103 protein-coding genes and 1 pseudogene are annotated in these 86,317 nt (G+C 46.0%); 35 read left to right on the forward strand and 69 right to left on the reverse strand.

Annotation, left to right across the window (positions count from 1 at the left end; all coding sequences use genetic code 11):
* Both KTG14_RS13505 and KTG14_RS13510 read left to right on the forward strand, forming a co-directional pair.
* A partial coding sequence (locus KTG14_RS13505; protein ID WP_216971421.1) for a hypothetical protein occupies nucleotides 1-324 on the forward strand: 324 nt, incomplete at its 5' end.
* A pseudogene (locus tag KTG14_RS13510) lies at nucleotides 302-529 on the forward strand (ATP-binding protein); the annotation flags it as partial. The gene KTG14_RS13505 and the pseudogene KTG14_RS13510, both read left to right, overlap by 23 nt.
* A gap of 20 nt (nucleotides 530-549) precedes the next feature.
* On the opposite strand, the gene KTG14_RS13515 reads toward KTG14_RS13510, so the two are convergent.
* Nucleotides 550-1,419, reverse strand: coding sequence for a hypothetical protein (locus tag KTG14_RS13515; RefSeq protein ID WP_216971422.1), 870 nt, complete (start codon nucleotides 1,417-1,419; stop codon nucleotides 550-552).
* Nucleotides 1,420-1,678: 259 nt separating this feature from the next.
* Between KTG14_RS13515 and KTG14_RS13520 the strand changes: the two genes are divergently transcribed.
* Entirely contained in the window at nucleotides 1,679-2,023 is a 345-nt protein-coding gene (locus KTG14_RS13520; RefSeq protein ID WP_216971423.1) for a cyclic-phosphate processing receiver domain-containing protein, read from the forward strand.
* Nucleotides 2,024-2,331: 308 nt separating this feature from the next.
* Entirely contained in the window at nucleotides 2,332-3,114 is a 783-nt protein-coding gene (locus KTG14_RS13525; protein WP_216971424.1) for an alpha/beta hydrolase, read from the forward strand.
* Between the two features lie 292 nt (nucleotides 3,115-3,406).
* Here the strand turns inward: KTG14_RS13525 and KTG14_RS13530 are convergent, their stop codons facing one another.
* Nucleotides 3,407-3,862: a hypothetical protein gene (locus KTG14_RS13530; RefSeq protein WP_216971425.1), complete on the reverse strand. Its 456-nt coding sequence runs from the start codon at nucleotides 3,860-3,862 to the stop codon at nucleotides 3,407-3,409.
* A 174-nt stretch (nucleotides 3,863-4,036) separates the two neighbouring features.
* On the opposite strand from KTG14_RS13530, the gene KTG14_RS13535 reads away from it, so the two are divergent.
* The 8 genes from KTG14_RS13535 to KTG14_RS13570 all read left to right on the forward strand — a co-directional run bounded on the left by KTG14_RS13535 (nucleotide 4,037) and on the right by KTG14_RS13570 (nucleotide 10,410).
* Nucleotides 4,037-4,468 carry a hypothetical protein gene (locus KTG14_RS13535; protein WP_216971426.1) on the forward strand — a complete coding sequence of 144 codons (432 nt, stop codon included), beginning with the start codon at nucleotides 4,037-4,039 and terminating at the stop codon, nucleotides 4,466-4,468.
* Nucleotides 4,469-4,573: 105 nt separating this feature from the next.
* Nucleotides 4,574-4,951 (forward strand): hypothetical protein, encoded by a 378-nt coding sequence (locus KTG14_RS13540; protein WP_216971427.1) that lies wholly within the window; start codon nucleotides 4,574-4,576, stop codon nucleotides 4,949-4,951.
* A gap of 63 nt (nucleotides 4,952-5,014) precedes the next feature.
* Entirely contained in the window at nucleotides 5,015-5,248 is a 234-nt protein-coding gene (locus KTG14_RS13545) for a hypothetical protein (protein ID WP_216971428.1), read from the forward strand.
* Nucleotides 5,249-5,401: 153 nt separating this feature from the next.
* A complete protein-coding gene (locus KTG14_RS13550) occupies nucleotides 5,402-5,875 on the forward strand; it encodes a hypothetical protein (protein WP_216971429.1) in 474 nt (157 codons plus the stop codon).
* A 247-nt stretch (nucleotides 5,876-6,122) separates the two neighbouring features.
* The gene (locus KTG14_RS13555; RefSeq protein ID WP_308462029.1) at nucleotides 6,123-6,872 is read left to right on the forward strand and encodes a DUF817 domain-containing protein; all 750 of its coding nucleotides are present in this window, start codon (nucleotides 6,123-6,125) and stop codon (nucleotides 6,870-6,872) included.
* A gap of 123 nt (nucleotides 6,873-6,995) precedes the next feature.
* Entirely contained in the window at nucleotides 6,996-7,979 is a 984-nt protein-coding gene (gene guaC, locus KTG14_RS13560) for a GMP reductase (protein WP_216971430.1), read from the forward strand.
* Between the two features lie 668 nt (nucleotides 7,980-8,647).
* Nucleotides 8,648-9,379: an EAL domain-containing protein gene (locus tag KTG14_RS13565; RefSeq protein WP_367948941.1), complete on the forward strand. Its 732-nt coding sequence runs from the start codon at nucleotides 8,648-8,650 to the stop codon at nucleotides 9,377-9,379.
* A 77-nt stretch (nucleotides 9,380-9,456) separates the two neighbouring features.
* Nucleotides 9,457-10,410, forward strand: coding sequence for a GGDEF domain-containing protein (locus KTG14_RS13570; RefSeq protein ID WP_216971431.1), 954 nt, complete (start codon nucleotides 9,457-9,459; stop codon nucleotides 10,408-10,410).
* Between the two features lie 155 nt (nucleotides 10,411-10,565).
* Here the strand turns inward: KTG14_RS13570 and KTG14_RS13575 are convergent, their stop codons facing one another.
* The 12 genes from KTG14_RS13575 to KTG14_RS13630 form a co-directional block, all read right to left on the reverse strand.
* Nucleotides 10,566-10,736 carry a hypothetical protein gene (locus KTG14_RS13575; RefSeq protein WP_216971432.1) on the reverse strand — a complete coding sequence of 57 codons (171 nt, stop codon included), beginning with the start codon at nucleotides 10,734-10,736 and terminating at the stop codon, nucleotides 10,566-10,568.
* Between the two features lie 101 nt (nucleotides 10,737-10,837).
* Nucleotides 10,838-11,839, reverse strand: coding sequence for an ABC transporter ATP-binding protein (locus tag KTG14_RS13580; protein ID WP_216971433.1), 1,002 nt, complete (start codon nucleotides 11,837-11,839; stop codon nucleotides 10,838-10,840).
* Nucleotides 11,799-12,821: an ABC transporter ATP-binding protein gene (locus KTG14_RS13585; RefSeq protein ID WP_216971434.1), complete on the reverse strand. Its 1,023-nt coding sequence runs from the start codon at nucleotides 12,819-12,821 to the stop codon at nucleotides 11,799-11,801. Before KTG14_RS13585 ends, KTG14_RS13580 begins: the two co-directional genes overlap by 41 nt.
* Nucleotides 12,822-12,828: 7 nt before the next feature.
* On the reverse strand, nucleotides 12,829-14,388 hold the full coding sequence (locus tag KTG14_RS13590; protein ID WP_216971435.1) for a glutathione ABC transporter substrate-binding protein: 1,560 nt from the start codon (nucleotides 14,386-14,388) through the stop codon (nucleotides 12,829-12,831).
* A gap of 19 nt (nucleotides 14,389-14,407) precedes the next feature.
* Nucleotides 14,408-15,295, reverse strand: coding sequence for an ABC transporter permease (locus KTG14_RS13595; RefSeq protein ID WP_216971436.1), 888 nt, complete (start codon nucleotides 15,293-15,295; stop codon nucleotides 14,408-14,410).
* A gap of 15 nt (nucleotides 15,296-15,310) precedes the next feature.
* Nucleotides 15,311-16,252, reverse strand: a complete 942-nt coding sequence (gene nikB, locus KTG14_RS13600) for a nickel ABC transporter permease (protein WP_211655339.1) — start codon at nucleotides 16,250-16,252, stop codon at nucleotides 15,311-15,313.
* 368 nt (nucleotides 16,253-16,620) lie between these two features.
* On the reverse strand, nucleotides 16,621-17,070 hold the full coding sequence (locus KTG14_RS13605) for an Lrp/AsnC family transcriptional regulator (protein WP_068487539.1): 450 nt from the start codon (nucleotides 17,068-17,070) through the stop codon (nucleotides 16,621-16,623).
* Between the two features lie 229 nt (nucleotides 17,071-17,299).
* On the reverse strand, nucleotides 17,300-17,746 hold the full coding sequence (locus KTG14_RS13610; protein ID WP_216971437.1) for a GNAT family N-acetyltransferase: 447 nt from the start codon (nucleotides 17,744-17,746) through the stop codon (nucleotides 17,300-17,302).
* A gap of 81 nt (nucleotides 17,747-17,827) precedes the next feature.
* Complete coding sequence (locus tag KTG14_RS13615) at nucleotides 17,828-18,025, reverse strand: hypothetical protein (protein WP_216971438.1); 198 nt, start codon at nucleotides 18,023-18,025, stop codon at nucleotides 17,828-17,830.
* 121 nt (nucleotides 18,026-18,146) lie between these two features.
* The gene (locus KTG14_RS13620; protein ID WP_216971439.1) at nucleotides 18,147-18,344 is read right to left on the reverse strand and encodes a hypothetical protein; all 198 of its coding nucleotides are present in this window, start codon (nucleotides 18,342-18,344) and stop codon (nucleotides 18,147-18,149) included.
* Between the two features lie 25 nt (nucleotides 18,345-18,369).
* Nucleotides 18,370-18,639 (reverse strand): hypothetical protein, encoded by a 270-nt coding sequence (locus tag KTG14_RS13625; protein ID WP_216971440.1) that lies wholly within the window; start codon nucleotides 18,637-18,639, stop codon nucleotides 18,370-18,372.
* Between the two features lie 27 nt (nucleotides 18,640-18,666).
* Nucleotides 18,667-19,080 (reverse strand): DUF4181 domain-containing protein, encoded by a 414-nt coding sequence (locus tag KTG14_RS13630; RefSeq protein ID WP_216971441.1) that lies wholly within the window; start codon nucleotides 19,078-19,080, stop codon nucleotides 18,667-18,669.
* Between the two features lie 151 nt (nucleotides 19,081-19,231).
* Here KTG14_RS13630 and KTG14_RS13635 point away from each other — a divergent pair, with 151 nt between their 5' ends.
* Nucleotides 19,232-19,570: a hypothetical protein gene (locus KTG14_RS13635; RefSeq protein WP_216971442.1), complete on the forward strand. Its 339-nt coding sequence runs from the start codon at nucleotides 19,232-19,234 to the stop codon at nucleotides 19,568-19,570.
* 81 nt (nucleotides 19,571-19,651) lie between these two features.
* Nucleotides 19,652-20,428, forward strand: a complete 777-nt coding sequence (locus tag KTG14_RS13640) for a class I SAM-dependent DNA methyltransferase (protein WP_308462025.1) — start codon at nucleotides 19,652-19,654, stop codon at nucleotides 20,426-20,428.
* Nucleotides 20,429-20,490: 62 nt separating this feature from the next.
* Here the strand turns inward: KTG14_RS13640 and KTG14_RS13645 are convergent, their stop codons facing one another.
* Together KTG14_RS13645 and KTG14_RS13650 are read right to left on the reverse strand one after the other, a co-directional pair.
* Nucleotides 20,491-20,802, reverse strand: coding sequence for a hypothetical protein (locus KTG14_RS13645; protein WP_216971443.1), 312 nt, complete (start codon nucleotides 20,800-20,802; stop codon nucleotides 20,491-20,493).
* A 137-nt stretch (nucleotides 20,803-20,939) separates the two neighbouring features.
* Nucleotides 20,940-21,761 carry an SDR family oxidoreductase gene (locus KTG14_RS13650; protein WP_216971444.1) on the reverse strand — a complete coding sequence of 274 codons (822 nt, stop codon included), beginning with the start codon at nucleotides 21,759-21,761 and terminating at the stop codon, nucleotides 20,940-20,942.
* A 98-nt stretch (nucleotides 21,762-21,859) separates the two neighbouring features.
* Between KTG14_RS13650 and KTG14_RS13655 the strand changes: the two genes are divergently transcribed.
* Together KTG14_RS13655 and KTG14_RS13660 are read left to right on the forward strand one after the other, a co-directional pair.
* Nucleotides 21,860-22,375: a TetR/AcrR family transcriptional regulator gene (locus tag KTG14_RS13655; RefSeq protein ID WP_216971445.1), complete on the forward strand. Its 516-nt coding sequence runs from the start codon at nucleotides 21,860-21,862 to the stop codon at nucleotides 22,373-22,375.
* Between the two features lie 61 nt (nucleotides 22,376-22,436).
* Nucleotides 22,437-22,832: a hypothetical protein gene (locus tag KTG14_RS13660; protein WP_216971446.1), complete on the forward strand. Its 396-nt coding sequence runs from the start codon at nucleotides 22,437-22,439 to the stop codon at nucleotides 22,830-22,832.
* 332 nt (nucleotides 22,833-23,164) lie between these two features.
* On the opposite strand, the gene KTG14_RS13665 is transcribed toward KTG14_RS13660, so the two are convergent.
* From KTG14_RS13665 to KTG14_RS13675, 3 genes are all read right to left on the reverse strand, one after another.
* Nucleotides 23,165-25,159: an IS1182 family transposase gene (locus tag KTG14_RS13665; RefSeq protein WP_254178175.1), complete on the reverse strand. Its 1,995-nt coding sequence runs from the start codon at nucleotides 25,157-25,159 to the stop codon at nucleotides 23,165-23,167.
* Nucleotides 25,160-25,480: 321 nt separating this feature from the next.
* Nucleotides 25,481-26,410 carry an NAD(P)/FAD-dependent oxidoreductase gene (locus KTG14_RS13670; RefSeq protein WP_216971447.1) on the reverse strand — a complete coding sequence of 310 codons (930 nt, stop codon included), beginning with the start codon at nucleotides 26,408-26,410 and terminating at the stop codon, nucleotides 25,481-25,483.
* The gene (locus KTG14_RS13675) at nucleotides 26,407-26,823 is read right to left on the reverse strand and encodes an Rrf2 family transcriptional regulator (RefSeq protein ID WP_216971448.1); all 417 of its coding nucleotides are present in this window, start codon (nucleotides 26,821-26,823) and stop codon (nucleotides 26,407-26,409) included. The genes KTG14_RS13670 and KTG14_RS13675 overlap by 4 nt, the downstream gene beginning before the upstream one ends.
* 368 nt (nucleotides 26,824-27,191) lie before the next feature.
* Here KTG14_RS13675 and KTG14_RS13680 point away from each other — a divergent pair, with 368 nt between their 5' ends.
* From KTG14_RS13680 to KTG14_RS13690, 3 genes are all read left to right on the forward strand, one after another.
* Entirely contained in the window at nucleotides 27,192-27,644 is a 453-nt protein-coding gene (locus KTG14_RS13680) for a hypothetical protein (protein WP_216971449.1), read from the forward strand.
* A 25-nt stretch (nucleotides 27,645-27,669) separates the two neighbouring features.
* Nucleotides 27,670-27,957: a hypothetical protein gene (locus KTG14_RS13685; RefSeq protein ID WP_216971450.1), complete on the forward strand. Its 288-nt coding sequence runs from the start codon at nucleotides 27,670-27,672 to the stop codon at nucleotides 27,955-27,957.
* 92 nt (nucleotides 27,958-28,049) lie between these two features.
* Nucleotides 28,050-28,658: a type 1 glutamine amidotransferase family protein gene (locus tag KTG14_RS13690; protein WP_216971451.1), complete on the forward strand. Its 609-nt coding sequence runs from the start codon at nucleotides 28,050-28,052 to the stop codon at nucleotides 28,656-28,658.
* Between the two features lie 54 nt (nucleotides 28,659-28,712).
* On the opposite strand, the gene ytvA is transcribed toward KTG14_RS13690, so the two are convergent.
* The 8 genes from ytvA to ccsB form a co-directional block, all read right to left on the reverse strand.
* Nucleotides 28,713-29,489, reverse strand: a complete 777-nt coding sequence (gene ytvA / locus KTG14_RS13695; RefSeq protein ID WP_216971452.1) for a YtvA family blue-light photoreceptor — start codon at nucleotides 29,487-29,489, stop codon at nucleotides 28,713-28,715.
* Between the two features lie 78 nt (nucleotides 29,490-29,567).
* Nucleotides 29,568-29,960 carry a hypothetical protein gene (locus tag KTG14_RS13700; protein WP_216971453.1) on the reverse strand — a complete coding sequence of 131 codons (393 nt, stop codon included), beginning with the start codon at nucleotides 29,958-29,960 and terminating at the stop codon, nucleotides 29,568-29,570.
* Nucleotides 29,961-30,148: 188 nt separating this feature from the next.
* Entirely contained in the window at nucleotides 30,149-30,619 is a 471-nt protein-coding gene (locus tag KTG14_RS13705; RefSeq protein ID WP_216971454.1) for a FixH family protein, read from the reverse strand.
* 14 nt (nucleotides 30,620-30,633) lie between these two features.
* Complete coding sequence (locus tag KTG14_RS13710) at nucleotides 30,634-32,013, reverse strand: PepSY-associated TM helix domain-containing protein (protein WP_216971455.1); 1,380 nt, start codon at nucleotides 32,011-32,013, stop codon at nucleotides 30,634-30,636.
* A gap of 262 nt (nucleotides 32,014-32,275) precedes the next feature.
* Nucleotides 32,276-32,467 (reverse strand): hypothetical protein, encoded by a 192-nt coding sequence (locus tag KTG14_RS13715; RefSeq protein ID WP_216971456.1) that lies wholly within the window; start codon nucleotides 32,465-32,467, stop codon nucleotides 32,276-32,278.
* 39 nt (nucleotides 32,468-32,506) lie between these two features.
* Nucleotides 32,507-33,352, reverse strand: coding sequence for an alpha/beta fold hydrolase (locus KTG14_RS13720; protein WP_254178176.1), 846 nt, complete (start codon nucleotides 33,350-33,352; stop codon nucleotides 32,507-32,509).
* Nucleotides 33,353-33,379: 27 nt separating this feature from the next.
* On the reverse strand, nucleotides 33,380-33,568 hold the full coding sequence (locus tag KTG14_RS13725) for a hypothetical protein (protein ID WP_216971458.1): 189 nt from the start codon (nucleotides 33,566-33,568) through the stop codon (nucleotides 33,380-33,382).
* Nucleotides 33,569-33,598: 30 nt separating this feature from the next.
* Nucleotides 33,599-34,795 carry a c-type cytochrome biogenesis protein CcsB gene (ccsB, locus tag KTG14_RS13730; protein WP_302054952.1) on the reverse strand — a complete coding sequence of 399 codons (1,197 nt, stop codon included), beginning with the start codon at nucleotides 34,793-34,795 and terminating at the stop codon, nucleotides 33,599-33,601.
* Nucleotides 34,796-35,156: 361 nt separating this feature from the next.
* Here ccsB and KTG14_RS13735 point away from each other — a divergent pair, with 361 nt between their 5' ends.
* Nucleotides 35,157-35,612, forward strand: a complete 456-nt coding sequence (locus KTG14_RS13735) for a GNAT family N-acetyltransferase (RefSeq protein ID WP_216971459.1) — start codon at nucleotides 35,157-35,159, stop codon at nucleotides 35,610-35,612.
* Nucleotides 35,613-35,660: 48 nt separating this feature from the next.
* On the opposite strand, the gene KTG14_RS13740 is transcribed toward KTG14_RS13735, so the two are convergent.
* The 9 genes from KTG14_RS13740 to KTG14_RS13780 all read right to left on the reverse strand — a co-directional run bounded on the left by KTG14_RS13740 (nucleotide 35,661) and on the right by KTG14_RS13780 (nucleotide 45,549).
* Nucleotides 35,661-36,200, reverse strand: coding sequence for a GNAT family N-acetyltransferase (locus KTG14_RS13740; RefSeq protein WP_216971460.1), 540 nt, complete (start codon nucleotides 36,198-36,200; stop codon nucleotides 35,661-35,663).
* Between the two features lie 12 nt (nucleotides 36,201-36,212).
* Nucleotides 36,213-36,506: a hypothetical protein gene (locus tag KTG14_RS13745; protein WP_216971461.1), complete on the reverse strand. Its 294-nt coding sequence runs from the start codon at nucleotides 36,504-36,506 to the stop codon at nucleotides 36,213-36,215.
* 66 nt (nucleotides 36,507-36,572) lie between these two features.
* Nucleotides 36,573-39,626, reverse strand: coding sequence for a cell wall-binding repeat-containing protein (locus tag KTG14_RS13750; protein ID WP_216971462.1), 3,054 nt, complete (start codon nucleotides 39,624-39,626; stop codon nucleotides 36,573-36,575).
* A gap of 200 nt (nucleotides 39,627-39,826) precedes the next feature.
* Complete coding sequence (locus KTG14_RS13755) at nucleotides 39,827-40,738, reverse strand: DUF5996 family protein (protein ID WP_216971463.1); 912 nt, start codon at nucleotides 40,736-40,738, stop codon at nucleotides 39,827-39,829.
* 173 nt (nucleotides 40,739-40,911) lie between these two features.
* Nucleotides 40,912-41,217, reverse strand: coding sequence for a hypothetical protein (locus KTG14_RS13760; RefSeq protein ID WP_216971464.1), 306 nt, complete (start codon nucleotides 41,215-41,217; stop codon nucleotides 40,912-40,914).
* Between the two features lie 98 nt (nucleotides 41,218-41,315).
* Nucleotides 41,316-41,765, reverse strand: a complete 450-nt coding sequence (locus KTG14_RS13765) for a GNAT family N-acetyltransferase (protein WP_216971465.1) — start codon at nucleotides 41,763-41,765, stop codon at nucleotides 41,316-41,318.
* Nucleotides 41,762-43,585 carry a M3 family oligoendopeptidase gene (locus KTG14_RS13770; protein ID WP_216971466.1) on the reverse strand — a complete coding sequence of 608 codons (1,824 nt, stop codon included), beginning with the start codon at nucleotides 43,583-43,585 and terminating at the stop codon, nucleotides 41,762-41,764. The genes KTG14_RS13765 and KTG14_RS13770 overlap by 4 nt, the downstream gene beginning before the upstream one ends.
* A gap of 114 nt (nucleotides 43,586-43,699) precedes the next feature.
* Complete coding sequence (locus KTG14_RS13775) at nucleotides 43,700-44,521, reverse strand: PP2C family serine/threonine-protein phosphatase (RefSeq protein WP_216971467.1); 822 nt, start codon at nucleotides 44,519-44,521, stop codon at nucleotides 43,700-43,702.
* Nucleotides 44,522-44,754: 233 nt separating this feature from the next.
* The gene (locus KTG14_RS13780) at nucleotides 44,755-45,549 is read right to left on the reverse strand and encodes a hypothetical protein (protein WP_216971468.1); all 795 of its coding nucleotides are present in this window, start codon (nucleotides 45,547-45,549) and stop codon (nucleotides 44,755-44,757) included.
* Between the two features lie 229 nt (nucleotides 45,550-45,778).
* On the opposite strand from KTG14_RS13780, the gene KTG14_RS13785 reads away from it, so the two are divergent.
* Complete coding sequence (locus KTG14_RS13785; RefSeq protein WP_216971469.1) at nucleotides 45,779-46,624, forward strand: SDR family oxidoreductase; 846 nt, start codon at nucleotides 45,779-45,781, stop codon at nucleotides 46,622-46,624.
* Nucleotides 46,625-46,780: 156 nt separating this feature from the next.
* Here the strand turns inward: KTG14_RS13785 and KTG14_RS13790 are convergent, their stop codons facing one another.
* The 3 genes from KTG14_RS13790 to KTG14_RS13800 form a co-directional block, all read right to left on the reverse strand.
* On the reverse strand, nucleotides 46,781-47,623 hold the full coding sequence (locus KTG14_RS13790) for an ABC transporter permease (RefSeq protein WP_216971470.1): 843 nt from the start codon (nucleotides 47,621-47,623) through the stop codon (nucleotides 46,781-46,783).
* A complete protein-coding gene (locus KTG14_RS13795) occupies nucleotides 47,620-48,615 on the reverse strand; it encodes an ATP-binding cassette domain-containing protein (protein ID WP_216971471.1) in 996 nt (331 codons plus the stop codon). The genes KTG14_RS13790 and KTG14_RS13795 overlap by 4 nt, the downstream gene beginning before the upstream one ends.
* Before the next feature lie 178 nt (nucleotides 48,616-48,793).
* On the reverse strand, nucleotides 48,794-49,777 hold the full coding sequence (locus KTG14_RS13800; RefSeq protein ID WP_216971472.1) for a ketoacyl-ACP synthase III: 984 nt from the start codon (nucleotides 49,775-49,777) through the stop codon (nucleotides 48,794-48,796).
* A 465-nt stretch (nucleotides 49,778-50,242) separates the two neighbouring features.
* Between KTG14_RS13800 and KTG14_RS13805 the strand changes: the two genes are divergently transcribed.
* The 3 genes from KTG14_RS13805 to KTG14_RS13815 all read left to right on the forward strand — a co-directional run bounded on the left by KTG14_RS13805 (nucleotide 50,243) and on the right by KTG14_RS13815 (nucleotide 52,910).
* Nucleotides 50,243-52,192: an FUSC family protein gene (locus KTG14_RS13805; RefSeq protein WP_216971473.1), complete on the forward strand. Its 1,950-nt coding sequence runs from the start codon at nucleotides 50,243-50,245 to the stop codon at nucleotides 52,190-52,192.
* Nucleotides 52,193-52,303: 111 nt separating this feature from the next.
* Nucleotides 52,304-52,507 (forward strand): helix-turn-helix transcriptional regulator, encoded by a 204-nt coding sequence (locus tag KTG14_RS13810; RefSeq protein WP_216971474.1) that lies wholly within the window; start codon nucleotides 52,304-52,306, stop codon nucleotides 52,505-52,507.
* Between the two features lie 106 nt (nucleotides 52,508-52,613).
* Entirely contained in the window at nucleotides 52,614-52,910 is a 297-nt protein-coding gene (locus tag KTG14_RS13815; protein WP_254178177.1) for a permease, read from the forward strand.
* 286 nt (nucleotides 52,911-53,196) lie between these two features.
* Here the strand turns inward: KTG14_RS13815 and KTG14_RS13820 are convergent, their stop codons facing one another.
* Both KTG14_RS13820 and KTG14_RS13825 read right to left on the reverse strand, forming a co-directional pair.
* Complete coding sequence (locus KTG14_RS13820; protein ID WP_216971476.1) at nucleotides 53,197-53,385, reverse strand: hypothetical protein; 189 nt, start codon at nucleotides 53,383-53,385, stop codon at nucleotides 53,197-53,199.
* Nucleotides 53,386-53,426: 41 nt separating this feature from the next.
* On the reverse strand, nucleotides 53,427-53,954 hold the full coding sequence (locus KTG14_RS13825) for a 2'-5' RNA ligase family protein (protein WP_216971477.1): 528 nt from the start codon (nucleotides 53,952-53,954) through the stop codon (nucleotides 53,427-53,429).
* A gap of 213 nt (nucleotides 53,955-54,167) precedes the next feature.
* On the opposite strand from KTG14_RS13825, the gene KTG14_RS13830 reads away from it, so the two are divergent.
* The 3 genes from KTG14_RS13830 to KTG14_RS13840 are packed head-to-tail and all read left to right on the forward strand — an operon-like array spanning nucleotide 54,168 to nucleotide 55,822.
* The gene (locus KTG14_RS13830; RefSeq protein ID WP_216971478.1) at nucleotides 54,168-54,623 is read left to right on the forward strand and encodes a MarR family winged helix-turn-helix transcriptional regulator; all 456 of its coding nucleotides are present in this window, start codon (nucleotides 54,168-54,170) and stop codon (nucleotides 54,621-54,623) included.
* Entirely contained in the window at nucleotides 54,620-55,414 is a 795-nt protein-coding gene (locus KTG14_RS13835; RefSeq protein WP_216971479.1) for an SDR family NAD(P)-dependent oxidoreductase, read from the forward strand. Before KTG14_RS13830 ends, KTG14_RS13835 begins: the two co-directional genes overlap by 4 nt.
* A 39-nt stretch (nucleotides 55,415-55,453) precedes the next feature.
* On the forward strand, nucleotides 55,454-55,822 hold the full coding sequence (locus tag KTG14_RS13840) for a hypothetical protein (RefSeq protein WP_216971480.1): 369 nt from the start codon (nucleotides 55,454-55,456) through the stop codon (nucleotides 55,820-55,822).
* Nucleotides 55,823-55,865: 43 nt separating this feature from the next.
* Here KTG14_RS13840 and bsh read toward each other — a convergent pair whose 3' ends face one another.
* The gene (gene bsh / locus KTG14_RS13845) at nucleotides 55,866-56,840 is read right to left on the reverse strand and encodes a choloylglycine hydrolase (protein WP_216971481.1); all 975 of its coding nucleotides are present in this window, start codon (nucleotides 56,838-56,840) and stop codon (nucleotides 55,866-55,868) included.
* Nucleotides 56,841-57,049: 209 nt separating this feature from the next.
* Between bsh and KTG14_RS13850 the strand changes: the two genes are divergently transcribed.
* Nucleotides 57,050-57,919 (forward strand): cation diffusion facilitator family transporter, encoded by an 870-nt coding sequence (locus KTG14_RS13850; protein ID WP_308462023.1) that lies wholly within the window; start codon nucleotides 57,050-57,052, stop codon nucleotides 57,917-57,919.
* A 28-nt stretch (nucleotides 57,920-57,947) separates the two neighbouring features.
* Here KTG14_RS13850 and KTG14_RS13855 read toward each other — a convergent pair whose 3' ends face one another.
* From KTG14_RS13855 to KTG14_RS13915, 13 genes are all read right to left on the reverse strand, one after another.
* Nucleotides 57,948-58,508, reverse strand: coding sequence for a GNAT family N-acetyltransferase (locus KTG14_RS13855; RefSeq protein WP_216971483.1), 561 nt, complete (start codon nucleotides 58,506-58,508; stop codon nucleotides 57,948-57,950).
* 48 nt (nucleotides 58,509-58,556) lie between these two features.
* Nucleotides 58,557-59,393: a nickel import ATP-binding protein NikE gene (nikE, locus tag KTG14_RS13860; protein WP_216971484.1), complete on the reverse strand. Its 837-nt coding sequence runs from the start codon at nucleotides 59,391-59,393 to the stop codon at nucleotides 58,557-58,559.
* A gap of 30 nt (nucleotides 59,394-59,423) precedes the next feature.
* Entirely contained in the window at nucleotides 59,424-60,251 is an 828-nt protein-coding gene (locus KTG14_RS13865) for an ABC transporter ATP-binding protein (protein WP_216971485.1), read from the reverse strand.
* Between the two features lie 14 nt (nucleotides 60,252-60,265).
* Nucleotides 60,266-61,099 (reverse strand): nickel ABC transporter permease subunit NikC, encoded by an 834-nt coding sequence (gene nikC, locus KTG14_RS13870; RefSeq protein WP_374939904.1) that lies wholly within the window; start codon nucleotides 61,097-61,099, stop codon nucleotides 60,266-60,268.
* Entirely contained in the window at nucleotides 61,096-62,040 is a 945-nt protein-coding gene (gene nikB / locus KTG14_RS13875) for a nickel ABC transporter permease subunit NikB (protein ID WP_216971487.1), read from the reverse strand. The genes nikC and nikB (KTG14_RS13875) overlap by 4 nt, the downstream gene beginning before the upstream one ends.
* A gap of 18 nt (nucleotides 62,041-62,058) precedes the next feature.
* Nucleotides 62,059-63,678, reverse strand: coding sequence for a nickel ABC transporter substrate-binding protein (gene nikA, locus KTG14_RS13880; RefSeq protein ID WP_216971488.1), 1,620 nt, complete (start codon nucleotides 63,676-63,678; stop codon nucleotides 62,059-62,061).
* A 186-nt stretch (nucleotides 63,679-63,864) separates the two neighbouring features.
* Nucleotides 63,865-64,671: an aminoglycoside adenylyltransferase domain-containing protein gene (locus tag KTG14_RS13885; protein ID WP_254178178.1), complete on the reverse strand. Its 807-nt coding sequence runs from the start codon at nucleotides 64,669-64,671 to the stop codon at nucleotides 63,865-63,867.
* Nucleotides 64,672-64,700: 29 nt separating this feature from the next.
* On the reverse strand, nucleotides 64,701-65,114 hold the full coding sequence (locus KTG14_RS13890) for a GNAT family N-acetyltransferase (RefSeq protein ID WP_308462022.1): 414 nt from the start codon (nucleotides 65,112-65,114) through the stop codon (nucleotides 64,701-64,703).
* Between the two features lie 4 nt (nucleotides 65,115-65,118).
* Complete coding sequence (locus KTG14_RS13895; RefSeq protein WP_216971489.1) at nucleotides 65,119-65,583, reverse strand: GNAT family N-acetyltransferase; 465 nt, start codon at nucleotides 65,581-65,583, stop codon at nucleotides 65,119-65,121.
* Between the two features lie 30 nt (nucleotides 65,584-65,613).
* A complete protein-coding gene (locus KTG14_RS13900; protein WP_216971490.1) occupies nucleotides 65,614-66,108 on the reverse strand; it encodes a GNAT family N-acetyltransferase in 495 nt (164 codons plus the stop codon).
* A gap of 60 nt (nucleotides 66,109-66,168) precedes the next feature.
* Nucleotides 66,169-67,416 (reverse strand): MFS transporter, encoded by a 1,248-nt coding sequence (locus KTG14_RS13905; RefSeq protein ID WP_216971491.1) that lies wholly within the window; start codon nucleotides 67,414-67,416, stop codon nucleotides 66,169-66,171.
* A gap of 38 nt (nucleotides 67,417-67,454) precedes the next feature.
* A complete protein-coding gene (locus tag KTG14_RS13910; protein WP_216971492.1) occupies nucleotides 67,455-68,162 on the reverse strand; it encodes a class I SAM-dependent methyltransferase in 708 nt (235 codons plus the stop codon).
* 139 nt (nucleotides 68,163-68,301) lie between these two features.
* On the reverse strand, nucleotides 68,302-68,736 hold the full coding sequence (locus KTG14_RS13915) for an Rrf2 family transcriptional regulator (protein WP_216971493.1): 435 nt from the start codon (nucleotides 68,734-68,736) through the stop codon (nucleotides 68,302-68,304).
* 188 nt (nucleotides 68,737-68,924) lie between these two features.
* On the opposite strand from KTG14_RS13915, the gene KTG14_RS13920 reads away from it, so the two are divergent.
* Nucleotides 68,925-69,782 carry an SDR family oxidoreductase gene (locus tag KTG14_RS13920; protein ID WP_216971494.1) on the forward strand — a complete coding sequence of 286 codons (858 nt, stop codon included), beginning with the start codon at nucleotides 68,925-68,927 and terminating at the stop codon, nucleotides 69,780-69,782.
* A 54-nt stretch (nucleotides 69,783-69,836) separates the two neighbouring features.
* Here KTG14_RS13920 and KTG14_RS13925 read toward each other — a convergent pair whose 3' ends face one another.
* The 9 genes from KTG14_RS13925 to KTG14_RS13965 form a co-directional block, all read right to left on the reverse strand.
* Nucleotides 69,837-71,468 carry a hypothetical protein gene (locus KTG14_RS13925; RefSeq protein WP_216971495.1) on the reverse strand — a complete coding sequence of 544 codons (1,632 nt, stop codon included), beginning with the start codon at nucleotides 71,466-71,468 and terminating at the stop codon, nucleotides 69,837-69,839.
* Nucleotides 71,469-71,477: 9 nt separating this feature from the next.
* Complete coding sequence (locus KTG14_RS13930) at nucleotides 71,478-71,675, reverse strand: hypothetical protein (protein ID WP_216971496.1); 198 nt, start codon at nucleotides 71,673-71,675, stop codon at nucleotides 71,478-71,480.
* A gap of 34 nt (nucleotides 71,676-71,709) precedes the next feature.
* Entirely contained in the window at nucleotides 71,710-72,063 is a 354-nt protein-coding gene (locus tag KTG14_RS13935) for an ASCH domain-containing protein (RefSeq protein ID WP_216971497.1), read from the reverse strand.
* A gap of 31 nt (nucleotides 72,064-72,094) precedes the next feature.
* Nucleotides 72,095-72,625, reverse strand: a complete 531-nt coding sequence (locus tag KTG14_RS13940; RefSeq protein WP_367948942.1) for a GNAT family N-acetyltransferase — start codon at nucleotides 72,623-72,625, stop codon at nucleotides 72,095-72,097.
* Nucleotides 72,626-72,694: 69 nt separating this feature from the next.
* On the reverse strand, nucleotides 72,695-73,534 hold the full coding sequence (locus KTG14_RS13945) for a DUF2785 domain-containing protein (protein WP_216971499.1): 840 nt from the start codon (nucleotides 73,532-73,534) through the stop codon (nucleotides 72,695-72,697).
* Between the two features lie 30 nt (nucleotides 73,535-73,564).
* Nucleotides 73,565-75,172 (reverse strand): GNAT family N-acetyltransferase, encoded by a 1,608-nt coding sequence (locus KTG14_RS13950; RefSeq protein WP_254178180.1) that lies wholly within the window; start codon nucleotides 75,170-75,172, stop codon nucleotides 73,565-73,567.
* Entirely contained in the window at nucleotides 75,165-75,716 is a 552-nt protein-coding gene (locus KTG14_RS13955; RefSeq protein ID WP_216971500.1) for a glycerol-3-phosphate acyltransferase, read from the reverse strand. Before KTG14_RS13955 ends, KTG14_RS13950 begins: the two co-directional genes overlap by 8 nt.
* A gap of 68 nt (nucleotides 75,717-75,784) precedes the next feature.
* On the reverse strand, nucleotides 75,785-76,333 hold the full coding sequence (locus tag KTG14_RS13960; protein WP_216971501.1) for a GNAT family N-acetyltransferase: 549 nt from the start codon (nucleotides 76,331-76,333) through the stop codon (nucleotides 75,785-75,787).
* Nucleotides 76,334-76,368: 35 nt separating this feature from the next.
* Nucleotides 76,369-77,001: a histidine phosphatase family protein gene (locus KTG14_RS13965; RefSeq protein WP_216971502.1), complete on the reverse strand. Its 633-nt coding sequence runs from the start codon at nucleotides 76,999-77,001 to the stop codon at nucleotides 76,369-76,371.
* Between the two features lie 158 nt (nucleotides 77,002-77,159).
* Here KTG14_RS13965 and KTG14_RS13970 point away from each other — a divergent pair, with 158 nt between their 5' ends.
* A complete protein-coding gene (locus KTG14_RS13970; protein WP_216971503.1) occupies nucleotides 77,160-77,930 on the forward strand; it encodes an alpha/beta fold hydrolase in 771 nt (256 codons plus the stop codon).
* 113 nt (nucleotides 77,931-78,043) lie between these two features.
* Entirely contained in the window at nucleotides 78,044-78,454 is a 411-nt protein-coding gene (locus KTG14_RS13975) for a GNAT family N-acetyltransferase (RefSeq protein WP_216971504.1), read from the forward strand.
* Nucleotides 78,455-78,542: 88 nt separating this feature from the next.
* Here the strand turns inward: KTG14_RS13975 and KTG14_RS13980 are convergent, their stop codons facing one another.
* The 5 genes from KTG14_RS13980 to KTG14_RS14000 all read right to left on the reverse strand — a co-directional run bounded on the left by KTG14_RS13980 (nucleotide 78,543) and on the right by KTG14_RS14000 (nucleotide 82,601).
* The gene (locus tag KTG14_RS13980; RefSeq protein WP_216971505.1) at nucleotides 78,543-79,082 is read right to left on the reverse strand and encodes a GNAT family N-acetyltransferase; all 540 of its coding nucleotides are present in this window, start codon (nucleotides 79,080-79,082) and stop codon (nucleotides 78,543-78,545) included.
* Nucleotides 79,083-80,309 carry a glycosyltransferase family 2 protein gene (locus KTG14_RS13985; RefSeq protein WP_216971506.1) on the reverse strand — a complete coding sequence of 409 codons (1,227 nt, stop codon included), beginning with the start codon at nucleotides 80,307-80,309 and terminating at the stop codon, nucleotides 79,083-79,085.
* Nucleotides 80,306-81,067, reverse strand: coding sequence for a hypothetical protein (locus tag KTG14_RS13990; RefSeq protein ID WP_216971507.1), 762 nt, complete (start codon nucleotides 81,065-81,067; stop codon nucleotides 80,306-80,308). Before KTG14_RS13990 ends, KTG14_RS13985 begins: the two co-directional genes overlap by 4 nt.
* 249 nt (nucleotides 81,068-81,316) lie before the next feature.
* Nucleotides 81,317-81,919 carry an MEDS domain-containing protein gene (locus KTG14_RS13995; protein WP_216971508.1) on the reverse strand — a complete coding sequence of 201 codons (603 nt, stop codon included), beginning with the start codon at nucleotides 81,917-81,919 and terminating at the stop codon, nucleotides 81,317-81,319.
* Between the two features lie 181 nt (nucleotides 81,920-82,100).
* The gene (locus KTG14_RS14000; protein WP_254178181.1) at nucleotides 82,101-82,601 is read right to left on the reverse strand and encodes a GNAT family N-acetyltransferase; all 501 of its coding nucleotides are present in this window, start codon (nucleotides 82,599-82,601) and stop codon (nucleotides 82,101-82,103) included.
* A gap of 283 nt (nucleotides 82,602-82,884) precedes the next feature.
* Between KTG14_RS14000 and KTG14_RS14005 the strand changes: the two genes are divergently transcribed.
* The 4 genes from KTG14_RS14005 (at nucleotide 82,885) to KTG14_RS14020 (ending at nucleotide 86,208) form a co-directional block, all read left to right on the forward strand.
* Nucleotides 82,885-83,586 (forward strand): response regulator transcription factor, encoded by a 702-nt coding sequence (locus tag KTG14_RS14005; protein ID WP_216971519.1) that lies wholly within the window; start codon nucleotides 82,885-82,887, stop codon nucleotides 83,584-83,586.
* Entirely contained in the window at nucleotides 83,583-84,518 is a 936-nt protein-coding gene (locus KTG14_RS14010) for a sensor histidine kinase (RefSeq protein WP_216971509.1), read from the forward strand. The genes KTG14_RS14005 and KTG14_RS14010 overlap by 4 nt, the downstream gene beginning before the upstream one ends.
* A gap of 81 nt (nucleotides 84,519-84,599) precedes the next feature.
* Nucleotides 84,600-85,532 carry an ABC transporter ATP-binding protein gene (locus tag KTG14_RS14015; protein ID WP_216971510.1) on the forward strand — a complete coding sequence of 311 codons (933 nt, stop codon included), beginning with the start codon at nucleotides 84,600-84,602 and terminating at the stop codon, nucleotides 85,530-85,532.
* Nucleotides 85,516-86,208: an ABC transporter permease gene (locus KTG14_RS14020; protein ID WP_216971511.1), complete on the forward strand. Its 693-nt coding sequence runs from the start codon at nucleotides 85,516-85,518 to the stop codon at nucleotides 86,206-86,208. The genes KTG14_RS14015 and KTG14_RS14020 overlap by 17 nt, the downstream gene beginning before the upstream one ends.
* The last annotated feature ends 109 nt before the right edge of the window (nucleotides 86,209-86,317 follow it).

Raw genomic sequence — 86,317 nt, forward strand, 5'->3', positions numbered from 1 at the left:
TCTTTCTTTTTCTTTCTAGTGTGTATAAGAGACAGTATAAATAGTTTAGATCAAGAAGGTGATTTGAGTGAAAAAAGTGAAATGGAAAAAGGAAGAGAACTTGTATTAAGTTGGTCGTGGAAACCTTTTCAACTACCTATAAGTAAAGTGCCATCAGTCTCCACTGAAAGTGGAGAAATGTCTCTCTCGTTTTTGTATCCCGCAGAATTTGAATCCTTTATATATCCGGGAGTTAATGGTTTTATAGGGGGACCGCTGAGTGAACCATCATTTGATGTTCCGCTATCTGCCAAACCTATTCCTATTCTTCCAGTTTATTTATGAAATGTATGACAAAGCAGCCTTTATCTTGACTTCGAATAAGGGGCCAGCTGAATGGGGAAAATTTTTGGGGGATCCCACCTTAACAACGGCCATTCTAGATCGCCTTCTTCACCGGAGTGAAATTCTTACGTTTGATGAAACGCAAGACAGTATCCGGATGAAATATAGAAAGTCACTATTTGAAAATCCAGGTGTTGAATCTTAATTGGGGAAAAGTGTTGAATTCTACTTGACGGTTACATCTGCTTTTCCTAATAGAGATTTTGAAGCTATATCAGGAATTTTAGAAAGCATCGTGTCGTTAATATTTCCTTCAATATGAGTTTCCATAAAAATACTTGCTTTGCAATCCTGTAATACGTTTCCATTATTAACTTTTTTAATATTTCCCTTATTAGTATTCAAGTTCAAACATAAGGACGGCACTTTTGTGTTTAAAGGGTTTATGATATCTGAAAATGTCATAGATGAAAATGGATTATCAATAAACTTCTGAACCAGATTATCTGGCAGAGGAACAATTCTTCCAGTCACTTCCACATTTTGAAACTGATATTTCACCGCATCTTCTTTAGTGAGAAGAATAGGAATAGGTTTGGCAGATAGCGGAACATCAAATGATGGTTCACTCAGCGGTCCCCCTATAAAACCATTAACTCCCGGATATATAAAGGATTCAAATTCTGCGGGATACAAAAACGAGAGAGACATTTCTCCACTTTCAGTGGAGACTGATGGCACTTTACTTATAGGTAGTTGAAAAGGTTTCCACGACCAACTTAATACAAGTTCTCTTCCTTTTTCCATTTCACTTTTTTCACTCAAATCACCTTCTTGATCTAAACTATTTATATAACTTTTAGGCTTATATAAGTGAGCATAGTCTATCAATTTCCCTTGAATTTTAATATGATCTTTATAATCCAATTTGGAACTTAAAACCCCTTCTAAAAGCTCCTTCCGAGACTCCACACTTACAGTAGTCAGTTTTTGGTATATCTCACTTATTTTCCTTCCTTCCTCATAAAAACCTCTAGCATCTTGATAAAATCCTAATCCAGTTTTAAGTAACTCTACTGCACTCAAAAAACCCAAATCAAACTCCTCCTTAAACTAAATTCCATGTTTCCACTCTAATTTTAAAAAAGTAAGAACATTGAAAAGTGGTGAATAAGAATTAGTGCATTCATCCAAACAATAACTAAAAGTATTATATGTAAAATATACCCTATTACATTATTAAATTACATTCAATCTGTTTAGAAATTTCAGTTTTTACAACTATGAAGAATAACTTCTTGTTTTTTGGGTGTAGATATAAAGTTAATGTAGGAGTTTTAAAAAAGGAACTAAATTGTATGTCGACGATTTGAGGAATTGCCCAGAAGGTTATGTCGTAGCGAGGAATATAGATGAGGCGATTGATTACTTGGAAAACTATAAGGCGAAGATTCTGTCGTTAGACCATGACCTCGGGGAAGATGCAGACGGCCAGTTGCTGCCGACCGGATACGATTTGGTCAAGTTGTTTTGCGAGCGGGGTTATCATGCCGATAGGATTTACATTCACACGGACAATGGAGCCGGCCAGGAGAATATGTACCATACCTTGAAAGACGCTCAGCGGAGAGGCTTTATCGCTCCGGATATTGAGATCCATCACTATTCGATTGCGGTGAACCGGTATTCTGGTGATTGACGCCCCCTGAGTTAAAATTGATTTATATTTACTACTTTGATCTTTTTGACGAACTTGTTCACCCGAGACAAAAAATAAAGACGCCTTCTTGTTGAATGCTTACCGCATTTATGGAGGCGTCTTTTGCTGTTTCTGTTTTCACTTTGTTTGAACCGATCTGCCCCATTATTATGAAATACTTCTAATATCTAAACTCGACTTTTTATTCGCTATGGACTGTGAAGATAATCGACAGCCATTTGAAATGGCGTACAATATCTAATAATAGATAGACAGTCATTCTAAGCAGATATAAAGGAGGCACGGCTTTGTTAGAAACATTCCATACATACATTTCTTCATTCAAACAAGAAAGATTAATCCGGGTATATCTGCCAAAAAGCTATTCGACAGAAAAGAAAAGCTACCCCGTGTTGTATATGCACGATGGGCAGAATGAATTTCAAGATATAGAGGCTATCGGCGGGAAATCTTTGGATCTTGAAAATTATTTAGATGCAAATGGATTGGACCTTATCGTCGTTGCGGTCGATCAAAACCCAGAAGCAAGAATTGATGAGTATTGCCCTTGGGTAAGCGGTGAATATAGCAAAAGCATATTAGGCAAAGAGAGTCCAGAAGGCGGAAAGGGAATGCACTACGTGGATTTTATCGTCAGCGAACTAAAGCCGCTGATAGATAGCAACTACCGGACAGTTCGTGATCAGACCGCGATGGCCGGTATTTCTTTAGGGGGCCTTATCTCTGTCTACGCTATGTGCCGCTACCCTCACATTTTTAAACACATAGCCGTCCTGTCTTCTGCCTTTTACCGCAATCAAGAAGAAATCATGAAGCTGATCGAGCAGACGGATTTGTCGCTAGTTGAAAGTGTTTATATGGATTGCGGAACCAAGGAAGCGGGGACTGATGCAAAAGTGAACGAGAAGTTTCTAGCTTCCAATCAAATGGTCTATGAACTGCTAAAAGAAAAGGTATCTAATATGCAATTTGAAATTATTGAAGATGCTGAACACAATTATTCATATTTTAAAGAGAGAGTTCCAAGTATATTTGGCTTTTTAACATCAAACGATTTCCGTGAGAACTAGAAATCGACTAGTTGAATCCATTTTCAGTGCGCTGCCGCAAGGTTCGCTAAGCTTCAAACGTAGGGGCTCGCGATTGAAGTTCAAACTAAAAATCTCCGAAAGAGTATATACGCTCTTTGGGAGATTTTTTCACGTCTATTCTTTTAAAGCTCTTCTACTACCACTTGCCCATTGTAATCCGACAACGGTATAACCCCGGTCGAGCGTTAGGACGTTCTCAGATGATTCGTTGTGAAAGCACTGGTCTTACTCGCTTTTCTTCCCAAACCTATAGATTCCTTCTAAGTTTTGATTAAGCCTCGTCCATTCTGATAATCCTAGGCTCGTATTCTGAGACCACGATAAAGAACTCGTCTCTTGTGCTATACAGATGGACTTCCACTTGGTCCAGAACGTCTTCGTAGATTGTCGCGTTGCGGTATTTATCGAGACCGCTCCAGTCGATGATTTTGAAGAAGAATGACGTATGTTCAGAGAAGTTGTCAGGCCTATCGATATCATTGACCCACAAATCAGAACGTCCGACATGCGTGTCATAAGCAAAATGCCATACTGCAAATTCAGCGGTACATAATTGATCATAGATAATCTGGAGCTTGTTTTCGTGCTCGTCGCTGATGATGAGTTCCAGTTGTGATGGGCTTTTGGAGACATTTACTAATATGAGTTGAGACGGGTTGTTTGCTCTTAAGGCTTCGATTCCGCGCGGCTGCCAAAACTGCAGCTTTTCTTTATGAGTCTCATCCATGGGTTCCCCACATCCCCTCAGAAATTCAACACTACTTCTCACTCTAGCTTATCAGATATGTGAAAAAATCAGTTCCTATTTCAACTATTTTTAAATGAATATTATAGTCTATATAATTTCCAAATAAAGATATATAATAATTCTAATCACTTATAAAAATAGGGGGAATTTAATATGACTAGTAAACTAAATGCTCGTTTGGTCAATAAAGATATACTTGAAAATAGACTTGGGTTCAAACAACATTCTCGCTCTATCATCTTTTTAAAAAATAGCTCTCTAGTTCTTTCACCTTCAGTTCAAAATCAATACAATTGGTTCGATATTAGAAAACCTAACCTGGATTTTTATTTGGATACCCCCTCCTACAAAGGAACTCTAGTCATTCGCTTTTTCGATAAACTTTTAGTTGCCAATTTAGATGATTTTGTAAAAAAAATGATGCCTGCCAATAAATTTGTTTTCCATAAAATTATCGGACCTCATTGGAAATTCAGAATTAAAAAAACCGGTCGTTCATACTCCATTTATAATCAACAAAACAGTTCCATTCTTTATCCAATTGAAGAATATTCAGTAGAAGCATTAGAAAAATTACTTAATTAATTGATTCCTATGCGATTAATAAATCCATATTTTCCTTAATACTCCAATCTCTCTTCTGTTACACTGGAAAAAAGAGGGTTTTATCCCATGAAAGGAGAGTATTGGATGAAAACTTACTGGTTGATCGGCATTGTGGTGCTTGTCGATATGACGCTGCTATTGGTGGACGATTACTTTCCGGGTACACTCCGCTCCTTGGGCATCCCGGTATGGTCATTGTATGCACTGCTTGGGGTTTTGGTTCTGGTGAGCACACTGACACACAACCCTGAACTGGAGAAGCGTTTTGGGCTCCATACCTTATTGTTATTGTCTGTTTATCCGATGCTGGTGATGGTTTTATTGACCTTGCTTGGCGGCGTGTCAAAGAGCGGCCTGTCTGTAACGAGCCCCCTCCTTTGGATCTTATGGGGAGCGGTTTTGTGGATGGGATGGCGCGATTATCAAAAGGACAAAGAGCAGGACGAACAAACGCTGGATTGAACAGTTCTCTAAGATACATATGGCAAGAGTTTGCTACTCAAATAGAAAGGATGGCCCGTTGCTATGCTATGGATACTTACACAAAATAAACAAGACCTGATGAATGTTAAGAGTGTTGCTGCAAAAGGAAAGCACGTAGAAGGTTTTGTAGAAAACAGCCTATTGGATCAATGGAATAAGGTGATGGGTAAATTCGACTCGAATGAGAGAGCATTAGAAGTTCTTACGGAAATTTTTGCGAAGATTGATGAAAGCGATGGGGCTACCGTTACGTTTACTATGCCTCCTCAACAGTAAGAACAAATGACTTAGGTTCGGATTTGATCACACATAAAAAAACATCCTCATTATTTATGTGAAATAGTACGTACCATTGAAATGCAAACCAGTTTATCCTACTAAAAAGAACGAGTAGATTTTAAGGTTTTCTAAATGGAAAGGAATGATTCAATGGAGGAAGAGCAGTGGGACATAAAAGAAATTAAAAAGTTAAAGAAAAAGCAGTTACTTTGGGGCAATCTCTTTATGCTGGTGATCTTCGTATTGCTTGTTTATTTTTTGGAAAGTGACACACTGTTCTTCGCCACTTGGATTGTTTTAGCCGGCCTTTTAGTTTCTTCAGCTTTTAGCTTGTATACATTGATAACAGGCAATCTTATTGGGACGAAAACCAGCCGGCGCGTTCAAGCATTCGATAGGAGTCGTTGGGGCGAGAAGCGTTGGAAACGCAAGAAAATAATTGAACTCTTCCTATTCATCATTTTAGGTATCGTACTGGTGTTCTTTTTGACCACCACAGATTTCAATTTTCCAAACCAAACAATTTCTGCTCCCCCTTTCGCCTTTATCGGGGCCTGGGTCGGCTACAATATAGGTGAGATTACGCGTCTGACAAACCTGAAAGAGCCATCAGCGAACAGCTAGCCGCTCTTCTCCTATCTACTAGATACTTGTGCCACTCAGTTAAACTACATAACCGAAAAATCTCAGTTCCGAAGACTGAGGTTTTTTTGTGCCCTCATTATTTTTGAACACTTATACCATCCTTTTGCCTCTCCTCCCCTGGCAACCTCCCCTCACCCACAGCGTCCATTTTTAAAACCCTACTCCCAGGAGGCGCTGTGTGATGAAAACGTTTTGGCTGTTCGGATACCGGCAAGCGCTTTGCTGAATTTTTCCCGTCATTATTTTCGCGGCACTAGCTGTGTCGAAATACATCGAGATTCCTTTTGTGCCCCGGTATGATTTTATTTTGCTGGTGTGCATACTCGCGCAAGTGTTCATGCTCACTTCCAAACTGGAGACTTGGGATGAGTTCAAAGTCATCCTCGTGTTCCACGCCATCGGGCTCGGCCTTGAATTGTACAAGGTCCATATGGGCTCGTGGGCGTATCCCGAAGAAGCCTACAGCAAGTTTTTCGGCGTGCCGCTCTATAGCGGGTTCATGTACGCCAGTGTCGCGAGTTATATTTGCCAGGCGTGGCGGCGTTTCGATCTGCAGATGTATGGCTGGCCCAAGCCTTTCTACAGCATCGTCATCAGCGTGTTGATCTACGCGAACTTTTTCACGCATCATTTCACGTATGACATCCGCTGGGGGCTAAAGCTGTTATTGGTGCTGATTTTCTTCCGCACAATCGTGACGTTTCGCATCGATGACAAAATCTTTAAGATGCCGCTGATCCTGTCGTTCCTGTTGATCGGATTCTTCATCTGGATCGCGGAAAACATCACGACCTTCCTTGGCGCCTGGCAATACCCGAACCAGGAAGCGGCCTGGTCGCTCGTCCACATCGGTAAAATTAGCTCGTGGTTTTTGCTCGTCATCATCTCGGTCATCATCGTCGCCCAACTAAAACGGGTGAAAAGCTCCTTGAAACAACCCGCGCGAAGCAGTGTGATGGCAGAAAAAGAAAGCTGATAGAAAGTTTGGCATTCCACGCAAAGAACTTTTGACATTCCCCAATAAATGGAGTAAATTATCATATGGACGAACAATAACATTCGTTCTATCGAATAATATTCGTGTTTAGGGGTGTAATTAATGGAAAATGTATTTGATTACGAAGACATTCAGTTAGTTCCTGCAAAAGCAGTGGTAAATAGCCGTTCAGAATGTGATACATCCATAGAGTTTGGCGGGCGCACGTTTAAATTACCAGTCGTGCCGGCCAATATGCAGACAATCGTCGATGAAAAAATCGCCAAATTCCTGGCTGAAAATAATTATTTCTACATCATGCACCGCTTCGAGCCGGAAAAACGCTTGGCGTTCGCAAAAGATATGCAAGAGCAAGGGCTGTATGCGTCGATCAGCGTCGGGGTCAAACCGGAAGAGTATGATTTTGTGCAAGCACTTGTTGACGCTGGCGTGACGCCTGAATACATCACGATCGATGTGGCGCATGGCCATTCGAATTCTGTGATCGACATGATCCAGCACATCAAAAAATCGCTTCCGGAAAGCTTCGTCATCGCCGGAAACGTCGGGACACCAGAAGCTGTGCGCGAGCTGGAAAATGCAGGCGCAGATGCAACAAAAGTAGGCATCGGGCCAGGCAAAGTGTGCATCACCAAGATCAAGACCGGCTTCGGCACAGGCGGCTGGCAATTGGCTGCACTGCGTTTGTGCGCGAAAGCTGCCAGTAAACCAATCATCGCAGACGGCGGCATCCGTACTCACGGCGATATCGCAAAATCGGTACGTTTCGGCGCTTCGATGGTGATGATCGGCTCGTTGTTCGCAGGTCACGAAGAATCTCCTGGGCAAACCGTCGAGCAAGACGGCAAGCTTTTGAAGGAATATTTCGGTTCGGCGTCCGAGTTCCAAAAAGGCGAAAAGAAAAACGTCGAAGGCAAGAAAATGTACGTGGAATTCAAAGGCTCGATGAAAGATACTTTGACCGAGATGGAGCAGGATCTGCAGTCCGCGATTTCCTATGCGGGCGGCAACCATTTGCTCGCCATCCGCCAAGTGGATTATGTCATCGTTAAGAACTCGATTTTTAACGGGGATAAAGTGTATTGATCAATTGAATCAGAGCATTGGAAAAGCGGCCTTTTGCAATGGCCGCTTTTTTGTATATGAACTGCCTCATTCTAATGTGCAATTGATTCTTTAAGTAGACTGGAAATTTTATCTGCAGACAATGACCTTAGCAAGCAGTCCCCCCCCCTCTCCAGTTTCCGTTAGCAATCCGCTATTGGCTTTGGGCTATAAATGGCTGTGAAAAACAATAGGCACGTGAACTGAATAAGATCGCGCCCATCTCCATCCAGACGAATTTTCGATTTTTTAAACGGCTCCCTTCAGTAAAACCAGCAATGCATATCAGCATCCGGATTCAATTGCAGGAATTGGCTGCATAGTTTGGCTTTCTGTTCGTCTTGACAGGCAAATACATTGGCATTGCTTGCTCTCATAACAGAAGATTTGCTTTGTAGCAATGTATACAAAGACTTTCAGTGCTGTTGCCGGCTTCCATCAAATTCCGTTGTATTGATATTTAACTATAATTTAACATTTCCTTAATAGTCTCTATATATAATAGGAAGATAGTAACAACTTTTAATTTATATAGAAGGAGAAGGGTCCCCATTAGTCTTAGCCGTGCATTAAAGTTCATCACTTATATAAACGAAAATCAAAAAATACTCTATGAGGCTAGCCGTAAAGACAAGGAAGTTAAAGAACTGATCTTCCATGAAAGTTTCGCCACCGCCTTTCAGCCAATTTTATCCTTGGCCGAAGGAGACACAATTGGGTTTGAAGTACTAAACAGGCCAAAAAGCACAATTCATTTTCCGACTACAGAAGATTTCTATTGCTATATAGGAAAAAGCAATAATGTTTTCAAAATTGAAGGCTTTTTGCGCAATCTCTCATTGAAAAGATATGCGGAGCAGGCTGCAAAACCTGGGAGACAGGAAGAGGGATTGATTTTCTTGAACATTCAACCGCAAGTATTAACGGATGCTTCCTATCGCAGTCAGACAACGTTGGATTTATTGGCGAAATACGATTTATCACCGGACCGAATCGTTTTGGAGCTGACTGAAAAAGAGTCAGTGACTGACTATAAAAGTTTCGAAAAAATTATCAATAATTACCGGCAACAGGGGTTCCGCATTGCAATCGATGATGCCGGGACCGGATACAATAGCCTTAAAACCATCCTTTCCCTGAAACCCGAGTTTATCAAGATTGATAAATTCCTCATCAGGGATATTCACGCGCAGCCACCGCAGCAGCAATTGGTCGAATTGCTGTTGGAGTTTTCACAGCAATCCAACACACTCCTGGTGGCCGAAGGAATTGAAAATCAACAAGAACTTCATTTCCTTAAAAAATTAGGCATTCATTTCGGACAGGGGTATGCACTTGGCCGGCCTGATCCGGAGTTAAAAAAGGGGCTGGTGGAAGTTTAAGTGCAAGTCTTGCTGCAGAAGTTCTTCTTCAAAACAGGACCATCCATACCACTAACTTTAAAGGGAGATTAGGAGCCATGACTTATATAGGAGAGATTGCGCAAGAAATAATGTGTGTATCGTTTGACACCACTTGTGAAAAAGTGGATATGCTCTTCCAAGAGGATCCAAAACTGCAGGGGCTTGTCGTGACAGAGGATGAACTCTCAGCTGGGTTGATTACCCGCACAAACTTCTATCAAAAAATGGGTACACGCTATGGGTATAACCTTTTTTTAAAAAGACCTGTAAAGCTGCTGGCCAATAATTCCCCGTTGATCGTCGATTATTTCACCTCTGTCATCGAAGTCAGTAAACAGGCAATGGGACGGCGTGATGAGGAAGTTTATGATGATGTCATCGTCAGGAAGGACAACGCCATATATGGTGTTGTCAGCATTAAGGAACTGCTGCTCAAAGGTGCGGATATCCAGGCAAATGTCGCCCGGTACTTGAATCCGCTTACGTTACTGCCTGGAAATTATATTATTGATGAGAAATTGAAGAATCTTTTTCGGCATTCCAGTAATTTCACCTTTTTATATATTGATCTTGACCGCTTTAAGCCTTACAACGATCTTTACGGTTTTAGAAAAGGCGACGAGTTCCTGCAATTTACAGCCACGACCTTGAAAGAATGCTTTTCAGCGCCCGATTGTTTCATCGGGCATGTGGGTGGAGATGACTTTGTTGTCATATTGAATCATTTTGACTTTGAAAACTATTGCCAAGATGTCATTAAGACTTTTGACAATAAAGTGCAGTACTTCTATTCGAAAGAACATTATGCGCAAAAGACGGCGTACGGTGAAAACCGTTTTGGAAAAATGGAAGCGATCCCGCTTGTCTCCATTTCCATCGCAATTGTAAAAAACGATTACGATCGTTTTCGGAATGCTGAAGAATTAGTAGCCGAGGCAACCCGCTTAAAAAAAATCTGCAAGGTGAAAAGTGGCAGCTGCTATTATATCGAACCCTCTTTTGTTTCGTGAGCATCCCAGAGATCGCCTCGCCGATGAGTTCGGATTCAATCAAACGAATGCAGCTGGCTTATAAAATATGATCGTCGGCTGATAACGGGCATGTCGGGCCGCGAAACGGTGTGGTGGCCCCATTTAAACCCTTAACTGATCCACCACAGATCCTTTCATAGCCCGTTCGGCTGTTCGCCGTCTTTCTTCAAGCAGCTATGCTTGCGAAGTCGGGAACCATCACTTTGAAATGGTGGCGTATCAGTTGGACGCTTGTAGAAGAGGCGACTGCCGGCCATGATTTTTCCAGCCTGCATTTGCCCCACTTGAATATATATTTTACCCACATAAAAACACCTCCGATTTCAGTACTTGTAGCAAATGTACCGTTTCGGAGGTGTTTTATAAGGACTCGTTTTACTAATTTGGTCTACTGCCAGCGACTTTTTTATCCTGGAAAATGACAGGCTGCAAAATGATTTTCCCGGTGTTCGATAAATTCCGGCTTGTCAACTTTGCACACGTCCTGCGCGATCGGGCAGCGCGTATGGAACGGGCAGCCCGATGGCGGATTTGCCGGGTTGGGCATTTCCCCGACCAAGCGCACGCGGTCTTTTTTCGCTTTGACAGTCGGCCTCGGAATAGCTGACAGCAAGGCTTGCGTGTACGGGTGCAAGGGGTTTTTGAAGATATTCGAGACATCGCCCATTTCCACCGTGTTCCCTAAATACATGACCAGGACGCGGTCGCAGAAATAGCGGACCACCCCAAGGTCGTGCGAGATGAACAGATAGGACAAATCGTATTTATCCTGCAAGGTTTTTAACAGCTTAAGCACTTGCGCCTGCACCGATACGTCCAAGGCCGATACCGCTTCGTCGCAAATGATGAATTGCGGATTGAGCGCAATGGCTCTCGCGATGCCGATGCGCTGGCGCTGCCCGCCGCTGAATTCGTGGGGGTAGCGGTCATAGTGCTCCGCTTTCAAGCCGACTTCCGTCAGCAAATCCATGACAGCGGTTTTGCGTTCCTGCGCCTGCAGATCGGTATGCATCTTGAACACTTCATCGAGTGCATGCCCGACGCGCTGGCGCGGATTTAGTGAAGCGTAAGGATCCTGGAAAATCATTTGCATTTCTTTAACGAACTTCTTTTTTTCTTTCTTTTTCAGATCTTGGATTTCCTGCTGGTCGAACTGGATTTTGCCGTCGGTCAGGTCTTCCAGGCCGAGGATCGTGCGTCCGAGGGTGGATTTTCCGCAGCCGGACTCGCCGACGACGCCGAGGCTTTCGCCTTTATACAGCTTCAACGACACCGATTCCACCGCTTTGACGTTCCCGGTGACTCGTTTCAAGACGCCGCTTTTGATCGGGAAGTATTTCTTCACATTATGCAGTTCCAACAAGATTTCAGGGTTTAGCGGCAAGGTCTCTGTCTCTGCTGTATTCATCGGTTTCCACCCCCTTTTTCTCGGCATACCAGCAACTGGCAAAATGGCCTTCTGACACCGTGATTTCCGGCGGCGTTTCCGCTCTGCACTTGTCCGTTGCGAACGGGCAGCGCGGATGGAAGCGGCAGCCGGAGATGTGTTCATCCAATCCCGGCATATTGCCAGGGATCGGTTCGAGCTCGAAATCCGGGTCGTCCACGTTCGGCACCGAATTCAACAGGCCACGCGTATACGGGTGCTGCGGATTCTCGAAAATCTCTTCGACCGGCCCTTCTTCGATTTTCTTGCCTGCATACATGACCATGACGCGGTCGGCGACTTCAGCGACGACGCCCATATCATGGGTAATCATCATAACGCCCATATCAAAATCCTTTTTCAAGTCATTGATCAAATCCAAAATCTGCGCCTGGATCGTGACATCGAGCGCCGTCGTCGGCTCATCCGCAATCAATAGGCTCGGGTTGCAGGCGAGCGACATCGCGATCATCACGCGCTGGCGCATGCCGCCGCTCAATTCATGCGGGTACTGATTCAGCCGTTTTTCAGGATTCGGTATGCCCACCTGTCTCAATAATTCGATGCCTTGCTGCGATGCATCTTTTTTGGAAATGCCTTTATGCAGCATTAGCGGCTCGCGCAATTGATAGCCGATGGTCAATACCGGGTTCAAGGCCGTCATCGGCTCCTGGAAGATCATCGACATCCGGTTGCCGCGGAGCTTGCGCATTTGGTCGGCCGACAGCTGTTGAAGCGGTTCGTTGTCCAGCAGAATTTCGCCGCTTTCGATTTGTCCGTTGGAAGGCAGCAGGCGCATCACAGATAGCGACGTGATGCTTTTTCCGCAGCCCGATTCTCCGACGATGCACAGCGTTTCGCCTTTTTGGACATGAAATGAAACGTCTTTGACGGCTTGCACGGTCCCTCCGGAAGTGCGGAACGATGTCACCAAATTTTTCACTTCAAGCAATGCGTGTGTCATATTTCCCCTACTCTCTCGTTACGTTATACAAGCTCCATTGTCCATTCGGGTCCATTTCCAAGCCTTGGATGGATTCATCCGTAGCCGATGTGACCACGCCGTGATACATGACGATGGCCGCATCTTCAGCGAGCATCAATTGGTTTGCTTCGTTTAAAATTTCACGGCGTTCTTCCTGGTCGACGCTTGTGCGGGATGCTTCGACCAATTCGTCGAATTCTGGATTGTTGTATTGGGCACGGTTGGAAGCGCCGATATTGTCTGAATGGAAGTTCGGATAGAGCATTTCAGAACCATCACCCGTAACATTCGACCAGCTCAGGAATGTCAGGTCGTATTCCCCGCTGCGCGCTGTATCCAGGAAAGTTGCCCATTCCATCGTTTCGATTTCAACGTTGAATCCAGCTTCCGTCAATTGCGATTGGACGATTTCTGCCATCAAGATGAAGTTGTCGCGGTTGGCGGACAGCAATTTGATCGGCTCATCGCCATAGCCGTTTTCTTCTACCAATTGTTTCGCCAGTTCAGGGTCGTAATCTGTTCCTGCGTCATCCGCCGATTCGTCGTAGCCGAATACTTGCGGCCCGAGGATGCTGTCGCTTCTGACACCCAGATCGTTCAAGTTTGCAACGAAGGCATCGCGGTCGATGGCACTCGCTACCGCTTTACGGAAGTCCGGATCTTGATTGCGTTCTTTTGAGTGGTTGAACGTCAAATAATAAACCGGTGTACCGTCTTGTTTCGTCACTTCGACATTATCAATCGATTCGATGCGTGAAATTTGTTCTGTCGGCAAGGCATCCAGGAAGTTGACTTCGCCTGTCTGCAGCATGGAGATCGCCGTTGACGTTTCAGGGACTACTTTGAAGACGACGCGGTCCAATTCCGGCGCACCGTTCCAGTAGTCTTCGTTTTTCTCAAGTACGACTTGGTCGCCGATTGACCAGCTCGCGAATTTGAATGGGCCAGTACCGACTGGTTCTTGCATCAAATCTTGTGCTTGGTCAGCAGTCGGGCTGACGATGGCCGCATTGGAGTGGGACAAAGCTGCCAATAGCGGGCCGTACGGATATTTTGTTTTAATTTCTACAGTGTTTTCGTCCACTACGGTAATTTCATCAATCGGCTCCAATAGGGAAGCACGCGGCGCAGCCGTTGCCGGGTCGCGCAGCTTATCGAAGGTGTATTTTACGGCTTCCGCATTAAACGGCGTGCCATCTTGGAACTCGATCCCTTCTTTCAAGGAAATCACCCATGTTAGCTCGTCCGGTGTTTCGTAAGACTCTGCGAGCATCGGCTCGATTTCCATCGTTTCCGGATTTCTGACGAACAACTTTTCATAAACTTGCTCTGTGACACTTGAGGAGACCGAGTCATTGGTCATAATTGGCGAAAGCCCTACCGCATCAGTCGTCGACGCATAGATGATTTCCTGGTCGACATCACTTGATCCGCTTGATGAATCGCCGCCTGTTCCTTCTGCGCCTTCCGGGATGGTGCTTTCCGAACATGCGCTTAAAATCAATATCCCGAGCAACGCCAGTAAAACGAGCCAGTATTTTTTCATAAATGATTCCCCCTATTTTTTATTCTTGTAGATCCATGTTCGGATCGAGTGCATCGCGCAATCCATCACCGAGTACATTAAAAGCAAAAACTGTCAGCATGATCGCAATGCCGGGCACGATGGTCAAATGAGGCGCTGACCACATAAAATCCTGCCCCTGCGAAATCATGGCGCCCCATTCCGGTGTCGGAGGCTGTGCGCCAAGCCCTAAATAACTAAGTGCTGCCGTGGAAAGAATGGCCGTGGCCATGCGCATCGTCGCAAACACGATGATCGGTGCCGAAGCATTCGGCAAAATGTGGCGGATCATGATGCGCAGATCCGACGCTCCCATCGAGCGCATCGCCATGATGTATTCTTTCTCTTTAATGGAAAGAACCGAGCCGCGGACGATGCGTGCACAAGTTGGAATCGACCAGATGCTGATGGCAATCGCTACATTCACAAGGCTTGTGCCAAGAATCGCGATGATCAGCATCGCCAGCAAGATTCCCGGGAAGGAAAACAGCAAATCGACAAATCGCATGATGATTGCATCCAACTTGCGGTAATAGCCGGCTAAGAGTCCAAGGATTGTCCCGCCGATCAAGCCGAGAGAAACGGCGGTGATGCCGACGACAAGCGAGATCCTGGCACCGAAGACGATCCGGCTCCACACGTCGCGTCCGTAATTATCGGTCCCGAGCCAATGCCCTTCACTGAAAACCGGCAGTTCGCGGTTCGCCAAATTTTGGGCGGCCGGGTCATACGCGGTCATGAATGGCGCAAACAACGCTAAGATGATTTGCAAGATGACGATTACTAAACCGACAATCGCCAATTTATTCTTGAACAAGCGCCTCATGGTGGTGACAATGTATTTTTCGCGTTTTTTGTCTTTTGTTTTTACTGACTCGACAGTTGCCATGAGCCTCCTCCTTTCTTAGTCATATTTAATTCTCGGGTCGATATAGGTGTAGATGATGTCGACCAGCAAATTGACGAGTACGAACAAGGTCGCGACCAACAGAACCGAGCCTTGCACCATCGGGAAGTCGCGGGCTGCAATGGCATCGATCATCAGCCGCCCGACACCGTTGATGGCAAATACTTTTTCGGTGATGATGGTTCCGCCGAGCAAGAAGCCGAAATTCAATCCGATGATCGTGATGATCGGGATCATGGCGTTTTTCAATGTATGGATCCAAATGACGTTCTTTTCTTTGACCCCTTTGGCACGTGCCGTTCGGACGTAATCGGCGCGGATGACTTCAAGCATCGAAGATCTCGCCATGCGCGCGATCATTGCGGCTGACCCTGTCCCTAAAGTAATCGCCGGCAGGATCAATTCCTTGATGCCATCGAGTGTGTACCAAGGGCTCGACATGCCCCCTACCGGCAGCCATTGAAGATTGACCGCAAACACGAGGATCAATAAGGCCCCGAGCCAGAAGTTCGGAATGGAGATGCCCGCCAGTGCGAACGTGGTCGCTGAAACGTCCAGCCAGGAATTTTGCCTCAACGCCGAGATCAGGCCCGTAATGATTCCGATGATCACGGCGACGATCATGCTGGCGACGGCCAATTTCAATGTATTGGGAAAGCGCACCATGATTGCGTCAGCCACGGGCTGCGTCGTCTGATAGGAATAACCGAAATCGCCTTGAACGGCATTCCCGACATAACGAAAGTACTGCGTCAGAAACGGATCGTTCAACCCGAGATTTTCTTCAATCGCCTCGATATCGGAAGCCGTCGCTGTCGGTCCGCCAATGACAGCAGCCGGATTCCCGGGCGCTATATGCATGGACGAAAAGACAAGAAACGATATGCCGAACAATAAGAACACCAATTGCAACGTTCGCTGAATAATTAGTGAAACCAAATCCACACCTCCTAGACATTAGTAAAGCATTTATCCTTTTTTGATTAACAAAAGAATAAATATTGATGTTTTACAGTATAAAGTAATCGAATATTAAATTCTATATGAATTTTCAATTAATACATAAAAAATCGTTATTTTGGTTCTTTAAGCACTAAAAATTAATTTTTTAGTTACTCAATGTCTTATTAATTGTAATTTCTTATCCATTTTGTTTGTTCATTTGGAAATTCGCGACATTTCATTACGTGACCCAAAATAAAAACCAGCACCCTAAAAAAATAAACTGCTCCACGCTCGTCGAATTTCTACTAGACGAGGGCGATGCAGAATAAATGGGGTGCTGGTTTTTAAATTTTTCGAAGCTATTACAGTTTAAGCCCGTTTCTGCTTTTGAATCTTCGCAGCAGGATATGGCTTTCGACTCGCGTGATGCCTTCGAGTGCATACAATTCTTCGTTGATGAACTTTTCCAGATCGATGAAATCGTCCACCAAGACGTGCATGTGCAAGGTGGAAGGTCCCGTCATCTGATAGCAGCTGGCGACTTGCGGGTTGTCAGCCAAAGCTTGTGCCACTTCGACAAGTGAACCCGGCTCGCAATCCACTTCAAAGAATCCGGAAACTTTCTTGCCTACCTTTTCGCTGTTGATGACGACGGTAAACTTCTCGATGACGCCTTCCTCAATCAAGTTTTGAACTCTTTCCCGGACAGCGACACGGGACAGATTCAATTCTTTCCCGATATCCACATATGAAGTGCGGCCATTGATCGTCAACAACTCTAGAATTTTTTTATCGGTATTATCCAACTTCATGTTTTACACCTCTGATTCGTATTGATTGATTTCATTATATCCATTCTCCGCAAGTTTTAAAATGTGCGTTTTGTTGCAGAACTGGTATTTGGACATACCTGCCTTTTAAATCCATGACTAATTCCTGCGAGAAGACTCTCGCTTTTAAGCTTTGGGGATTTTCCTTATGATACCACATGTCAAATATCCCCTATTACTTTGGGCGCGAGGATACGTCAGATCGACCGCTTCAAGAAAGCAGCTTTTTCTCCAACACGATCTTTAACTGTCCGCGCTGATCGGCTTCCGTCTTTAAGACGTCAAACCCTGTCTGAATGTTCAGCAGCAGCATGCCGCGCCACTTGTTCATCGTCTTGGTGCGGACGATTTCGTAGCCCAAATCCTTTAGGTCTGCGTGCTGCCTGCGCATCAGGTCAGACGCGATTCCAAGCTTCCGGAAGTCTGGATGCACGCCCCCGAGCCAACTGTAGAAAGTTTGATCGTCCAGCCCGTAGCCAATCTTATAGCCCGCGACTTGATCGTCTACTAAAGCCGCATAGATCAACACATGTTCTTGGCTATTGAGTTTCTCCAGCCAATGGCCTGGCCCACCGAAAATCTGCTGGTGCAGCGTAGTGATTTCTTCCGTTATATGCTTGGGCGGTTCGGCAATGAATTTTTGATAGCTGATGTTCATAAGCTTGCCTCTTTCTTATGTAAGATGATGATGCAAGGTTTCCTACTGTATGTCTAAAAGCTGAAATACCAAGATTCAAGCTTATTGTAGACTGTTCTTCCTGACGATCTTTAAAATTTCAGCAACTCCTACCGCTATTAAGCCATTTAATACGGCAAACACTGAATATAAAACAGATTGCCCGTTTTCGCCCTCAGATGCTACCGACATGACGATGGTAAAGACTCCCCCAAATATAATCAATATGCCAAACATATAGAGCATCGGTACCAGTTTCATCTCTATCCCCTTCCTTCTGTAGACAACATAATAAATTTGTTAAATAACATAATCGTTTGGTGTAAGTAACGTCAGTTTCATACAATTGGCTTTTATACGGGGAGACCGGAATACTACTGTTTTACCGATTCGTTTCACGAAAAAATTGTATAATCAAAAGCTTACTGATGTAATATATAGACCCTACGACTGCCACTGCAAATGCTAAAAAACTAATTGTCATCAACCAGCCGCCAACAGCTGTGTCTAAAGCATTGTTCAAGATAAGAGTCGCAACCGCAAAGATAAATGCTATAGTCCAAACTGCTTTTTCATTCATCTTATCCCTCCGATTTCATTATGTCTTAACGAGGAAACGCCAACCAATAAGCAAGTGGGAGAAAGATCAACGCAAAGACACCGAGACTGATCCATACATGCTTTTTCGGGATCCCCCACTTCTTTTCAAGCGAACGAACATGAATGGAGACCAACGAGTAGCCAATGAATCCAATCAAAAAGCTGAGCTGATCGTGGTGAATCGAGAGCGTCCGAACGAGATTCAGCCCAAACAACAACATGGCAACTTTACAAAGTGTTAGATGAAAATACTGCATTTTCTTTTCTTCTGTCATCTTTCCTTCCGCTCCTTTCAAACATTATCAGACTAGCGTTAAAAGGTTAAAGACATCGAAATATATTACAAAGGTGACTGCAGATGTCCAAACTACCAGCTCACTGAGCGTCAAAATAGCTAGTTTCGGCTGATTGGAGTGCTTCCACTCAAAATAGGCTCTGACAAAAGCGTCCGATGCCATTAAAACGACAAACAACATCAAGTAAAGCAAAACCGGAAATGCTTGAATAAATACTAAATAAATAGCGATGCTGCTCAAAAGCAGCCATAGCCTTCTGAGCCACTTATCAATCGCTCCATGCCGTTCATTGACGTAATCAGACGAAAAGAAATCTTTCTTTTCTTTTTCGATTTTCAATAGTTTCCTAAGAATGAAGTTCATTAGCAAGTTCAACAAGAAAATACCTAGAATAAGCAATCCGATTTCCAGCCAAAACATGGGCACACGTCCTTTTGCAAGAGTGATAATCGATTAAAAATAAATTTACTTTTTCCCCTCCCAAATCTAATGGTATATTATGTAAGAAGATGGAATATCTGATGTATTTTCGCGTTTACCACAAAAACTAAATTTACCTTGGAGGAAAACCATGTCTAAAAAGTTGATTGGCATTACGCTATCGACATTCGTGCTTATTGGAATGTTTTTTACCTTAACTGTCTTTTATCCCTACCAAGAACAAGCGAGCTCTGGGTTTCCTATACCTAAAAGTGCAGTGTTGATCAAGAACACCGATTCAGTTGCCGTCTATGATTGGCCAAAAGCTTCAGAAGAAAACGGAATTCCTTATTTCTATAAATTAGCCATTCAATCGAAAGGATGGACTTTAGCTGAACAAGAAGGCGCGTCCCAGTATTATGAAAAAGATGGCAGCCGAGTGGATTTGATCACTCAAACCGACCTCTTGACCTTACGCTTAGAAGAATAAAAGGTTGCCACAGTATCTTCACTGTTGTTTTTGCAATGTGCCATTTACATCTATTCGTGTTGAAATTGAGGAGGAACAATAGTGAGTAATTTGAGCAAGAACGTCTTTAACGGCAACTTTGAAAAATATGAAGACCCCGAATATTACGACCTGGAGTATCAAAATTATTTAAGCGATGTGCCGTTTCTTGCCGAATGGGCTGAAAAATCGATTGGCCCCATCCTGGATTTAGGCTGTGGCACAGGGCGAGTCACGATTCCTTTAGCTCAGCATGGACATCAATTAATTGGAGCGGACCTGCATGAAGGCATGCTGGAAAGAGCTAAAGAAAAAACACTCGATGCCAATCTACGAATCGACTGGGTTTTACAGGATTGTACGCAGCTTGCCTTGAACATTGAAGCCGCTCTTATTTATATGACAGGAAATTCTTTTCAGCATTTTCTCACCAACGAATCACAAAATCAGCTACTAAAATCTGTAAAAACTCATTTAAGCGATAATGGTGTCTTTATTTTCAATACACGGTTCCCTGTTTTAAGCGAACTTGCACAAGTCGAAGAATCAATTAGCACTTATACTGATAAACGCCATCGTAAGATCCGTGAGAAAAATACCGAAACCTACCATCCATTAACCCAGATTTTGCACTGTACATCAGTTCGGGAAATACTCGAAGGTTCCAACGAGAATTCCGTAGAACAAGACAGCATTTCCCTGCGCTATGTGTTCCCTCTCGAAATGGAGCGGCTGCTCACAGACAACGGATTTACTGTATTGGAATCATATAGCTCATGGGATAAAACTCCATTACACGCTTCCTGTAGTGAAATGATTTTTGTCTGTAAAAAGTGCTAGCTCTGTACAGTTGAGTTAGAGACCCTGGCAACTAAAAATTAAATCCCCCTGGTCCAAGTATGTTATTCAGCTTCCGGAGCTTTTTCTTTCTCCTTCGACGCTAATTTCCCGAGCAAGTCTTGCTTTTGGATAAACAAGATGACCAGCGCTTGAATGGACATGGCGATAATCACAAGGATAATATGCGACGTTTGATAGAAAATGTGAGCCAGCACGAAGAAAATCGGTGCTGTGGCCAAGTAGGAAATATACTGATTTTTAGTTGCGATATAGACGATGGTCGCTAAGCAGCTCGTGATGAAAAACAATTCGAGTAATAGCCTCATATAATCAAAAAAGCCAATCGAGTAAGCAAATTCGTCCCAAAATGTCATTTCTTTTCCTCCTTTGTTCAAATTTAAAGTCTTTCCATTGATGGTAACATTTATTGGAAAAATTGTTATTAATAATACCAAAAAATCTTCATACAAAAAACCCCCCTGTTTGCCAGCGAGGTTCGGTTACGTATGTATTAAAAGCGTTTCATCTTCTCGTGGGAAATCGCTGCTTTCATTCGCGGGTAATTGGCAATCGTGCCGCCGTCGATGCGCAAGTCGATGCCGGTAATATAGGATGCCGAATCACTCAACAGAAACTCGATCGCAGAGGCGATTTCTTCCGGTTCGGCTGTCCGCCGCAGCGGCGTGTGGTCGAGCATGGTTTGAATTTCTCCCGACGCATCCGGCACACTCATCAGGCCAGGCGATACCGAATTGAGCCGCGCGCCTTTTTCACCCCATGCCCAGGCCTGGTCTTCGACGATCAAGTGGACGGCGAGCTTTGACATGCTGTTGGCCGCGCCCGCATCTCCTTGCGTGAACTGGTCGAGTGTCTCAACCAGGTTAGCTGCGAGCTGTTGTTTCAAGGCGTCCATATACTGGCCGTTTTGCGGCACCATATAGGCGGTCATCGAGGACACCATGACGGCAGACGTCGTTTCATTCGCAAGCGGTAAAAACGCTTCGAGCACAAGGCTCATGCCAATGACATTATCGGCCATCGTGCGTTTGGAATCGTTTGCATTCGATAAGCCTGCTGCATGGACGAGCCCTCTCAAGGTCCCGAGTTCCAACGCTTTTTCCGCTAAGGTTCCGACCGCTCGTTTCGATGTCAGGTCGGACGTCTCGCAGTGGACGTCAGTCATGCCTTTTTGGAAAAGCTGTTGCTTTACTTGTTCGAGGCATTTTTCGCATGAATCCACCAACAGCAGCGTGCCTTTTGGGCCAATGCGCTGTGCCAATGCAATGGCCAGATCTTCTGAACCGCCTGTGATCACATAAACATCCTTCGTCATGAGCAATTCCCCCCGTTATCTACTATAATTAGCGTAAGCGTAATTCCCGTAAATAACACGAGACATTTACTACAATATTGTCTAATGGAGTGACATAAATGATAACAGCAAAACAAACCATCACCGAAACCTTCATCCACTTGCTTGCTGAACAGGATTTCGAGGAAGTATCGGTCAAGGACATCGTTGCCTATGCCGGCATTTCCCGCTCCACATTCTACCTGCACTTCACCGATAAATACGAGCTGATGGACGCGGTACGCGGCCAATTGAACGGACGTCTCTTGCAGATTTATGCCGAACCGTCAGATGCAGAAACCATCAATTTGAAGATCTGCCGACACATCTTCCGCTACCGTTCGTTTTACCGCCAGGAATTTTCCGATGCCGGGCGCATCCATGAACTTACGAGCCGCTTTGCCGACCAGCTCGAACATATTTTCGGCGATGAGGACCTCGCCGTCTTCGCAGGCTGGGGCACAATCGGCTATTTGGCGTCCTGGGTCAAGGGTGGCTTTACGATGGCGCCGCAGGAAGCGTCGGACAAGCTGATGAAAATCATTTTCGCCGATTGGACGGCGAATTTGGCGGATGCCCGGGAACGGAGCAGTTAAACTATTTTTCGCGGCGACGACAAGCTTGTAAGCTGACCCACAAAACGAAAGGACTGGTAGGATGAATTTGTATCGAACCTTAATCTTCGGAGCTTTAGCGCTTGTCACGCTTTGGCTTATCACTGATTTCTTTCCAGCCACATTGGAGGCGCTCGGCGTAAGCTCTTGGCTCATCCTGGCTGCACTCGCTTGCCTCGTCATTGCCATATTCATTACGCCGAATGGTGACAGCCCACCGCCAGAAAGAGGAAAGCATTCCAAATTGACCTTTAGCGCTATCGGATTGGGTTATCCAATTTTGCTGATGGCGCTGCTCAGCTTACTTGGCGGTGAGTCGAGCACAGGTTACTCGCTCGCCAGTACCCCTCTGTGGGTAACGTCGGCCGTATTTTTATGGTCGAGTTATTCCGATGACAAAAAAGCATACAAGAAAAAAATGCAAGAATCCAGAGAATAGAGCGAAACCCTCCAGTGCCGGCGGGTTCTTTTGCGTCACGGAATCTTCACACGGGCTAAGGGATTCAGTTCAATTCCTTTTATCTCGAGCTATCTTTGTTAGACTGAGGGGAAGGCCATTGTATGCCAATCATGAGAGGATTTTTATTATATGAAAACCTATTGGCTTATTATTGCTGTATTATTGCTGAACTTGTCTCTGTTATTGATCAACGATTATTTCCCGGGTACTCTCGCCGACCTCGGCATTCCGACGTGGATCTTGTTTGTGGTCATCGTCTTAATGGCCATATTCAGCTGGGCCACGGTTAAGCCGCGCCGCGAGAAAAAGCGCTATATGATCATCTTTCCCGCATTGATGGTCGGCGTGCCGTTATTGGTAATTGCTGTTTTGACAGCGCTCGGCGGCGAATCCCAGAACAGCATTTCGCTGACAAGCCCGGTCTTATGGATCGGTGCCGCGGCGGCTTTATGGATTTCCTGGATCGAGTATATGCGGGCATCCGAGAAAAAAGCAGAGAAAGCATAAAGTTTTGCATGAAAAAAAGGGGCTGTCCCATAAGCCCCTAAAATAAAACAGACGGAGAAAAAGAAATTCTTTTTCTCCGTCTGTTTTTCATTTATTGGTGAGGACACTGAAAGTAGCCGGCGCATGCTGGCTACTTTCAGGAGGTTGTGGGCCAATGCCACAATCCCGAACTCTGTATGCACTTTCTCTAAGCCCCGGAGGAGAAATCGGCGGAACGACCGATTGCCCTTGATATGACCGAACACACTTTCTACGTCAATTTTGCGTTGCGCGTAGATTTGTGTCTTCGTTTCATCTTCAAGGGCTGCTTTGGCCTTCGCTTTCATTTCTTCATAAATGGGATTCCATTGGACTTGCCGGTTGCCTTTTGCTTTCGTGCAGAGGGCTTTTAACGGACAACCCGAACAGTCTTCGCATTCATAGATTTTTAAGTTTTGTTCGTAACCAGAGGCATTCTTTTTATTCAGGTATTTTTTAAATGCGACACGCCGACCATTCGGACAGATGAAACAATCTTCTTCTTCCAGGTATGTCCAATTTTTCGCGTGTTTGATATTCTTCTTGTAACTCGCTGATTTTTCCTTCAGATACATTCCATATGGAATGAGAAAGTCGAAACGCGGCTCTTTTTCATCGCCCAACGCATACAGGTAATTCTCTTCACTGCCATATCCCGCATCGGCGATGATCGTCTCCGGCATAGGGAGGCTGGAAGCCGCTAGTTTCTCCAGATGCGGAATGAAACAGCGCGTGTCCGTTGGTCGCTGATGCACCGAATAATAAAGAATGAACTGATTTTCTGTGGCCATTTGTACGTTGTAAGCTGCTTTCAATTGACCATTTTTCATGTGATCATCTTTCATTCGCATAAAGGTCGCATCCGGGTCTGTTTTTGAAAAGCTGTTTCGATCACCGAAGATCTCGTGGTGCTGACTATATTTCTCCAGACGAGGAAGGAAATCTTCGCGAATCGCTTTGACCGGCTTTTTCCACTCACTGCGCTTGGACCGGAGTTGCTTTCGTTTTTCGGTATCCTCTTCCAGATCAATGGCTCCCGTGAATGCGTCAATCTGTTCTTCCATGGCTTCCGCCATTTCTTCCAGCTGTTCAGGCGTTGCTTCTTCTATCTGTTCGTTGATTGGAATCGCTTCAGTTGCGGCCAATTCATGGATATGCTGAATCGTTTCGGCAATCTTCACCTTCAATTTGCCTTCGAAATTCTGTGTCGCTTTTTTCCAGACGAATGAATACTTATTGGCATCAGCTTCAATTTTAGTGCCATCCAAAAAATAATGCTCCATAGTGATGTAGTTCTGTTCGATCAGCTGGTGAATCATCTGTTCGAAAAGCGAGTCCATCATCGCTTTTAAATGATCCGAACGGAATCGGTTAATCGTTCGGTGATCTGGTTGTTGGCCAGCTGCGAGCCACATGGACGGAATGTGTTCAGTAAGTGTTTCTTCAATACCTCGAGAAGAATAGATTTTCTTCGAATAAGCGTAGAGGATAACTTTGGTCATCATTTTTGGATGGAAAGAGCTTCTTCCACCGCCTTTGTAGTGCGCGAAAAACAACTCATCATCAATCAATTCCACCATTTCGTCGATGACCCGGGCGACATGGTTGGATGGCACAAGATCTTGTATATCAAAGATGGCAAATCCTTGTTGGTTGTTATAGGGAATGAACGTAGGGCTCGCTTTTTTGGGTAGCGGAACGCCAGTTCCTTCTTCCAGAGCGAGTGGAAATGTGGCTTGTTCAGTGTTATAATTTGAGGAAGTAATCTTCGGATTGCACATAAAAATCGTCCTTTCTCTAATGGTGGTGTGGTAACTCCCATTTTACAGAAATGGACGATTTTTTTGTATCCTTTTTTCTTTTTTAAACCGGATGATGGGAATGGAGACGGCGACTCCAGCGGGAACAGCGCGAGCCGAAGACCCTGGACTGAGCGAAGCGAGGGAAGCGGCTAAGGCCGTGCCCGCGGAAAGCGTCCGTCGAAATGGACATCAGCCTTTTCTTTAGAAGACGAAAAAGGGCTGCCCCTAAAAGTCACTTTTCATGACCTTTTGGGACAGCCCCCTTTTTTCATGCATTTTTCCGTCAGTTTTCGGCATAGTTCATTCGCCGAACCGTTCTTCCGTGAAAGCAGCGACAACACTGGTGGCGGCGAGACTGCCTTGTCCGGCCGCGATAATCAATTGCGCGGGCCCCATGGAAATATCGCCGCAGGCAAAGACACCTTCGACATTGGTGCGCTGCATCGGGTCGGTCTCCACCCCGCCGCGCTCATTAATATAACAGCCTAAATCTTTCGCGATGGATGTGGACTGGTGCCACTCGGCTGTAACAAATCCACCGGAGCGCTCGATCGTCGTGCCGTCTTCGAACGTGATGGCGCGCAGCTTGCCGTTTTCCCCGTCCAGCGAGCGGATCGGTTCTTCGTAAACGAGGACGCCGTGGTGCTCAAGCGTTTTCTGCTCAGTCGGCGTGATGTGTTTTTTGCCGTTGGTCGCAATGATCAAATTGTTCGTCCAATTAGAGACGACTTTTGCGAGATGGTCAGCTGCTTCATGTTCCGAAACAATGACCAGCGACTCGCCGCGCATTTCATAACCGTCGCAGAAGGGGCAGCTGAACAGGCTCGTGCCGTAAAACTCTTGCACGCGCGGAATGTCCGGCAAAGTTTCCGTGAATCCGGTTGCCAGAATCACTTTTCTCGCATGGAAGACTTCCCCGCCTTCCGTTTCGATGAGGAAAGATTTGGGTTCTTTCGTGACTGCAGCGACGCGGCTGTTGTTAATTTGAACATCGGGATAATGCGCGAGTTCTTGTTGCGCCAACTCTTTTAGCTCCTGGGGATTGATGCCGTCGCGTGTCAAAAACCCGTGCGATTCATGCGTCACGCGGTTTCTCGGCTGGTTGTCGTCGAACAGAATGGTCTTTTTCAACGAACGGCCGAGCACGAGCGCTGCATTGAGTCCCGCCGGCCCGCCACCGATAATCGCACAATCGAGTACTGCTTCCTGGTTTACCAATGAATCGTTCATTTCACATCGCCTCCTTGTTGTTGTCCTGCCTGTTCGGCAATATCCACTAAAAGCTGTTCCTGAAGTTCCTGTTTCATATTGGCTTCGGCGTCCCGCATGACTTTCTCGATCAGGCAGCCTTCGTGGCGATGGAGCGTGCAGTCGAATAAATGGCTCTCGCCTTCAATCGCCTGAATCACATCGAAAAACGAGATGTCCCGCTCGCCTCTCGCCAGCCGGTAGCCGCCTTTTGCGCCAGGTGTCGATTCAATCAAGTTGGCTTTTGTCAGTTTCGTCAAGATTTTCGACAAATAAGTCGGCGATAACTGCTGGGCTTTCGCCAGTTCCTGCACGCCGATTGACGCATCCCTAGGCAAGCGGATCAGCTGTACCATCGTATGCAAGGCGTAATTCGTGGCATTTGAATATTTCATCAGGCATCCTCCTTCACTTCTTTCACAGATATCAAAGACTCTTATTGTCTTTAATTAAAACCAATTTACTACTAGCACATGTTCCCGTCAACAAGGAATGCCTGGATTGTGTTATTTCCTGGGAAATGGAAAGTTTCAAAGAAAATGAAACCTGCGTCCATTAGTCTGGGTATAGTAATGACAAGAACCCACAAAAGGAGAGTTGTGCGATGAATGAAACCAGTTTGAATATAATAGACCTTTTAGTAACCGTTTTAGTTTACGGCCTGCCGATTTTCATAATTCTTTTCATTATTTATGTACTGCGCAAAAAGAAACAAGGCTGAGACTGAAATGCTTCCTATTTTACCGCAAACCGAGGTGAATACATGAAATTACCAGCAGGCATTAGCGGGTTTACTGACGCCACGTTCGGCGAACTTCCGAAAACCGATGGCACATTGTTTAAACAACTATGCTTCACTCTTTCTTTTTGTCCATCTACCCAACTCATTTCAATTGCTGAACCTGGACAATCTTCCAATTATCATCGCGCCGAAATGAACAGAGACGGACATGCTGTATTGATTCTTTTGAACGCTCATTTCCCTTATCTTGCTTTCACTTCCGGCGGCCAAGGTAAAAGCTTTGATTTTATCGACTATGCCTACTGGTCGGAGGTTTTTTCTCCCTTTTACCACGTACTCTCCGCAGTTGAATTGAACGTGCCGCTTGATAGCGAGCAGCTAAACGCGCTACAGTTAAACAAAGCCGAATGGAAACAAGCGGCTTATTGGAAACCGAAAACGACAGGCCAATTGATATTCAATCAATGGGACTGACAAAACGATAAGGAGTTTGGATATTATGGCTGCTTCACAAAACAACGATCCTGAAAAAAGCTTAAAAAATGTCATGACACTTTATGGCGCCGCCTTGTTCCTTGGGCTTGCGATCTCGATTTTCGCCCACCACATTGAAGACGTCAGCGGCTTTTTGACCTTCCTCGTGCCGGCAGCGGCGCTGTACTTTTTTGTCTTGTTCGCTTATTTCAAGGGAGGCACGTTCCGTAAAATCGCATACGGCATCATGGCAGTCATCGGCCTCATCAGCCTGTTTATGATCTTCTACTTGGAAATCACCGGCGGCCATTGATCGAGCAGCCACTTCCCGGCATCGAACGCTTATGACTGTGCTATAATTCGCTTAACAAATTTGAGAATATTCAAGCGAAAGGAATGAACAGCATGAACGAAAAAGTCCTTTTTGTGCTATTGGACGAATATGCGGACTGGGAAGCAGCGTCTTTGGCGGCGGCATTAAACGAAGAACCGGAAGGCGACGGCCGCAGATTCGATGTGAAGACGGTGTCGCTGACGAAAGATCCTATGAGATCAATTGGCGGCTTTACAGTCTTGCCGGATTATGGCATTGACGATGCCCCGGAGGAATTCGCCGGATTGATCTTGATCGGCGGCAATTCCTGGCGCAAAGATGGCAGCGAACGCGTCATGGAGCTGGTTGACAAAGCAATCAACCAGCAAGCCGTGCTCGGCGTCATTTGCGATGCCTCGGTATTTCTCGGAAAAAACGGCTTATTGAACGACGTGCCGCACACAAGCAATCATCTGGAAGACTTGCAGGAAACTTCAGGCGACCGCTACACGAACGGATCCCGCTATCTCCAGCAGCAAGCCGTGCGCAGCGGCCAGCTCATCACCGCGAACGGCTCCGCATTCCTCGAATTCGGGAAAGAAGTGCTCGAAGCGCTGAAGGCCGCACCGCAGCCGGAGATCGACGAATGGTACGGTTTTTTCAAGCAAGGCTATCACGATTACAGAAAATCACAACAGTAGAACGCAAAAACCCCCTTGTTCCAATGTGGAACAAGGGGGTTTTCTGTTTATCGGCTATTTCGCCTGCAAACGCTGGATGACTTGCTGCACCGTTGAAAACGTCAATAGGTTTTGATCGTCATCTTTAATATTGACGATTTCCATTGCCGTTTTGGGGCTGATGCCGGAAATATACAATTTACTGCCCATCAACCTCAGCACGTCTTGGATCATTAAGAGATTGGTGTAGAGGAAATTTTTCTCCCACAGCACGCCCGTGACATCGATGATGATATGTCGTGTGCGCGTGTCGCGGACAAAATGGCTCAATTTCGAAGTCAGGACGTCAAACCGCAAATTATTCATTTTCCCGACCAATGCCACCGCCCCGATATTGTCGTCAATCGGCAATATCGGCAGCATTTGCTCATTGATTTCCTGTTCTTTTTCGTTCAACTCCATTTGCTGATCGACTTCCTGGGTGATGTCCGTTTGCGTTCCGATGAAATACAAGTGGCCGTCCATGGTGACAGGTTCGATGTTCAGCCGGTTCCAAAACGTCGTGCCGTCTTTTCGGTAATTCTCCAGCGTGACGGTGATTTTCTCGCGCTTTTCGATTGCTTGCCGGATTTTTCCGATGGTGAAACGGTCGGTGTTGTCGCCTTGCAAAAAGCGGCAGTTTCGTCCGATGATCTCGTGTTCTGTATAACCTGTCAGTTGCGCGAAGGTTTCATTATAGTAGATGATCGGGTTGTCTTGTTGTTCGGGGTCTGTAACGACAGCTGCTACTCGGCTGCCGTTCAGCATAGCTTCCAATAACTCGCTTTTTATTTCAGTCTTTAAATGATTCATGTAAATTCTCTCCGATCTATAAGGGGTGATTTCTGTCACGGGCAAAGTCAACATTGCTTGAGTTGGATCGGAGGTGGATCAGGATTCGATTTCTTTCAGCGCTGCGGCCAGTCGCTGGGCAAAATGCCGAGGCGGCTCCAGCGATTCCATCGTGATTTCAACCAGGTTCTGATTCATGTGGATGCACTGGCGGAATGCAATCGGCAGCGGAATCGGGAATCTGCGCAAGGTGTCTTCAAAAGCCAACATTTCTTCCGGCAGGATGTATACACGGGCTTTGTTGACAGCGGCCCCGTCTTGCTGGAAATACTCAAAACTGATTTCCATATCCAGTTTGAAACTGAAAAAACTAGAGCCGAGGAAAATTTCCAGTTTCTTTGTTTTCGTGAAATGGAATTTTCCTTCACGGTATTCGCAGCGTGCTTTTAAGGTTCTTTTGACTTCATCAGCAATCAATAACTCTTCGTTCACTTATACCGTCCTTTCGTCCTGTTCCGCGGCTCCAAATTTTTTCTTTAATGTTCTATACCCGAAATTATTGCTTTTTTCCCATAGGCCGAAAATTTTTTCCGAGACTTTTGCACATATCTTTTTAGCATTTTTAGTTAAGTAGGGCTTTGGTGTGGTTACCGGAGAGATTTTTACTAAAGGAACCGTAGTTAATGATGATGCCCAGAGCTTCCTGCATCCGGCCCCGGTCCTTCTTTCAAGCTCTCGAGTTCGCTGTCGGACAGCTCCCCGACAATGAATTGGTAATGCGGATTGCTGATGGCATCTCCGCTTCCGGCATGCACTTCAAGGAAATAAAGTCCATCGCTCCTGAAATTTACTTCCATTTGATAAACGCCTTCTCCAACTTCTTGTGCCTCTTTCATTGGATACGGAATCGACCCGTCCTGTTTAAGGATTTCAAAATGAACAAAGTTCGCTTCTTTCACCGATTCTCCATTTTGCATCAATTTCGCTTCAAGCATCGCAGTTTCACCGGGAACAATTTCTTCCGGTACATCCATCAAGATCTGCAACGGTGCTTCCTGCTTATACAAATCCGCCGCATCGCTACGCACCGAACAAGCGCTTAACAACAAAATGGCGGCAGCGGCCACAAGCGGCCCATAAAATTTCTTCATTTCCGTTCCCCCCTTCATGCATTCAGCCATTTCTTCACTGCCGGCAGGCGCTGGATCACCAGTTTATCGAACAGCCAAACAATGACCATCGACAGTCCCGCAAGCGGGAACAACAAGCCGAGCACAATCATCAACAGTAAAAACGATTTTGTCTGGAACAACGGCGGCGCTTTCGGGGCGCCCATGCCTTTTTTCGGTTTGCGCTTCCACCACAGATAGACGCCACTGACGGCTACAAAGACAATGCCGAGGCAAATAAACAAGCTGATTAATTGATTGATCAGGCCGAATTGCGAACCTTTATGGAGCGTGATGCCCCACGCGACGACTTTGCCGATGACACCGTAATTGTCATAGCGGTAATCCGCCAGTACCGCGCCAGAATATTGATCGATGTGCATCGTTGCCTCATCCTGCGCTTTTGGCGGGAACACGGATAGCGTATAGACGCCCTCCGGTTCTTGCGGGATGAACACCGAGTAGGCCGGATGAATGCCTTCCTGATCGGCAATTTCGACTACTTTATCGAGCGACAGCGGGACCAGCCCTTGCACCGAGGACAGCGGCACGTCCAAGGTTTCCGCGGCCCACGGTACTTCTGCAATATCCTGCGTTTCGACGTCCGATTTCGGCGCGTCGCCGACCCACACAGACGGTGGATAACCTTCTCCTGTGTTGGTCACCATCGCTTGGAAGTTGGTGCCCCAAAAGCCCGACCACGGAAGCCCGGTCATGATCAAAAACAATAATCCGGCAGACAGCCAAAACGCCGGCACTGCGTGGAGGTCTCTTCTGCGAATTTTCGGCCCTTGGCGAAGGCGCGGGAACAACACGCCGCCCGCGCCGTTCATCTTTTTCGGGAACCACAAGAACAAACCAGTAACAATGAGCACGACCGCCCAGCTCGCGGCCAGTTCAACGATGCGGTCACCGAGCGTCCCGGCCATCAGCTCGCCGTGGATTTCTTCGATTTTGTCCATGATGCGGTCATCGTTGTTCAATTCACCGAGCGATAAGCCGGTGTACGGATCGATGAATACTGTCATCGACATGCCATCCGCTTCAACTTTCACTTCGCTTGAACGCGATTCATTTTCACCGGGGCGATAAGCCGTGACGATGCCTTCCGGATACAGCCGGTTCACTTCCGACAGCTGCTCCGAAATCGCCACCCGCTCTTCTTGCGCTTGAACTTCATAGTAATCCGCATACAGCACATTCTCAATTTCCGCTTTGAACAAATACACCGAACCGGTGATCGCAAGCAGCACCAATAGCGGCGCAAACACAACTCCCGCGTACAGGTGCCAGCGCCAGACAGATTTATAAAACTGCCCGCCTTTTGCTTGTTTCGTTTTTATAGCTGCCGATTTGTTTCGTTCCTCATTTCCCATCTGTTCCGCCTCTTTCTCATGCATCCTGTTTTATGTATTTTTCGACTCTATTCAGTAAACGCCTAAAATCGGATTTTAGATTAAAGCCCAGCAAAAATCATGGAATGTCGCATCAACAAAAAGGGAGATGCGCCTTCACTCAGCGCATCCCCCTTCTTCAGTGCTTCCTCCATTACCCACGATTCATACAACGGCGTGCCCGTTATTCTGCTTTAACCGTATTATATACCGAAACGCTGCGATGTTTCCTCTGCCAGGCATTTCAGGAGTCCGGTTCATCTTCCTCTCCTTTTTGTACAATCCATTGAATCATTCCAATGAATAAAATAAAGAGAGCTATCGCGACAGCTAGTTTTGCCACTGGATCCGGCAGCACAGCTCTCAGGTCAAAGAAGATATGCCCCCAGGTGGTGAAGACTGACAGTATCATTGCCACCAAAAACGTGCGCTTCATTCTACCCCTCCCGCTAATGATCTCTACTATTCCTTTTACTTAAGTTAATCCGTCTATATAACCCTTATACACTTGCTGGAATTGTGGCTTCTCCTCCAGGAATGGATAGTGATTGCTGTTTTCGAAGATCGCCAGCTGCGCTCCCGGAATCAGCTCAGCCATCTCTTGTGAATACAGGAGCGGGCACTGCACATCGTGACGCCCGCACATGATCAAGCTAGGTGTTGTGATTAAATGTAGTTTGCGGGTCAGATCAAATAGCTGCAGTTCACGGTTAAAGAAATTCATCCGGATAGCCGACAGCTTTTTAGTTATCGGACTTGAGAAATATGCTTCGTAATTATTTGGATGAGATAAAGACAGCTTGGTCCTTTCGATTTTCCATTCCTTCTTCTGTTGTTCGGCGGTATCGGGGCTTTTCAAGTTTTCAATCAGCTCCTGCATTCGTAAAAATAGAGGGTGTTCCGAATTGTAGATGCAGTCTTTTGAAAACGTCATATACTCTCGCGCCGCTGCTCCAGTAATGACCAGGAACCGGAGATGCGCTGAGAAATGGATTCCGTAAACGACAGCGAACATGCCGCCAGTTGAATGTCCCGCAAATCCCCATTGCCCAAAACCTAAAGCTGTGCGTATCGCTTCAAGGTCAAAGACACTTTCGAGCATGCTCAGCTCATACGGATGCTGTGCTTTCTCGGAATTTCCTGCCTCGCGCAGATTAACCAGATAGACACGATTTGTTTCGGTGAATGCTTCAGCAAAATAATCTCCGGTCTCGTTGAATTCTGAATAAAGATGCGTCACGCACAATGGCTCGCCGATGCCTTTGGCGAACACTTCAAACTCGCCTCGTGAAGTTGAGACCATCATTCGCTCCCAGTTCATCTCCATTCTCCTTTCTCATCTAAAACTTCAAGCGGCTCTTTCTATTTTTCTTTTCTTCAGATACGTATAAAGGGCGTGGATGCCGACCGCCAAAAGAACGCTTGCCGCTGCCGCATGATAACCTGATTTAATTGTTTGGCTAAGTGATGAAGCGCTGACTGCGGACGAGCCCAGTACGCTTGCTAGGACGATGACGAGAATGATTCGGTCTTTCATAGATGCCCCTCCCCGATCGAAATTAAATAATCATGCATATGAATGCAAGCCTGAAATGACTAAGTTCACGAAGACTTGATTAAAAATAATGGTACCGAAGCCGATAATTGCAAGCCACGCCGTCTTTTCGCCCGTCCACTCTTTGCCGATCCGCAGGTGAAGAAATGCAGCATAGAAGAGGAAGGTAATGAGCGCCCAGACTTCTTTCGGGTCCCATCCCCAAAACCGGCTCCACGCAATTTGCGCCCAAATCATGGCGAAAAACAAGCCGCCCAGCGCAAATAACGGAAAACCAATAACGACTGAACGATAGGAGATCTCGTCCATCAAAGTTAAATCCACTTTGTTCGTGAAAGGCTGAAGCAATTGCGAAATTTTCTTGCGCGCAATCAAGCGAATCACTACATACAAGACTGTCCCGATAACAAAGGACCACAGTACCGAATTGAGCTTGGCTGTCTCAACGTTATTAGGAATCTCTACAAACCCTGCGTAATGAGAGGCCGGTTCATAATTTTCGGCAGTTCCAGAAACGGCTTGCGCCTCATTCGGTACCACAATGGCTGGCAGGGCATACTCATATACCTGGCTCTGGCCTTCTTGATTTTCAAATTGATAACTGGCGCTGTAGCCGGCAATTCCGAACGCGGATGTCACGAGAATGAAACCAACAACCACTACTAAGAAATACAGTACCATTTCCAAGAAGAATCCACTTTTGCTCTTGTTCGATGTATCTACCTTCTTCAATAAATAGATCAATCCCGTTACAAACGACACGGATAACACGGCACTTGCAGTAGCCACCGTAATGACATGGATGGTGAGCCAGTGGCTTTGAAGCGCTGGAATTAGCGGCGATACTTCATTGGCGAACATGCTGGCATAGGCAATGATCAATATCGCAACCGGCAGCAAAAACAAGCCCACAACCGGTTGACGGTAAATATAGAAAAACCCTAAAAAGCTCCCAATCAGCATAATGCCGAAGAATGTCAGAAATTCATTTAAATTACTGACTGGCGCATGGCCTGCCGCTACCCAGCGCAAAATAAAATAACCAAGCTGCGCGGCAAACCCTATAATCGTTAAGCCCATCGCAATCTTCACGGCCGACTGCTTTTTCGATTTTACAGCCACTCCAAATGGGATGATTGCGATTAAAAATATAATAAATGAGAAGAACAAGAATGAACTGCTTAATGAAACCAACGCTTCCGTAGACATATAGGCATTCCTCCAAATTGAATAATATCATTCGAATATTTATTCCAATAATACCATTTTTTTCAACCTGCATAAGCGACTATTATGTGTCTATTGCTCCTCATCATTTTTAGTGAGCAAACCGAAACTTGCCGAAAGACCTTTAATGCGTATTTCAAGTTTCTTTTCCAAAACTACTGATATCCATACGCGAAGACATGATATAGTCAAAAGGTCCGCTGCAAAAGCCGGACAGCCATTACGAGTTTAGGAGGCGTTCATTATGACAAACACAACTATCTTCATTATCCATGACTGCAAGGGGATAGCGCCGAATAGACCTGGCTCGTTCGCGTTCCCCTAAATTCGAAAGGGGAAAACTATGGAATTGACAAATGTAAGCATTACTAAAGTAAACGCTGATAACTGGTACGCCTGCTGTGAACTGGAAGTGGCAGATGAGCAGCAAAGTTATATGGAACCAAATGCGGTGTCCATTGCCCAATCGAAGTTCGAACCGAGCCTGCGCCTATATGTAATTTGTGCAGACGGGCAAACTGTTGGATTTTTGATGTTCAACTCAGTTGCTGAAGAATTGGACGGCTATTGGATCTACCGCATCATGGTCGATCAAGCTTTCCAAGGACAAGGGATCGGGAAAGCTGCTACGACATTAATGCTCACGGAAATGGCTGATGCCTACGGTGCAAAAAAAGTGATCGTTGGCTATCATCCTGAAAATGCCGGAGCCCATCACCTGTATAAAAGCTTAGGCTTTGAAGATCAGGGGCACCGCTTCGGTAAAGAAATGGCTGTAGTGAAACAACTCACTGATTAACATCACGCAAAAGAGGCCGGACTGGGGAATCCCAGTCCGGCCTCTTCTTTATGGATTCTGTATTTTATACAAAACATGCTTTCTTAACGGACTGCCTTCTGGAACGCGCGGATGCTCGAATTCCCCTGCTTTCTCCATGGCGATCCGCTTCATGACGGTTACAGACGGTGTGTTAATCGTTGAAGTAAACGAGTAGATTTCTTTTTTGCCAAGCTCTTCGAACGCATATGTTAGGCAAGCTTTAGCCCCTTCTGTCGCATAGCCTTTTTTCCAAAACTGCTGGTCCAAGCGCCAGCCGATTTCGGTTGCGCCTTCAATTCCGATATCGAAATTGACATCCAATAATCCGATAAAGCCGATAAAAGCCCTGTCTTCTTTTCGCTCGACTGCCCAAAGCCCGTAGCCTTTCTCCTCAAAATGCGTTTCGATGCGGTCAATCAAAGCATCCGATTCGGCACGGCTCAAGGTTTTCGGAAAGAACTCCATTACGTCAGGGTTTGCATTCAATGCCGCGAACGGTGTGCGGTCAGACGCTTTCCAACGCCTGAATCCGAGACGTTCGGATTCGAATAGATAACCGTTCTGCATCTAATCTTCCTTTCATGCTTCTTTGTCGCTTGGCTTTTTTTCATCTTCCACTAAAAAGTATTTTTCCCGCCATTCCCGATCTGTCGCCCTGAACAAAAACCCCAGTCCTGAAAAAAATAAAGTCGAACTTAAGATGATTGGGAAAATTCCCACTTCCCACAATGCCGTTAAATATAGGCCGTATTCGTAGTATCCCCCCGCACTCATGCCCATATTCAGGGAATACACTGCCGCCGCGACCAAAGTGAAGCCAAACAATACAATGCCTGTAATAACACCAATTCCACCTGCAATCAATTCTCTCATTATTTAACCTCCTATTTAGCTATAAAAAAACAGGCGTCCGGAATCCGAATCGCCTGTTTTCCTGTGTTACTCGAACAATTGTTGGATGCTTTGCGTCGGCAAAGCGCCTTCACCGCCGAGGATGTAAATGCCGCTGACGGTTTTCAGCTGCGTTTGAACAGTTTTCACTGTCGCCGCATTCGGGCCGTTCGGTGCAGTCAATACGAGTGGTGCCTTCGTTTTTGCTGCCAATACGGATCCAGCGAGTGCATCCGGGTAGTTTGCGCCGGTCGACAAGTACATGTTCTGGTTGTCGAAGGATGCTTTGAAATGAGTGATGATCGCACTGTTCGTTTCGTAGCGTGATGCGCCGGACAGGCGGACCGGGTTTTTAAGTTCTTTTGCTGTGCTGTCAGAAACAGCGCCTTTACCGCCAACGATGAAGGTTTTGCTATAGGCTTTCGCCGCGAAATGGGCTTTCACTTCCGCTGGCAAGCCGTTCGGTTTTGTCAGCAAGATCGGCATTTTCTGGCTGCCTGCGACCGGTGCGATCGACAAGGCATCGGCAAACGCTGAACCTGTCGCTACGACCGCTTGCGTCGAAGTCTTCATTTGTTTCGCGATATTGACGGACGTTTCGTAGCGGTTTTTGCCGCTGATGCGTTTGATGCTTGTTGATTTAATACCGAGTTCGTTCAGTTCCATTTCGACCATCGGGCTAATTGCGCCCTGTCCGCCGATCAATGTCACTTCTTTCACTTTCAAGCGTTTCAATTCATCTTTTACCACTGTCGGCAATGAATCAGTTTTTGTGAGCAATAGCGGTGCGTTTTGATATGCCGCAAGCGGCGCAGCGCTCAAGGCATCCGGGAAATCGCCGCCTGTTGCGAGCACGGCTTTACCGGATGTGCTCCAGCCTTTTTTCGAGACTTCCACCGCTGTCTCGTAGCGGCTTGTTCCGCTAATACGGTCAGCGAGATTCCATTTATCGTCCAGTGCAAGAATTGCTTGTGCGCCGTTCAAACGGCCCCAACCTGAGACAAGATCAAAGCCAGGAGCCAATTCTTCCATTTCATACGGGAAGTCTTCTTCAAACGCCCATTCTTCCTCATAACTTGGAGGGGCATCTTCTGCAATAAACGTAACGTCATCTGCTGAAGCTGTCAGTAAGTTCTCCAACTGGCCTGGCGTAAGATCCGGGTTAATCGATTTCAAGACGCCTGCAACTGCCGCGACATGCGGTGCTGCCATAGATGTTCCAGACATCAAGCTTACATTGCCATCCGGCATCAAACTCGGGATATCGGTACCTGGTGCAACCAGGTCAAGCCCTTCGCCGTAGCTCGAATAATCCGACACTAGGTCAATTTTATTCGTTGCGCCGACAGCAATGGCGTATTTCGATGAAGCCGGGTAGGAAACTTCTTCCCATCCTTCATTTCCAGAAGCAGCGACAATCGTCACGCCGCGCTCGCTTGCATATCTCATGGCGTATTCCAAGACACGGCTATAACCACCGCCAAGGCTCATGTTGATAATGTCGGCGCCCTGGTCCGTTGCGTACAGGATGCCGTATGCGATTTGTTCGGTGTCACCGTAACCTGATGCATCGAGCACTTTTACCGGCAGGATTTTCGTCGACTGGTTGATGCCGGTCATTGAATAATCATTGTCCGCTTCCGCGGCGATGATGCCGGAAACGTGTGTGCCGTGGCCATAATCATCGAGTGCTTCATTATCATCATTGATGAAATCGTAGCCTGTGCTGATCATTTGGTTTTTCAAATCAGCCAGTGTGTAGTCAACCCCGGTATCGATGACCGCAGTGATGACTTCAGTTTGGCCTTTTTGTGCTGCCAGTGACGTCATTTCCTCGAAATCGATGTCAGCGTCTTTAATGCCAAAACCGCCACCGTTATTTTCAAGAGACCATTGCTCATCATAATAGATATCTTCTGAGTGAAGCTTGTATTGCTGGACCGGTTCGATAAAGTCGACTTCCGGCAAGCTTTCCAGCGACTGCAAAGTTTTATTCGTTGAAGCGGCTGACATACCTGATTTCAAATCCACCACAAAGAACTGGTCGAATTTCGGCGCTTCAGCGTCAAACTCGGAAACCGATTGGATGCCAGCTGTCCCGGCTTCCGCTTTCGTCAGCGTTTCGCCTTCTTTTACTTTCACGATGACCTTATTGATCGAAGCGTCTTTTACGACATAAGGAGTCGGAAGCATGGCCGACATGACTGATTTTCCAGCCAGCTTGTTGATATTAATCGCTTGCCCTGCTGCTTCCACATCATCTTTCAAATTCGCAGGCGCTGTTTTCAACGCGAGCGCGTATAATTCGTTGATTGCTTTCTGGTCAGCGGCAGTGATGGTCTTCGAGCTTTGGAAGCCATTTTCGGCAATGCTCGTGATCAAGCCGTCGAGCTGTTTGAGGTTTTTCTTCAATGAATCACGAACAGTTGTATCCGTCATGGCTTGATAGCCGATAAACGGAGCCAGTTTATAGTAAAGCTTAGTCAAATCTTTGCCACTTTCTGTTTGCGAAAGCACTTCACCGCGGATAACGCGCAATTGCTCAAGCAACGCCTGGTCTTCAGCAGTTTCACCCATGACAAGTTCTGCTGGGCATTGCTCATCGTTCGTTGGTTTTGATGCTTTCACGGTAACACCATCAAAGCCGATCGTGTAGCTCGCCTCGTCCACTTCTTCGCCTTCAGGTACTTCTACCGGCAATTCTTCAGCGTAAGAAGAGACCTTTATGTAGTAGGGGCCTTCCCAGGCAATCGGGAATTTCACAGTTGATTTCTTTTCTGCAAAGCTGTAGTTGCTGAACGGGTCAAAAGGCTGGTCTTCGGTCGCGCGTTCTGCATCCGGATAGACGGTAAAGGTCAATTCATCATCCGACTGAAGGGAAACTTCAAAATGCGTATGCGCTGCGACTTGTGCAGGGTCGACATCGATCTTGTACCAATGTTCGTTGTCTTCTGCAGAAAACGTATCACTTATGTTATCTCCTTGCACCAATGCATCTGCATCCACTAAATCTTCAGCTTGCGCCGTTTGTGTTGCCGGTAAAACCCCAAAAAGTGATACACCCATCAAAAAACTCGTCGCAATCTTGAACGCGCGGTCCATCCTACCATCCCCATTTCAATTTTTTTACAATTACATTAAATCTATTAAAGCACATCGGAAGACATAAAAATAGATAGTTTTAAAAATATTTTTCTGGGACTATTGATGCTTTTCTCAATCAAAGCAATTGAGCCATCCTGCTACAATAAAAAAGAAGAAGACATGCTTGAGCCAGCACATCTTCTCCCCAATCCATCCCTTCATTTTTTCGCTGTCTGCTCTGGCATATCCAGCGGCGTAAAGTAATACGAACAATCCGGCCAGCCCAGTTCTTCACTAAGGATGTCAAAAGTCGAGCGGAAAAATTTCTGCATCGCTTGCGTCGGATGTGGCGATCCGGCGACTTTATCAAGCATCAGGAAGTATTCGCTCATCGAAGCTTCAAAATATGCACCTTTAGGCTCCAACCGCTCGCTGTCGAGTTCTTTATTGACGAACGGGTACGGCAGCACAAAAAACGCGGGCACATCTACGTTGGCGTCCCCGGTCCAGAACCCGTATTCGATGAAATGTTCATCGAACGCCGCTTTTTCGATGACTTTGTCCTCCGCATACGGCTCTCGGATGCTTGGCAAAACGAGTGACGAGACGTCAAACGTTCCCCAGAACAGCGCAGGCTTCATTTTTCGGGAGCGCAGCGGGCCGATGAACTTCAGCTGTTCAGCAGCCGCAAAGTGAAAGAGTTTGAGCCCCCGTATCGCCTGTTCCCAATTGAAAGTCAGCGGCGTATCGTCTTCGTTAAGATTGTTCTTATATGCCATCTCCTGCGGTTTCGGATTAACCTTCAACTCGATGCCTTTTGATGACAGCGCTTCGAAGATTTCTTTGAAATAAGTTTTGATCGATTTGGCCGTTTCGAGCGGCACGGCTTGCACATTCCCTTCGACATTGATGAGGATGTGGCTTTCGTAAATATCCAAGTCGACTTGAAACGCCCGATCTTGATGGAATAATAAACCCGTCGTAAATCCGTTCGGTGTTATGGCTAGTGTCACATGCGCCCACTGAGGTTCTTGCTGGGCGGTTTCGAGTTTGATCTTGCCAAGAATCTGGGACAGCAAATGCAAAGTGAATTTCGTTTCTGCCCATTCGGAATGCTTGATCACGTCCATTTCCTTCTCCTCCTCTGGATTTCAAATCCATAAGCGCCGGCAGTTTCTATTCCTCCTTATATTCGACATGCTTGCTGACTTTCCTATCTTTTCTTTGAAGAGACACCGATTAACTTGCCCGTCACGGAAAAAACCGCTTCAGCTGAAATTGCTGAAGCGGTTTTCCATAATATTTACCCCCACCACATCGCTGTGACAAAGAAAGCCCATAGTGAAGCAGCTGGTGCCACAGTGAGTAAAACAATTGCATATAATTCTCGGTGAGTGTGGAATTTTTCCTGCCGTTTAATTAACAAAATCAATAAAAGCCCCGACACGATGTACAGAAATATTCCAGCGACGGTCAATCCCGTCAAATAATAGACGGGAGCAACCGGCACCACGTGCTCACTCAAAAAATAGGCCATGCCTTGACCGAATATACAAAAACAACTAGCCAACAAAAAACACAACAGTAAACTCCATTGAAGTTTTTTCACTCGTACACCCCAATTTTCGATATTCCCGACTTCTCATACTCTGTCACTGATTTCTCACGGGAAGAGAAAGACAGAATATCTCATCAAATTATCCAACATTATTGAATCTCCCAGTATATCAGTGAGCCTATTTCTTTCGTCCTTTTCATCTTTACTTTCTCGAGCACTCGAATGGATGCTTGATTGGAGCGCTCGGTTTCGGCAATCACTTTTTCTACCTGTTCGTTTGCCAGCGCCCATTCGATCAAAGCGTTCATCGCTTCGCTCGCATAGCCTTTATTCCAGTACCGCTCGAGCAACCCATATCCTATCTCCACTTGCCGCTGGTTATCAGGTTTGCCTTTAAACCCGCCATCCCCGATTACCTGGCCATCTAACTTTAGGATAATCAGCCAGCTTCCCCATGCAAACAGGCTGGGGTCTTCCAGCAACTCTTGTAAATGACGATCAATTTCCGGCCCGTTGTCGTACTGCTGGTTTTGAAGCAGCTGAGTCACTTCAGCGGTGCAAGGAATGATTTCCAATCGTTCAGTTTCTAGTTTCTTCATTGCTTATTTTTGCCAGCCGCTGCAACGTGCTTCTCAGTCAACTCCAAGTATTCTTCAATGGCGGACGTCAGGGATTTCTGTGCATCTCGCCAAAATGCCACTTGTGTAATATCTGCTGCTAGATACTGTTCACCCAATTGCTCGACGGTCATTTTACCGGAATCGCGCAATAACGCATCGTACCGCTCCGGGAATCCGTCCGGCTGCTGTTTGGCCTGTTCGTATATGCCGTTGCTGAATAAATAGCCGATCGTGTACGGAATATTGTAGAACGCTTTTTCGGCATCGTAGAAATGGCCGATGAACATCCATTTGTAAAGAGCCAAATCCTCAACTAGTCCGCCGTAGATATCGTTTTCCACTTCGGAGATCATCGTTTTGATCTGCTCTGCGGAAATCATGCCCTCTGCCCGCTGCTCATAAAACTTACGTTCGAAGCGGAACATATTCGGCACGCTGATGACGTACTTTAAGCCGTCACGAATCTTCATTTCGAGCATGGCGAGCCGCTCGTTTTCGTCAGTTGTCTGTTCGATCACCGCATCCAGTACCAGATTCTCCATAAACGTAGAAGCCGTTTCCGCGACACTCGTGCCTTTTTGCTGTGCAAGCGCCGGCTCGTCGTGAATGATGAAGTTGTGATAGGCGTGGCCCAGTTCATGCGCCAAGGTTATCAAGTCCTGATAAGTATCACGATACGTCAGGAAGATCCGGCTTTCTTTGGCCAGTGGCATCGACGCACAAAATCCGCCTTCCGCTTTGCCCGGCCGGTTCTCGGCTTCGATCCAGTTTTGTTCGAATGAACGGTCGGCAAAATTCCCGAGCTTGTCGCTGAAATGGTGGAACTGCTTGCTGATGACGGTTTTCGCCGAAGCAAAATCCACTTTGTCTGAAAGCGAAAATGCCGGCGACTCCAGATCGAACCAGCCGGCTGGATCTTGGCCTGCCACTTTCAATTTCCGTTCGATATACGCTCTGTACAAATCTTTATTATCATCGAGGGCTGTGAGCATCGCATCGATTGAGGCTTCCTGGATCCGATTATGCTCGAGCATCTCTTTCAATTTATTGTTCCAACCTCGCTGTTCGTAAATCGCCAAACGAGATCCAGCCACACGGTTCAAAATGGCTGCCACTGTATCCGCGTGTGCTACGCACGTTTCGTCCACGGCTTCAGCTGCCCGCTTTCGGCTGGCGCGGTCTTTGCCGTTTATGGCTTCATTCAATGCCTGGCCGATCGACACTTGCTGCAGTTCCCCGTCCACTTCAATAGGCACTCTCAATTTAGTTAACACCAATTCATGCTGCTGTTCCCAGCCCGACAGGCCATTGACGGACAGCTCGCTGATCATCCGCTCCAGCTCGGCCGGCAAACGGTCCATGACCATCCCTCTTCTTTCATTCAAATAAAAAGACGAGTCCTGAACACGGCCAGAAGCGGTAAACTCCTGCCACTCCGCATCGGGAAATTCAGCAAAGGCTTGATCCAACTCGATCTGCAACGAAGCGAGCTTTGCTTTCAGCACGGCGCTTTCATCCATCAAAGCGAGTGCTGCCTGATCTGCCACATTTTCTGCATATGCACAGATGGCGAAATCATCGAGCTGCTCCCAGGCGAGCAGGGCATATTGAAATTGATCGATGATTTCCAACAAGGCATCGTTGTCCCGCTCGTCCACCTCGCGATAATTTTGCAATTGCCCAGCCGCTTGCTCGAGTGTATTTTGCAAATCTGCCATAAATGCTTTCAGTTCTTCTGATCGGCTTGTTCCGGCATATAAAGAAGTTAAATTCCATGTTTGTGCAGTTGTCTGTTCCACGAATAATCCCCTTTTTATCTGCGGCAGCATCCCACTGCCTTATTTGCGCACCTTTATACTCATTCTTCTTTTTCCTTAAAATCCCTTTTGCAAATAAAAATAGGACAGCGAAACTTATTGCGGCTCATCCCCAGGGCGTGTCGCTTCACTTTCCACTTCTATCATCCAGGACAAGATGGTGGTGCTGTCACGGACCTCTTTTTCTTTGATTTCTTGCAGCAACGCTTGTACGCCCTCTATATTTGAAGCCACTTCAAAGCGTTTGGCCACTTCCAGCGGATTTGAAAAATCGGTGTTGGGGCATTCCACCAGCCCGTCGGTCGTCATCAAAATGTGATTGACGCCTTTTCTTAATTCTTTTGCTCCTGTACTAAAGCAAGGCACCGGCAACTCGAATGTATTTGCTTTGCCGATCCATTCATAGAAGCTCCGATGATTCTGCTGCATCTCGCCGAGCGCTTCGAGTTCAGGATGAAACAGGTATACTAGGCAGTCGCCGACAGATAGCCACCAAAGGAATTTGCCTTTTCTTGCTGTGCATAAGACAGCGGTTTCGCCCTGCACTTCGCTGCATGCTGTTTTAAAACGCTCGCTTTCAAAGCTTGCCAGCAATATCTCCGATAGCTGACTGAATGCTTGTTTTACGGGCGACTTTAAAGCTTCAGTGATTAAAGTTTTCAAACGGCCAATTTCCGCAACGACGAGCTCCGCGCTTTCGGCCGTTTGATGGGCGTCCAGCAAGACGGTGAATTCCCAGTCTTCCCTTGCATTGGCCCACACCAGGCAGCCGTCTTCATTTTTCGTTTGGCCGGCAGTTGAATTGCCGCCAAACCTTCCTACCGCGACAGGTCCGATTTGCCGAATATCCAGCTGGTCGACAAAATGCTTTTCGCTGCCGACCCAATTGAATGATATTTGCTCTTTTCTATTTGCCATATGTATGTGCCTCCAAAGTTCACTAATGCGCCGACAAAGCTGCCAACTGCATTTGCCCACTGTATGCTAAAAAGACCTATCGCCTGTTCAAAAGGCGATAGATCTTCCCCCGTTCAACTCTATTGATAAGCTATGCTCTATTTTTTTACTAATAATATCCAATTCGAAATAGGCTGTCAATTTGGCATCTGCTCAGAATTCGCCTTCATTTCGCAGAATCAGCCATTCCGGTCTTAAACAGCATGATGGACCCCAGACAACTTTAGGCTATTTCTCGAACGGCAAATTTTTAAGCCTTTGATACCGATCAGGCAGGTAGCCGTTACAGCAATGAGCGCTAACGGAATTGCTTTCCAACCAGCTAACACCGCACCAACGCTAATGGCAACAAACGCCCATAGGATGGTGGCATAATAAGCTTTTTGATATTCAACTTCCGCTAATAGCCGTAACGAGATAGCTGTAGCGGCTGTTAACACTCCTGCTTGCCATAAAATGCCCCACAAGCCTGTGACTGGCCATCCATAAAAAGTAAGTGCGGATGACAGGTTGGCAAATACAGCGACCGTCGTCCACCCATAATAAAGCGCAAAAGTGCCCGTGACGATCCATCTCTCTGGAGAAGTCAAGGAAGCATCCAATAGGTCCAAGAATACTGACCGCAGCAATAGCCCCATTGCTGCAAAGATAAAAACAGTTGCCCATAGCCATTCGTTGGAAGCACTCCAAATCCATGCTCCAAACCCTATGAAGATGAAACTGGAACGCGCAGCGATGCGGTCATAAATAGTTTTGGAATAGCTGATAGGGAGGAGCTGATAAATAGCATAAGCAATTGTTCCGAGAACGATAACCGACCAAATCGAAAAAGCGTATCCCGCCGGCGTAATGAGCGGATCTGCTCCTTCGCCTTCAAATAAGCCGCCGTTTACTTTTTCCACCGCCCATACGGAGGCCGGCTGCAATAACGCTAACGCAAGAACCGCGATTCGCTGTAATTTAATCAACAAGCGTTTCAGCCATTTCACGTTACTTCCCCCTCCCTTATACTAAAAAACCGATTTATTCTCTCTTACAATATACACAGAATTTTCAATCAATAAACTATATATACTATTAACTTTTCATTTATAAGCTGGCATTTATGAAAACAGCTTGCTGGCTCATGCTATACTGGACGACATAAACAGCCTTTTATTGGTGATTTTTACTTACTCCTGTACCCACAATATGATTTCATGGAAAGCGGTGGATTAGATGACTGTACTGGTGACTGGCTTTACTGGAAACGTAGGATATGAAGTTGCCCAGAGTTTGAAAACGAAAGGTATTCCTTTTAAATGTGCGGTGCGCAATGTAGAAAAAGCCAGGAAACAATACGGCTATGCCTACGAATTTTCATCATTGGACTTTGCCAACCCGGACAGTTTCAACCCGGCTTTAGAAAAAGTGGATCAGTTGTTTTTAATGTATCCACCTGGAGAAAACCTGAAGTTCGCGGAGTTTTTAGAAGCAGCCAAAAGAAACGGCATTCGCCACATTACTTATCTGTCAGTAAAAGATGTCCAATTTTTGCCGTTTATCCACCATCATAAAAACGAAAAACTGATTCGCAACCTGGGAGTCCCTTATACTTTCATTCGCGCCGGCTATTTTATGCAGAACCTGAATGATTTTTTAAGAGAGGAAATTAAAGAGCGTCAGCGCATTTATGTACCAGCTGGCATGGGAAAAACCAGCTTTGTCGATGTGCGGGATTTAGCGGAGATAGCTTCTTTATCTTTTCAGGATCCGCATTTGCACCAAAATAAAGCCTATGTGATTACAGGCGATGAAGCGCTAAACTTTTCACAAGTTGCAGAAAAAATGACGAAAATTCTCGGCAAGCCAATTATCTATAAGAATCCCTCTCCGAAGGAATTTAAGCAATACATGCTGAGCCAAGGAAAAGATAAAGGATTTATCAATGTCGTCATTGGCATCCATTTCCCGACTAAATTGGGATTAGCCAAAGGCATAACTTCCGATTATCAAAAACTGACCGGTCAACACCCTAGGAAAATGGAAAGCTACCTTCATGATTACCGGCACTATTGGGAGTGACTACTGGATCATAGTTTCCAGATTAGCTCGTCAAATAAAACCCTGGATAAGGACACAGTTGCTGATGTGGCCCTATCCAGGGTTCTTTTATATTCTCCGTGAATGATATAAATGAGCAGATGGCCGGTTTCAGCACTGCAAATTCCATCAAATCCACTATTCTTTTCTTCGATACAAATACATGGTCAGCGGCGCAAAAATCACCACGAAAATCGCGGACACGACGACCACCCAGCCAATTTGCTCCCACGTGCCGTCGCCGTGCATCAAGCCGCGCACCGCTGTCGCCAGAATGGAAATCGGATTGATGTTGACGAATCCTTGAAGCCAGGAAGGCAAAGTCGACGGATCAACGAAGACGTTGCTGACAAAAGTCAGGGGAAACACCACTAAAAAGCTGACCATCATCAGAGATTTTTCGGAACGCATGATGATGCCGGCGGCGGTCCAGATCCACGAAAAGCTGAACGAGAACAATAAGATGACCAATACCGCACCCAATACGCCCATCACTCCGCCCTCTGGCCGAAATCCAAGTACCAGGCCGAGGCCGATCATGATGGCCGACGCCAGTGAATAGCGGATGACGTCGACGAGCAATGCTCCGACTAAAGCGGATGGCAGCCAGATCGGCAAGGTGCGGAAGCGGTCGAATATGCCTTTTCGGATATCGTTGTTCAAGTCGATGCCGGTGTACATCGTAATCTGAGACACTGTCATGACCAAAATGCCGGGCAATAGAAACTGCAGGTACTCGCCCGTAGACCCGGCAATCGCACCGCCGAACAAATAGGTAAACATCAATAGAAAGATAATCGGAAACAAGGTCACATCAAACATCTGCTCCGGTACATGTTTGATCCGCAGCAGCGCGCGGTGGGCAAACGCCATTGTTGAAGCCAGGGCGTTCGGCGGATCCGGGCGCTTGCTGCCGGCAATGGCGTTCAAGGGATGCACTTCTTCATAAGCTGTTTTGTCATGTTCGATCTGTACGCTCATGAGTTTTCCTCCTCAATCGGTTGATCGCTGGCAGATTGTCCGGTCAATGTCAAAAACACTTCATCCAGGCTTGGCCGTCCGAGTGCAAAATCGCTGATACCAATTTTTTCTTTGCCCAGTTCTCCGAGCGCTTCTGCGACGATGGAGGAATCTTTCGCCGGCGCACTCAAGGTCAAGCCATCTGTCGATACGTGAACCGCCACGTTGAGCTTGTGCTCAAGAATGGCCGTTGCTTGCGCTTGGTCGGCCGAATCCAGTAATTGCACATTCAATGTGCCGGTGCCGACCGACGCTTTCAATTCACTGCTCGTGCCTTCTGCGATAATCTTGCCTTGATTGATAACCGCAATGCGGTCTGCGAGCTGGTCTGCTTCCTCCAAGTTCTGCGTCGTCAACAGCACGGTGGTCCCAGTCTGAACAAGCGCACGCACAATCTCCCACACTTGGTTGCGGCTGCGAGGATCGAGGCCGGTCGTTGGCTCATCGAGAAACAATAGATCCGGCGTCACGACTATGCTTGCGGCGATATCAATGCGCCGCCTCATGCCGCCCGAATACTTTTTCACTTGCCGTTTGGCTGCGTTTTCCAAGCCGAATGCCGATAGTAATTCCGCTGCACGCAACTTCGCCTCTTTGACTGTGTAGCCCATCAGCCTGGAAATCAGCACCAAGTTTTCAATTCCAGTCAAGTCTTCATCGATCGATGCATACTGGCCCGTCAAACTGATGCGGCTTTTGATGGCCGCGCTTTCCGTTTTTAAATCATGCCCGAAAATGGTCGCGCTGCCGCTGTCTGGCTGAATCAATGTCGCCAGCATGCGGATCGTCGTCGTTTTCCCCGCGCCGTTCGGCCCTAAAAATCCGTACACAGTCCCTTTTGGAATCACTAAATCCACACCGTCGACCGCCCGTTCTTTCCCGTATACTTTCACCAATCCCGCAGCTTCTACAGCCAACCCGTTTGCCTGCCGCTCCCCATTTCTTGTTTCCATGCTCATCACCTTTTTCTTTGAAGGATACATTCACATGATTATGGCTTTTATTATAAACCTATTGGCGGAATATTCACTCTTTTTATTTCATTATAGAACAAACGTTCCTATTAATCCACTATTATTTTCTTCCATAAGAAAAACTCCTGCATCCTGACAGGAGTTTAAAATACAATTTTTAAATCGACCATTTTACCAGCATCCCGGCATGGGTCAAGCCGCCGCCGAATCCGTACAGGAGCAATTGATCGCCCGCTTTGATGCGGCCATCTTTCACGCCTTCGGCAAGCGACAAGGGAATCGATCCGGCAGATGTATTCCCGTAATATTCAAGTGAATAGATGGTGTTGTCGAGCGATAACCCGCTTCTCGTGCAGATCGATTCGATGATTCGCAAATTGGCGCTATGCGGCACGAACCAATCCACATCGGATGGCGCTATGCCCGCTTTTTTCATTAAGGCGTTGACACCTTTTGGCACTGTATTGACCGCCCATTTGTATACTTCGCGGCCATTTTGCCAGACGACATTGCGGGCAGCCAAGTCTTCGCCGAACATTTCACCGGCCAAATCTGTGCAATACAGGTTGTTCGCCAATGCTCCGTTCGTTCCCATATGCGATTCGATAAAGCTCGGGTTGTCAGCATCATGCTCGACCAGCACTGCCCCGCCGCCGTCTCCAAACAAGATGCAAGTCGAACGGTCGCTGTAATCGAGGATCTTCGAGAAGGTCTCTGCCCCAATCACCAGGATTTTCTTATGCAATTTGGAAGTGATCAAGCCGTTTGCCATCTGCAAGCCGTAAGAGAAGCCTGCGCAAGCAGCATTCAAATCAAACGTGCCGGCGTTCGGGATATTCAGTTTCGCCTGAACCATTGCGGCCACGCTCGGTGTTTTAAAGTCAGGCGTCATCGTACAGGCAATAATCAAATCGACATCGTCAAACGTCTTGTCATAACGCTCCGCCAAATCCTGTGCTGCTTTCGTGCTTATATCACTCGTAAATTCGTGTTCTCCCGCAATGCGGCGTTCTCTGATGCCGGTGCGCTGGAGGATCCACTCGTCATTTGTTTCAACCAATTGTTCCAGGTCCAAATTCGTCAGCCTCTTTTCGGGTACATACGATCCGATGGCTGTAATTCGTGCTGCTGATCTGCTCATTCATACACCCCTTTAGCTTACTCACCCCATTTTAGCACCTAACATTAGTATTAGGTACTAATAATTTAACCAGATAACTAAAAACTTTCTGACGCATAACATTTTTAACACATTTACGAGTCATAAGGCATGCACCGTCTAGGTAATAAGAATATTTCAAGAAGCTCCCGCCTCTTGTTGCAACTGATTTTTTAATGTTTTTTAATCGCGTGGTATGTTCACTGCCAAAAAATAATAGCTTCAAGAGGACAATAAAAATATTGAAAAACGAATAATAAATTTTATAATAAATAGGGTTTTTACCAGTAATTCTCTCAAAGTCCAACATCGATCTGGAAATGAAACATGCAGGCATCCAGAACTTTGACCAGTGAATTTCTGCAAGCGAACGGCTAGGAGTCGCCCTTCAAAAACAATCTGTGGAATAATAGCCATAAGAGAACTTATTCGTTAGGAGGCGCTGGAATGAAACGAAACCGAACCGCAAAGAACGAGGAATTCCTCAGGCTCCTGAAACAGGCTTTCGCCATCAACCAACGCCCGCTGCCTTGGGCTAAAGCTTTGGCCGCCGGCGTCAGCTCCGGGCTTCCCGTGCTGATTGGCGTCTGGTTGGGGCAGTTACAGTACGGACTGATAGCAGGGCTCGGCGGCTTGGCCTTTCTCTATACGTTCAATGAACCGTACGCACTGCGCTCGAAGAAAATCTTTTTCGCCTCACTCGGCTTGGCGTTTTCAGCAGGCCTTGGCGTCTTGCTGTCCCAGCAGCCATTTCTCGCGGCCGCAGCAGTCGGTGTGATCGGGGCTTTAGCGGTCTTCATCTTCGGTGCCTATCAATTTACAGGGCCATCCGCCATTTTCTTCGTGCTGGTGTTTTTGATCAATAATAATATGGCCGACAACCCGGCCTTGTTCTTGCTGAACGCATTCCTGGTTTTCCTGGGTGGCATGCTGTCCTGGCTGATGGCGATGTGGGCCTATCCCTTCAGGCCTCACGCCGCTGAAACCAAGGCAGTGAAACAAGAATATGCCGAACTGGCCGTGCTCGCTGAATCTGCCGGCTCCGCTGAATTCTATGCTATACGCCAGCGCACCTGGTCCGCTTTGAAATCTGCTGAAACGGACCTCGGCTACGCCTCTGCCAAATGGACGCGCTCGAACCGGCTCGTGCAGTTGAACTTATTGCACCTGCAGGCAAAAGCGATCTATGCCGAAATCATCAAACGCGGCGACCGCTTTTCCGCTGTCTCGAAAGAAACAGCTGATAATTTGCGGCTCATCGCTTCCTCGGTTGAAGCATCCGGCAAAAAATCTTTTGTTGCAGCACCGCGGCTGCAGACAGAAACCGGCGATGCCTTAACAGAAAGCACACGCAAAGCCTACGATATTCTCACCGGCCGGCGCGATAAACGAACGCGCGATACCGAACTCACCGCAGAGCCGTTCAAAGCCGTCTTTACCGGCTCCTTCAATAAACATTCGATGGTGTTTTTTGCGGCCATCCGTTTTGGCATTGTGTTGGCGTTTGCTGCATTGATCGCCTACTTTCTTCCGATTGACCCGTCTTATTGGGTTCCGTTATCGGCTGCGGCAGTCATGTCCGGCGCCACCATCCTATCGACATTCAACCGCTCGATCCAGCGTTCAGCCGGCACCATTGTCGGCATTGTAGTGGCGGCGATCATCTTGTCTTTTCAACCGGACGGGCTGTCTATCGCATTGATCATTTTCGCATTGACGGCGCTGACAGAACTCGCGATTGTCTTAAACTATGCCGTTGCGGCATTCTTCATCACGCCAAACGCTTTGATGATTGCGGAGAGCACTTCACAGATCGGGGACCTTTCCTATTTCGCTTCTGCGCGCATTGTCGACGTCTTGATCGGTTCCGCCATCGGGCTCCTCGGGGTCTTATTGATCGGCCGGCGCCGTGCTTCCAATTTGATTCCGCAGCATTCGGCCAAAACTTTGCGAAGTCAGCAGCGCTTTATGAGCCTGTTGTTTTCGCCTTACAGCCCGGACATTGACGCCGAACCGATCGAATTGAAGAAAATGCGCACTAATTTGACCAATTTGAAGCTGGTGCTCGATACGGCACAAGGCGAATTGCCGCAGCGGCCGGAAAACCTCGCTCTCTTGCAGCAAGTCTTCTTCGCGGCCGAACAGCTTGGCTTCCTGCTCGAGAACGCGGCACAAAAAGACAGGCTCGCCTTATCTCCCGTACAACTCGGGCAGCTCTACCTGTTCTTTGAAATGATGGCGAACACAATGGAAGGCAAATGGCTGTTCGCGGAGCATGTAATTCCTGAAATTCCGGGATTCCCCGAAATCGAACAGGAACTCGCTGCCTTGCAGGAATCGATTCGAATGAGCCAACGCGAGACGGAACCACTTGAACAAGACGAAGCCCTGGAATAGGCTTCGTCTTTTTTTGTGCATAGGAATTTCGAGTAATTATCTGTAAAGTTCGCTTGACGTAAAGCAGACTTTACACGTAACATAGAATTATAACTACGAGGACGTGATAGAGTGGATAATAAATTAAAGGAATTGCGGGAGACACACGGTTTTTCACAAGACCAGCTCGCAAAAAAACTGGGCGTCTCGAGACAGACGATCATTTCAATCGAAAAAGGGCGCTATAATCCTTCCTTGCCCCTTGCCCTGCAGATGGGCCGAATTTTCACTACCCCCGTCGAGAACATCTTCTTTTTAGAAGAAGAATCGGATTGAATTGTCAAATCAATAAGGAGGAATTGTTATCAGTTACCGGATCGCATTTTCAGCGTTAGGCTCATTATTTTTTCTGATGGGAGGGTTTTTACTCCTCGCAGCATTCATGGACAATAGCGCTCCGCTATCGGAAACCTATATGATCCTCTCCATGTCTATCATGGCGTTTAGTTTAAGTTACCTGTATCCACAATTTGCCCAAAAAGATGAACGGATGCAGCTGATCCGTCAAAAAGGCATGTTCTTTTCATTTCTTGCTTTTTTATTCTACTCTTTCGCACTCAATTCGTTGCTTGAATTTAACATCATCTACTTAACCGCGAGTGACGCTATTACCCTTTTAACCGCATTGATGATCAGCACTTTGTTCACCTCATGGGTTTTCCTTGCGAGGCGTTATTGATGAAGAAAGCTATCGTGTTGTTAAAAATCATCTTGGCCATAGTGGCGATATGCACTATTTCACTAGGTGCTTACTTATTCTCGAACGCCGGCACTGAAAAAGCGGCGCCGTTGACTTCCTGGGCGTTAGTGATGAACTCTCTCATCGTTGTTCTTCTATTAGGAATATACGCTATGGAAAAACGGGTTAATTGAGGCGTTCCAACTTTTAGATTGTCTGATTGAAAACAGAAAGTCCCGCTGCTTCTTCGCAGCGGGACTTTTCTAAGTTATATACACTTTACATTCTATTTTTGCTGTGCACGAGCTTTCTTCAAATCCGAAATGCCAATCAATGGGCAAATGATGACGCCTGCCACCATGATCCATGTCAGGACCCAATTATTGCCCCATGAAATGATAAGGACGATCAAGCAGTTGAAGGCGATGATGAAGCCCTGATACTTTTCGGTTGCCGCCACATATGATTTGAACATATTTGCCTCATTCTCCTATCATGTTTTGGTCAGCTTTGGTGTTAGCCTACTGGTATGTCAATGTATTTCCTATAGACCCCAGTGCCGTTTTCCTGGTAGACCCGAATAGAATCAACCTCAAACCAGCAACTATCGAGCGCTTCACTAGCAAGCTGCGCCATCTCTTTTAGCTGCTGTGCCGACAATCCGTAACTCGTTTTTGCCAGAGTCAGATGGGGAATGAATTGATCAAGTTCGAAATACTGCGCGATCATTTCATCCGTTGGTTCAATTAGTTCAACAAGCCGTTCATGCAATTTTTTCAGCCCCTGCGATTCAACTTGTAAATACAGAATTTCTTCCCCGAAAAACGCCGTTCCGCCAATAGTTGCTCTAAAACGATTCGTTTTCTCGCACGCTTTCCGCACATTTTCAAGCCAGCTCTCATCAGGTGTTAAGCCGCCTTGTGCTTTCAAGGTAATATGCGGTTCAACTATCTCATCAATCCTGTTATCCGGCCACTGCTTCCTGAATTGACTCACTTGGTTTGTATAGTCTGCAGGTGGTGAAATTCCGATAAAATACTGCATCTCCATTTCTCCTTTTACAAATCGCTTTGAATCAACGTGAATTTCTTTCTTTTTATATTAACATTAATTCCCATTCATCCAGCCTCATTCCTCCCGTTTTATAAAATAAAAGCAACTTAGTCTGTAAGATTAATCATTTAACATTAAATAGTTTAGTGTTAAAGTATATTTATATAGAATCTAATCTTTTGATTAAACAGGAGTGTACGAGTTATGGATACCAACAACCTTTTTAAATTGATTCACACTGTCGAAGCCGTGACAAATGAATCCATCATCGTGTGGAATGATGCCTTTCCGCATAATGTCGGAGTCTCCCCTATTCTCGTGCTCGGCGAACTCGAGCGAAACGGCGCACAAAACCAGATGAAGCTCGCGGAACTGCTCGGGTTTACTGGAGGCGCGATGACCAATATCGCCGGCAAGCTGGTGAAAATGGGCCTCGCTGTCCGCCGTTCGAACGATCAGGATCGCCGGCAAGTACTGCTGGACATCACCGAAGAAGGCAGGAAGGTGCTGAAAGAAGCGCAAACGCTTGGCCAACAACAGCATATGGAGCTGTTCGAGGTGCTGGATGCAGATGAAATCGCCCAATATTTAGCGCTCAATGAAAAAATCTTAAACGGTTTAAAAGCAAAACGAACAAACAGAGAGAAGGAATACAAATGAATCGAGTTCAAGGAAAAGTCGCATTGATCACTGGAGGTGCTTCAGGCATCGGGCTTTCCGCCGCAACCTTATTGGCACAACAAGGCGCAAGCGTGGTCATTGCGGATTACAACGTAGAAGGCGCCAAGCAAGCCGCGGCTTCTATCCAAAAACAAGGATTTGAAGCGATGAGCGTTTTCCTCGACGCCGCACAAGAACAATCGATTCGGGACGCGGTTGACTTCACTGTTGAACATTATGGAAGCCTTCATATCTTATTCAATAATGTCGGCCTCACCAACCTCCAAAAAGACCTGGATGTTGTCCACATCGATTTGGACGAATGGGATCGCCTCATGAACGTCAACGTCAAAAGCGTGTTGCTCGGCAGCCGTTTCGCCATTCCCCATATGATCGAAGCGGGCGGCGGCTCGATCATCAACACCGCATCGATGGCCGGCTTCACAGGAGATGCCATCCGCTCGGCATACGGGGCCTCGAAAGCCGCAGTCATCAACTTGACGCGCTATATCGCTGCCCAATACGGCAAAGACAAAATCCGCTGCAACGGCGTCGCACCCGGCTTAATTTTGACGCCTGCCGCTAAAAATAATCTATCACCGGAAGTGCTGGCGATTTTCGAGAAATACAACGCCCTTCCTTATCACGGCGAAGCGGACGATATCGGGAACACAGTGCTGTTCCTCGCTTCCGATGAATCCAAATTCATCACCGGCCAAACGATTCAAGTGGAAGGCGGCCATTACATCGCCAACCCGACAGCGCCCGACTTCACCAGCATGACTAGCTGAGGCTTTTCTGGAAACGAATTTGAAAGGGGTTTGAAACACATGCATAAACCACTGATTGCGCTCATGGCCACTGCCCTCGCTGCTTGCAGCGGAGAACAAGCAGATGCCGGCAATGAAGCCGCCACAGAAACCGAACAATCATTTACCGCCATACAAGACGCATCCGCCGAAAACTCTAAATTGCAGGATTTGAAATCCTTGCCGGAGTTTACCGTGATCGATAAAGAAATCGGCAGCGACTCATTGGAAGCGGAACTCGTCTCTGACAATTCCGGTGAACGTGTATTGCTATTGAATAAAGACGGAGATGAATTCAAGAGTATTTTCGTCAAAGAAACCAAGCGCTTGAAGATTATCGATATCGACGGCAAAGGCTTGATTTTCAACGATATACTCGACGTCCGCTAACGAAAAACAGCGCCGGAAGAACGCATTCTTCCAGGCGCTGTTTTCAATTGACGAAACGGAACTGCTGGCTCGAAATGAGCGGATAAGAGACGAGTTGTGCGCTGTCCAAATCTTCGGCGTGCATATCCACCGCCGTAATCTGGCTATTGTCGTACGTTGTGTAATAGTAAATCCCCTTGTCCATATTGCAGCAGGAAGAGTACAAAGTGTATTCGAATTTCCCGTCCTCTAGCGCATTGAGCCCTTTCAGCTGCGCCACCGAATTCAGGATATGAAAAAACTGCCCGACACTGTCAGCTTCACTGCTGCCGGATGCCGAGTTGAATTTGGCGAATGTCGCCCTCACAAAACGCGAGGTCGAGGACAAATCCCCCGGCAAGCCGATGCCGCCCATCCCAAGGCTGTATGGCTTGAGGTCTAATTGTTTCGAAAAGCGATTGTCAGGGGCGGAAGCTGTCACCGATAAATACTGGTTCAAATTGAACAAATGGTAGCCGAATTCGGGATTATTCGCTAGCACGCCTGCTGGATTATCGTAAACTTTCAGCCCTTCTTTTACAGACTCCACGACGATCGACTGCTGCTGATCGGAAATCATCCAGTGAAGCGGCGCGAGCGGCAGCTGTTCACTGAAAGGAATATCCGCCAAATTCAGTTTCCACAACAGCATTTTTGCTTCCTCGACCGTTTCACATTGGCCTAAAATCCACGGAATGAATTCAAAAGGCGCGATATTGTCTTTGTCCGGATCCTCTACATGGAAACGGGCATTTCCCGGGAAATTCAACCCCGCCATGCTCAAGCCCTTTTCATTGGTGGCGTCGTAGTATAAAGGATAATGGTCGATGACCGCAGCCATGCCGATCAAGGCGTAATGACTCATCATGTCCTGGGCTTTACGGAAACGAAAATGAAAATTCCGTGGCGTGATGGTGACCATTTCGTTATAGGAAATATCTAAATCGAGATTTCGGCCAAAATAATGGTCTTTCGTTTCGAAACTTATCGCTGTGCACATAACTGTCCGCCCCGCTTTCTGGTTTGTGGCATTGTTCGCTACTCCCTTTATACCCAAAGTTCCATTGGCTAAATATTCATTCGTTTTCCCTTCAGAAACTTTCTTTCCTCACCCCTTTTCAGTTGCTATACTGAAAAAACTTTGCCGTAGACACACTCGATTTACGGATGGTATCCTACTCAAGTACTTGCAGGACGGGGGAATTTTCAGTGGAACAAGAACGATTCGACAATCTGAAATTAGGCGAGCGGGGCGCGATGCTCAGCATTGCTACATATATTATTTTATCCATCATTAAATTATGGGTTGGCTACCTGGCTGGGTCGGAAGCGTTAAAAGCGGACGGCTTGAACAATGTCACGGATATCGTTGCATCAACGGCAGTTTTGATCGGCTTGAAATTATCCCAAAAGCCGGCAGACGCCAACCATCCTTATGGGCATTGGCGGGCAGAGACCGTGGCTTCTTTGGTGGCCTCATTCATCATCGTCGCAGTCGGGCTGCAAGTTACTTACTCAGCCGTCGTGTCGGTTTTCCAAGGGACCAGCGAAACGCCTGGGCTGCTTTCGGCCTGGACCGCAGGATTTTCTACTATCGTGATGTATTTGGTATATCGATATAACAAAAAGCTAGCTGAACGCATCAATAGCAAAGCTGTGGCTGCAGCAGCCAAAGACAATTTATCCGATGCTTGGGTCAGCATCGCAGCCGTCGTCGGAATTGTCGGCGCGCAGTTTTATCTGCCGTGGCTTGACCCGCTTGCGGCTCTTCTTGTCGGTGTATTGATCGTCAAAACCGGCTGGGGCATCTTTTGGGAAGCAACCCACGAACTGACGGACGGCTTTGACGAAGAACTCATCAAATCGTTCAAAGAAACTGCACTCACCACACAAGGCGTCACTGAAGTTCGCGAAATCCGCGCTAGAAATTACGGCAACCGGGCCGTCGTCGATGTCACCGTTTTGGTGCCTGGCGATTTGGACATTGCTGTCGCACACGATATCTCGACCAAAGTAGAAGTCAAACTCATGAAACGCTATGATATTTCGGCTGTCCATGTGCATGTGGAGCCACATTAAAAAACACCGGCGGCCGCTGGTGTTTTTGTCATTCTTCCTTTATGTTTAGGCTCGCGAGATACGCTTCAAAATCTTCTTTCTGAAAAACATGTAAAACGCATGGCTGTTTTTCCTTGTTCTCGAGCGCCTGATGTTCTTCCGGAAATTCGGCTTCTACATGCAGGCTGATAAAAGGCAATTTTTCCTGTGCTTTTTGAGAACGGATGTTCACCGTTCGCGCTCCTGCGAATACGTTTGATAACCCCAGTTCTTCAAAAGCGATTTTCAACATCTCGACCTTGGACGCTTCGTTAAACCCTTGCCCCCAATATTCTTGCCCGATCCATGTCCCGATATGGCAAGATTTTTTGGCGTCGTCGATAAACATCAAATCCGTCAGGCCGACCAATTGGTTGTGCTCGTTTAAAATGACTCGCGGTACTCTTGTGCCTGACTTTTCTTCTTCTCTCACCAGACGGCTGAAGCGAATCGTGTCATCGAGTGTCCCATCCGGCAACCCTAAAGCGTCTTTCACCGCCGGCACCGAGGACAAACGGAAAATTTTTTCGCAAAATTCATCTTCATGTGCAACCAATTTCACTTTCTTCATATCCATCCCCTCCACTCGCTCAGAACTTTTCTAAGATCTTTTACTGGTTCATCTTGAGAAAAGTTTCTTGGCTTCTGTTGGCGCAGCCGCATTGCGGTAGCGAGGATGCTCAGGCAGCATCGAGTCCACCAGGCTCTTCACTGCAGGTTGCTGAGAAGTAAACACCTCATCCTTATTATGGAACACTTCGGCTATTTGACCCTTGTGCATAATCGCCATCGCATCTGAGATGGAATAGGCAGCTCGGATATCGTGTGTGATAAATAGATAAGAAAGGCCGTGCATCTTTTTCAAGTCCTGCAATAAGTCCAAAATAGTCGTTTGGGTTACCATGTCCAAACTACTGACGGATTCGTCCAACACAATCATCTTCGGCTTTAACGCAAGGGCTCTTGCAATATTGATGCGCTGCAATTGCCCACCGCTGAATTCGCGCGGGTATTTTTTCATGTCGCTGCTGCTAAGCCCAACCTGCTCCAACAAACTTGCAATGGCCCGGTTCTGTTCACCGGCAGACAGCTTTTCGTAATTTTCTAAGGGTTCTGCAATAATTTTCTCAGCCGTCAGGCGCGGGTTTACGGAAGAATAGCTATCCTGGAACACCACTTGTAAATTCCTGCGCATTTGCTGGCGGCTTTTGGCGTCCATGGCATATACATCCTGCCCTTGAAAAATCACCTGTCCTTTTTGCGGCTTTTCAAGCCCCAGAATGACTTTTCCGAGCGTACTTTTTCCGGCTCCGCTTGATCCAAGCAGTCCCAGGCACGTCCCTTCTTCTATCGATAATGAGATCCCGGAAAGAACGGGCTTCACGTCCTGCTTGCGCCAGAAAGAGCGGGAGGCACCGTAGGAATGGGTAATATCCTTAACTTCCAATAAAGTCATCTATGGCTTCCTCCTTCTTTCAGTCACGAGTTAGATGACGAGCCGGTTCAAGGCTTCGTTGCCCGATAACATAGGCCTCGCCTGCAGCAAATTCTTCGTGTATTCATGCTGCGGGCGATCGAACAATTCGCAGACTTCTGCTTGCTCGACGATTTCTCCGTGTCGCATGACCGCGACTTCATCCGCCAGCTGTGAAATCACGCCCAAGTCATGGGAAATGAGTAAAATCGCTGTCCCGCATTCTGTCCGCAACCGGTCCAGCTCATTCAATACTTGCAGCTGATTGGTTACATCGAGTGCGGTGGTGGGTTCATCTGCAATGACAACAGCGGGTCGCAAAGACATGGAGATCGCGATCATGACACGTTGCAGCATGCCGCCGCTCAATTGAAACGGATATTTTTTCATCAGTTTAGCCGGTTCTTCTAAATTCATGCTCTCCAGCGAAGCGATTGCTAATTCGACTGCTTGTTTTTTTCCGAGTCCCGTATGCGTACGGATTGTTTCGACAAATTGATTGCCAATTGTGTAGACGGGCGTAAAGGCGTTCATGGGATTTTGCATGATAAAGCCGATGTCTTTGCCGCGAATATTGCGCATTGCTTGTGCGGGCAAGCCATTCAGCTCTTGGCCATGCAGTTGGATGCTTCCTTGCACGTGCATTGACCGCTGACTCAATAATTGCATCAAAGCCATGGAAGTGACCGTTTTGCCGCTTCCGCTTTCCCCGATCAGCCCGAGCACCTTGCCCGGTTTTAATTCCAAATTCACGTTCCGTACTAAAGGAAGAGCCCCTCGACTGGATTTAGCAGCGATATTCAAGTTGTCGACTTGCAGGACATTCGGTTGTGTATGCATACGTCTTCTCCTTTTCAGTAGCGCCGTTTGACGCCAAACTGCTCTGATAACGATTCACCAATTACATTGAACGAAATCACTACGAACAAAATCATCAAGCCCGGATACAGCATCAGTTCCGGATTGCTTCTCATAAAGCTGGTGCCTTCGTGAATCATTGCGCCCCATTCCGGCGTAGGCGGCTGGATGCCGAGCCCAAGAAACGATAGCGCCGAAATGTCCATGATGGCCCAGCCCATCTCAAGTGTGCCCATGACCATGATCGGCGGCAGCACATTCGGCACGAGATGGCGCCTGATGATTTTCCAATTGGACGACCCGCTGATGCGCGCCGCTGTGATGAAGTTCTGTTCTTTCATCGAGACGACCATGCCGCGGATCATGCGGGCGTAATACACCCACTGCACCATCATCAATGCCACGACCACTTGCCATAGCCCGGGCCCAAGAAGGCCGACGATTCCTAATACCAATACTAAATTCGGAAAAGCCATGACGCCGTCGCAAAAGCGCATCAAAAGCGCGTCAATCCAGCCGCCGCGGTAGCCTGATAAAGTTCCAACGACAAGCCCGATGCCGAGCGATGCCACAAAGATCAAAGTCGCAAAACCGAGCGAAACACGGGCACCGTACAACAACCGGGACAAGTTGCAGCGTCCGAGCTGATCCGTGCCGAGCGGATATTCGAGAGACGGCGGCATGAGCTTAAGTGCCAAGTTTACTTGTATCGGATCATTCGGGGCGATCCACGGCGCCAGGATGCTGACGAGGAAGAACACCACCAAAATGCCTGAGCAAATCGCGAATGGCCATTTGCCTTTTAATGCAGTTCGTATACGTGCCATCAAAATTGCGCCCTTCCTTCTCGTGAAATGCGCGGATCCAAATACAGCTGGATGACATCCACGATCAAATTGCAGACGATAAACAAGCATGCCGCAAGCACAACATAGCTTTGGATCACCGGAATATCCCGGTTAAAAATGGCTTCAATGAAAAATCGCCCGAAGCCCGGCCAGGAAAAGACTTGCTCAACAATGATCGTCCCTGTGAGCAATTTCCCCAAATTCATCCCAAGGCCTGTCAGCATCGGCGAAATGGAAATTCTCAATACGTGTTTCACCATGATGCCTTTTTCTTTTAATCCGCGTGTTCTGCCGTATAACACATAGGCTTCTTCCAATTCCTCCAGCACGCTGGCCCGCAACAGTCGCGTATAAATGGCGATCAAAGCAAGTGACAGCGTGATGCTCGGCAACACGAAATGCTGCCACGTCCCCCTGCCCTCAACCGGAAACAAATCCAGTTTGACAGCAAAGAAGAAGATCAATACATAGCCAAGCCAGAACTGCGGAATCGATGCGCCTAAATAGGAAAGCAGCCGGCTGAAATGATCCAGCCAGCTGTTCTTATAGACCGCTGATAAAAATCCGAGCGGCACACTTACAATGATGGCGACTAAAATACTGCTTAAGGCCAGTTGAAGCGTTGCTGGCAGCCGCGTCGTGATTTCTTGCCATACTGGCGTGTTCGTTACGTAAGAGTTGCCGAAATCAAAGCGCACGATATCAGCGACCGTCTGGAAATATTGGACAATCAGCGGCCGGTCCAAGCCGAATTCCTGACGCTTTTCAGCCAGCAATTCTTCTGTCGGGTGAATATTGGAAGCCGCCAGGTATGCTTGTGCCGGATCCACCGGCGACAAGCGCACCAACACAAACATCAAGAAAATCGCAAAAAGAATGATTGGAACAACCGCAAAAAGCCGTTTTATGAGATAGATGACCATTGGATTGCCCTCCTGTTGTTACTCGCTTACTGAAATATCGTTGAATGGATGCTCGTCGCGGTTGGCCGGAAACTCAAACGACTCGATATCGTTTTGATAAGCCACCGTCTTTTTCATATAAGAAATCGGGATGAAGACCGATTGTTCTTGCAAGGTATTTAAAATAGAACCATACAATTCCTGGCGTTTCGTTTCGTCGGTAGAGGCCAGCGCTTCACGCACCTGCTCGTCGAGTTCTGATTTCATCGGCAAATTGGAATGCGCTTCTGCCACTCCCCAGCCGTCTTCGGCAACGACATTGATCATGGAATGCGGGTCATAAGGCGCCCCGTAGTTATACCAGAAATCCAAATCAAAGTTGCCCGCTTTGCGGCGCTCGATTTGCTCGGTCAATTCCAATCCTGCAATTTCTAGTTTGACGCCGATCGCTAACCATTCGGCTTGAAGCGTTTCGGCCATTGCTTTTTGAATCGGGTCGGTCTTGTCGTAGATCAATTCCAGTTCGAGTGGCTGCCCGTCTTTTTCACGGATAGCGCCGCCGGACTCCAGTTTCCAACCAGCTTCGTCCAAATAAGAAGCCGCTTTTTCCACGTCGTATTCGACTGCTTCGATGTCTTCTTGTGCATAAGGGAAGTTGGATGACAGAATCGAATCCGCTTTTTCTTCAAGGCCAAGCGTGATGCCTTCGACCATCGCTTGTTTATTGAATCCATGATGGAGTGCCAAGCGCACATTCAAATCGGACAGCTTTTCGCTCGTCGAATTGACGAGCATCGTTCTCGTTGCCACCGGATCGGATAAATCAGTCGTGTATTCCCCGGTTTCTTTCAAATAATTAAACGAATCCATGCTGACGACGCCTTCCCCGTAAATCAGGTCAAGCTCGCCTTTTTCAAAAGCAAGGACGCGCGTTTCTGCATCCGGAATGATTTTGATGGTCACTTCTTCTAATTCCGGGCTTTCTCCCCAGTAATCGGGATTGCGTTTGAAAACCGCATATTCATCTGTTTTATATTCGTCCAAAACCCAAGGGCCAGTCCCTACTGCTTCCGTGATTCCTTTGGATGTATCGCCATCTTCCGGAAAGCCCGCTTCACCAAGCATCCGTACCGGGCGAACAACCGCTAAATCCTGCAAAGCCGGATAATAGGCTTGTGTCAGCACCATTTTGAATGTCAGTTCATCCACGACCTCAATCTTATCGAGGACATTGATGACGCCAAGCCAGCTGTGGGAATTTTTATTTGCCAGGACTGCATCAAAATTCTTTTTGACCACTTCTGAAGTGAGTGAAGAACCATCTGTAAACTGGACGCCTTCGCGCAGCTTGAACGTATACTCACGGCCGTCTTCCGACACTGTCCAAGACTCGGCGAGGTGGGGTTTCACTTCTCCGCCTTCTTCGTAGCTGACAAGTGGCTCGTAAATCATCGATTGCGTGATCAATTGTGACGGATTGTAGACATGCGGATTCATCGGGCCGATATCACGCGGCCAAGACATTGTAATGGCATTTGGGTTATCGCTTTCTGCATCAGCCGAACCCGAGGCATTGTCATCTGAGCAGGCGCTCAACGTAAGCGCTGCACAAGCGGCCAGCGCTAAAAATAGGTTCTTTTTGTTATTATGTATTTTCATAGCTAGTGTATTCCTCTCTTATTTCAAGCGCTGATAATGATTCTCAATTTCACTCTTGTAAATATAATAATATATCGGTATTTTGTCAATGTGTATTTGAATTATTATGCCCCCTCAAACAGTCGTTCCGTTATCCGGCAATGAAAAATCCCACCTTAATAATAGGAGGGATTTCGAAAAGGCTATTTAATTTGTAGCGTTAAGTAGGAGCTCGATTTCATCTCGCAAATAGTCTCGCACTGCCGATAAATCCTCTTGCACAAAAGCACCTCCCGGACGATCCGTTCGATAAGCTTCCGCTGCTTGCTGAATAAGCTCCGTGAACTGTTCCGGTAAACTTTCTTGCCCCCACTTACCGGCTTCTTGCTTTGAACAAATTTTACCTTCTTTTATATACCAATACACACGAACTAAATTCAATGTGCAATACATCGGCTTTTCGTGTATCTTTTCCACGCATTCTTCATAGTCTTCCATAATAGAGGCCAGGTAGTCCTGCTGAGGGATACTCGGAAAAGTTTCTTGAATCGGACCACCCGCCAAGCAAATGCCACGATGTTTTAAAATCATGAAATGTGCAGCCAAATCGACATCGGTCTTTTCTTCGCCGTTCAAATAGAGAGCTGTCCCATTCCGTAGTTCGGCCTCATAGCGTGCACGCCAAAACTCGCTAAAATGAAAGTCGTAAGGTGTCGGGTAACTCCAGTTCTCGACTTGCGAAAGGGTGAGAGAACTGATTTCGATTGGGAATGGCTTGCTGGATCGTTCCAACAAAAAGCGAACCAATTCCCGCTTTTGCCGACTGGATAAAGGCAGCTTGGTCACCACGATCAGGTCTATATCACTTCTGTTCGGGTTGAACCCGCCCATCGCCAGAGAACCGTGCAGGTAAACGCCTACAGGCTGTTGTTCCAGAATGTTGACCATTCCTTCTACCGAATCGAGTACAAAGCGCTGTAATTCTTGCGGGCAATTTCCCCATTCATAACTCATCAGAAAGCTCTCCTTTTAAAGACGCGGCTCTAGCGTTTCACTTGATATACACAGCGGAATCGTTCAACTCCCGGGTACTTCTCGCCTAAACTGCTTATCGAGAATCCATATTTTCTATAAAACTCCACTGCTTGTTGATCGGTCTCGGCGATTATTTGATGGAACGGATAGAACCGGCAGATGAAATCGATCATTTCACTCCCGATATTCTGCCCTCTTATTTCTGAGGAGACACTTAGATGCCTGATTTCACAAACGTCTTTCTCCAGAAACTCAATTCCGATGCAAGCGAAGAATTTTTCGTCCACGGCCATCCCGTATAATTTAAAGTTTGGAAGAGAGAAGTATTTTTCATACTCAGCTTTCACTTTAGTGGAAGAAGTAGCGTAGGATAACAAGGTCTTTACAGAAGAATCCATTACACCCGAATTGATTTCCAGCACACACTCACCCCTTGTACGCCATCTTCACAAAATCGTATTGCCCGCCGTTTGTCGCCTGAACAAAAGATTCCACTTTTCTAAATCCAAGCTTTTCATATAAGCTTATGGCCCGTTGATTGAACGCCGCTACTGATAAAGTAATGTTTTTCGGGCGGTACCTTGTTTCGGCGAACCGCAAGCCCGCCGCCAAGAATGCCGCACCGTTGCCTTTACCGGTCAACTCCGGTTTCATTCCCAGCCCGATATCCACCGTATCCTTATCGGGTCGTTGAAAGCTGTAAAATCCGATGAGTTCATTGCGGGAAAGAACCACAAAATACACACCCTCGCGCTTTTCAGGATCCAAAAACTCCTCTAAATCCTCCGGGTCTGCCTCCATATCATAAAAGGAATATTCTCCTTGGTAACGCCAGTTTGCCGCAATATTTTCCGCTTGCTCCTGCGTCATCGCTTGAAAAGTATAATCCATCCTTTTTTCACCTCTCGATTCCGGAATCCTTCATGTTGACCAGTACATTTTCCCTTCACGCTCACCCAAGCTAGTGAAGCCCGCTTTTTCCAAAACCCTGGCCGATCCTGCATTATTAGGGTCGCAGCTCGCAATAATGCGCTCAATTCCCTCTATCTTAAGCCCCCATTCAACAATTGCTTTGGCCATTTCCGTCGCATAGCCATGGCCTTCATAAGCGGGAACGATGCTATAGCCCAATTCGATTTCTTTTGGATTGTCGGTGCTTCGCCGGAAGCCCATATCCCCGATGACGCGCTGGTCTTGCTTATGGATAATGAGCCCTTCCCATTCGTTTTCCTCTGGGAAATGCCGGTACCGCTGAATTTTGTAGGGAAGAATTTCTTTATAGGTTTCGCTTGGGTACCCACTAGCTACCGGATAGCCTGTTGCCCGTTCCAGCTCGTCCCTAGTCGAAGTCGCGGCTTGCATCATGTCTGTCGTGAAAGTCATCAACTCTAACCTATCTGTATAGAGATGTGGCATTTTTCATCCTCCTTCAATTTTTCAAGATTTTATTCAAAGACTACCAACGCAACCAACCCTTCACTGAACATACACTTCCTCTTCCAAGTCTTTCTCTTCTTCAAAAAACTCGGCTTTTCCTGGTTTCGTGACAAAGAACGCCAACATGACAGCTCCTGCAAGCATAATTACTGCTAAAGCGCCAATCGTAATCCTTAGTGAAATGAAATCCGCAAGAAGGCCGATTCCCAACAGAAAAACGATTTGCAAGGTACTTTGAAACAGCTGGAAGATGCTTGTGATGCGCCCCATCAACGCCACGGGAATATTGTTTTGATAAAAAGTCGCAATGCCGGCGTTCATGAAGACGATGAAAAAACCTAAAATCAAAAAGCCAATCATGACCGAAATGAAGGACCAAGAAAACGCATAGACCACGTAGCCAATTGTCGTTAAGATCAAGCCATACACCATCATCGATCTGATAGAGATTTTAGCGGAAAATGCCGATAGCAATAGGCCTCCGCTCACCGAACCTATGCCGGTGAGGCTGATCAATAAGCTGTAGTCGAGTTCCGACAAGCCGATCACTTGCTGGGTAAAGACCACTTCCTGCGCATCCATTGCGAAAGAAAAGATAAGGACAGTGGTGAAGCCCAGATAAACGAAAGTGATGTATTTATTTCGCGCGATGAAATCCTTCACGACCTTAAAATCGCTGATCACTTGGGAAACGGTCAACGATGGGATGGATGCACGGTCGATGTCTTCCAGTTTCGGAAGCTGTACGACCAATAACGCGGACAGCACAAAGAGTAGGGCATTGATCCACAAGGTCGTCTCGACCGCACTGCTAAGAATCAGTACGCCGCCGATTGACGGGCCGATAATGAAAGCACCGGAAGACGTAAACGACTGAATCGAGTTGAACCGTTTCCGCTTCTCTTTTGACACCAGCATCGTAATATACGTCACGGAAGAAGGGCCGAAAAAGGATTTCGCAATGCTCAGGAAAACCAAAATAATGTAAATGACGAGAACATCAGGAGCCAGCGGAATCAGCGCAATGAATCCAGCCCTTAACAGGTAAGTAAAGATGATAACCGATTTCTTGCTTCGGTAATCGATGAAACTGCCTGTCCAAAGCTTCGTCAGGATATTGACGATCGGCCCTACAATCCACAACCCAGCGACAGCCGCAGCCGATCCCGTCATTTGATAAACGATGATATTGATCGCTACTAAATAGATGAAGTCCCCGATGCCTGCGATTCCAAGTGACAGCAAGAGAACCGCTGGATCTTTCCACCCTTTTAGTTTTTTGTCCATCCTACTTCCCCTTTCCGCTGAGCTGATTGCTTAGAACCTTATTGGTTAACTGCTTTTACAATCAAAAAGTTTGGCGCTTTCATCAAACGTCCGTACCTCACCGCGTCCAGCTCTTTGAACTTTTGTGTCGGCTTCGGTTCAATGATATCTGCCACCGAAAAATGCTGAAGCGTTTTTGTTAAGATATCGCCAAGCGGCCTTCTGAAAAACGGGACTTCATAGACTTTTCCTTCCTTTTTCCATGTGTCCACGATCAATTCAGTTGAGAAGTATTCCATATCACGTGACAACTTAATATCGGTGAACGGATGATGGACCGAGAACAGCAACTCGCCTCCAGGTTTTAATATGCGGCGGAACTCTTTGAATGTGAACTCCCAGTCTTCGATGTAATGCAGCGTCAACGAACTGACGATGTAATCGAACATTCCTTCTTCGAAAGGCAAAGCATCCGCCAAATCCAAACACATGACTTCCGCTCTCTCTCCTATACGCCTTTTTGCAGCCGCAGCCATTTCTGGACTCATATCCACTGCGCTTACCTGGGCTCCTCTACCCACCAATTGTCCTGTGTACCACCCTGCTGCGCACCCGGCGTCCAATATTCTTTTTCCGCTCAAGTCCTCAGGCAACTGGGCAAGCATGGCCGGTCTTTCGTACTCACTATTGTATAAATTCTGTGTGTCTGTCGAATGTTCATATGCGCCAGCAAGATTATTGAAGGTTTCTTTGATTCGATTTTTCATGATTCACTACTCCTTCATATTCCAAAGATTATTATACCAATAATTCCCACAAATTATTTAAAATAATTGAATGTTGTGTCTTTCCTAAATTTCTTAAGACATTCTCCAATAAAAAAAGACATCCACATGGAATGTCTTTTCACTGAATATGTTCTTTCGCTTCAATATCTTTCACGATGTCTTCAAGCGTTAAGTTCTGGAACACTTTTTCCATCGCCGACTGGGCGGCCATGAAGATTGGCTCGATGGTGCTTTGAATGTTTTTGCCGACTACACAATCAGGGTGCGGCTTGTCATGGATACTAAATAATTCGTTTTCCTCGACTACGTTCACTGCCTTGTAAATATCGAACAGCGTGATTTCCGATAGCTCTCTCGACAATTTAGCGCCCGCCACTCCTGGCTGCACTTCGATTAATCCTGCTTTTTTCAGCATGCCCATGATCTTTCTGATGACTGCTGCGTTAGTGTTGACGCTGCCTGCGAGAAATTCAGAAGAAGAGGCGGTTTCTTTATTCAAATCGATTAACGCCAGTATATGGATTCCGACGGCGAATCGGCTGCTGATTGACATGTTGAGCCCTCCATTGCTTATTTATGTTGTGATGCCACATGATGTAATTGTTCTGGTTACAAGTAATTGTATCAAATTTTAAGCTGAAAATATATTAAATCCAACCTGTTGACAAGATGGTTACAAGTGAATAAACTAAACATGTAATCGATATAGTTACAAGATAAAATGAACAGGAGGAATTATTGATGAAAATTTTGGTAACAGGAGCTACAGGAAAACTGGGCTCAAAAGTGGTGGCGTCTTTATTGAAACAAGTACCCGCTGGCGATCTTGCCGTAAGCGTCCGCAATCCCGAAAAAGCTGAAGACCTGCGTGCTCAAGGCGTCGACGTTCGACACGGTGATTTCGATGCTCCGGAAACATTGGATCAAGCTTTTCAAGAAATTGACCGATTATTGATCATATCAACCGACGGCGATAACGAAACAAGAATCCGCCAGCACGAGAATGCGGTTCATGCCGCTGAGCGCGCAGGCGTTAAGTTTATCGCCTATACAAGCCTCGCCAATGCGACAGAAAGCCAAAACCTGATGGCCCCGCCGCATGTAGCGACAGAAGCCACCATCATCAAAACGGGCATCCCTTACGCCTTCCTTCGCAATAATTGGTATTTGGAAAACGAAATGGGCAGCATCCAAGCTGCAGAAGCAGGTGCGCCTTGGGTCACTTCGGCCGGAGAAGGAAAAGTCGGCTGGGCTTTGCAGCAGGATTATGCAGACGCAGCTGTCGCTGTATTGACTGGCAGAGGCCATGAAAACAAGACCTACGAACTCTCAGGTCCTTTGCTAACACAGGAACAACTAGCTTCAGCACTTAGTGACGTGTTGGATAAACCAGTTTCAGTGAAGCAAGTAAGCGACGAAGAATACGCAGAGGTGATGAAAGGTGCCGGCGTGCCGGACTTCGCCATCCCAATCGTCGTCGGCATCCAGGAAAGCATCCGCAACGGTTCGCTCGAAGTCGCAAACAGCGATTTTGAACAAGTGCTTGGCCGCCCGCTAACACCGATCAACGATGGCCTCGCACAGCTGGTTTCAAAATAAAAAACAATACAAAAAACGGAGCTGATCTTGTCGATCGGCTCCGTTTCTTATTTATTATTGTTGAGCTGCCAGCTCGGCTTCAAACTGTTCTTTCAACTCGATCAATGCTGTTCTGTTTGCTGAGAGATCTTGTGGATATCGTGCTAAAACGACATCGATCAAGTTCGCTTTTTCCCTCGGAGAGAATCCCCCAGTCACAGCATGCTCGCCTTCTAACACGCCGTAGTAGCCTTTGAGTGGCTGGCCAATTTCAACCTGGTTTGCTAACTCCGATACTTCGGCAAAGACCTTTTTGCTCCAAGCGCGCTCCCATTCTCCAGCTGAATCAACACCCATTTTTGCATATTTCACTGCTTCGGAAACGTCTGTAAACAATAAATCCTGAGTAACGTAACTATAAGAATTTGATAAACCTGTCATGCTCTCTGGATTGACGAGCCTCAGCTCATTCTGTCGATAAAGGTTCGTATTGTCGTAGTCTCCTATCTCTCTATACAGGCTCGCAATCCGATGGTTGGCCGTTTCTAAATTAGGAGCGGTTTCTGCAATTTCCAGAAAAATCTTCAACGCTTCTTCCGGCTTTCCATGTTGGTATTCTAACAAATCTGCCCTTTTCCACAAATCACTCAACTGCTCAAAACTAGCAAAAAACTCAGCTTCGTAATTTTCTAGAATTTTTCCGGTTACTTTTTTAAAACTTGATTCAAACGTAGAATGTTCCATTTCCGCAAAAATTCTCAGAAGAATACCTTCTCCCTTCCCATTTACCAAGAATTCTACAAAAGCACGGCTTTGAGTATAAGGATTATAGGGATCGGACAAATGATTTTCCCAGCCACCCGGGTGCTCCAGTTTTTCAAAGGCAGCATATTTAATCGGGTAATCCGGATCAAATGGCAGTGCCTGATCTTTTTCCGACAAATAAGTAGCTACGCCTTCCGCAAACCATACGGGAATTTCAGAACTATATATCCCTCGCTCCTCCGCGATGCTGTAAAACAAATGATGCGTATATTCATGAACGGCCGACACCTCGTCGATCGGTAGTGGCAAGTGGATCGTCTGGTCATGTTCTTTGTAAAACCCGCTGTACTCCGCCTGAATCGTTTCCCGAATCGGCATATCGAGATTTTCTCCATAGAGAACGAAAGAAACTGGGGCGTCGGTTTCACCGCCCAACTCACGCTCCAATTGCGGATGATTGGTTTCCACAAGGTCCACCAGCTGTTCCATTTCTTCTAACGGCTCGCTTCCCGGCGCAAAATAGAAGGTGATTCCATTGAGTTCTTTTGAATCCAGTGTAGCTAAATTAATGGAACCGTCATCACCTGTGATCAGTCGGCGGTAATAAGTTAACTTTTCTCCAGGCGTCAGCTCTGTTGCTTCGGTCATGTCATATTCGACATCATAGAGCAGAAAATTTGTACCGAATAAAAAAAGTGTGAAAATCCAGAACAACATGGAAGAAGCTATCAGAAAGACAGCATTCGTTATTTTTTTCTTGCTATCCCCCGCTTTTGCAATCCAGACAATCGCCAACACAATGCCCGCGATTACGAAGACACTTGCGCCAAGCCAGGCAACCAAGCTTTGCCCTACATCCAAATACAGCAGCAAAACTGCGAATCCAGCCGTCAGCAAAAACAAACCGAGTAAGCTCAAAACAATATTTTTAACTATGTGCATAAGTCACCTCTACTTAGATTGAGTATTCCGGTTTGGTTTCTTCGCAGGTTTTGGCAAGAAAAAGGCGCTGCTTCCCATGAACCACCCACCTGCTACCGCAAGCGCAGTACCAACAGCTATCGCAAAAGTGGATAAGTATGTGGATATATACATACCTGTCATCAACATTAGTGAGCCTGTGGAAAACATAATCATGGTTTTTGTCATTTCTTACAGCTCCTTCAACAGCTTATCCACCGTTTTAGGGAACAAGCAGCTCGATTTCGATTGCCAAGCTGCCCCATTCCTGTTCACGTGCTGGCGAATAGAGGGTGTGGATGGATTCCACCCATTTTTCAATATTGTTATCCACAGTCCCAAATTTCTCAGCGGGAATGTCTTCAAACATTTCCCGAAATGTCGGATATGTGCATAACTTCGTCACTTTCACCGTTAGTTTTTCGTCTTCGCCGGGCAGTTTCGTAAATTCTATCGTGTCTCCCCGCTTTAATCTTCTTCTCTTCTGATCGTATAGCCTGACTTCCACCGTTTTCTTTCCTGATTGGATTTGCCGAAAAGGTTCTTTGTAGAGTTTCATTTTATGTTTTATCTTCATCATTAAACTCCTTATTTTTAAAAAAGCACATTTATTTTCTATTTCTATATTCCATCAACCAATTTCCCCCGCTGTTTATCCTCTTTACTTTCACAAACCCACACTTTTCATAGCAACGAATCGCTCTTAGATTGGAAACCGCGGAATCTAACACCACTCTATCCGTGGATAAGGCATTAAGATGGTTCAAGAATTTTTTCACCATAACCGTCCCAATTCCTTGATTGAAAAGAGCTGGATTTCCGATGAATTGATCGATGCCCTGCACATTTAATGCAAGCGGATAGCCATATTCTAGTTGAATTTCTTCAGCTAATTGATCAGCTAATTGATAATGCTGCATAAAGCCAATAGGTTCGCCATTTCGCTCCACAATATACGGGTGGATAGGCACCTGCCCATCAATTCTCGGCCCGTATTTCTTTATCACTTGTTGGATTGTGAAAGGTGAATTCACATCTCCAAAAAATTCCAGTACTTCTCTCATGCTGAGCCACTTAGCCATTACCGAAAAATCTTCTTCGTTCATCTTTCTAATGGAAAGTTCAAATACAGGATCTATGGCTGACGCCCCACCTTCTCCATTTTACTTAAATTCACAAAACTTACTTTAAAACTGGCATTAAAACACTTAAATCTTTAAAAGGCAAGTTCCTATACTTTTTTGTAGCTGCATTAAATCAGACTCATGATTAATCTTCACATAAAAACTTTTCAGGAATTTTTTACAATTAGCATATAAATACCAATAGTTTTCTTCTGGCAGTTGATCTTTTTGCTTTTCCAAGTCACAAGGCACGCTTTCTATATAGCCTTGCATCACTTTATGCGGCAAGCCTTGCTTTAAACTTCCCAATAGAGGAACCACGATTCTTTCTTCTTCATCATGGATGTATATGTAGTCAGCTATAAACACTTTATTCCATAAGGCATTTGTTATCTCTAAACGATCATCCATTGTAATCTTTTTATTTTTTATAAGTTCATCAAAGGTATCCGCAATATGGGCTATGCTATGCGCCCACCCTTTATCAACGACAAATCCCCTCAAGTCTTTTTCGAGAGTTATATAGGAAGTTAATTGATCCTTCACTTCGAAAATTAACTCTCTTGAAAGAAAATCTTTCTGGTTGTCTGAGTGCAGAATGAGCGCTATTAACAAACTGGTGAACGACCTCGTAAAAACGCTGTCTGTTCCGGATTCCCCTATCCCTTTGAACAGCATTTGTTCGTTTAAACAAGACTTGAGCATCTCGCTCAATATGTCCGCTTCTATTTCATCTCCCAAAACCAGATCACAGAATGCACCGTATATCAGCTTATCGCGCAGCTCACTGTCTGTGGAGCCAATATGTACCATCATTGATTTAATTAATACCAATTCATCTTCTTTATCCCAGCCTTGTTTATCTATTAATGTCTTCTTTAACAAGTTCGCTTCTAATGGAACCACATTATTTAAGCTGGCCATAATTCAACTCCATTTTCATCAGTAATTAAACTAGCTCTTTCTAGCAGAATGTTGTGCACTCATTAGAGTTTTAATGAGTTCAGTGGTAGCTTTTTTGACCTCTGGTGGTTTCACATCTCCCATCAAAGCAATTTGTATCCAGTTCCGCTTCAATAAATAATCGCTCTCGTAGCTGATTTCGATTCCGCTAGCTTTGAGTGCATCGCCCACAGCACGTGCGTCGATTTTACTTGGCAAGGCGATTGTCAGGATGCCGGGTGAGTACCGTTCATCTCCTAAAGCATCCAACCCGGCATCCATTAGCCGGTTACGGATTTCCGTTGCCAGCAGCGGGTCGGGAAAGCGATGATGAGTGATCGCTGCTTGGAGCGCGGCGACGCTATTCGAAGAATGGGTGAACGGCACCGTACCACTCTTTTCATACAAGCCTAAGTCCAGATACGCCGGCAAGCTGGTATCTGGAGGAACACCGTCTTGATGAAACACTATCGCTAGGCCGGGATAAGAGCCCAGGCCTTTTCCGCTCACAGCGCTCGCCATATACACATTCGAAAAATCCGACGGGACGGTCCCGAAACTGCTGCAAGCGTCCAGGCACAGCCGAATCTCCTGTTGTTTACACAATGACTTTAATTCTTCTAATGGATAAAGGTAACCGGTCGACGTTTCGCAATGGACCGTCCACAGCCAGCGAATATCCGGATGCTGTTTCATTAGTTTTTCCACTTCATTTACCACAAGCGGTTCATCCCAGTGCTTTCGCATATGGAGCGCATCCAATTGCCAACGCTTTGCCTGTTCTGCCAAGCGTTCACCGAATTCGCCATTCGATAGGATGAGCCCTTTTCCGCCAAGCCGGCTCAGCTGTCCTGCAATCAGTTCATTCGCCAGGGTACCCGTTCCGACAGCCAATTGGACATGAGCTGCACCTGTTAAATGCTTCAGCTCCGTCTGCAAAGAAGCGAATTCTTTACAAAAGCTGTCCGAACGGTGGGACTTTGCAGGCATTGCCCAGGCTTCTTCGACTTTGGGATGCATCGAAACCGGCCCAGGCAAAAGTCGAATTGAAAATGATTGTTGGTTCTCTTGAGTCAGTTGATCGAAAAGCTTACCGGCAGAAGTGAAATATTCTTTAGTTAAAAGCATCGGCTGGTACTGTGCATTTTCTGTGCCGATCAAAGGACCAAATGGCCTGAACCCTAGATGCTGGTACAAACGTGCCTGCCTCACTGTCCCTGAAATGAGCACGCAATTATAATCTTGCTGTAAACAGGAAGCTACGACTTGCTGGAGAAGTCCGAAAAAAACTCTCTTGCCGCGATACTCTTGCCGCACAGATAACAAACGAACTTCACATGGGTTGGCATCAGCCAGCAAATAATGATCGATAGCCCCGAGCTTCTGATCTAGAGAAAATGGACGGATACCCCGAAGCGCTACCATCCCGATTAAGCGGTTGTCTTGTTTAGCAATCCAATAGGTATTCTCTTCGTGGAAACGGTCTACCAGCCGTTGTTCTTGGCTCTTGTTATGCTGAGGGATTTCCTCCACGAAGGTTTCATAATTTAAACGGTGGATTTGTTCCATCTCTTCTTCTGAATCTGCAATTTTATAGTAGATAGCAATTTTTCTATTCAATTGAAACACCCCTTTTATGGACAAAGATCACAATGATGAGCATCAAACTGAAGAGGCCAGCTGCTTGCCATTCATGTTGAACGAACAGAATAATCGGCGCTGGAACTAAAATCAGCAACCCTACACCCGTCAATTTCACTTTCAATAGTTTCACGATGAGTAACAAGAGGAAGGAGGCAAAAAGGCCGACTGGCACCATCATTAAAACAGCTGCCAAATAAACGACCACTCCTTTACCGCCTTTACCGCCCAATTGAATAGGCCAAATATGTCCAAACAGGACACTCAAGGCAAGCAGGGCTTGCACCCATGGTGACAGACCAAGCATGTAACCAATCCCTAAAGGCAGAAACGTTTTAAACGCATCGACCAGGATGGCACCGATAAATGCGCCTTTGCCAAATACGCGCCCGGCATTTCGTGCCCCTGCAGTAGTGCTGCCTAATTCTCTAATATCTTTTCTAAAATAGATTTTGCCAATATAGTATGCACCGTTTATCGTTCCAAATATGTATGAACCAATTATGAGCAGGACAATTAACAAGCACGTCATCCCTTTCATCACATTTTAAAAACTATTCATTTCTTTCACGGTTTGAAGAAAGCCAGTGTTTACTTTTCCCACTCTTCTCGCAGCATTCCCATCTTGATAGCATCGAAGTATTGCCCTTCTACCATTCGCGCTTTTCGGATGCGCGCCTCTTCTTTCATTCCAATTCTTTCCGCAACTTTCATCATTCTTTCATTGCCTGACCAGGTCGACATTCCAAGCCTGTGCAAGTCCGTCGATTCGAAAAGGAAATCAATCCATAATGTATAGGCTTCTCGGCCGTAACCGCCGTTCCAATAATTTTTATCGTAGATGACGATTCCTGTTTCAAGCCAATTGGTGTTTTGGTCCACCCAATATGCTCCTACGTAACCGATCACTTTTTCGTCTACCCTAATCGTAAGAGATGTCGGAACACCCACAGCAATCTCCTCATCATTGAGCCATTTTTCCCTGTGCTGTTCTTTGCTCATATGTTCTTGAAGAATATACGGCCCATTCCACTTTTTCGCTTCCTGTTCTTTTTCTTCAAACCGCCAAAAGTATAGTTCCTCCAAGCTCTCTGCTGTATTTTCAATCAACTTAATTTTTCTTCCTTGAATATCAATCATTTTTTTATAATCTACCTTTCTAAATGCGCTTGACCTTAAAGCTTCACTCTTTCTTCTATGTTTTCTTTATGTACCGTACAGCCTTCCAACGTGACTCGGTAGTCTGCATCATCCACTTCTACGATCGTGAGGCTGGTGTCCTCGATATACGGCGGTGCCCAGAAGTGTTCGATTTCTGTGTCGTTGAAAATCATAAATAGCGCTTTGATGACGACCGAATGTGTGACGATCAAGACGTTACCAGAAGAATGTTTCGCTTCAATTTCTTTTAAAGCCGTCCGGATTCTCTCGATCAATTCAGGGAACGATTCACCGCCGCTCGGCTTATACGATGCCGGTTCATTCCAAAATGCATGGAAGCTTGCTCGATCCCGTTCTTTGATGACAGATATATTATGGCCTTCCCACTCACCCATATTGATTTCCTTCAACTTGGGATCAAATACGATCTCAGTTGGCTTGTTTCCACGAACCATTTCCGCAGTATGTTGTGCTCTGCCACTCGGACTCGCATAAATTACATCTATATCGACTGGCTCCATTCTTTCACTTAGCCATAATGAATTTTGAATACCTTTCGCTGTCAACGGGGAATCCTGCCATCCTTGCATTTTCTTTTCAATATTCCACTGTGTTTCTCCGTGCCTCGTAATATAGAGCCTTAGCATTCGCCCACCTCGTATGTTTTGTAAATTAACTGCTCCTCTCTACTATATCCAATTATTGTATACACATCCAATCAATTTACAGAATATTGTAGTATAATTAGGTGGATATTTTTTCAAGCATTACTTAGAGGGATTGTTCGATGAAATGGAGGAAGTATATGACGAAGCAGATGGAAGACGCACGCGTTGATATTGGAGGGATTCAGCTTTATTGCAAAGTGTTGGGGGAAGGTACGGACGGTCCTGTAATTGTTTTCGATTCAGGGTATGGGGTGCCCACGAGAAGATGGAACAGCATTAAGGCGGAAGTCTCTTCATTTTCTAAACTGCTCATCTACGACAGGGCTGGCCTTGGGCGAAGTACTGGGGACTCCCGTCCGCACCATAGCCTTCAAAATGTTGAGAATCTGCGCAGCTTGCTTCAAAAAAAGGAAGTAAAACCGCCCTATATACTAGTCGGCCATTCTTTCGGCGGCTTGAATGTCCGCCTTTACGCAAGCATGTATCCGGAAGAAGTAGCAGGAGTGATTCTTTTGGATTCATGCCACGAAGATCAAAATAAGCTTATGGCCGATGAATTGTCTCTTGATATGCAAGCCGATTATTACGGACAGTTTGGAGCAGAAGGCACGTTAGCGGAATTTGAAGAAAGCTTGGAGCAAGTGCGGAAATATAAAACGCTCGGCGACATGCCGTTAACCGTTGTAACCGGCGGAAACCAGCCTGATCACACTGAAGAATCGTGGAATCATTGGATGAATTTCCAAAAAGATTTAGCGGCTTTGAGTACGAATAGCCGGCACGTCATCTTAGAAGATGCGGGACATTCCGTTCATATTGATAATCCACAAGCAGTCATCGATGAAATACGGAAGATGCACGAAGCGGTGAAGCAGGTTGAAGTGGGAAGCAACCGAGAAAATCATTAGCAAATGAATAAACGAAAAAAACTGTAAAGATTTCTAGTTCTGAGAGGAGGTATAAGACAGTGGAAAAATTACGTCCACACTCTTCAAAATAATAATTTTGAGGAGGAAACATAATGGCTATTATCTTTAAAGAACAAAAGCAAATCCCCAGGGAACAGTTGAAGGCACTTTACGAAGATGCGCAATGGTATGCCTACACGAAGGATATGGATGAACTGGAACGAGCCCTGTCCTGCTCGTTGTATGTATTGTCTGCATGGGAAAAAGAAAGTTTAGTTGGGCTGATTCGTGTAGTCGGTGATGGGCTCACAATTATTTATATTCAAGACATTCTTGTTTTAACAAACCACCAAAATCAAGGAATTGCGACAGATCTTATGAGCCAAACATTGGTTAAATTTGGTGACGTGCGCCAAAAAGTGCTACTGACGGAGGAAGCGCCGAATGTTCGTCATTTCTATGCAAAGATTGGGTTTAGTTCATGTGATGCAGGGACCCTCGTAGCTTTTGCAAAAATAGATTAGCCTCATTTGAAAATACAAAAAGCGTATTCGATAAATTCGAACACGCTTTTTTAAAATGTATAAACGTCTCTACTCTCCGGGCCAATACCTATTTTCCCTGCCCATCCCATTCGTTTTCTAAAACACTATAAAGAAGTGAATCTCTCCATTTCCCCTTTACCCACAAAGTTTCTCTCATATGCCCTTCGAAAAACAGACCTGCTTTTTCCAGGACTTTTCGGGAAGCGATGTTTTCAGGTGCACATGTGGCATAAATCCGGTGGAGATTCAGCTTTTCAAAACCAAAACAAATGAGCTTTTCGGCAAGCTCTGTAGCGATTCCCCTGCCCCAATAGTCGGGATTAATAATATAGCCGATTTCAGCTGTCCTGTTCTCAAAGCTTTTGATAGTGAGTTCGCCAGCACCGATCATTGCGTCATCTCCCGCTTGAACTACAGCAAACGTAAATCGTGTTCTCGGAACTTTTTTTTCATCTGCAAGAACTTGATCGACGTACTCGATGGTCTCTTCTACTGAATTCGGTCCCCACGGCTGTGTTCGGCAAACCTTTTCTTGAGAAGCGTATTTGTGTACGCCTTCCCAATCGCTTTTCTTAAATTCTCTTAAGTGAATCGAGTTGCTCAACATTCACCCCACTCCCTTAAAACGCTTCGTCTTATCCCATGCGATCGTGTTGCCACGAACACGGCTCCATATATAGACCGTTACGCTGCGAAGCAACAGGATGATGAAAAGTTGAGCATAGGTGAAATACATGATGAAGATGAAAAATACGTTTTTAGGTGATACGTTCCTATCTACAACCAATGCGCTCAATAACTGGGCTGTGTAGACAATGTAGCTCATAAACCACAACATCAGCAATGGAGCTTCCATATTCGGCAATTCCATGCCCAGAATACTCATTATGAAAAAGATATCCGAAAATAGAAGAACGACCACGAAAACCAAATACGTCAGTACATGCTGCAGACTCAAGAAAAAAGTCTTTCCACGCCAATGGGACAAGTCCTTAAATGACTTCTCGAGCAAATATATATTCCCTGTAAGCCAGCGTGTGCGCTGCTTGATAAAAGTCGTCAACTTTTCCGGTTCTTGTTCCCACGTTTTTGATTCTGGCACTACCGGCAACAGATAGCCTTTCGTATGGAGCCGCACCGTCAACTCTGCATCTTCCGCTAAGGCATTGACGTCATAACCGCCCAATTCATCCAACACACTTCTGCGAAGCAGCATATTCGTGCCGGCCAGTGATCCGAGCTTCAAAAACTGCCAGCGCCCGCATTGCATCAACAATTGAAATACTTGAAACTCCAGGCCGATCATTCGGGTCAACGTGTTGGTGTGCGCGTTTTTGGTTTTAACATAACCTACCGCTCCGGCGGCTTTCTTAGTTCGTTCCGCGACTTCTACCAATAATTCCACTGCATCGGGTTCTGGTTCATTATCCGCATCGTATACAACAAAGTAATCCGACTGTGAAATACTTAGCCCATAATTCAATACGCGGGATTTCCCAGAAGGAGAACTGACAGGTACCGGAATGTAATGGATCCTGGAAAACACTTCCGCAAATTCTTGTGCGATCTCTGCCGTATCGTCTTTTGAATTATCGTCCAGCACATAAATGTCCAATTGGCCGCTATATTGCAGCCTTGCCATTGCCCGCAAAGTATCTTCCATGACAATGCCTTCGTTATGTGCAGGAATCAATACCGCGACGCTAGGATAGCTCGATAGCTTTGGCGGTTTTATAAATCGCATTCGATACCATACACCAGAAATAGTCAGGATGGAATAAAAAATCAACAGCACCCAAAAAAATAGCATGATTAGCAAAATCACTTGTGTCATGATCTTGCCCCTAACAACCCATGCAACTGCTGGGCATCTTTAATATGAATTTGTTCAAATTGATAAGGTGGCGTGATGAAATTCAGTTCAGCTTGGCTTTTTTTCCGAAAGCGCTCCATGACAATGTCCGCGCCTTCTTGGTGGGTATCTTTTAAAAGAAAATAAATGGTGCCAAGATCGCTGGAAACTAAATCGTATTTTTGCCGAATGGATTGAAGGGCTGCTTTTTCAAGCATCTCCTGCATATTCTGTTTCGTCCTCTTCTTGGAATATTCAAGTTCAACTTTCAGGAAATACGATTCCTTTCCATTCCGGGCTGTCGATTTTAACAGCCACTCTGCTTGATCTTTAAACTCAGTCATTGTCAGAACTTGAGATCCTTGTCTGTATTTTTGGAGCAATTGGACCTGATGCTGCAAATCCGAATTTTGATAGCCTATTTTTTTCACAGCATTCATCAGCATCCAAAAAATCAAATGGAAACTGGTGAATAGCAAATGGCTATACATATAGTGCACTTGCATGCCCTCAGGCAATGACTGGCCGAATGAGGTTACCGTTAAATAAGCTCCATATAATAGAATCATCGTAATCGCATATAAAAAAATATAACGTTCGCTAAGAATGGACATGAATAAGAGCGACAATAGCCCAACCGCAATCAACTCGAGATAATGGGGCACTGCAAAATAGGCCACCAGCCAGCCATTCAAAAGTAATGCTAAAATAAGTGCTGTCAAAACAAAGTTCTTCGTCATATGGATTTCCTTCCTAGCACGCATAATCGGAACTGGCGCTTATACATAGCATACTGATTTCGTGCCTATTTATCTATTTTTATATTCGTTACAAATGAATATTTATTAATTATAAAACGGTTAATATTAGGGTATATACGCATCGAACTTACTGTTCAGGAACTTCATCAATACTCTAAAAAAGAGCTTCCCGAAAGATCATATTTTATGATCTGTTCGAAAAGCCCTTTTCCGTGCTTATATAGTCACTTATTTTCCAGTTGTCTCGTTTACTAAGCATCGCTGGGAGTCGCGTGTTTCCTCTAAGAACACGATTTCTTCATCTTCCATCAGGTAATCGTGGTACAAGGCAAGCTTATCCTGCAAAGGCTGCTCAACACGGATAGCATCGTATGCGCATACCGCAATCAAATTTTGCGCTGTGATCAAATCGTCCACTTGCTCTTCGTACGATAGCAGCTCTTCTTCCAAGCCGTCGCGTGTATCCCATTCGATATGCCCCCACGTCCGAAAATGCTGGCAAGGCAGCTCAGAGACGTCAAAGCTTTCTCGGAAATATTCGACGATCGTGCTCGGGTGGAAATTCCCTTTATGCCAATACAACTTATAACTATCGAAGAAATAGACCTTGGCGAGTTCTTCAGCTGTCAAAACCGCTTGGAGCCGTTTCCGGACCAAAGGGGTCAAACGGTTGTTTTCAACAACTAAGACGTGCTCGTTGTTCTGTAAACCGTCCAAAATAAAAACGACAATATTATTAATATAGTGCTTCGTTTCTTTTGTTAGATAAAAGATATGGCCGCCAGAACTGTTTCTGATCTTTAACGCGAGCGCTGGTATTTTTTGTTCCATGTTCCACTTCCTTTTCCCCGTTCTTGTCCGATTCTGCCCAAATCCATATAGCTGGAGGTATTCGATATTAAAAGCTCAACCGCTTCTATCGAATATGCGTTCCATCATTTTCCCGAAATATATCATATTTTGGGACTATACTAAAGAGATTTCACCATTCACTTGGAAAACCCGGCTTCTATTATTTTGTTCTACTTTCCCACAAATAATATACAAAGCTCATATCTTGGCCATTCATCTCAAATGTTTCTGCCCCAACACGCACTTCTTGAAATCCGTTTTTCGTCAATATTTTTTGGGAGGCCCCATTAACAGTCGTCGTTTTTCCGTGTATTTGCCTCAATCTTAAATCGGTATCGAGCAAAATTTCCAAGGCCCGGCTTCCGATCCCTTGCCCTCCGTATTTCGTCCCAATCCGAAATCCGATTTCTGCCGTTCGATTGATCCTGTCTATATCCACTAAGTTGATTCTTCCCAGAATGTCTCCTGTATCGTTTTTGATTAGGTAGAAGTTTGCAAAGTCTTCTTCTTGTTCTTTCAATAACTCCTCATGCCTCGAAAGAAAGTTTTCGAAAACGTAGAAATCATCTCCACGACTTGGCACCAGCCGCTCAAAAAACTTCCGACTGTCAGATTCGAACCGGAATAATTCGTTGGCATCTTCTTCTTGTAGTAAGTGCAATGTGATTTCATAAGCTCACCTCATCCTAATTATTCACTAACCTAATGATACCAATAATACCCATCCCTTCCGAATGCAAATTGGACTTTCTGAACCCCTTTTTTATCGTTTAGGAGCAGATTGCGAGCTTCCTATTCAAGTCATATTTTCACCTCTAAGCGACTGAAGGAATATTTTTAAGATGGAAAATGTTTATAATGATGGAAAGGAACCAAAAATTCTCAATTTCACAGGAAATGTTAAATCTCTTCCGATAATACTCGAACAGAAAGAAGTGGTGGCGATGAGTGAAGCGATTTTGCTGGTGGAAGATGATCATCAAATTCATGAAATGGTATTAAACCATATGAAAAAAGAAGGGTATGCCGTAACGTCCGCATTTGACGGCGACGAAGCATTGCGCTTGTTCTCAACAGGCAACTTCGATTTGGTCATTTTGGACTTGATGCTGCCGACTGCGAACGGCTTGGATGTTTTGCAGCTCATGCGCAACGACAGCACCTTGCCGATCTTGATCATGTCGGCAAAAGGCAGCGACTTGGACAAAGCTTTGGGGCTCGGATTTGGGGCAGATGATTATATCGCCAAACCGTTTTCGTTGATTGAAATGACGGCACGCGTCAAAGCGGCTTTGCGCCGTGCGAAGCAGTACAGCCAAGGTGCTCCAAACGAACCGGAACAAATCGTGAAGATGGACGGATTGGAAATCCACTTGGCTAATTTTACTGTGCTGAAGAATGGAAAAGAACTGAATTTAACGGCGAAGGAATTCCAGATTCTGTCGTTGCTCGCGACCAATCCCAACCGTGTGTTCACGAAAGGACAGTTGTTCGAAAGCATTTGGAAAGAAGCCTATTACGGAGATGATAATGTCATCAATGTCCACATCCGGCGTCTTAGAGGGAAAATCGAGGAAGATCCGTCTTCGCCAAAATACATAAAAACCATTTGGGGCATCGGCTATAAAATCGAGGCAGCGAAATGATTTATGTGTCCGCAGTCCTCGCGCTTCTTTTGGCAGTTGTCAGCTACCGTTATTACAAAATCAAACAAACGATCACGAAAGACCTTCCCTATATTTCAAACAAGCTGGACGATATCCTCGAAAAACAATCGACGGAAAGACTGCTCGTCCGGACCGAAGAACAGCCATTGAGGGAGTTGCTCATCAGCATCAATTCCTTGCTGGATTACCATCAGGAATACATTGCCGATGGCACCCGCTTGCGGATGTCGATGAACCGGATGCTGTCCAATGTTTCCCACGACTTGAAAACACCTTTAACGGTGGTACTCGGCTACATCGAAACGATCCAGCACGATAGCAGATATACACCCGAAGAACGGCAGGAGCTATTGTCGAAGGTCAACGGCAAAGTTATGGAAGTCAACCACCTCATCAGCAAATTTTTCGATTTGGCGAAGCTGGAATCGAATGATTGGCCCATTGAAATGAAAAATATCAATGCCAGTGAAATTTGTCGTGAAGCCATTCTCGGCTATTACGACACCTTAGGTTCCACAGGTTTTGAAGTCCTCATCGACATTCCGGAAGAAGCGGTTTTCATCGAAGCCGACCGGGACGCCTTGATGCGTGTCTTGGAAAATTTATTGTCCAATGCGATCCGCTACGGCAAAGAAGGCAAGGTCTTGGGCCTTTCGCTGCGGCAGGAAAAGAATGACGTCATCATGGAAGTCTGGGACCGCGGCAAAGGAATTAATGACAAAGACGTCCATCAGATTTTCGAACGCCTGTACACCTTGGAAGATGCCAGAAGCTCATCGGTGGAAGGCAGCGGGCTTGGATTGACCATCGCCAAACGGCTGGTCGAGCGAATGAAAGGCAGCATCAGCTTCACCAGCGTGCCTTTCAACAAGACCGTGTTTGCCGTTACTTTCAAAACTGACGAAACGTAAGGAATTCGTAAGGATTTAGTAAGTGGGGCGACAGAAGCGTTTGATAAAGTGATTCTAAGAAGGAAGAGAGGAGAAATCAGCATGACTCATATTCTTAGAACGCATCAGTTGACCAAAGCGTATAACGGCGAAGAAGTAGTATCTGGCGTTGACATGAATGTCCGCCACGGGGAAATTTACGGATTTCTGGGGCCGAACGGTGCCGGAAAGACGACGATCATGAAGATGATCACCAATTTAGTGAAGCCTTCCGGCGGAGAAATTGAATTATTCGGCGAGAAAGTGCACGACACGTCTTACGAATTATTGAAAAGAATGGGCAGCATCATTGAATATCCCATCTTTTTCGAGAAACTGACCGCCAGAAAAAACCTGGAACTGCATTGTGAATATATGGGCTATTACGATAAGCAAGCGATTCTGGAAACATTGGCTCTGGTCAATTTGGTGAATGTGGAAAACAAGCCCGTGAAGGATTTCTCGCTCGGCATGAAGCAACGGCTTGGCATTGCCCGTGCCGTCATTACCAAACCGGAAATTCTCATTTTGGACGAACCGGTGAATGGCCTGGACCCTGTCGGCATGCATGAACTCCGCGAATTGTTTGTGAAACTGAGCCGTCAATACGGCATAACGTTGCTGATCTCGAGCCACAATCTATCGGAAATCGAGCAAATTGCCGATACCATCGGCGTCATCCGCAAAGGACAGCTGATCAAAGAAGCGTCGATGGAAGAAATCCGCAATACCCACGCCAATCATCTCGAGTTGGTGGTGAAAGATTATCCAAAAGCAGCGTTCATTTTGGAAAATAAATTAAAGGCACGGAATTTCCGTGTCAGGGAAGATAAAAGCATCATCAATATTTACGACGACATTTCCCAGAATGATATTTTCCAGTCCATGATGCAAAACCAAGTGGAAATCGAATCGCTCAACCATAAAAAACAGCCTCTTGAAGATTATTTCCTTCAATTGATAGAAGGAGAGGGTTCATATGCTAAATCTAATTAAACTGGAATTGAAAAGAATGAATTTGGTAGGTGTAGCTGTCACGTTCGTGCTGATCAATGCGGCGATTGTCGGCATGTTGATGCTGCTTGGCATCGAACCGGAAGCAGTCACTGAATTTTTATCCAGCTCTGAGGACCTTCGCGTAATCATTGAACTCTTTGTCATTGCAGCCTTTGTCATCTATGCTTCTGTCCTATTGTCACAGATCATTGTTGAGGAATTCAAGAACAAGACCATCTCTTTTCTCTTCATGTATCCGATCAGCCGAAAAAAGCTATTGTTCGCTAAGCTGATCATTGTCAGCGTACTTACTTTTTTTTTCGTCATAGCTTCGACATTGATCGTCTACTACAGCTTTTTAGCTTTCAATAAGCTGTATGCCTTTACGCCGGTTGAGCTGGGACTGGCTTTGCCTTCTGGCTACCTCTTGCACTTAGTGGTGCTTGCTATAGCCTGCTCCGGAATGTCGTTAATTCCGCTATTTTTCGGCATGAGGAAATACTCCGTTCCCGCTACGATCGTTTCAGGAATCGCAATTGTTGCCTTGCTGTCGTCATCGGTGAATACGAATGATACAAACCTGTTTTCCGTTACCGCTGTCCCTGTGTTCCTCGGCCTGCTTGGATTTCTCATCGCTTACCTGGTGGTAGGGCGTGCTGTGAAACAGGATTTTTAAAGAAACTGATTTTATTTTGAAGTAAACAAAAAGGCCAATTAAGGGAGCACCCTTAATTGGCCTTTTCAATGAGGATTTTGTAATTCCTGTCTCTTATAACACATCTCCG

The organism is Planococcus sp. CP5-4_YE, from assembly GCF_019042655.1.
In the GTDB taxonomy this organism is placed as follows: Bacteria; Bacillota; Bacilli; order Bacillales_A; family Planococcaceae; genus Planococcus.

Excerpts from the sequence above, each read along its gene's own strand:
- KTG14_RS13530 (WP_216971425.1), bottom strand. The coding sequence starts at position 3,862 with ATGGATGAGACTCATAAAGAAAAGCTGCAGTTTTGGCAGCCGCGCGGA.
- KTG14_RS13535 (WP_216971426.1), top strand. The coding sequence starts at position 4,037 with ATGACTAGTAAACTAAATGCTCGTTTGGTCAATAAAGATATACTTGAA.
- KTG14_RS13540 (WP_216971427.1), top strand. The coding sequence starts at position 4,574 with ATGAAAACTTACTGGTTGATCGGCATTGTGGTGCTTGTCGATATGACG.
- KTG14_RS13545 (WP_216971428.1), top strand. The coding sequence starts at position 5,015 with ATGCTATGGATACTTACACAAAATAAACAAGACCTGATGAATGTTAAG.
- KTG14_RS13550 (WP_216971429.1), top strand. The coding sequence starts at position 5,402 with ATGGAGGAAGAGCAGTGGGACATAAAAGAAATTAAAAAGTTAAAGAAA.
- guaC (WP_216971430.1), top strand. The coding sequence starts at position 6,996 with ATGGAAAATGTATTTGATTACGAAGACATTCAGTTAGTTCCTGCAAAA.
- KTG14_RS13570 (WP_216971431.1), top strand. The coding sequence starts at position 9,457 with ATGACTTATATAGGAGAGATTGCGCAAGAAATAATGTGTGTATCGTTT.
- KTG14_RS13580 (WP_216971433.1), bottom strand. The coding sequence starts at position 11,839 with ATGAATACAGCAGAGACAGAGACCTTGCCGCTAAACCCTGAAATCTTG.
- KTG14_RS13585 (WP_216971434.1), bottom strand. The coding sequence starts at position 12,821 with ATGACACACGCATTGCTTGAAGTGAAAAATTTGGTGACATCGTTCCGC.
- KTG14_RS13590 (WP_216971435.1), bottom strand. The coding sequence starts at position 14,388 with ATGAAAAAATACTGGCTCGTTTTACTGGCGTTGCTCGGGATATTGATT.
- KTG14_RS13595 (WP_216971436.1), bottom strand. The coding sequence starts at position 15,295 with ATGGCAACTGTCGAGTCAGTAAAAACAAAAGACAAAAAACGCGAAAAA.
- KTG14_RS13605 (WP_068487539.1), bottom strand. The coding sequence starts at position 17,070 with ATGAAGTTGGATAATACCGATAAAAAAATTCTAGAGTTGTTGACGATC.
- KTG14_RS13610 (WP_216971437.1), bottom strand. The coding sequence starts at position 17,746 with ATGAACATCAGCTATCAAAAATTCATTGCCGAACCGCCCAAGCATATA.
- KTG14_RS13615 (WP_216971438.1), bottom strand. The coding sequence starts at position 18,025 with ATGAAACTGGTACCGATGCTCTATATGTTTGGCATATTGATTATATTT.
- KTG14_RS13620 (WP_216971439.1), bottom strand. The coding sequence starts at position 18,344 with ATGAATGAAAAAGCAGTTTGGACTATAGCATTTATCTTTGCGGTTGCG.
- KTG14_RS13625 (WP_216971440.1), bottom strand. The coding sequence starts at position 18,639 with ATGACAGAAGAAAAGAAAATGCAGTATTTTCATCTAACACTTTGTAAA.
- KTG14_RS13630 (WP_216971441.1), bottom strand. The coding sequence starts at position 19,080 with ATGTTTTGGCTGGAAATCGGATTGCTTATTCTAGGTATTTTCTTGTTG.
- KTG14_RS13635 (WP_216971442.1), top strand. The coding sequence starts at position 19,232 with ATGTCTAAAAAGTTGATTGGCATTACGCTATCGACATTCGTGCTTATT.
- KTG14_RS13645 (WP_216971443.1), bottom strand. The coding sequence starts at position 20,802 with ATGACATTTTGGGACGAATTTGCTTACTCGATTGGCTTTTTTGATTAT.
- KTG14_RS13650 (WP_216971444.1), bottom strand. The coding sequence starts at position 21,761 with ATGACGAAGGATGTTTATGTGATCACAGGCGGTTCAGAAGATCTGGCC.
- KTG14_RS13655 (WP_216971445.1), top strand. The coding sequence starts at position 21,860 with ATGATAACAGCAAAACAAACCATCACCGAAACCTTCATCCACTTGCTT.
- KTG14_RS13660 (WP_216971446.1), top strand. The coding sequence starts at position 22,437 with ATGAATTTGTATCGAACCTTAATCTTCGGAGCTTTAGCGCTTGTCACG.
- KTG14_RS13665 (WP_254178175.1), bottom strand. The coding sequence starts at position 25,159 with ATGTGCAATCCGAAGATTACTTCCTCAAATTATAACACTGAACAAGCC.
- KTG14_RS13670 (WP_216971447.1), bottom strand. The coding sequence starts at position 26,410 with ATGAACGATTCATTGGTAAACCAGGAAGCAGTACTCGATTGTGCGATT.
- KTG14_RS13675 (WP_216971448.1), bottom strand. The coding sequence starts at position 26,823 with ATGAAATATTCAAATGCCACGAATTACGCCTTGCATACGATGGTACAG.
- KTG14_RS13680 (WP_216971449.1), top strand. The coding sequence starts at position 27,192 with ATGAAATTACCAGCAGGCATTAGCGGGTTTACTGACGCCACGTTCGGC.
- KTG14_RS13685 (WP_216971450.1), top strand. The coding sequence starts at position 27,670 with ATGGCTGCTTCACAAAACAACGATCCTGAAAAAAGCTTAAAAAATGTC.
- KTG14_RS13690 (WP_216971451.1), top strand. The coding sequence starts at position 28,050 with ATGAACGAAAAAGTCCTTTTTGTGCTATTGGACGAATATGCGGACTGG.
- ytvA (WP_216971452.1), bottom strand. The coding sequence starts at position 29,489 with ATGAATCATTTAAAGACTGAAATAAAAAGCGAGTTATTGGAAGCTATG.
- KTG14_RS13705 (WP_216971454.1), bottom strand. The coding sequence starts at position 30,619 with ATGAAGAAATTTTATGGGCCGCTTGTGGCCGCTGCCGCCATTTTGTTG.
- KTG14_RS13710 (WP_216971455.1), bottom strand. The coding sequence starts at position 32,013 with ATGGGAAATGAGGAACGAAACAAATCGGCAGCTATAAAAACGAAACAA.
- KTG14_RS13715 (WP_216971456.1), bottom strand. The coding sequence starts at position 32,467 with ATGAAGCGCACGTTTTTGGTGGCAATGATACTGTCAGTCTTCACCACC.
- KTG14_RS13720 (WP_254178176.1), bottom strand. The coding sequence starts at position 33,352 with ATGAACTGGGAGCGAATGATGGTCTCAACTTCACGAGGCGAGTTTGAA.
- KTG14_RS13725 (WP_216971458.1), bottom strand. The coding sequence starts at position 33,568 with ATGAAAGACCGAATCATTCTCGTCATCGTCCTAGCAAGCGTACTGGGC.
- ccsB (WP_302054952.1), bottom strand. The coding sequence starts at position 34,795 with ATGTCTACGGAAGCGTTGGTTTCATTAAGCAGTTCATTCTTGTTCTTC.
- KTG14_RS13735 (WP_216971459.1), top strand. The coding sequence starts at position 35,157 with ATGGAATTGACAAATGTAAGCATTACTAAAGTAAACGCTGATAACTGG.
- KTG14_RS13740 (WP_216971460.1), bottom strand. The coding sequence starts at position 36,200 with ATGCAGAACGGTTATCTATTCGAATCCGAACGTCTCGGATTCAGGCGT.
- KTG14_RS13745 (WP_216971461.1), bottom strand. The coding sequence starts at position 36,506 with ATGAGAGAATTGATTGCAGGTGGAATTGGTGTTATTACAGGCATTGTA.
- KTG14_RS13750 (WP_216971462.1), bottom strand. The coding sequence starts at position 39,626 with ATGGACCGCGCGTTCAAGATTGCGACGAGTTTTTTGATGGGTGTATCA.
- KTG14_RS13755 (WP_216971463.1), bottom strand. The coding sequence starts at position 40,738 with ATGGACGTGATCAAGCATTCCGAATGGGCAGAAACGAAATTCACTTTG.
- KTG14_RS13765 (WP_216971465.1), bottom strand. The coding sequence starts at position 41,765 with ATGAAGAAACTAGAAACTGAACGATTGGAAATCATTCCTTGCACCGCT.
- KTG14_RS13775 (WP_216971467.1), bottom strand. The coding sequence starts at position 44,521 with ATGGCAAATAGAAAAGAGCAAATATCATTCAATTGGGTCGGCAGCGAA.
- KTG14_RS13785 (WP_216971469.1), top strand. The coding sequence starts at position 45,779 with ATGACTGTACTGGTGACTGGCTTTACTGGAAACGTAGGATATGAAGTT.
- KTG14_RS13790 (WP_216971470.1), bottom strand. The coding sequence starts at position 47,623 with ATGAGCGTACAGATCGAACATGACAAAACAGCTTATGAAGAAGTGCAT.
- KTG14_RS13795 (WP_216971471.1), bottom strand. The coding sequence starts at position 48,615 with ATGGAAACAAGAAATGGGGAGCGGCAGGCAAACGGGTTGGCTGTAGAA.
- KTG14_RS13800 (WP_216971472.1), bottom strand. The coding sequence starts at position 49,777 with ATGAGCAGATCAGCAGCACGAATTACAGCCATCGGATCGTATGTACCC.
- KTG14_RS13805 (WP_216971473.1), top strand. The coding sequence starts at position 50,243 with ATGAAACGAAACCGAACCGCAAAGAACGAGGAATTCCTCAGGCTCCTG.
- KTG14_RS13815 (WP_254178177.1), top strand. The coding sequence starts at position 52,614 with ATGGACAATAGCGCTCCGCTATCGGAAACCTATATGATCCTCTCCATG.
- KTG14_RS13820 (WP_216971476.1), bottom strand. The coding sequence starts at position 53,385 with ATGTTCAAATCATATGTGGCGGCAACCGAAAAGTATCAGGGCTTCATC.
- KTG14_RS13825 (WP_216971477.1), bottom strand. The coding sequence starts at position 53,954 with ATGCAGTATTTTATCGGAATTTCACCACCTGCAGACTATACAAACCAA.
- KTG14_RS13830 (WP_216971478.1), top strand. The coding sequence starts at position 54,168 with ATGGATACCAACAACCTTTTTAAATTGATTCACACTGTCGAAGCCGTG.
- KTG14_RS13835 (WP_216971479.1), top strand. The coding sequence starts at position 54,620 with ATGAATCGAGTTCAAGGAAAAGTCGCATTGATCACTGGAGGTGCTTCA.
- KTG14_RS13840 (WP_216971480.1), top strand. The coding sequence starts at position 55,454 with ATGCATAAACCACTGATTGCGCTCATGGCCACTGCCCTCGCTGCTTGC.
- bsh (WP_216971481.1), bottom strand. The coding sequence starts at position 56,840 with ATGTGCACAGCGATAAGTTTCGAAACGAAAGACCATTATTTTGGCCGA.
- KTG14_RS13855 (WP_216971483.1), bottom strand. The coding sequence starts at position 58,508 with ATGAAGAAAGTGAAATTGGTTGCACATGAAGATGAATTTTGCGAAAAA.
- nikE (WP_216971484.1), bottom strand. The coding sequence starts at position 59,393 with ATGACTTTATTGGAAGTTAAGGATATTACCCATTCCTACGGTGCCTCC.
- KTG14_RS13865 (WP_216971485.1), bottom strand. The coding sequence starts at position 60,251 with ATGCATACACAACCGAATGTCCTGCAAGTCGACAACTTGAATATCGCT.
- nikB (WP_216971487.1), bottom strand. The coding sequence starts at position 62,040 with ATGGTCATCTATCTCATAAAACGGCTTTTTGCGGTTGTTCCAATCATT.
- nikA (WP_216971488.1), bottom strand. The coding sequence starts at position 63,678 with ATGAAAATACATAATAACAAAAAGAACCTATTTTTAGCGCTGGCCGCT.
- KTG14_RS13885 (WP_254178178.1), bottom strand. The coding sequence starts at position 64,671 with ATGAGTTATGAATGGGGAAATTGCCCGCAAGAATTACAGCGCTTTGTA.
- KTG14_RS13895 (WP_216971489.1), bottom strand. The coding sequence starts at position 65,583 with ATGGATTATACTTTTCAAGCGATGACGCAGGAGCAAGCGGAAAATATT.
- KTG14_RS13900 (WP_216971490.1), bottom strand. The coding sequence starts at position 66,108 with ATGCCACATCTCTATACAGATAGGTTAGAGTTGATGACTTTCACGACA.
- KTG14_RS13905 (WP_216971491.1), bottom strand. The coding sequence starts at position 67,416 with ATGGACAAAAAACTAAAAGGGTGGAAAGATCCAGCGGTTCTCTTGCTG.
- KTG14_RS13910 (WP_216971492.1), bottom strand. The coding sequence starts at position 68,162 with ATGAAAAATCGAATCAAAGAAACCTTCAATAATCTTGCTGGCGCATAT.
- KTG14_RS13915 (WP_216971493.1), bottom strand. The coding sequence starts at position 68,736 with ATGTCAATCAGCAGCCGATTCGCCGTCGGAATCCATATACTGGCGTTA.
- KTG14_RS13920 (WP_216971494.1), top strand. The coding sequence starts at position 68,925 with ATGAAAATTTTGGTAACAGGAGCTACAGGAAAACTGGGCTCAAAAGTG.
- KTG14_RS13925 (WP_216971495.1), bottom strand. The coding sequence starts at position 71,468 with ATGCACATAGTTAAAAATATTGTTTTGAGCTTACTCGGTTTGTTTTTG.
- KTG14_RS13930 (WP_216971496.1), bottom strand. The coding sequence starts at position 71,675 with ATGACAAAAACCATGATTATGTTTTCCACAGGCTCACTAATGTTGATG.
- KTG14_RS13935 (WP_216971497.1), bottom strand. The coding sequence starts at position 72,063 with ATGAAGATAAAACATAAAATGAAACTCTACAAAGAACCTTTTCGGCAA.
- KTG14_RS13945 (WP_216971499.1), bottom strand. The coding sequence starts at position 73,534 with ATGGCCAGCTTAAATAATGTGGTTCCATTAGAAGCGAACTTGTTAAAG.
- KTG14_RS13960 (WP_216971501.1), bottom strand. The coding sequence starts at position 76,333 with ATGATTGATATTCAAGGAAGAAAAATTAAGTTGATTGAAAATACAGCA.
- KTG14_RS13965 (WP_216971502.1), bottom strand. The coding sequence starts at position 77,001 with ATGCTAAGGCTCTATATTACGAGGCACGGAGAAACACAGTGGAATATT.
- KTG14_RS13970 (WP_216971503.1), top strand. The coding sequence starts at position 77,160 with ATGACGAAGCAGATGGAAGACGCACGCGTTGATATTGGAGGGATTCAG.
- KTG14_RS13975 (WP_216971504.1), top strand. The coding sequence starts at position 78,044 with ATGGCTATTATCTTTAAAGAACAAAAGCAAATCCCCAGGGAACAGTTG.
- KTG14_RS13980 (WP_216971505.1), bottom strand. The coding sequence starts at position 79,082 with ATGTTGAGCAACTCGATTCACTTAAGAGAATTTAAGAAAAGCGATTGG.
- KTG14_RS13985 (WP_216971506.1), bottom strand. The coding sequence starts at position 80,309 with ATGACACAAGTGATTTTGCTAATCATGCTATTTTTTTGGGTGCTGTTG.
- KTG14_RS13990 (WP_216971507.1), bottom strand. The coding sequence starts at position 81,067 with ATGACGAAGAACTTTGTTTTGACAGCACTTATTTTAGCATTACTTTTG.
- KTG14_RS13995 (WP_216971508.1), bottom strand. The coding sequence starts at position 81,919 with ATGGAACAAAAAATACCAGCGCTCGCGTTAAAGATCAGAAACAGTTCT.
- KTG14_RS14005 (WP_216971519.1), top strand. The coding sequence starts at position 82,885 with ATGAGTGAAGCGATTTTGCTGGTGGAAGATGATCATCAAATTCATGAA.
- KTG14_RS14010 (WP_216971509.1), top strand. The coding sequence starts at position 83,583 with ATGATTTATGTGTCCGCAGTCCTCGCGCTTCTTTTGGCAGTTGTCAGC.
- KTG14_RS14015 (WP_216971510.1), top strand. The coding sequence starts at position 84,600 with ATGACTCATATTCTTAGAACGCATCAGTTGACCAAAGCGTATAACGGC.
- KTG14_RS14020 (WP_216971511.1), top strand. The coding sequence starts at position 85,516 with ATGCTAAATCTAATTAAACTGGAATTGAAAAGAATGAATTTGGTAGGT.